Origin of the sequence: Ruegeria sp. HKCCE4148, assembly GCF_017872495.1 — a bacterium.
In the GTDB taxonomy this organism is placed as follows: Bacteria; Pseudomonadota; Alphaproteobacteria; order Rhodobacterales; family Rhodobacteraceae; genus Ruegeria.
On sequence record NZ_JAEDOS010000002.1, the window covers coordinates 338,785 to 452,607 of the forward strand.

General features: G+C 56.4%; 108 protein-coding genes and 3 tRNA genes (2 of these 111 cut by a window edge). 64 read left to right on the top strand and 47 right to left on the bottom strand.

The window, feature by feature from the left end; translation table 11 throughout:
* A protein-coding gene (gene guaA / locus I9187_RS06805; protein ID WP_171174376.1) for a glutamine-hydrolyzing GMP synthase crosses the window boundary here: on the bottom strand, window positions 1-1,445 show its 5' portion. It extends 115 nt beyond the left edge of the window; 1,445 of the gene's 1,560 nt are visible here — the first part of the coding sequence; the start codon lies at window positions 1,443-1,445; its stop codon lies off the left edge, out of view.
* A 158-nt stretch (window positions 1,446-1,603) separates the two neighbouring features.
* Between guaA and I9187_RS06810 the strand changes: the two genes are divergently transcribed.
* Together I9187_RS06810 and I9187_RS06815 are read left to right on the top strand one after the other, a co-directional pair.
* Window positions 1,604-2,299: an MgtC/SapB family protein gene (locus I9187_RS06810; protein ID WP_171174373.1), complete on the top strand. Its 696-nt coding sequence runs from the start codon at window positions 1,604-1,606 to the stop codon at window positions 2,297-2,299.
* Window positions 2,300-2,436: 137 nt separating this feature from the next.
* Window positions 2,437-3,981, top strand: coding sequence for a trimethylamine methyltransferase family protein (locus I9187_RS06815; RefSeq protein ID WP_171234154.1), 1,545 nt, complete (start codon window positions 2,437-2,439; stop codon window positions 3,979-3,981).
* On the opposite strand, the gene I9187_RS06820 is transcribed toward I9187_RS06815, so the two are convergent.
* Entirely contained in the window at window positions 3,982-4,281 is a 300-nt protein-coding gene (locus tag I9187_RS06820; protein ID WP_171174369.1) for a DUF6477 family protein, read from the bottom strand.
* Between the two features lie 241 nt (window positions 4,282-4,522).
* On the opposite strand from I9187_RS06820, the gene I9187_RS06825 reads away from it, so the two are divergent.
* Window positions 4,523-5,605: a DUF6456 domain-containing protein gene (locus tag I9187_RS06825; RefSeq protein ID WP_171174367.1), complete on the top strand. Its 1,083-nt coding sequence runs from the start codon at window positions 4,523-4,525 to the stop codon at window positions 5,603-5,605.
* Window positions 5,606-5,664: 59 nt separating this feature from the next.
* Here I9187_RS06825 and I9187_RS06830 read toward each other — a convergent pair whose 3' ends face one another.
* Window positions 5,665-6,213 (bottom strand): peroxiredoxin, encoded by a 549-nt coding sequence (locus I9187_RS06830; RefSeq protein ID WP_171174365.1) that lies wholly within the window; start codon window positions 6,211-6,213, stop codon window positions 5,665-5,667.
* A 261-nt stretch (window positions 6,214-6,474) separates the two neighbouring features.
* Between I9187_RS06830 and lipA the strand changes: the two genes are divergently transcribed.
* Both lipA and I9187_RS06840 read left to right on the top strand, forming a co-directional pair.
* The gene (gene lipA / locus I9187_RS06835; protein ID WP_171174363.1) at window positions 6,475-7,425 is read left to right on the top strand and encodes a lipoyl synthase; all 951 of its coding nucleotides are present in this window, start codon (window positions 6,475-6,477) and stop codon (window positions 7,423-7,425) included.
* Window positions 7,422-8,579 (top strand): amidohydrolase, encoded by a 1,158-nt coding sequence (locus tag I9187_RS06840; protein WP_171174361.1) that lies wholly within the window; start codon window positions 7,422-7,424, stop codon window positions 8,577-8,579. The genes lipA and I9187_RS06840 overlap by 4 nt, the downstream gene beginning before the upstream one ends.
* A gap of 6 nt (window positions 8,580-8,585) precedes the next feature.
* Here the strand turns inward: I9187_RS06840 and I9187_RS06845 are convergent, their stop codons facing one another.
* Together I9187_RS06845 and hpt are read right to left on the bottom strand one after the other, a co-directional pair.
* Complete coding sequence (locus I9187_RS06845; protein WP_171174359.1) at window positions 8,586-8,942, bottom strand: hypothetical protein; 357 nt, start codon at window positions 8,940-8,942, stop codon at window positions 8,586-8,588.
* A 123-nt stretch (window positions 8,943-9,065) separates the two neighbouring features.
* A complete protein-coding gene (gene hpt / locus I9187_RS06850; protein WP_171174357.1) occupies window positions 9,066-9,605 on the bottom strand; it encodes a hypoxanthine phosphoribosyltransferase in 540 nt (179 codons plus the stop codon).
* A gap of 72 nt (window positions 9,606-9,677) precedes the next feature.
* Between hpt and I9187_RS06855 the strand changes: the two genes are divergently transcribed.
* Window positions 9,678-10,124 (top strand): type II toxin-antitoxin system RatA family toxin, encoded by a 447-nt coding sequence (locus tag I9187_RS06855; RefSeq protein ID WP_171174355.1) that lies wholly within the window; start codon window positions 9,678-9,680, stop codon window positions 10,122-10,124.
* 37 nt (window positions 10,125-10,161) lie between these two features.
* The gene (locus I9187_RS06860) at window positions 10,162-11,454 is read left to right on the top strand and encodes an MmgE/PrpD family protein (protein WP_209940119.1); all 1,293 of its coding nucleotides are present in this window, start codon (window positions 10,162-10,164) and stop codon (window positions 11,452-11,454) included.
* Here I9187_RS06860 and pyrC read toward each other — a convergent pair.
* The gene (gene pyrC / locus I9187_RS06865; protein WP_171174351.1) at window positions 11,451-12,488 is read right to left on the bottom strand and encodes a dihydroorotase; all 1,038 of its coding nucleotides are present in this window, start codon (window positions 12,486-12,488) and stop codon (window positions 11,451-11,453) included. The genes I9187_RS06860 and pyrC overlap by 4 nt on opposite strands.
* A 161-nt stretch (window positions 12,489-12,649) precedes the next feature.
* Here pyrC and I9187_RS06870 point away from each other — a divergent pair, with 161 nt between their 5' ends.
* The gene (locus tag I9187_RS06870; protein WP_171174349.1) at window positions 12,650-13,558 is read left to right on the top strand and encodes a MoxR family ATPase; all 909 of its coding nucleotides are present in this window, start codon (window positions 12,650-12,652) and stop codon (window positions 13,556-13,558) included.
* A 58-nt stretch (window positions 13,559-13,616) separates the two neighbouring features.
* A complete protein-coding gene (locus I9187_RS06875; protein WP_171174347.1) occupies window positions 13,617-14,876 on the top strand; it encodes a VWA domain-containing protein in 1,260 nt (419 codons plus the stop codon).
* 4 nt (window positions 14,877-14,880) lie between these two features.
* On the opposite strand, the gene I9187_RS06880 is transcribed toward I9187_RS06875, so the two are convergent.
* Window positions 14,881-15,381: a hypothetical protein gene (locus I9187_RS06880; RefSeq protein ID WP_171174345.1), complete on the bottom strand. Its 501-nt coding sequence runs from the start codon at window positions 15,379-15,381 to the stop codon at window positions 14,881-14,883.
* Between the two features lie 228 nt (window positions 15,382-15,609).
* Here I9187_RS06880 and I9187_RS06885 point away from each other — a divergent pair, with 228 nt between their 5' ends.
* Both I9187_RS06885 and I9187_RS06890 read left to right on the top strand, forming a co-directional pair.
* On the top strand, window positions 15,610-16,578 hold the full coding sequence (locus tag I9187_RS06885; protein ID WP_171174343.1) for an XdhC family protein: 969 nt from the start codon (window positions 15,610-15,612) through the stop codon (window positions 16,576-16,578).
* Window positions 16,575-17,576: a molybdopterin-binding protein gene (locus tag I9187_RS06890; RefSeq protein ID WP_171174341.1), complete on the top strand. Its 1,002-nt coding sequence runs from the start codon at window positions 16,575-16,577 to the stop codon at window positions 17,574-17,576. The genes I9187_RS06885 and I9187_RS06890 overlap by 4 nt, the downstream gene beginning before the upstream one ends.
* Window positions 17,577-17,614: 38 nt before the next feature.
* On the opposite strand, the gene I9187_RS06895 is transcribed toward I9187_RS06890, so the two are convergent.
* A complete protein-coding gene (locus I9187_RS06895; protein ID WP_245223148.1) occupies window positions 17,615-18,499 on the bottom strand; it encodes a MurR/RpiR family transcriptional regulator in 885 nt (294 codons plus the stop codon).
* Between the two features lie 103 nt (window positions 18,500-18,602).
* Between I9187_RS06895 and I9187_RS06900 the strand changes: the two genes are divergently transcribed.
* Both I9187_RS06900 and I9187_RS06905 read left to right on the top strand, forming a co-directional pair.
* Window positions 18,603-19,376: a 3-keto-5-aminohexanoate cleavage protein gene (locus I9187_RS06900; protein ID WP_171174336.1), complete on the top strand. Its 774-nt coding sequence runs from the start codon at window positions 18,603-18,605 to the stop codon at window positions 19,374-19,376.
* Window positions 19,373-20,689 carry an aspartate aminotransferase family protein gene (locus I9187_RS06905; RefSeq protein WP_171727507.1) on the top strand — a complete coding sequence of 439 codons (1,317 nt, stop codon included), beginning with the start codon at window positions 19,373-19,375 and terminating at the stop codon, window positions 20,687-20,689. The genes I9187_RS06900 and I9187_RS06905 overlap by 4 nt, the downstream gene beginning before the upstream one ends.
* A 68-nt stretch (window positions 20,690-20,757) precedes the next feature.
* On the opposite strand, the gene infC is transcribed toward I9187_RS06905, so the two are convergent.
* The 7 genes from infC to cobA all read right to left on the bottom strand — a co-directional run bounded on the left by infC (window position 20,758) and on the right by cobA (window position 26,381).
* Entirely contained in the window at window positions 20,758-21,306 is a 549-nt protein-coding gene (gene infC / locus I9187_RS06910; RefSeq protein ID WP_171176191.1) for a translation initiation factor IF-3, read from the bottom strand.
* A 157-nt stretch (window positions 21,307-21,463) separates the two neighbouring features.
* Window positions 21,464-22,297, bottom strand: coding sequence for a ferredoxin--NADP reductase (locus I9187_RS06915; RefSeq protein ID WP_171174332.1), 834 nt, complete (start codon window positions 22,295-22,297; stop codon window positions 21,464-21,466).
* A 107-nt stretch (window positions 22,298-22,404) separates the two neighbouring features.
* Window positions 22,405-22,812 carry a DUF934 domain-containing protein gene (locus tag I9187_RS06920; RefSeq protein ID WP_171174330.1) on the bottom strand — a complete coding sequence of 136 codons (408 nt, stop codon included), beginning with the start codon at window positions 22,810-22,812 and terminating at the stop codon, window positions 22,405-22,407.
* Window positions 22,809-23,570: a phosphoadenylyl-sulfate reductase gene (locus tag I9187_RS06925; RefSeq protein WP_171174328.1), complete on the bottom strand. Its 762-nt coding sequence runs from the start codon at window positions 23,568-23,570 to the stop codon at window positions 22,809-22,811. Before I9187_RS06925 ends, I9187_RS06920 begins: the two co-directional genes overlap by 4 nt.
* The gene (locus I9187_RS06930; protein ID WP_209509244.1) at window positions 23,560-25,224 is read right to left on the bottom strand and encodes a nitrite/sulfite reductase; all 1,665 of its coding nucleotides are present in this window, start codon (window positions 25,222-25,224) and stop codon (window positions 23,560-23,562) included. The genes I9187_RS06925 and I9187_RS06930 overlap by 11 nt, the downstream gene beginning before the upstream one ends.
* Window positions 25,225-25,290: 66 nt before the next feature.
* On the bottom strand, window positions 25,291-25,605 hold the full coding sequence (locus tag I9187_RS06935; RefSeq protein ID WP_209940120.1) for a DUF2849 domain-containing protein: 315 nt from the start codon (window positions 25,603-25,605) through the stop codon (window positions 25,291-25,293).
* Window positions 25,605-26,381: a uroporphyrinogen-III C-methyltransferase gene (gene cobA, locus I9187_RS06940; RefSeq protein ID WP_209940121.1), complete on the bottom strand. Its 777-nt coding sequence runs from the start codon at window positions 26,379-26,381 to the stop codon at window positions 25,605-25,607. The genes I9187_RS06935 and cobA overlap by 1 nt, the downstream gene beginning before the upstream one ends.
* Before the next feature lie 144 nt (window positions 26,382-26,525).
* Between cobA and I9187_RS06945 the strand changes: the two genes are divergently transcribed.
* Window positions 26,526-27,008 (top strand): Lrp/AsnC family transcriptional regulator, encoded by a 483-nt coding sequence (locus I9187_RS06945; RefSeq protein ID WP_171174323.1) that lies wholly within the window; start codon window positions 26,526-26,528, stop codon window positions 27,006-27,008.
* Between the two features lie 24 nt (window positions 27,009-27,032).
* Here I9187_RS06945 and I9187_RS06950 read toward each other — a convergent pair whose 3' ends face one another.
* On the bottom strand, window positions 27,033-28,214 hold the full coding sequence (locus tag I9187_RS06950; protein WP_171174320.1) for a cytochrome P450: 1,182 nt from the start codon (window positions 28,212-28,214) through the stop codon (window positions 27,033-27,035).
* Between I9187_RS06950 and I9187_RS06955 the strand changes: the two genes are divergently transcribed.
* From I9187_RS06955 to I9187_RS06985, 7 genes are all read left to right on the top strand, one after another.
* Window positions 28,213-29,994, top strand: coding sequence for an ATP-binding protein (locus I9187_RS06955; protein WP_245223149.1), 1,782 nt, complete (start codon window positions 28,213-28,215; stop codon window positions 29,992-29,994). The two genes, I9187_RS06950 and I9187_RS06955, sit on opposite strands and share 2 nt — an antisense overlap.
* Window positions 29,991-31,220 carry a sigma-54 dependent transcriptional regulator gene (locus tag I9187_RS06960; RefSeq protein WP_171174318.1) on the top strand — a complete coding sequence of 410 codons (1,230 nt, stop codon included), beginning with the start codon at window positions 29,991-29,993 and terminating at the stop codon, window positions 31,218-31,220. The genes I9187_RS06955 and I9187_RS06960 overlap by 4 nt, the downstream gene beginning before the upstream one ends.
* Window positions 31,221-31,512: 292 nt before the next feature.
* Window positions 31,513-32,514: a DctP family TRAP transporter solute-binding subunit gene (locus tag I9187_RS06965; protein ID WP_171174316.1), complete on the top strand. Its 1,002-nt coding sequence runs from the start codon at window positions 31,513-31,515 to the stop codon at window positions 32,512-32,514.
* A gap of 116 nt (window positions 32,515-32,630) precedes the next feature.
* A complete protein-coding gene (locus I9187_RS06970) occupies window positions 32,631-33,308 on the top strand; it encodes a TRAP transporter small permease (protein ID WP_171174314.1) in 678 nt (225 codons plus the stop codon).
* A complete protein-coding gene (locus I9187_RS06975) occupies window positions 33,308-34,684 on the top strand; it encodes a TRAP transporter large permease (protein WP_171174312.1) in 1,377 nt (458 codons plus the stop codon). The genes I9187_RS06970 and I9187_RS06975 overlap by 1 nt, the downstream gene beginning before the upstream one ends.
* A 151-nt stretch (window positions 34,685-34,835) precedes the next feature.
* Entirely contained in the window at window positions 34,836-35,147 is a 312-nt protein-coding gene (locus I9187_RS06980; RefSeq protein WP_171174310.1) for a multidrug efflux SMR transporter, read from the top strand.
* Window positions 35,148-35,212: 65 nt separating this feature from the next.
* Complete coding sequence (locus I9187_RS06985) at window positions 35,213-35,659, top strand: nucleoside deaminase (RefSeq protein WP_171174308.1); 447 nt, start codon at window positions 35,213-35,215, stop codon at window positions 35,657-35,659.
* 9 nt (window positions 35,660-35,668) lie between these two features.
* Here I9187_RS06985 and tpiA read toward each other — a convergent pair whose 3' ends face one another.
* A complete protein-coding gene (tpiA, locus tag I9187_RS06990) occupies window positions 35,669-36,418 on the bottom strand; it encodes a triose-phosphate isomerase (RefSeq protein WP_171174306.1) in 750 nt (249 codons plus the stop codon).
* A 125-nt stretch (window positions 36,419-36,543) separates the two neighbouring features.
* Here tpiA and I9187_RS06995 point away from each other — a divergent pair, with 125 nt between their 5' ends.
* Window positions 36,544-37,455, top strand: a complete 912-nt coding sequence (locus I9187_RS06995) for an isopenicillin N synthase family oxygenase (RefSeq protein ID WP_209940122.1) — start codon at window positions 36,544-36,546, stop codon at window positions 37,453-37,455.
* Here I9187_RS06995 and I9187_RS07000 read toward each other — a convergent pair.
* The gene (locus I9187_RS07000; RefSeq protein WP_171176184.1) at window positions 37,452-37,817 is read right to left on the bottom strand and encodes an iron-sulfur cluster assembly accessory protein; all 366 of its coding nucleotides are present in this window, start codon (window positions 37,815-37,817) and stop codon (window positions 37,452-37,454) included. The genes I9187_RS06995 and I9187_RS07000 overlap by 4 nt on opposite strands.
* 215 nt (window positions 37,818-38,032) lie before the next feature.
* On the opposite strand from I9187_RS07000, the gene I9187_RS07005 reads away from it, so the two are divergent.
* The gene (locus I9187_RS07005) at window positions 38,033-38,374 is read left to right on the top strand and encodes a hypothetical protein (RefSeq protein WP_245223150.1); all 342 of its coding nucleotides are present in this window, start codon (window positions 38,033-38,035) and stop codon (window positions 38,372-38,374) included.
* Between the two features lie 36 nt (window positions 38,375-38,410).
* On the opposite strand, the gene I9187_RS07010 is transcribed toward I9187_RS07005, so the two are convergent.
* From I9187_RS07010 to I9187_RS07020, 3 genes are all read right to left on the bottom strand, one after another.
* The gene (locus I9187_RS07010; RefSeq protein ID WP_171174302.1) at window positions 38,411-38,773 is read right to left on the bottom strand and encodes an SUF system Fe-S cluster assembly protein; all 363 of its coding nucleotides are present in this window, start codon (window positions 38,771-38,773) and stop codon (window positions 38,411-38,413) included.
* A 94-nt stretch (window positions 38,774-38,867) separates the two neighbouring features.
* Entirely contained in the window at window positions 38,868-39,146 is a 279-nt protein-coding gene (locus I9187_RS07015) for a hypothetical protein (RefSeq protein ID WP_171174300.1), read from the bottom strand.
* Window positions 39,146-40,036: an SPFH domain-containing protein gene (locus I9187_RS07020; protein ID WP_171174297.1), complete on the bottom strand. Its 891-nt coding sequence runs from the start codon at window positions 40,034-40,036 to the stop codon at window positions 39,146-39,148. The genes I9187_RS07015 and I9187_RS07020 overlap by 1 nt, the downstream gene beginning before the upstream one ends.
* Before the next feature lie 175 nt (window positions 40,037-40,211).
* On the opposite strand from I9187_RS07020, the gene I9187_RS07025 reads away from it, so the two are divergent.
* From I9187_RS07025 to lon, 4 genes are all read left to right on the top strand, one after another.
* Window positions 40,212-41,123 carry a nucleoside hydrolase gene (locus tag I9187_RS07025; protein ID WP_171174295.1) on the top strand — a complete coding sequence of 304 codons (912 nt, stop codon included), beginning with the start codon at window positions 40,212-40,214 and terminating at the stop codon, window positions 41,121-41,123.
* Between the two features lie 63 nt (window positions 41,124-41,186).
* Window positions 41,187-42,317 (top strand): tRNA guanosine(34) transglycosylase Tgt, encoded by a 1,131-nt coding sequence (tgt, locus tag I9187_RS07030; RefSeq protein ID WP_171174293.1) that lies wholly within the window; start codon window positions 41,187-41,189, stop codon window positions 42,315-42,317.
* Window positions 42,318-42,406: 89 nt separating this feature from the next.
* On the top strand, window positions 42,407-42,817 hold the full coding sequence (locus I9187_RS07035; RefSeq protein ID WP_245223151.1) for a DUF6636 domain-containing protein: 411 nt from the start codon (window positions 42,407-42,409) through the stop codon (window positions 42,815-42,817).
* Window positions 42,818-43,040: 223 nt separating this feature from the next.
* Entirely contained in the window at window positions 43,041-45,449 is a 2,409-nt protein-coding gene (gene lon / locus I9187_RS07040; RefSeq protein ID WP_171174286.1) for an endopeptidase La, read from the top strand.
* Window positions 45,450-45,497: 48 nt separating this feature from the next.
* Here lon and I9187_RS07045 read toward each other — a convergent pair whose 3' ends face one another.
* Window positions 45,498-47,084, bottom strand: coding sequence for an APC family permease (locus I9187_RS07045; protein WP_171174284.1), 1,587 nt, complete (start codon window positions 47,082-47,084; stop codon window positions 45,498-45,500).
* A 111-nt stretch (window positions 47,085-47,195) separates the two neighbouring features.
* A tRNA-Val gene (locus I9187_RS07050) sits at window positions 47,196-47,270 on the bottom strand.
* A 180-nt stretch (window positions 47,271-47,450) separates the two neighbouring features.
* On the opposite strand from I9187_RS07050, the gene I9187_RS07055 reads away from it, so the two are divergent.
* From I9187_RS07055 to uvrA, 3 genes are all read left to right on the top strand, one after another.
* A tRNA-Asp gene (locus I9187_RS07055) sits at window positions 47,451-47,527 on the top strand.
* Window positions 47,528-47,572: 45 nt separating this feature from the next.
* Window positions 47,573-47,649: transfer RNA gene (locus I9187_RS07060), tRNA-Asp, on the top strand.
* Between the two features lie 178 nt (window positions 47,650-47,827).
* Window positions 47,828-50,686: an excinuclease ABC subunit UvrA gene (uvrA, locus tag I9187_RS07065; protein ID WP_209509245.1), complete on the top strand. Its 2,859-nt coding sequence runs from the start codon at window positions 47,828-47,830 to the stop codon at window positions 50,684-50,686.
* Between the two features lie 16 nt (window positions 50,687-50,702).
* Here the strand turns inward: uvrA and I9187_RS07070 are convergent, their stop codons facing one another.
* The 5 genes from I9187_RS07070 to I9187_RS07090 form a co-directional block, all read right to left on the bottom strand.
* Window positions 50,703-51,026, bottom strand: coding sequence for a hypothetical protein (locus I9187_RS07070; protein WP_245223152.1), 324 nt, complete (start codon window positions 51,024-51,026; stop codon window positions 50,703-50,705).
* 106 nt (window positions 51,027-51,132) lie between these two features.
* The gene (mmsB, locus tag I9187_RS07075) at window positions 51,133-52,005 is read right to left on the bottom strand and encodes a 3-hydroxyisobutyrate dehydrogenase (protein ID WP_171727503.1); all 873 of its coding nucleotides are present in this window, start codon (window positions 52,003-52,005) and stop codon (window positions 51,133-51,135) included.
* A gap of 3 nt (window positions 52,006-52,008) precedes the next feature.
* Window positions 52,009-53,049, bottom strand: coding sequence for an enoyl-CoA hydratase/isomerase family protein (locus tag I9187_RS07080; RefSeq protein ID WP_171174279.1), 1,041 nt, complete (start codon window positions 53,047-53,049; stop codon window positions 52,009-52,011).
* A 7-nt stretch (window positions 53,050-53,056) separates the two neighbouring features.
* On the bottom strand, window positions 53,057-54,199 hold the full coding sequence (locus I9187_RS07085) for an acyl-CoA dehydrogenase family protein (protein WP_209509246.1): 1,143 nt from the start codon (window positions 54,197-54,199) through the stop codon (window positions 53,057-53,059).
* 101 nt (window positions 54,200-54,300) lie between these two features.
* Window positions 54,301-55,416, bottom strand: coding sequence for a carboxylate-amine ligase (locus I9187_RS07090; RefSeq protein WP_209940123.1), 1,116 nt, complete (start codon window positions 55,414-55,416; stop codon window positions 54,301-54,303).
* A gap of 137 nt (window positions 55,417-55,553) precedes the next feature.
* Here I9187_RS07090 and I9187_RS07095 point away from each other — a divergent pair, with 137 nt between their 5' ends.
* Together I9187_RS07095 and I9187_RS07100 are read left to right on the top strand one after the other, a co-directional pair.
* Window positions 55,554-56,405 carry a class I SAM-dependent methyltransferase gene (locus I9187_RS07095; RefSeq protein ID WP_171174272.1) on the top strand — a complete coding sequence of 284 codons (852 nt, stop codon included), beginning with the start codon at window positions 55,554-55,556 and terminating at the stop codon, window positions 56,403-56,405.
* Between the two features lie 71 nt (window positions 56,406-56,476).
* Window positions 56,477-56,953: a fasciclin domain-containing protein gene (locus I9187_RS07100; RefSeq protein ID WP_050603486.1), complete on the top strand. Its 477-nt coding sequence runs from the start codon at window positions 56,477-56,479 to the stop codon at window positions 56,951-56,953.
* Between the two features lie 66 nt (window positions 56,954-57,019).
* Here I9187_RS07100 and I9187_RS07105 read toward each other — a convergent pair whose 3' ends face one another.
* A complete protein-coding gene (locus tag I9187_RS07105) occupies window positions 57,020-57,604 on the bottom strand; it encodes a L,D-transpeptidase (RefSeq protein WP_171089788.1) in 585 nt (194 codons plus the stop codon).
* A 201-nt stretch (window positions 57,605-57,805) separates the two neighbouring features.
* Window positions 57,806-59,305: a CoA-acylating methylmalonate-semialdehyde dehydrogenase gene (locus tag I9187_RS07110; RefSeq protein WP_171174270.1), complete on the bottom strand. Its 1,500-nt coding sequence runs from the start codon at window positions 59,303-59,305 to the stop codon at window positions 57,806-57,808.
* Between the two features lie 104 nt (window positions 59,306-59,409).
* Between I9187_RS07110 and I9187_RS07115 the strand changes: the two genes are divergently transcribed.
* The 3 genes from I9187_RS07115 (at window position 59,410) to coaD (ending at window position 61,388) form a co-directional block, all read left to right on the top strand.
* Window positions 59,410-60,312 carry a LysR family transcriptional regulator gene (locus I9187_RS07115; protein WP_171174268.1) on the top strand — a complete coding sequence of 301 codons (903 nt, stop codon included), beginning with the start codon at window positions 59,410-59,412 and terminating at the stop codon, window positions 60,310-60,312.
* A 61-nt stretch (window positions 60,313-60,373) separates the two neighbouring features.
* Window positions 60,374-60,811 carry a CBS domain-containing protein gene (locus I9187_RS07120; RefSeq protein WP_171174266.1) on the top strand — a complete coding sequence of 146 codons (438 nt, stop codon included), beginning with the start codon at window positions 60,374-60,376 and terminating at the stop codon, window positions 60,809-60,811.
* An 85-nt stretch (window positions 60,812-60,896) separates the two neighbouring features.
* On the top strand, window positions 60,897-61,388 hold the full coding sequence (coaD, locus tag I9187_RS07125) for a pantetheine-phosphate adenylyltransferase (RefSeq protein WP_171174264.1): 492 nt from the start codon (window positions 60,897-60,899) through the stop codon (window positions 61,386-61,388).
* On the opposite strand, the gene gap (I9187_RS07130) is transcribed toward coaD, so the two are convergent.
* From gap (I9187_RS07130) to gap (I9187_RS07140), 3 genes are all read right to left on the bottom strand, one after another.
* Window positions 61,380-62,384: a type I glyceraldehyde-3-phosphate dehydrogenase gene (gene gap, locus I9187_RS07130; protein ID WP_171174262.1), complete on the bottom strand. Its 1,005-nt coding sequence runs from the start codon at window positions 62,382-62,384 to the stop codon at window positions 61,380-61,382. The two genes, coaD and gap (I9187_RS07130), sit on opposite strands and share 9 nt — an antisense overlap.
* Window positions 62,385-62,466: 82 nt before the next feature.
* Window positions 62,467-62,610, bottom strand: a complete 144-nt coding sequence (locus I9187_RS07135; RefSeq protein ID WP_171174254.1) for a hypothetical protein — start codon at window positions 62,608-62,610, stop codon at window positions 62,467-62,469.
* Between the two features lie 71 nt (window positions 62,611-62,681).
* Window positions 62,682-63,683, bottom strand: coding sequence for a type I glyceraldehyde-3-phosphate dehydrogenase (gene gap / locus I9187_RS07140; protein WP_171174252.1), 1,002 nt, complete (start codon window positions 63,681-63,683; stop codon window positions 62,682-62,684).
* 181 nt (window positions 63,684-63,864) lie between these two features.
* Here gap (I9187_RS07140) and I9187_RS07145 point away from each other — a divergent pair, with 181 nt between their 5' ends.
* A complete protein-coding gene (locus I9187_RS07145; protein ID WP_171174242.1) occupies window positions 63,865-64,827 on the top strand; it encodes a DUF808 domain-containing protein in 963 nt (320 codons plus the stop codon).
* Window positions 64,828-64,883: 56 nt separating this feature from the next.
* On the opposite strand, the gene tkt is transcribed toward I9187_RS07145, so the two are convergent.
* Window positions 64,884-66,908, bottom strand: a complete 2,025-nt coding sequence (tkt, locus tag I9187_RS07150) for a transketolase (protein WP_171174240.1) — start codon at window positions 66,906-66,908, stop codon at window positions 64,884-64,886.
* 235 nt (window positions 66,909-67,143) lie between these two features.
* Here tkt and I9187_RS07155 point away from each other — a divergent pair, with 235 nt between their 5' ends.
* From I9187_RS07155 to I9187_RS07165, 3 genes are read left to right on the top strand one after another with little or no spacing between them, the layout of a single operon-like run.
* Window positions 67,144-67,998: a hypothetical protein gene (locus tag I9187_RS07155; protein WP_171174238.1), complete on the top strand. Its 855-nt coding sequence runs from the start codon at window positions 67,144-67,146 to the stop codon at window positions 67,996-67,998.
* Window positions 67,998-68,390: a cell division protein ZapA gene (locus I9187_RS07160; protein ID WP_171174235.1), complete on the top strand. Its 393-nt coding sequence runs from the start codon at window positions 67,998-68,000 to the stop codon at window positions 68,388-68,390. Before I9187_RS07155 ends, I9187_RS07160 begins: the two co-directional genes overlap by 1 nt.
* Window positions 68,390-68,737 carry an MliC family protein gene (locus tag I9187_RS07165; protein ID WP_171174233.1) on the top strand — a complete coding sequence of 116 codons (348 nt, stop codon included), beginning with the start codon at window positions 68,390-68,392 and terminating at the stop codon, window positions 68,735-68,737. Before I9187_RS07160 ends, I9187_RS07165 begins: the two co-directional genes overlap by 1 nt.
* Window positions 68,738-68,743: 6 nt before the next feature.
* On the opposite strand, the gene grxD is transcribed toward I9187_RS07165, so the two are convergent.
* From grxD to I9187_RS07190, 5 genes are all read right to left on the bottom strand, one after another.
* Window positions 68,744-69,106, bottom strand: a complete 363-nt coding sequence (gene grxD, locus I9187_RS07170; RefSeq protein ID WP_171174231.1) for a Grx4 family monothiol glutaredoxin — start codon at window positions 69,104-69,106, stop codon at window positions 68,744-68,746.
* A gap of 180 nt (window positions 69,107-69,286) precedes the next feature.
* A complete protein-coding gene (locus I9187_RS07175) occupies window positions 69,287-69,523 on the bottom strand; it encodes a BolA/IbaG family iron-sulfur metabolism protein (RefSeq protein WP_039530494.1) in 237 nt (78 codons plus the stop codon).
* Window positions 69,524-69,668: 145 nt separating this feature from the next.
* Complete coding sequence (gene purL, locus I9187_RS07180; protein WP_171174229.1) at window positions 69,669-71,828, bottom strand: phosphoribosylformylglycinamidine synthase subunit PurL; 2,160 nt, start codon at window positions 71,826-71,828, stop codon at window positions 69,669-69,671.
* Between the two features lie 180 nt (window positions 71,829-72,008).
* Window positions 72,009-74,249, bottom strand: a complete 2,241-nt coding sequence (locus I9187_RS07185; protein ID WP_171174227.1) for a mechanosensitive ion channel family protein — start codon at window positions 74,247-74,249, stop codon at window positions 72,009-72,011.
* 270 nt (window positions 74,250-74,519) lie between these two features.
* Window positions 74,520-75,428 (bottom strand): LysR family transcriptional regulator, encoded by a 909-nt coding sequence (locus I9187_RS07190; protein WP_171174225.1) that lies wholly within the window; start codon window positions 75,426-75,428, stop codon window positions 74,520-74,522.
* Window positions 75,429-75,597: 169 nt separating this feature from the next.
* Here I9187_RS07190 and I9187_RS07195 point away from each other — a divergent pair, with 169 nt between their 5' ends.
* From I9187_RS07195 to I9187_RS07240, 10 genes are all read left to right on the top strand, one after another.
* Complete coding sequence (locus I9187_RS07195) at window positions 75,598-79,017, top strand: indolepyruvate ferredoxin oxidoreductase family protein (RefSeq protein ID WP_209940124.1); 3,420 nt, start codon at window positions 75,598-75,600, stop codon at window positions 79,015-79,017.
* Window positions 79,018-79,095: 78 nt separating this feature from the next.
* Complete coding sequence (locus I9187_RS07200; protein WP_171174221.1) at window positions 79,096-79,974, top strand: lysophospholipid acyltransferase family protein; 879 nt, start codon at window positions 79,096-79,098, stop codon at window positions 79,972-79,974.
* A gap of 8 nt (window positions 79,975-79,982) precedes the next feature.
* Window positions 79,983-80,792, top strand: coding sequence for an aspartate/glutamate racemase family protein (locus tag I9187_RS07205; protein WP_171174219.1), 810 nt, complete (start codon window positions 79,983-79,985; stop codon window positions 80,790-80,792).
* Window positions 80,793-80,886: 94 nt separating this feature from the next.
* The gene (argC, locus tag I9187_RS07210; RefSeq protein ID WP_171174217.1) at window positions 80,887-81,915 is read left to right on the top strand and encodes an N-acetyl-gamma-glutamyl-phosphate reductase; all 1,029 of its coding nucleotides are present in this window, start codon (window positions 80,887-80,889) and stop codon (window positions 81,913-81,915) included.
* 7 nt (window positions 81,916-81,922) lie between these two features.
* Window positions 81,923-82,369 (top strand): cytochrome c maturation protein CcmE, encoded by a 447-nt coding sequence (gene ccmE, locus I9187_RS07215; RefSeq protein WP_171089834.1) that lies wholly within the window; start codon window positions 81,923-81,925, stop codon window positions 82,367-82,369.
* 144 nt (window positions 82,370-82,513) lie between these two features.
* Window positions 82,514-83,125, top strand: a complete 612-nt coding sequence (locus I9187_RS07220) for a holin-associated N-acetylmuramidase (protein WP_171174215.1) — start codon at window positions 82,514-82,516, stop codon at window positions 83,123-83,125.
* Window positions 83,116-83,694: a holin family protein gene (locus tag I9187_RS07225; RefSeq protein ID WP_171174212.1), complete on the top strand. Its 579-nt coding sequence runs from the start codon at window positions 83,116-83,118 to the stop codon at window positions 83,692-83,694. Before I9187_RS07220 ends, I9187_RS07225 begins: the two co-directional genes overlap by 10 nt.
* Before the next feature lie 75 nt (window positions 83,695-83,769).
* Window positions 83,770-85,734 carry a heme lyase CcmF/NrfE family subunit gene (locus tag I9187_RS07230; protein WP_171174210.1) on the top strand — a complete coding sequence of 655 codons (1,965 nt, stop codon included), beginning with the start codon at window positions 83,770-83,772 and terminating at the stop codon, window positions 85,732-85,734.
* Complete coding sequence (locus I9187_RS07235) at window positions 85,731-86,186, top strand: cytochrome c-type biogenesis protein (protein ID WP_171174208.1); 456 nt, start codon at window positions 85,731-85,733, stop codon at window positions 86,184-86,186. The genes I9187_RS07230 and I9187_RS07235 overlap by 4 nt, the downstream gene beginning before the upstream one ends.
* A gap of 75 nt (window positions 86,187-86,261) precedes the next feature.
* The gene (locus I9187_RS07240; RefSeq protein WP_171174206.1) at window positions 86,262-87,038 is read left to right on the top strand and encodes an enoyl-CoA hydratase-related protein; all 777 of its coding nucleotides are present in this window, start codon (window positions 86,262-86,264) and stop codon (window positions 87,036-87,038) included.
* Window positions 87,039-87,049: 11 nt separating this feature from the next.
* Here I9187_RS07240 and bmt read toward each other — a convergent pair whose 3' ends face one another.
* Together bmt and I9187_RS07250 are read right to left on the bottom strand one after the other, a co-directional pair.
* Window positions 87,050-88,063: a betaine--homocysteine S-methyltransferase gene (bmt, locus tag I9187_RS07245; RefSeq protein WP_171174204.1), complete on the bottom strand. Its 1,014-nt coding sequence runs from the start codon at window positions 88,061-88,063 to the stop codon at window positions 87,050-87,052.
* A gap of 122 nt (window positions 88,064-88,185) precedes the next feature.
* On the bottom strand, window positions 88,186-88,503 hold the full coding sequence (locus I9187_RS07250) for a DUF1476 domain-containing protein (protein ID WP_171174201.1): 318 nt from the start codon (window positions 88,501-88,503) through the stop codon (window positions 88,186-88,188).
* 187 nt (window positions 88,504-88,690) lie between these two features.
* On the opposite strand from I9187_RS07250, the gene purC reads away from it, so the two are divergent.
* From purC to I9187_RS07285, 7 genes are all read left to right on the top strand, one after another.
* On the top strand, window positions 88,691-89,446 hold the full coding sequence (gene purC, locus I9187_RS07255; protein ID WP_171174200.1) for a phosphoribosylaminoimidazolesuccinocarboxamide synthase: 756 nt from the start codon (window positions 88,691-88,693) through the stop codon (window positions 89,444-89,446).
* A gap of 236 nt (window positions 89,447-89,682) precedes the next feature.
* Window positions 89,683-89,913 carry a phosphoribosylformylglycinamidine synthase subunit PurS gene (gene purS / locus I9187_RS07260; protein ID WP_171176178.1) on the top strand — a complete coding sequence of 77 codons (231 nt, stop codon included), beginning with the start codon at window positions 89,683-89,685 and terminating at the stop codon, window positions 89,911-89,913.
* Between the two features lie 4 nt (window positions 89,914-89,917).
* A complete protein-coding gene (locus I9187_RS07265) occupies window positions 89,918-90,961 on the top strand; it encodes a zinc-dependent alcohol dehydrogenase family protein (RefSeq protein WP_171176176.1) in 1,044 nt (347 codons plus the stop codon).
* 11 nt (window positions 90,962-90,972) lie between these two features.
* Window positions 90,973-91,641: a phosphoribosylformylglycinamidine synthase subunit PurQ gene (gene purQ / locus I9187_RS07270; protein WP_171174198.1), complete on the top strand. Its 669-nt coding sequence runs from the start codon at window positions 90,973-90,975 to the stop codon at window positions 91,639-91,641.
* 36 nt (window positions 91,642-91,677) lie between these two features.
* On the top strand, window positions 91,678-93,456 hold the full coding sequence (locus tag I9187_RS07275) for an ATP-binding protein (protein WP_171174196.1): 1,779 nt from the start codon (window positions 91,678-91,680) through the stop codon (window positions 93,454-93,456).
* Window positions 93,457-93,468: 12 nt separating this feature from the next.
* The gene (locus tag I9187_RS07280; RefSeq protein WP_050603452.1) at window positions 93,469-94,803 is read left to right on the top strand and encodes a sigma-54 dependent transcriptional regulator; all 1,335 of its coding nucleotides are present in this window, start codon (window positions 93,469-93,471) and stop codon (window positions 94,801-94,803) included.
* Between the two features lie 507 nt (window positions 94,804-95,310).
* Window positions 95,311-98,241, top strand: coding sequence for a ribonuclease E/G (locus tag I9187_RS07285; RefSeq protein WP_171176174.1), 2,931 nt, complete (start codon window positions 95,311-95,313; stop codon window positions 98,239-98,241).
* 48 nt (window positions 98,242-98,289) lie between these two features.
* Here the strand turns inward: I9187_RS07285 and I9187_RS07290 are convergent, their stop codons facing one another.
* Window positions 98,290-98,523 carry a sulfurtransferase TusA family protein gene (locus I9187_RS07290; protein ID WP_171174194.1) on the bottom strand — a complete coding sequence of 78 codons (234 nt, stop codon included), beginning with the start codon at window positions 98,521-98,523 and terminating at the stop codon, window positions 98,290-98,292.
* 106 nt (window positions 98,524-98,629) lie between these two features.
* On the opposite strand from I9187_RS07290, the gene I9187_RS07295 reads away from it, so the two are divergent.
* The 4 genes from I9187_RS07295 to I9187_RS07310 all read left to right on the top strand — a co-directional run bounded on the left by I9187_RS07295 (window position 98,630) and on the right by I9187_RS07310 (window position 102,960).
* Window positions 98,630-99,382, top strand: coding sequence for a cytochrome c biogenesis protein CcdA (locus I9187_RS07295; protein ID WP_209940125.1), 753 nt, complete (start codon window positions 98,630-98,632; stop codon window positions 99,380-99,382).
* Between the two features lie 62 nt (window positions 99,383-99,444).
* Window positions 99,445-100,659, top strand: a complete 1,215-nt coding sequence (locus I9187_RS07300) for a hypothetical protein (protein WP_171174189.1) — start codon at window positions 99,445-99,447, stop codon at window positions 100,657-100,659.
* Complete coding sequence (locus I9187_RS07305) at window positions 100,656-102,005, top strand: cytochrome P450 (RefSeq protein ID WP_171174187.1); 1,350 nt, start codon at window positions 100,656-100,658, stop codon at window positions 102,003-102,005. The genes I9187_RS07300 and I9187_RS07305 overlap by 4 nt, the downstream gene beginning before the upstream one ends.
* A gap of 73 nt (window positions 102,006-102,078) precedes the next feature.
* Window positions 102,079-102,960 carry a fructose bisphosphate aldolase gene (locus tag I9187_RS07310; RefSeq protein ID WP_171619092.1) on the top strand — a complete coding sequence of 294 codons (882 nt, stop codon included), beginning with the start codon at window positions 102,079-102,081 and terminating at the stop codon, window positions 102,958-102,960.
* A 127-nt stretch (window positions 102,961-103,087) separates the two neighbouring features.
* Here I9187_RS07310 and I9187_RS07315 read toward each other — a convergent pair whose 3' ends face one another.
* Window positions 103,088-103,435, bottom strand: coding sequence for a hypothetical protein (locus I9187_RS07315; protein WP_171174175.1), 348 nt, complete (start codon window positions 103,433-103,435; stop codon window positions 103,088-103,090).
* A gap of 396 nt (window positions 103,436-103,831) precedes the next feature.
* Between I9187_RS07315 and I9187_RS07320 the strand changes: the two genes are divergently transcribed.
* From I9187_RS07320 to I9187_RS07330, 3 genes are all read left to right on the top strand, one after another.
* Entirely contained in the window at window positions 103,832-104,800 is a 969-nt protein-coding gene (locus tag I9187_RS07320) for a TAXI family TRAP transporter solute-binding subunit (protein ID WP_171089876.1), read from the top strand.
* 98 nt (window positions 104,801-104,898) lie between these two features.
* Window positions 104,899-107,508: a TRAP transporter permease gene (locus I9187_RS07325; RefSeq protein WP_171174174.1), complete on the top strand. Its 2,610-nt coding sequence runs from the start codon at window positions 104,899-104,901 to the stop codon at window positions 107,506-107,508.
* Complete coding sequence (locus I9187_RS07330) at window positions 107,505-107,936, top strand: universal stress protein (protein ID WP_171174172.1); 432 nt, start codon at window positions 107,505-107,507, stop codon at window positions 107,934-107,936. The genes I9187_RS07325 and I9187_RS07330 overlap by 4 nt, the downstream gene beginning before the upstream one ends.
* Before the next feature lie 22 nt (window positions 107,937-107,958).
* On the opposite strand, the gene I9187_RS07335 is transcribed toward I9187_RS07330, so the two are convergent.
* The 3 genes from I9187_RS07335 to I9187_RS07345 are packed head-to-tail and all read right to left on the bottom strand — an operon-like array spanning window position 107,959 to window position 112,047.
* Window positions 107,959-108,999 (bottom strand): lipocalin-like domain-containing protein, encoded by a 1,041-nt coding sequence (locus I9187_RS07335; protein ID WP_171174170.1) that lies wholly within the window; start codon window positions 108,997-108,999, stop codon window positions 107,959-107,961.
* Complete coding sequence (locus I9187_RS07340) at window positions 108,989-111,403, bottom strand: FtsX-like permease family protein (RefSeq protein ID WP_171727497.1); 2,415 nt, start codon at window positions 111,401-111,403, stop codon at window positions 108,989-108,991. The genes I9187_RS07335 and I9187_RS07340 overlap by 11 nt, the downstream gene beginning before the upstream one ends.
* Window positions 111,400-112,047, bottom strand: a complete 648-nt coding sequence (locus I9187_RS07345) for an ABC transporter ATP-binding protein (protein ID WP_171174166.1) — start codon at window positions 112,045-112,047, stop codon at window positions 111,400-111,402. Before I9187_RS07345 ends, I9187_RS07340 begins: the two co-directional genes overlap by 4 nt.
* Window positions 112,048-112,220: 173 nt before the next feature.
* On the opposite strand from I9187_RS07345, the gene I9187_RS07350 reads away from it, so the two are divergent.
* On the top strand, window positions 112,221-112,655 hold the full coding sequence (locus tag I9187_RS07350; protein WP_171174164.1) for an ion channel: 435 nt from the start codon (window positions 112,221-112,223) through the stop codon (window positions 112,653-112,655).
* On the opposite strand, the gene cls is transcribed toward I9187_RS07350, so the two are convergent.
* On the bottom strand, window positions 112,652-113,823 hold the 3' portion of the coding sequence (gene cls, locus I9187_RS07355; protein ID WP_209509250.1) for a cardiolipin synthase. 241 nt of this gene lie beyond the right edge of the window; only the last 1,172 of its 1,413 coding nucleotides appear in the window; its start codon lies beyond the right edge, outside the window; its stop codon occupies window positions 112,652-112,654. The two genes, I9187_RS07350 and cls, sit on opposite strands and share 4 nt — an antisense overlap.

Consider the following 113,823-nt stretch of genomic DNA (forward strand, 5'->3'; position numbering starts at 1 on the left):
AACGGATAGTAGTCAGCGGTCATACCGTCGACTGAGGTGACGGCCCGCAACGCGCAGGCATAGTCATAGGTACGACCGTCGCCCATGACACCCACGGTGCGTACAGGCAGGATGGCGACAAACGCCTGCCAGATTTCGTCATACAAGCCATGCTTGCGAATCTGGTCGATATAAACGGCATCGGCCTCGCGCAGAATTTCCAGCTTCTCACGGGTGATCTCGCCGGGGCAGCGGATTGCCAAGCCCGGTCCGGGGAAGGGGTGGCGGCCGATGAAGCTCTGCGGCAGTCCGAGTTCACGGCCCAGTGCGCGGACTTCGTCCTTGAAGAGTTCACGCAGCGGTTCGACCAGTTTCAAACCCATCTTTTCCGGCAGGCCACCCACGTTGTGGTGCGACTTGATGGTCACCGAAGGCCCACCCGAGAAGGACACCGACTCGATGACATCCGGATAGAGCGTACCCTGAGCCAGGAATTCAGCACCCTCGATGGTGTCGGCGTGTTTCTGGAACACGTCGATGAACAGCTTGCCGATGATCTTGCGCTTGGTTTCCGGGTCGCTTTGACCTTCGAGTTCGCCCAAGAACAACTCGGTTTCGTCTGCATGGATCAGCTGAATATTATAGTTGTCGCGGAACATGCCCACGACCTCTTCGGCCTCGTTTTTACGTAGCAAACCGTGGTCCACGAAGACACATGTCAGCTGATCCCCGATGGCTTCGTGGATCAGGATCGCCGCGACCGAGCTGTCGACCCCGCCGGACAGACCGCAGATGACCTTCTTGTCGCCGACCTGTTCGCGTATTTTGCGGATCATCTCTTCGCGATAGGCACCCATGGTCCAGTCGCCCTTGAAACCCGCCAGCTTGACGAAATTCTCGTACAGTTTAGCACCTTTGGGCGTGTGATGGACCTCGGGGTGGAATTGCACTGCATAGAAGTGGCGCGATGCGTCAGCCGTGATCGCGTAAGGCGCGTTGGGCGAGGTGCCAAAGACCTCAAACCCGGGCGCGATTTCACTGACGTGATCGCCGTGGCTCATCCAGACCTGCTCATCCCCATCGACGAACCAGCCGTCCAGAACATCCAAGGTGTTTTCAGGGGTGACAAAAGCCCGACCAAATTCAGCAGTGCCGTGGCCGCTTTCCACCTTGCCGCCCAGTTGATGCATCATCACTTGCTGGCCATAACAGATGCCCAGAATTGGTACGCCATAGTCGAAAATCTCTTGCGGTGCGCGAGGCGAACCTTCGCGTGTCACGCTGTCGGGACCACCCGAGAAGATCACGGCGCGCGGGGCCATTTCCCGCACGAAATCCATCGTGACGTTCTGATATGGGTGGATTTCGCAGTAGACATTCAGCTCACGTAGGCGGCGGGCAATGAGCTGCGTTACCTGGCTGCCGAAGTCGATGATCAGAAGGCGGTCATGGGATGTCTGGGTCATGCCTGCGCCTTAGGGCAAGCCCGCTCAATTCGCAAGGGCGACATCCAATTCCTGTGGATTTTCAGGACCGGAAAAAAGCCAATTGTAAAAGTTTTGTAACAAAAATATGACAACCGGATGGAATCCTAGTCTGGATTCGTCTGGATAAGGATCATGAATTGCCGATTTCGATAGAAATTGCTGCGTTGAATCTGGCGCTGGCGTTGTTTTGCGGCGCATTGATCGGGTCGGAACGGCAAGTCCGACAGAGGATGGCGGGTTTGCGCACAAACGCACTGGTGGCCCTGAGCGCTGCGGCCTTTGTTGTGTTTTCTGCGCTGTTTCCGGATGAAGTCAGCCCAACCCGAGTGGCGGCACAGGTCGTATCCGGTATTGGATTTTTAGGGGCTGGGATCATCTTTCGTCACGGCTTCACGATCCACGGTCTGAATACGGCCGCAACCTTATGGTGTTCGGCGGCGGTTGGAATGATGGCGGGGACGGGGGCTTGGCTGTTCGCTTTGATGATGACGGGCTTCGTCATTTTCGTGAACCTGGGTCTCAGGCCATTGGTAAAATGGCTCAAGCGTACAACACGGGCCGGGGTTCCGTTGACGCAAGAATTCAAGATTCTGCTGCAATGCAAGGAAGAGACGCAGGCCGATGCGCGTGTCGCGGTTCTGAAGGCTCTGGCCCAAAATGACATTCGAATTGTGGGGTTCGAAAAAGGAGACGGCGCAGACGGGTCGCAAACAATCGCGGTTTTGGTTTCGATGGAAGTCCACCCCGAAGAGCTTCAGCACAAGGTGGTTGCGCCACTTATGCTGGAACCGAGTATCGAGAGTATTGAGTGGGATAGCGTTTCGGAAGCCTGATGAACTTTGACGTGATGTTCACCGCCAAGTAGGGTGGCAATGTCGCTTTTCCCCCTAGAGCGCCGCAATCCCGATGCCTACGATTCGGTAAACCTGTATCTAAAGCTTCAATCTAACCAACCAGACGGGATTTTCTCATGGCAGAGGCAAACACCCGGCGCAGGGCAAGAGGTGGCGGTGGCGCCGCCCGCCGAGCCGAGCGCACCGCAGTCAGAATAGAGACCGCGAAATACATCGAACGTAACATTCCGAATTTCGAGGTCCTTAATGAAGAGGCGCTTGAAATCATCGAAAACAACGCGGAAACCGTGTTGGAAGAGATCGGTGTTAACTTCGTCGACAACCCCGCTGCGATTGAACGTTGGCGTGAAGTCGGTGCCGATGTTGATGGGGAACGTGTTCGCATCCCGCGCGGCCTTGCGCGCGAGTTGATCAAGACTGCTCCAAGCCAGTTCACACAGCACGCCCGCAACCCCGAGAAATCGGTGGTTATCGGCGGTCGCAACATGGTTCTTGCTCCGGTCTACGGACCTCCGTTTGTGCGCGATGCGCAAGGTGGCCGTCGTTATGCGACCATGGACGACTTCAACAAGTTCGTGAAACTGGCCTATATGTCCAAATGGTTGCATCACTCGGGCGGTACCGTATGCGAACCAACCGACATTCCGGTGAACAAGCGCCACCTGGACATGCTGAAGGCGCATATGACGCTGTCTGACAAACCCTTCATGGGCTCGGTGACCGACCCCAGCCGGGCTCAGGACTCGGTCGAAATGTGCGAGATCCTGTTCGGTAAGGAGTTCGTGCAGGAAAACACAGTGATGACTTCGCTGACCAACATCAACTCACCGATGACCTTCGACGACGTGATGATGGGCTCGCTTGAGGTATATGCCCGCAACAACCAGGCGTGCATCATCTCGCCCTTTATCGTGGGCGGTGCGATGGCTCCGGTTTCGGTTGCCGGTACCCTGACGCAGGTTTTGGCCGAGGTTATGACAGGTGTGGCTTACAGCCAAATTGTCCGTCCAGGCGCACCTGCAATCTTTGGCGCATTTGTCTCGTCGATCGACATGAACTCGGGCGCGCCCACCTTTGGCACGCCTGAAGCAGCCCACATCACCTATGGTGCAGGCCAGTTGGCGCGTCGCCTGAACCTGCCATACCGGTCGTCGGGCTCGTTCTGCGGGTCGAAGCTGCCGGACGCTCAGGCCGCTTATGAAACAGCAAACTCGCTTAACATGGGCCTGTTGTCTGGTGTGAATTTCATGTTGCATTCCTGCGGCTGGCTGGAAGGCGGTCTGGTGGCCGACTTCGAGAAGTTCGTCATGGATGCAGATCAATTGGGCGTTCTGCATTCGCTGGCCAAAGGTATCGCATATGATGACAACGCGCAGGCCATGGACGCGATCCGCGAAGTCGGCCCAGGCGGTCACTATCTTGGCTGTGCCCACACCCAGGCGAACTTCAAGGACGCCTTCTGGAAATCCGAACTGCTGGACTACAAACCTTATGAAACCTGGCAGGAAGAGGGCGCACGGGATACGCGCACGCTGGCAACTGCGCGGGTCGAACATTTGCTGGCCAATTACCAGCAACCGCAGATGGACCCGGATACAGCTGCGGCGTTGGAAGCCTATATTGCTGAGAAAAAAGCTTCCATGCCGGATGCATTCGCCTGATTACTGAAAAGCGTGGGCGCGACTGGCCTGATACAGCTGCGCCTCACCCAACAATGCAATAAGCAAGTCCAGATGACGCACCAGTGAATAGGCAGCGTCGTCGTCTTTGCGTTGTGCATTCACTTCCTTTTCCATCTCTATCAAACGAAGCAGCGCCTGACCTGAACCCGGCAGCGAACCGTATCCCAAGATACGTTGCAGATGCCGGTCCCGATTGTAATCCTGCGCCCCGAATTTGGCGGCCCGCGTCAGCATACGTGGACGGCGAAGGGTTGTGATCATCGTCATCAGGTCCTGCATGTGGTGTATCCCTTTTCGTGAAGAATTCTGGGGGCTTTGTGACACAACCTAAGCGGGTGTTGCCTGAGTATCAGTCTGGCCGAACGATGGTTTCACGACTGTTTATCTTTTTGAATCAAATCTGGTTCGTGCCTTGGGCGGTTAACGAACGAGTAACGAATGGACCTCTAGTTAGAATTGGTTAACCCGCATTCCGAGGGCGAAAAGTGACAGTTTGTTTTGTCGACGAGGGCAAATAAAGATGGAAAACAACATGGCTTTCACCATTCCGGCATGGGTTCCAGAAGGGGCACAACGATACCTTGCCCATACCGAAACCGGCCGCTCGATCCGCGACATTGCGCGGTCAGCCGGATGCCATGCTTCAACGATCCTCAGGCAAATTCGGCGTATTGAGATGCGTCGCGATGATCCGTTGGTGGATGCGGCTTTGCAATCGCTTGCTGAAACGCATTTTTCGGTGTCGTGTGAGGGCGGCATGTCCTTTGCTGAGCAAGACGAGGCGGCAAAGGAAGGGGAGTTCGAAAACGAAGCCCTACGCATCCTGCGACGTCTGAGCGAGGCTGGATCTGTGCTTGCAGTGGCTGAGGAAATGGACAAGGCCGTTGTTGTCCGCGACACGGGCGATAACGCGGCAACCAGAACAGCGGTTGTCGATTGTAAAATCGCGCAGGCACTGGCTTTGAAAGACTGGATTGCCTGCGACAATCCGGGGCGTATCTCGCGATATCGGATCACGACGGCGGGGCGAACAGCGCTGAGCCACTTGATTGCGCAGGCAGAGAATAAAGCCCGGTCCGGGACAGAACCGGGCTTTGCCGAAGCGCAAAGCGGGTTTCAGACCAAACCGCTCGGTAGTTCCGCGCAGGGCGTCAGTCGCATTCGCTATAGCGCCACGGAAAGCCCCTTGACTGCGTTGGCCCGGCGCAGGGACAGGGACGGAAAACCGTTTCTGGACGACACGCTTGTCAAAGCGGGCGAACGTTTGCGCGAAGATTTTGAGTTGGCGCAAATCGGACCTCAGGTCACGCAGAACTGGGATCGTTTCCTGACGGCTGGGGGGCGAAATAATCACGACAGCGATGCGCATGGGGGGCGGGGCTTTTGCGACGCACGCGATCGTGTGGCACGCGCGTTGTCTGATCTGGGTCCAGGGCTAAGTGATGTTGCCTTGAGATGCTGCTGCTACCTTGAGGGGTTGGAGTTGGCAGAGAAACGTATGGGGTGGTCTGCCCGGTCCGGCAAAATTGTCCTGCGTATCGCCTTACAGCGGCTCAAACGGCATTACCTGGAACAAGCCGAACGCGACCGCATGATTGGTTAGCGTCACTGAAAACGCCAAAGGCCCGCCGAAAGCGGGCCTTTTCATATTCAAACAGTGGTTCAGGCCAGTTCCGGCTCGACCGCCTTTTGCAGATGTTCCATCAGGTTTTCCGGCGACGAGACGCCGTAAGGATCGTCGGGGCAGTTGTCCATCAGGCCGGGCTCTTCGAACCAGGCCTCGACCACGCCATCATTGACGATGGCGGCATAGCGCCACGAACGCATGCCGAAACCCAGATTGTCTTTGTCGACCAGCATACCCATCTTGCGGGTGAACTCTGCCGAACCGTCAGGGATGACTTTGACGTTTTGCAGACCCTGGTCCTGCGCCCATTTGTTCATAACGAAACTGTCGTTGACGGACATACAGTAAATCTCGTCAATTCCGTTGGCGGTGAAATCAGCAAAGCCTTTCTCGAATCCGGGCAATTGGTAGGTCGAGCAGGTCGGTGTGAACGCGCCCGGCAACGAGAACAGGATCACACGCCTTCCAGCAAAATAATCGGCGGTTGTCTTGTCTTCCCAGCGGAAGGGGTTCGACCCCTCGATGTTCTCGTCACGGACGCGGGTGTGAAAGGTCACGTCAGGCAGTTTTGCGCCAGATTTCATGTTCAAGCTCCTGTGATTCACTTGTGATTTTTTCGTGAGTTAAAACAGTTCTAAATCGCATTCAATCGGGGAAATGCTGCAGTCGCGAATTCTTTGGATGCGTGTTAGTTTTTGAAATATCGTATAAAAACCATTAGTGAGGTTGGTTTTGCTGCGGTTGCTTGGTTACGGTGCATAGCGGCTATGCGTCGCTGGTGTAACGCTGGTAACAGGTTTATGTTATACGTAACAAAAGTTGACCCAAAGTCAGGACATCTGCCCGTGCGAGATCTCAAGATCCCAGAACAACGCCATCCGGAAAAAGCGCATCGTCCGGATAACACACAACCCAAAAAGCCAAACTGGATCAGGGTCAAGGCGCCGGGTGGCAAGGGCTATGCAGACACGCGAAAGATCATGCGTGACAACAATCTGGTGACGGTATGTGAAGAAGCGGGATGCCCCAATGTTGGCGAGTGCTGGAGCCAGGGTCACGCTACCATGATGATCATGGGCGAGATTTGTACTCGGGGCTGTACCTTCTGCAATATCGCGACCGGTCGTCCTGACGAACTCGATGCTTTTGAACCCGGTCGCGTGGCGCATGCGGTGGAAAAACTGGGGCTGAACCACGTTGTCATTACTTCGGTGGACCGCGACGACCTGAACGATGGCGGGGCTGAACATTTTGCTCAGACTATTCGCGCTGTGCGCCACCGTTCTCCCAAAACCACGATCGAGATTCTGACGCCGGACTTCCTGAAATGTGAGCCCGAGGTGCTTGAGATTGTGGTTCAGGCAAAACCGGACGTGTTCAATCACAACCTGGAAACCGTACCGGGCCTTTATCCCGAGGTGCGTCCGGGCGCTCGGTATTTCCATTCATTGCGTTTGTTGCAGCGCGTGAAAGAACTGGATCCGTCGATCTTCACCAAATCTGGTATCATGGTCGGCTTGGGCGAAGACGAACAGCAGGTTCGTCAGGTTATGGACGACATGCGCGCGGCGGATATCGACTTTTTGACCATCGGTCAGTATCTGCAACCGACTCCAAAGCACCATGGTGTGGATCGTTTTGTCACGCCGGAAGAATTCGCGTCTTACGAAAAGGCGGCCTATGGAAAAGGCTTCCTGATGGTGTCGGCAACACCGTTGACCCGGTCATCGTACCACGCAGGTGATGATTTCGCCCGTCTGCGTGCTGCACGGCAAGAGAAGTTGCAGCAAGCGTGAGCCCGGAACTTTTTGCACGGCTCACCAGCCTGCGCCGCGAGCTGCACCAACATCCCGAGCTTTCGGGGCAGGAGGGTGAAACTGCTGCCCGGATCGCTGCTCTGTTGCGCAACGCCAAAGCTGATTATGTGTTAGCCGGAATCGGGGGCCACGGCGTGGCCGGTGTGTTTGAAAGCGGTCGTCCGGGGCCCACCGTGGGTATCCGATGTGAATTGGACGGGTTGCCGATTCAGGAAGTGTCTGACCTGCCTTATGCTTCAAAAACAAAAGGCAAAGGGCATCTTTGTGGACATGACGGCCATATGACGATGGTGCTGGGCGTGGCCGATGCTTTGAAATCCCAACGCCCGACATCTGGCCGCGTTGTTTTGATTTTCCAACCTGCGGAAGAGACCGGCCATGGGGCCATTGCGTTCCGGGCAGATCCCCAGTTTGGTGAGATTTCGCCTGATATCATACTGTCCCTTCATAACCTGCCGGGATTGGAGCTTGGCACCGTTGAACTTTGCACAGGCCCTGCAAATTGCGCCTCGCGCGGAATGCAGATTGTATTGACAGGCAAAACCTCGCACGCGGCCGCGCCTCAGGATGGGGTGTCACCTGCCGGTGCTCTGGCCAAACTGTTGCCGGCTTTGGCGGGGTTAGGGGCAGGCGGCGACCTGGATGATGACTATGCCCTGACCACGGTCACGCATGCCAAATTGGGTGAGCGCACAGTGGGTGTTGCGCCTGGGCGCGCTGATCTATGGGTGACATTACGAACAGTCTCAGACCGGCGGATGACGCGACTGATGACTGACGCCGAAGCGATGGTCCGTGAGACCGCGCAGGCCGAAGGTTTGTCGATCGAGATTACCTATGACGAGGTGTTCGAAGCCTGCGTCAATCACCCAGAAACGGTCTCAATCCTGAAGCAAGCCTGTGTTGATCAGGGCATTGCCTGCACGCTCGTGGAGCAGCCACAGCGATTTTCAGAAGATTTTGGCCAATTCGGCAAAAGCGCAAAAGCCGCGATGTTCTGGTTGGGATCGGGTCGGGATCACCCACAACTGCACAATCCGGACTATGATTTTCCAGATGCGTTGATACCCGCAGGTGTTGGGGTCTTCCTTAACGCCATTTACGCTATTCTTGGAAGGCGATCGTCAGTTTGAATTCACTCAGTTGGCGAGATCACCAACGATTCCAATCGCTTCTATGACTGTCTTCGTGTCATCTGATATCGACAAAATCTCGTCGTCCACCCGAATATATCTTTGACCCGGGCCCAGTGGCTTGAGCTTCCAATTGTCGAGATCGTCAATGTAGTCAAATCGCAAGTCATCCGGCAACTTTTGGCCGCGCGTATATCTTTTGATTTGGCCGGGTGGCACCGCCTTGCCGTTTGACTTGATGGCTTTTTCCACCTTGTTTTTGTTGGCCCCTTGCCCTTTGCCTTTGTTGTCCTTTGCAGCCCCTGCACTGGCTAGGGCCACGATCGCCATAACCACACCAACCGTCGCGACAATACGCTTCATCAACAGACCTCCATTGTTTTAAGGAACACTAGAGGAAAAGACGAGCTTACGTCTATTTGTATTCTGATAATGAAATGTCTTGTTCGGAATCCGCCCAGCAAGCGGTGAGTGATGGACAACCTATTAACCCGTAAACCGTACCTTGCCGATAAAGGGCAGGTTTCTGTTCCGCTGCGCGTAGTCGATGCCGTAACCGACCACAAATTCGTCTGGAATCTCGAATCCGATCCAGTCTGACCGGAAATCCACTTCACGACGACTGGGCTTGTCGAGCAGGGCGATTGACTTCAGGCGTGCGGGTTTGCGGCTTTGAAGCAGTTTTGTGACGTGATTCAGCGTGTGACCGGTGTCAACAATATCCTCCACAACCAACACATCGCGTCCTTCAATAGCGCCGCGCAAATCTTTGAGAATTCGAACTTCTCGGCTGCTTTCCATAGCGTCTCCGTACGAGGATGCCTCAAGGAAATCTACCTCAATCGGCAAATCCAATTCACGTACTAGATCGGCGATGAAGACAAAACTGCCGCGCAACAAGCCCACGACAACCAGCTTGTCGGTGTTGCCGAATTCTGCTGTGATCTCGCGACAGAGTTCTTCAATTCTGGCAGCGATGGCCTTGGCCGAGATCATCTCATCTATCACATATGCGCGGTCAGTCATCGCAGCCCCCTTGATCTTTGGCGCGCAACATACGACATGACGCGCCATTGTCACCTGCAAATACCGGACGCCATGCCTATCCATTCAGAAACTCGTCACCTGCCATATACCGCCCAGCAGATGTATGATCTGGTGGCTGACGTGGCCAAGTATCCGCAGTTTCTGCCGTGGTGCGCTGCAGCTCGTATCCGCAAGACATATGCTGTGGGCGAGGCCGAAGTAATGGAGGCCGACCTGGTGATCTCGTTCAAAGTGTTCCGCGAACGATTTGGGAGCAGGGTGACACTGTTTGCAGACCAGAAGAAAATCGATACCGAATATCTGGATGGCCCCTTCAAATACATGAAGTCCGACTGGCAGTTCGAGGACGCACCGGATGGGGGCTGCAACGTCTCGTTCCATGTGGATTTCGAGTTCAAGAATGCGATTCTGCAGGGGATCATTGGCGTTGTGTTCAACGAAGCCATGCAACGGATCGTGCGCGCGTTCGAGGCGCGGGCCCAGGAACTCTACGGCTAGGTCTTTACGCGGCAAGGGCGCACGCTAGACTGCGCTCATGAAGGATTTCACAGCATCATTGGCCGCTTTTGCGGCTGGCCCGATTTCAACGACTTCGCAGGCGCGGATTGTCACATCACTGTCTGTTCTGGATTGGGTGGCCGTAGGACGAGCGGGTGCGAACGAACCTGTCTCATCCATCATTCGCAAGATGGTTTTGGACGAGGGTAGCAAGGCACAGGCCCATCTTTTTGGCGGCGACGCAGCGCCAATGCGCGGCGCAGCGCTTGTGAATGGCACCGTGTCTCATGCGCTGGATTATGACGACACGCATTTTGCTCATATCGGGCATCCGTCTGTGGCCATCTTGCCGGCAGCGCTTGCTGTGGCCGAGTGGGATGATCGTATACTGGTCGATTTGCTCGAAGCCGCTTTGATTGGGATGGAAACCTCAATTCGTGTTGGCCTGTGGTTGGGTCGGGGCCACTATCAGGTCGGATTTCATCAGACAGCCACGTCCGGTGCATTTGGGGCCGCCGTCGCCGCAGGGCGATTGTTGGGCTTCGATATAAATCAGATGCGATCCGTTCTGGGGCTGACGGCGACCCGGGCGGCCGGGCTGAAGGCTCAGTTCGGGACGATGGGAAAGCCTTATAACGCAGGTCTTGCGGCGTCTGCCGGGACAGAAACTGCCTTGTTGGTGCATCACGGGTTTGAGGCCAATGCTGATGCACTGGAAGGCCCGTTTGGATTCGGCGCAACCCATCAGGGCGCGTCGGATTTAAGCGCGCTGGATGGTTTGGGTGATGAATGGTTGTTCGAAAGCGTAAGTCACAAATTCCATGCCTGTTGTCATGGCTTGCACGCCGCGCTGGAAGCGGCGCGTGAACTGGACATCGCCGAGCCTGAAGTGGCCGAGATCAAGATCAAAACCCATCCGCGCTGGATGAGTGTGTGCAATCAGCTGACACCTGAAACCGGGTTAGGTGCCAAGTTTTCATACCGTACAGTCATCGCGATGCAGGCACTGGGGTATGATACGGCTTTACCGGGCAGCTATATGGACAAGGTTTGCGCCGACCCGCGGATTAAGTCATTGCGTGACCGCATCACGGTTGAAGCGGATGAAAGCTTGTCAGAAACGCAAGCCAATCTGGCTTTGTTGCGCCGCGATGGTATCCGCCGTGAAGCAACCCATGATCTGCTGACCCCAATGTCGTTGTCTGACCGCGAGGATCGCGTGCGCGCCAAAGCGGCCAAACTGATCGGAGCGGATAAGGCGGACGCGATCTGGTCGATGCTGCGCACCGGAGGTCGAGCCCGCGATCTGGCCGCCAAACTGACAGGTTAAACCACGCGCCAGTGCAATGGAAAGCCGGGGTCAAAAACGGTAACGGGCCCGTCTCCGGTGTCGATCTTGTCGGGGTATTCGACTGGTTCGCCCTTGGTCAGCGTAATGGTGCCTTCGTTCACGGGCAGTCGATAGAACGCGGGTCCATTCAGCGAAACAAAGCCTTCCAGTTTGTCCAATGCACCTTCGCGGTCGAACATCTCAGCCACCAGTGACATGGTGTTGGTTGCCGTGAAGCAACCCGCGCAACCACATGCCATTTCCTTGTTGTCATCCGTATGCGGCGCGCTGTCGGTGCCAAGGAAATAACGCGGATCGCCCGAAGTCGCGGCTTTCAGCAACTCTTGGCGGTGCTCTTCGCGTTTGGCGACGGGCAGGCAATAGTAATGCGGTTTGATTCCACCGACGAGAATATGGTTTCGATTGATGATCAGGTGATGCGCCGTGATTGTCGCGCCCAGGTCTGCCTCATTGGCTTTAACATACTGAACGCCGTCGCGGGTCGTGATATGCTCCATCACCACGCGAAGGCCCGGAGTCGCCTTTCGGATTGGGTCCAGAACGCGATCGATGAACACAGCCTCACGGTCGAAGATGTCGATCTCAGAATCCGTCACTTCACCATGCACGCAGAGCGGCAAGCCAATCTCAGCCATACGCTCAAGCACGGGGCGGACATTGTCGAAGTTCCGCACACCCGAATGCGAATTGGTTGTGGCCCCGGCAGGGTACAGCTTGACCGCTTTGACCAATCCGCTTGCATGAGCAGCAGCCAGATCGTCCGGGTCCGTATCCTCGGTCAGATAGAGGGTCATCAACGGCTCAAACGACATTCCGTCGGGCAGCGCGGCCATGATGCGGTCGCGATAAGCCGCGGCGTGCGCGCCGGTGACAACCGGGGGCACCAGATTGGGCATGATGATCGCACGGCCAAAATGGCGCGCGGTTTCGGGCAGAACGGCCTGCAGCATGGCGCCATCGCGCAAGTGCAAATGCCAGTCGTCGGGGCGGCGGATCGTGAGGGTATCGGTCATGGCTTTCCGCTAGCATAGCTGTTGAAAAAGACCAACCGCGACCGCGCTCATTGGCAAAAAAACTTGTCAACCAACCCGAACGTCGTAGCTGTGTCTTGGCGTGAGGTCTTGACGCACAGGTCTGTGCGTGAACTGTTTGAACGCTAAGGAGAGAGGGTTCCATGACGCAACCAAATTCAATTGACGCCGTGCAGCAGATGTTGGGAGCCCAGGGCTATGTATGCGGACGCGCCCTTGCGACGGTTGTTTTCCTGTCGCTGAAACTGGGCCGACCTTTGTTTCTGGAAGGTGAAGCGGGCGTTGGGAAAACCGAAATCGCCAAAGCCTTGGCCTCGGGTTTGAACCGTCGCCTGATCCGCTTGCAATGCTACGAAGGTCTGGACGCCTCTTCTGCCGTCTATGAATGGAACTTTCCCGCGCAGATGGTTGCGATCCGCACGGCTGAGGCGTCGGGCGGGGCGGATCGGGGTGCATTGCAGTCCGAACTGTTCTCAGACGAATACCTGATCGAACGCCCGTTGTTACAAGCCATGCGGCCAGACGAACATGGCGCGCCGGTCCTGCTGATTGACGAGCTGGACAGGACCGATGAACCTTTCGAAGCCTTCCTGCTAGAGGCTCTCAGTGATTTTCAGGTCACGATCCCCGAGTTGGGCACCGTTAAAGCACCAGAGCCGCCCGTTGTCATAGTCACGTCAAACCGCACGCGCGAGGTGCATGACGCCCTCAAACGCCGCTGCCTTTATCATTGGGTCGACTATCCCGATTTCGAGCGCGAGATCGAAATCCTGCACGCCCGCGCACCCGAAGCCGCGGATGCCCTCAGCCGGGAAGTTGTGGCCTTTGTTCAGCGTTTGCGCACCGAAGATTTGTTCAAGAAGCCCGGCGTGGCCGAGACAATCGACTGGGCCAAATGCCTGTTGGCGCTGGATGTGATGAACCTGAGCCCTGAGGTGATCGGCGACACGCTGGGAGCAATCCTGAAATACCAGGACGACATCCAGAAACTACAGGGGTCCGAGGCGAAGCGCATTCTGGACGAGGCTAAGGCCACCCTCGAACCGGCCTGATGCTTCACCTTTTCCCAAATACTCCGGGGGTATGGGGGCAGAGCCCCCATGGGTGCTGATGGCAGAACAACTCCCGCTGGAAATACCGGACAACCCGAAGCTGGCCCAGAATATCACGCACTTCGCCCGTGCTCTCAGAAAGGCGGGTTTGCCAATCGGTCCGGGGCGCGTGATTGATGCCATCAACGCTGTGCAGGCGGCAGGGTTTACCGAGAAACGGGACTTTTACTGGACGCTGCACGCCTGTTTCGTGAACCGCCCGGAACACCGCACGGTGTTTGCGCAAATCTTTCGAATGTACTGGCGCGATCCGCGATACATGGAACACATGATGGCCATGATGCTGCCCGCCATTCGCGGCGTTCAGGAAGAGCGCAAGGCCGATGCCGGTGAAAAACGCGCAGCCGAGGCGTTGCTGGATGGCGTCGAACAGGATCTGCCGGAACCCGTCATACAAGATGAGGGCGAAACCGAAATCGAGATTGACGCTACTCAGACAGCATCATCCGAAGAACGTTTGCGCAATCTCGATTTTGAGCAGATGAGCACGGCCGAAATCGCGCAAGCCAAACGCGTTTTGGCACGGATGACCCTGCCGGTTAAACCCATCGAGTCGCGCCGTGGGCAGGCCAGCCATCTTGGCCACCGTATCGACCGTGCCCGAACGTTGCGCGCGGCAATGCGACAAGGCGGCGAGCTGCGCACTATAGCCAGGCTTCAGCCCAAGCCGCGCTGGCCTAACCTTGTCGCGCTTTGTGATATTTCTGGATCCATGAGCCAATACAGCCGGATCATCCTTCATTTCCTACACACGGTGTCCAACGCCAAGGGGGCGGGGTGGGCCAAGGTTCACGCCTTCACATTTGGCACCCGTCTGACCAATATAACGCGCCATCTTCATCAAAGAGATGTGGACGCAGCGCTTGCCGCCGCTGGGTCCGAGGCGCAGGATTGGGAAGGAGGCACACGCATCGGCGACTGTTTGCACCAATTCAACCGCGACTGGTCCCGTCGTGTCATGGGGCAAGGGGCGGTGGTTCTGCTGATCACGGACGGTTTGGAACGGGGCGACCCGGAGATTTTGCAGAAAGAGATTGAACGCTTGCATCTGTCCGCAAGACGCTTGATCTGGCTCAATCCGTTGTTACGTTGGGATGGGTTCGCCCCGAAAGCACAGGGCGTTGCGGCAATGCTGCCACACGTGGACAGTTTCCGGGCAGGACATTCGATCGCCTCGCTCGAAGACCTGGCCGACGTGATCTCAGAACTCGACGACCAGGGTCAGAAAGCCCGGCTGATGGCCGCGCTTTCCGGTTAGGCACTTACGACAGCTGTTCTGCGTTGCACTTGCGCGCCATTTCCATGGCTTTGTATGTGCCAGTCAAGTCGACCGTGAACGCATACGCGGTTTCGGGGAACACGATCATGACTTTTTTCTTGGCCAGATCATCAGCGAATTGGGGGTTGTCAGACAGAACGTAACCGCCCGAATAGCCCTTGGTGATATTACCCTTCATTCCGGTGGCTTCACCCAGATAGATATTGTCGCCAATCAGGATAGCGACTTCTTGCGTTTCGCCCCGTTTGATATCGGTGTCGGCTTTGGTGAACACACCGACATAGCCAACGCCGCGGTCTTCGGTCAGACCCATCTGAACGACGTTTTCCGCATCGTCCACAGCCTCGATCAGGCAGGATTTCTTTTCATTGTCGATAAAGACCTTCCAGCCTTCGACTTCACCATAGCGTTCGAACGTATCAGCCCATGCTGCGGTCGCGGTCAAAAGACCAACCGCTGCGCCCAGTGTTAAAAAACGTTTCAACTGCTTGTCTCCGATATATAAATTTTGGATACGCGGTCTGGCAAAATACCAGTTGCGTGGGCAGGCTAAAACGCGGCCTCCAAACAATCAATCCTATGATTTATTGAATGAGGCCGAGGTTTAGCCGGGTTCGGGAAACAACCGGTATAGACCATTTGGCAAGACGGCGGCGCTTTTCATCGCGCCAATCCTGCCTATGTTGGAGTCGGACGACATCTGGAGGGTCTGATGGAGCGATTCGACAACAGCCCGGAAACGGCTCTGGACTGGCACCGCAGCGGGCGTGGCGCGGCCTTGGCTACAGTTGTCGAAACCTGGGGCAGCGCGCCACGGCGTGTGGGATCGCAACTGGTGATCGGTGGAGACGGGCGGATTGAAGGCTCGGTTTCCGGCGGTTGTGTAGAAGGTGCGGTGATCGTTGAAGCGCTTGAAGCCTTGGACGAGGGCGAAGCCCGGCTTTTGGAATTTGGCGTCAGCGATGAGGACGCCTTTGCTGTGGGGCTGGCCTGCGGCGGAACGATCCGTGTTCTGGTCGAACCCATTGGCAAGGTCCTGCCCGAGCCCATGCTGGCAGAATTGGTCGCAGCCCGTGCTGCGCGCGCGCCCGTGGCGTATGAGGTGAACACAAATACTGGACACAGGGCCTTACGTCGCAACGCCTACGCTGATCGGTTGCGCATGGACCGGTCCGGGTTTGAAGAGGACGGCGAAACCTTTGTGGCCGTTCACAACCCGCCTTTGCGGCTGCTCGTTGTGGGTGCCGTCCATATCGCACAGGCACTTGTACCGATGGCGCGCATTGCGGGCTATGATCCGGCCATCATCGATCCGCGCGATGCCTTTGCATCCAGCTCGCGCTTTCCAGGGGAGACAATCCTGACTGATTGGCCGGACGAAGCGGTGGCCAAGCTGGGGCTGGATGCACGCACCGCCATTGTCTTGCTGACCCATGATCCCAAGCTGGACGACCCGGCGCTGCAAGCGGCACTTGATGCAGGAGTATTTTATATCGGCGCTCTGGGCTCGACGCGCACCCATGCCAAACGGGTGGATCGCATGAAAGCCGCAGGGTTCACTGAGGAACAGATTTCCAGAATTCACGGCCCGATCGGATTGGATATTGGTGCTGCGGGACCTGCAGAAATCGCCGTTGCTATTCTGGCTCAGATGACAGCGGTCTTGCGGGGCAAAGCATGAGGTTTGGCCCGGTTCCCGTAGCGCAGGCCGAAGGGGCCATTTTGGCGCATTCGGTGACGGCAGGCGAGCGTAAGCTGCGCAAAGGATTGGCATTGCAGCCCGAAGATATCGTGCAGTTGACGCAAGCTGGGCTAAGCGAAGTCATTGTCGCACGGCTTGATCCCGGTGACTGCCATGAGGACGAGGCCGCACGGGCTTTGGCGGCGGCCCTTGCGCCTGATGCTGCCGCAGCCAACCTGCGCGTGACCGAGGCGTTTACCGGGCGGGTCAACCTTTTGGCCGATGGACCGGGGGTGGCCGTTCTGGATGTCGCCGCGCTCGAACGGTTCAACCAAGTCAATCCGATGATCACAGTGGCCACGGTACCCCAGCATCAGCAAATGGGACCAGGAGGTATGGTGGCGACCATCAAGGTTATCTCTTACGCTGTGCCCGAAGAGGATGTCCAACGCGCCGCCGCTTTGGCACAGGGCGCAATCCGTTTGGCGCGTCCGGTTCACCAAACAGCCGGACTGATCGTGACGGACATTCCGGGCGGGCCACCGAATGAGAAAGGGATTGCCGCTATTCGGGGCCGGGTCGAGTTGCTGGATATGGAGCTGAGTGATGTGCAGATCGTTCCGCACAGGGTCGATGCTCTGGCCAAAGCGGTTTCGCAAAGCGATGGCGATGTTTTGATGATCCTGACAGGGTCTGCGACGTCGGACCCGGAAGATGTGGCGCCGTCGGCTGTGCGTCTGGCTGGCGGGCAGGTGGATCGCTTTGGAATGCCGGTGGATCCGGGAAACTTGCTGTTTTTGGGCGCCTTGCGGGATCGCCCGGTCATTGGATTACCAGGCTGTGCGCGTTCTCCAGCCTTAAACGGTGCCGATTGGGTTCTGTCTCGGATCGCGTGTGGAATTGAGACTACGGGTGCTCACATAGCAGCGATGGGGGTTGGCGGGCTTTTAAAGGAAATTCCGACCAGACCGCAGCCGCGTGCCAAACGCAAAACCTAGACGTATTGACGTGCGCTGGCCGCATCTCAGCAAGGTTGTCAGAGCTTCCTGAGCTTTGGCAAAACACCGGGCCGCCAATAAGCCCCCGTGTCTTCCCGTGCTTTTTGGTACTGTTCCACGCGTGCCCGGGCGTCCTTGCAACCGGCCTCGAACAAATGCCCGAGCAAACATTCCAACACGGCCATCGCGCCGGAAAAGCTTGAAAATGGGTGCAAAGTTCGGGTGCTGACAGACAGGATTACATCCGGTTCGACCCCGGGCGCGATCACCTCGCTATCCGACAGCAACACGATACGCATGGACCGGTCGCGGGCAAAGCGCATCGATTGTATCGTATCGGCGGAATAGGGATGGACGGTGATGGCAAACAGACAATCTTCAGCCGTGGCTTCGACCAAATCGTCAATGGCTGAGCCCATGTGACGGGGCACCAGCTGCAATCCGGGATGGGCCATGCGGCCTGCGTAGTGAAAGTAGTAGGCCAGGGCGTGGCTGGACCGTGTCGCCGTCACGTAACAGCGCCGCGCGGAAACCATGTGCCCAATGGCTTGTTGTGTCAGATGCGGATCCATCAGGCGCAAGGATCGCGAAACCACATTCATCTCGTTCTGAGCGAATTTGACCTGCGCCAGATGAAACGGGTCTTGCCCCGACGGAGCCTCCAACCAGCCTTGCCCCAGCCGGTCTTCGCTGTCAGTTGTCAGAGCGCGGCGAAATGGTTGGCGAAATGCGTCGAAGCTGTCAAAGCCCATGCGCTGCGCAAGCCGTACCAACACGTTTGAACTGATGCCGATTCTGTCCGCTGTTTTACGGATAGGGTTCAGTCCAAAGTCGCCAGGATGATCGACAACATACTTCGCCGCGACCTGCATTTGCGCAGGCATCTGATCAATCTCGCGCCTCAACTGATCCGTGAGTGCCATCAGGGTAGGGGTCATGGTTAAAATAAAACATATGTTTTCTATAGCGTAAATTGAAAACGTATTGAGTGGGGGCTAGCTGCAACCTTGTAAGAGGAAAGAACAGATGAATCCCATCCCTGCCGACGACAGCAAAACCCACTATATTCTAGTCGCGCCCAATGGCGCGCGGCGCACTAAAGCAGATCATCCTGCCCTTCCGGTCACGATAGATCAGATCGTCGAAACCGCGCGGGCCTGCCACCTTGCAGGGGCGCAGGGCATTCATGTTCATGTGCGGGACGCGAATGGTCAGCATTCGCTGGATGCTGGATCGTATCTGGAAACGATCGCCGAGTTGCGCCGCATCGCGCCGGGGTTGGATGTTCAAATAACAACCGAAGCGGCCGGAGTATTTGACGTTCCCGCGCAGCTGGCCTGCTTGGAACAGGTGCGTCCAGACTGGGCCTCGATTTCGGTACGAGAGATTGCGCGCGACCTCAACCTTGCACCGCATGTCTATGCGCTCTGTGCTGATCAGGGAACGCGGGTTCAGCATATACTTTACGATGCAGAAGACGCGCGGCTGTTGGACCAGTGGCAGCAGGATGACATTGTTCGTAAGGATCAGACGGACCGGCTGTTTGTTCTGGGACGCTATAGCGAAGGTCAGCAATCTGTACCGGCAGATCTGGATGCCTTCCCGAAATGTCAAAACTATTGGATGGTCTGCGCGTTTGGCGCACAAGAACACGCCTGTCTGGCCGAAGCAGCGCGGCGCGGGGGTGATGTGCGCGTTGGATTTGAAAACAGCCTGACGGGGCCGGATGGCACGCCGTGGGCGGACAATGCCGCTTCGGTCGCGGCTTTGGTTGAACTGCTTGGAAAGGCCAGAACATGAGTCACGTATTCCCACGCCACACCAAATCGGACCTACCCATCGCAGCAGGTGGGGAAGGCTGCTATCTGATCGACGCCCAAGGCAAGCGGTACCTGGACTGCGGTGACGCGGCCGTGTCTTGCCTGGGGCATTCCAACCCCGCAGTGATCCGCGCCGTGCAGGATCAGGTGGAACAGATCGCCTTTGCCCACAGCGGTTTCATGACCTCTGAACCGGCTGAGGCGCTGGCGGATCTGTTGATCCAGCACGCGCCGGGCGATTTGGACCGGGTCTATTTTGTATCGGGCGGGTCTGAGGCAACCGAGGCGGCAATCAAACTGGCGCGTCAGTACTTTCTCGAGACCGGTCAGCCCGAGCGTCGGCATGTCATCGCGCGAAAACAAAGCTACCACGGCAACACGCTGGGCGCTTTGTCTGCCGGGGGCAACGCCTGGAGGCGTGCTCAGTTCGCACCGATGCTGATTGAGATGACGCATATTTCGGCTTGTTATGAATACGCCGAAAAACCTGAAAGTGAGGGTAGCTTTGACTATGGTCAGCGCGTTGCCAACGAGCTTGAGGCTGAAATACTACGCCTGGGTCCGGACACAGTTATGGCTTTCATGGCAGAACCCGTGGTCGGTGCAACCCTGGGCGCGGTTCCGGCTGTTGAGGGGTATTTCAAACGTATCCGGGAAATCTGCAACCAATACGGGGTGCTGTTGATCCTGGATGAGGTTATGTGCGGTATGGGGCGCACAGGCCATCTGTTTGCCTGCGATCATGACGATGTTGCGCCGGATATTCTGTGCATCGCCAAAGGTTTGGGGGCCGGGTATCAACCGATCGGAGCTATGCTGTGCACCGGGGCGATATATGATGCAATTCGGGATGGGTCAGGTTTTTTTCAACACGGGCACACCTATATCGGTCACCCGGTTGCTACGGCTGCTGCACTCGCGGTGGTCCGTGAACTGACGGAACGGGATTTGCCAGCCCGAGCCGGGGTCATGGGAGACAAAGTGCAATCAGCCCTTGAGGCTGCGTTTGGACAGCACCCGAATGTCGGCGATCTGCGTGGGCGTGGCCTTTTCCGCGGGATCGAGCTGGTGTCCGATCGGGGCACCAAAGCTCCGTTCGATCCGTCTTTGGGCATTGCCGGAAAGGTGAAGAAGGCTGCAATGGCTGAAGGCTTGATCTGTTATCCGATGGCGGGGACACGGGATGGACGTAACGGAGATCACATTCTTCTGGCACCACCTTTTATCATCGGAGACGCGCAGATTGACGAACTTGTCAGCAAATTGGAACGGGCGTTGAGCGCAGTTATCTAACGGCGGTAGAAACGAAAAGGCTCTCGCGGTACTTGCGAGAGCCTTAGATCTTTCAGCCGGTGTTTGGCCTATTTCTGAGGAAGTGGGCCGATCATCATGATCATCTGACGGCCTTCCATCTTTGGCATGTTTTCAATCTTGCCAAGGTCTTTGACGTCCTCAGCAACACGCTCCAGCAATTCGCGTCCCAAGTTCTGGTGCGCCATTTCGCGGCCACGGAAACGCAGGGTCACTTTGACCTTGTCGCCGTTTTCAAGGAACTTGAACACGTTCCGCATCTTTACGTCATAGTCATGGGTGTCGGTGTTGGGCCGGAACTTGACCTCTTTCACCTCGATGACTTTTTGCTTTTTACGGGCTTCGCTTTCGCGCTTTTGTTGTTCGTATTTGTATTTGCCGAAGTCCATGATCTTACAGACCGGTGGGTTCGCGTTGGGCGAAATCTCGACAAGGTCAAGACCGGCATCTGCAGCAAGTTGCATGGCTTTGGCGGGATGAACCACCCCGACGTTTTCACCTTCGGCACCAATTAGCCGAATTTCGGGGGCACGGATTCTGTCATTGACGCGCGGGCCGGTGTCACGTTGAGGCGGCGCGTTGTGAGGTCTGCGAGCTATGGGTTCATTCCTTTGATGATTGCAGAATTTCGAGCCCGGAATTTAAACCGGGCTGCGCCGCACTTCAAGCGGCATAAATACAGGTTGCAGTGAAAAAACTTGTTTTATCGGGTGTTTTTCGCGTTCGAAGCACCAAAGCTTCGAACGCAAATTGGTATTATCCGACAAAGGCTTTCTCGATCACGAATTCCTTTGGCTCGGAATTTGCGCCTTCGCGCAGACCAAACCCTTCAAGGATTTCCTTGATGTCCAGGTTGAAAGCCAAGGAACCGCAAACCATTGCGCGGTCGGTTTCAGGCTTGATGCCGCCTTCGATGCCCAAATCGGCAAACACGGTGCCGTCCTGCAGCAGGGTGGTGATACGGCCCATCTTGGGGCTGTCTTCCCGCGTGGTGGTTGGGTAATAGCGGATTTTGTCAGCGAACCCTTCGCCCATCAGCTCGGACAGCAATTCATCCTGACGGATGTTTTCGATCAGTTGGCGGCCATATTCCAGTTCCGCGACTTCGCGGCAGGTGTGGGTGATTATAACCTCGTTATAATCCTCATAGGTCTGCGGTTCACGCAGTAGCGAGGCAAATGGCGCGAAACCGGTGCCGGTGGCAAAGAACCACAGGCGTTTGCCAGGCAGCAGGGCGTCATGCACCAGTGTGCCAACCGGCTTGGGGCGTAAAATGATCTGATCGCCGGGTTTGATATGTTGCAGCTTCGAAGTCAGCGGGCCGTTCTGTACCTTGATGGAATAGAACTCCAACTCTTCATCCCAGGACGGCGACGCAATCGAATAGGCGCGCAGCAAAGGTTTTCCGTTGTCGCCCAGCAGGCCGATCATCACGAATTCACCCGAGCGGAATCGCAGCGAGGCAGGGCGCGACACCTTGAAAGAGAACAGGCTGTCAGTCCAGTGCTTCACCTCGGTGACAGTCTGGGCATCTGGCAGTACGGGGGCCTTAACGGCGGTTGCTTCACTCACGGATTTCATCTCTGTCATCATTTCACTGCCGGCCAGCTAAACCGACATCTCCGTTTAATCTTTGATCCAAGTCAGGAAAAGGGGACAGATTGCCCCCCTTGTATCACAAGCTCGTGCGTGCAGTCTTATCCGCGCAGGCGGGCCTGATAGTTATTATCTTGCCAATTGGCGCGGGCCAGCCATTGATCTTCGGGCTGTCGGTCCGCAAGCGCATGATCTATTTCAACCTCGTCGAACCCGCTGCGACGGGCCATGGCGTATTGGTCTGCCAGAACATGGCCTTTGGCGCGCAGGCGGCCTGTATACCCTTTCAGGCGTAGAACGCGTGCAATTGTAAAGCCGCGCCCATCCGCAGAGGAGGGGAAGTCCACACGCACCATCTTGGCGCTGCCCAAACGGTCAATCAGCTCATCCGGGTCGGTGTCCGAGGCCACATCAAGGGCCACTACGTCATTGGCGGCATCATCCAGGGTGACAAAGCCGTCGGTCCAGTCATCAGGCGAAAAGCCCTCATCCGTTACGATTACGTTCATGTTTTCTCTCCGATGCGGATCATTTTGCCATCGACAAAATGGATGCCACATTCTTCCTTGTTCTGATCGCGCCAACGTCCGGCGCGTGGGTCTTCGCCCTCTTTGACCGGCGAGGTGCAGGGCGCACATCCGATCGAAGGGTATCCTTTGGCCACCAGCGGGTGCCGGGGCAGATTGTTTTCGTCCATATAGGTGCGCACGTCTTCGGGTGCCCAATGGGCAAGCGGGTTGACTTTGATCCGGCCCGTGCCGTCTTCGACTTCAAAAAACTCGAGCGCGGCGCGTGTGCCCGACTGAAACCGCTTGCGTCCCGTGATCCAGCCACAATAGCCCGACAGGGCTTTTTGCAGTGGGAAGGTTTTGCGCAGGTTGCAGCAGGCATCTGTATCGCGTAGGCGCAGAGCACTGTAAGGGTCGTCTCGTTGAACGTCTTCTTCATCCGCACAAATGATCTTGACGTTCTTCAGGCCCAAACGCTCGCTGACCTCATGTTGGTATTCCAGCGTTTCAGTGAACAGCAACTGAGTGTCCACGAACAGCACCGGGGTCGCCTTGTCGACCACCGCTGCCATATGCAGCAAGACCACCGATTCCGCACCGAAGCTTGAGACAAGAGCAAGATCGTCGATTTCCTCGATGGCACCATGCATGACATCATGCGCAGAATGGTGGCGGAACCGGGCGTTCAGCGCTCCGACCTTTTCGGTCAGTTCGCTGCGGTCTTTGCCCAGTTCCGTCTGGATCAGATCAAGCGGCATTCGCCCGAGCCTCGGGGTAGAGGGCTGCCTTAAACGGAGCCATGCCAACTCGGCGATAGGTCTCCAGGAAAGTTTCTTCGGCGCTCTCCCGCTGGTTCAGATAGGTGTCGACGATGCGCTCTACGGCGGGCACGATTTCACTATAGGCAAAGCCCGGACCCGTGCGGTCGCCCACGGCCGCTGTCTCGGTGCCGTCGCCGCCCAGAGTGATCTGGTAGTTTTCAACGCCCGCGCGATCCAGCCCCAGAATGCCGATATGCCCCACGTGGTGGTGACCACATGCGTTGATGCAGCCCGAGATCTTGATCTTCAGGTGACCGATATCATGCTCCAGCTTCAGCTCGTCAAACCGGGTCGCGATTTCCTGCGCAACCGGGATCGATCGTGCCGTGGCCAGCGCGCAGTAATCCATGCCGGGGCAGGCGATTATGTCGCTGATCAGGCCGATATTGGCGGTGGCCAGTTCGTATTCCTTCAGCTTCGCGTGGATCGCAGGCAGATCCGATTTGTGAACATGCGGCAGGATCACGTTCTGCTCATGGCTGATACGCAGCTCGTCATACGCGAACTCTTCGGCCAGATCGGCCATTATGCGCATCTGCTCGGCCGTTGCATCGCCCGGCGTCGCGCCGTGCTTTTTGATCGAGATCGTGACAATCGCGTGGTCTGCGTTTTTGTGCGGCGCGATGTTGGTGTCGACCCACGAGCGGAAAACCGGATCGTTGGCGTAGGCGCTTTCAAAAGACGCAACCGAACCTTCGCGGAAGGCAGGTGCCGCAAAGTGATCCTTGATCTCTTCGAGAAGGTTCATGTCAGCACCCTTGAACTGCGGGCGGACCTGCAGGAAACGCTCGTTGACCTTGGCGCGGATGGCGTCGATGCCGTGCTCGTGCACGGTGATCTTGATGCGTGCCTTATATTTGTTGTCACGGCGGCCGATCTGGTTCCAGACGGACACAACGGATTCCAAATAGGCCAGCAGATCGTCAAAAGCGACGAAATCGGACAGTTCTTTGCCGATCATTGGCGTACGGCCCAGACCGCCACCAACAATCACACGGCCCCCCAGAACACCGCCACGCTCGACCAGTTGCAGGCCGATATCATGTGCCTTGATGACGGCACGGTCATTTTCCGAACCGGTAATGGCAATCTTGAACTTGCGCGGCATGAACTGGAATTCCGGGTGGTCGGTCGACCACTGGCGCAGAAGTTCTGCATAAGGGCGCGGGTCCGCAACTTCATCCGCGGCTGCGCCAGCAAAATGGTCGGCGGTCACATTGCGGATGGTGTTTCCCGAGGTTTGAATGGCGTGCATGCCAACTTCGGCCAGCGCGTCCAGCATATCCGGCACGTCGTTCAGCTTGGGCCAGTTGTACTGGATGTTCTGACGGGTGGTGAAGTGGCCATAGCCCTTGTCCCACTTTTCGGCCAACAGCGCCAGTTGGCGCATCTGCGCGCTGGACAGGGTGCCATAGGGGATGGCGACGCGCAGCATATAGGCGTGCAGTTGCAGATACAGGCCGTTCATCAGGCGCAGGGGTTTGAATTCGTCTTCGGTCAGCGAACCGTCAATGCGGCGCTCGACCTGCGCACGGAATTGCGCGTTGCGCTCTGCCAGAAACTCGTGGTCAAACTCGGAGTAGCGATACATGTCTAGCTGTCCTTGGTTGCAACCCCGAACCTTGGGGCCATAGAAGGGGAGAGAGAGGGCCTAAGTTCAGGCCCGGGGCTGCGGGGAAGTTTCCTGTTTGCCGTGGGCATAGTTGGACGGACCAGTCCGGCGGAAATCTTCCCGAAAATGTGTGGGCTCAGGGCCGTTTTCGCCTGCAACAGCGTCAGCCAGATATGCACCCACAATCTTGCTGGCCTGCCGGGCGGCGTCCAGCAGACGCACCTGTGCATGCGCTTCGTCAGTGATCAGTTCGGCATCAGACAGAGCACGCGACCAGCGGTCATCTTCGGTTTGATAAATCACGTCGCCTTCCAGCAAATCATTTGCGGTGACGACTTTGGGGGTAAAAGCGCGGGCCATCAGGCAAGCTCCTTATTGAATTCGGTCACAGCCTGCGCCGCTTCTCGCGGGGCGAGGCCATAGAAAGTCAGGGCCGGGCCGTTCATTTCGGCGGCGGCCAGATCGGTGGGCAACTGGTCCAAAGTGGTGGCCAGAATGCGTTGGTCAGGGCGCGAGGCGTTCTCGATCAGGGTGACGGGTGTAGCGCGATCTGCACCGTGCATGATCAGGCGGCCTTGAATGAACCGGGCCGACTTCTTGCCCATGTAAATTGCAGCAACCGACCCTGAGCGCGCCAGAGCGGCCCAGTCGTGATCAGCAAAGCCTTTCATGTCGTGCCCGGTCAGAAACCGTACCGAAGAGTTGCGGCCCCGGCGTGTCAGGCTTTGCCCGATGCTTGCTACAGCCGCAGACGCAGCGGTAATTCCGGGAATGATCTGCCAGGAAATACCCGCAGACTGAACCGCTTCGATTTCTTCATCCAGCCGACCAAACACAGTGGGGTCCCCTGATTTCAGGCGCACCACGCGGTTACCCTTTTGGGCACAGTCCACCAAAAGCGCGTCGATATCGCTTTGCTTCCAGGACGGACCAAAACCGGCCTTGCCAACATCAACCAGCTTGGCGTGCTGGCCTGCCATGTCCAGAACAGGTGCGCTGATCAGGCGGTCATGCAAAACGATATCAGCCTGCTCAAACGCGGTGAGCGCCTTGAGCGTCAGCAGATCGGGATCGCCGGGGCCAGCGCCGACAAAGTCGACATGTCCTTTGGATCTGATTGTGAGCATGTCCTGCATTGGATCGTCTCGGGTGTAGTTTGACTTGATCAGCAATATAGGAAATATTCCCGTCAAAGCGCCATATGGGCGTCTAAATAAGAACATTAGTTCCGCATGCGTTGAAAAATGGAACGAAAACCTCGAATTGGAAGGAATACTGGAATGTCGGTTCGAATAGACGAAACGGATCGGAAAATTCTGGCCGAGCTGCAACGTGATGCGGGTCAGTCACTGGACGAAATTGCGGCCCGTGTGGGCAGTTCCAAGACCCCGGTCTGGAATCGAATCCGTAAGCTAAAAGGGGCAGGTATCATTGGGCAGCAAACGGTTTTGCTGGATGCCGAAGCGCTTGGGTTCGAGGCGACATTTTTTGTCTTGATCCGTACGTCGGAGCACGAGGCTGAATGGCAGCGCAAGTTTCTGAAAGCGTTGCGCGATCACCCCGAAGTGCAAGAGGCACACAGGTTGGCTGGCGACATCGACTACATCCTCAAGGTCAGGGTCAAGAATGCACGTGCCTATGACGTGTTCTATCAATCGCTTATCTCTGAAGTGCGGGTCCACAACGTGACGGCGCTTTTGTCGATGGAGGAAATAAAATCCACAACAATGCTGCCGTTGAACGCGTTGGTTGAAAAGGCATAAAAAGGCAAAGGCGTTAAAGCGGCCTCAGATTTGCACCAGAACCTGTTGCAAGCCATGAAAATGGTAACTTTCCGAATAGGCCGGAGGTGCGGCCAACCGCAAGTTCGGGCAGCTTTCGAACAGAATTGGCAGAGCGATGCGTATTTCCAACCGCGCCAAAGGCGCACCAACGCAGAAGTGGATCCCGCCACCAAAGCTGGTGTTCACATCGATGGACCGCGTGGCGCGGAAAGCGTTCGGTTCTTGCCAGACAACGGGGTCGCGGTTCGCGGCCCCCAGCAACAAAGCAACCTGATCGCCGCGCTTGAAGCTATGTCCAAAGGTCTCGACATCCTCGTAGGCACAGCGCGTAAACATGTGCAAGGGCGGGTCATAACGCAGGATTTCTTCGATGGTTGAGTCAATCTTGTCTGGTCGTAAGACGCTTGGGTCTGTTTGCGTTTCCAGTAAGGTTTTGACCCCATTCCCCAAGGAGTGTACCGTCGCTTCATGACCGGCATTCAACAGCAGAATACAGGTCGCGACCAACTCCTCGCGTGACAGTTTCTCGCCTTCTTCTTCTGCAACGATCAATCGTGTAATCAGATCGTCACGCGGGTCACGCCGCCTCTGGTCGATATAGTCTTCCAGAAACGTGGTGAATTCCTGCGCCGATTGTGTAGCCTTGTCTTCGGTGTCCCGCGTTCGATTGGCTTGGTACATTGCCACCATGTCGTGCGACCAGCGCAGCAAGTCCGGTGCCATTTCTTCGGGTACTCCCAGCAGACGACAGATCGTAATCACGGGGACCTGAGTGCAATAGGCATGCAAAAGGTCAAACGGCTCTTGTGGGAAGTCCCGGATCAGATCGTGACAAAGGGTTTCAATCGAAGGCTGCAATGCCGAAATCGCCCGCGAGGTAAAGGCCCGCATGACCAGCGCTCTCAGGCGGGTGTGTCTCGGCGGCTCGGCTTCAAGCAGCGAATGAGCTTCGACTGACAACCACGGGGCCAGATGGGCGGGGCCTTGCGTAGCACATTCGGGTGGAACTTCGCGTCCGAACCGACGATCTTTCAGCAAGGTGCGGACGGATCGGCAGGATACAGCGGCAACCATGCCGTAATCAGTCCAATAGAACAGATCTCCGGCTTGTCGGGCTGTGTCATAAAACGGATAGGGGTTCTGGACGAAATCCGGGTCCGTCGGGGATTGTGAGAGAGACTTCATGCGACGCACACTTGCCACGCGGCGCGTTGAATGCAAGACCCTGTATATGCACAGAGTTTGGGTCATCGCCGGTTTTCTGCTTGCCGTTGGGGTACTGTCCGGATTCGTCTGGTCCTATGGCTACCGTCAAGCTTTGTCTCAGCTGAGTGAAAAGGCCGAGGCCGATCTTGAACTGGCGGCTGACCGGCTGAGCACGCAAATGCAAGTGTATCAAGAACTTGCAGTGCTGATGGCGACCCATCCGATTCTGCATGAATTGGATCAACCAGCCGACATACGACAAGCTGAGGCAATGCTGCTGGACATTGCTGACAAAACAGCAGCAGTCAACATGATGTACCTGGACCGAAAAGGGCAGGTCTTGGTTTCAGCGCAACCGGTGTCTCAGCTTAACATGGCCGAACACCCCGCTTTCCGTCGTGCAATGCAGGGGGCCTTGGGCAGTGCGCATGAGGTTACGCCTGTCGGAGATGATCGGATCTACTCTTACGCTGCGCCTGCTTTTGGCCCATTTGGTCAGATCACAGGTGTACTGATGGTTGTTGCAGATGTTCAGGATGTGGAACAGACATGGCGTGGCAGTACCGAGGCGGTTTTCTTTGTTGATGCAGAAGGCGTTGTGTTCATTTCGAACAGGTCGGACCTGCTATTTTGGTCTCGCGAGGAAGGAGAGGCGGGGCTTACTCCGCCGAATGGCGCGACCGTTGATTTTGCATCAACGCGCGTTGGTGGGCACGAGCTGTGGCAATTGAACTGGGGGCGCTATCTGCCGCGCGATGCTTTGCACCTTACCCTCGAATTGCCAGTACTCGATATGACTGCCGAAGTATTGGTGGACGTAGCCCCAGCCCTGCAACTTGCGCGGCTTCAGGCAGCAGCAGTCGCAGCGATCTGTTTGGCATTTGGTGCAATGCTTTTTCTCGCGATGGAACGGCGGCGGACGCTAGCCGAAGCCAATGCGGTTCTGGAAAGCCGAGTGGCCAAACGGACCCTCGACCTGACGGTTGCAAACGACAGCTTACAAAAAGAAGTCGCGGAACGACAGGAAGCCGAAGCGGCCCTACGTCGCGCACAGGCGGATTTGGTTCAGGCCGGAAAGCTCAGCGCGCTTGGTCAGATGTCAGCAGGGATCAGTCACGAACTGAACCAGCCCCTGATGGCGATCCGGCAGTTTGCGGACAATGGCACAGCTTTCGTGGAACGCGGAAAACCTGAAAAAGCGGCCGAGAACTTGGGCCGTATTTCTGAAATGGCTGTGCGCATGGCGCGGATCATCAAGAACCTGCGCGCCTTTGCCCGCAATGAAAGCGAACCTATGGGGCGGGTTGATCTGGTGCAGGTTCTGAACACAGCCGTTGAACTGACCGAAGCCCGGCTGAACACGGAAAACGTCGCCATGGATTGGCAACCGCCAAACGCGCCTGTTTACGCTTGGGGTGGCGAGGTAAGGCTTGTGCAGGTGTTTGTGAACCTGATCAACAACGCCGCAGATGCGATGAGCCAGCAGGATGAACGCCTCATTCAAATTGTGATCAATAATGGCGAGAGGCTTTCGGTCACTGTGCGTGACATAGGCCCCGGTATCGAAAACACGGAAAAGCTGTTTGAGCCGTTCTACACCACTAAGGCCGTAGGCTCGTCCGAAGGTATGGGTCTGGGGCTTTCGATTTCTTACGGTCTGGTTCAGAGTTTCGGTGGAAACATTCGCGGGACCAACGCGCCCACTGGCGCGATGTTTACTGTGGAACTGGAATACTATCGGGAAGACGAGGCAGCATGACCCGAAAAGTTCTTTTGGTCGACGATGATGCAGCCGTACGCGAGGCTTTGGCACAAACGCTTGAGCTGGCGGATGTTCAACCAACAACGGCAGGCTCTTTTGTGGCAGCCAAGGACCATATCCGAGCGGACTTTCCTGGTGTCATCATCTCGGACATTCGTATGCCGGGTCGGGATGGATTCCATCTGTTGACCTACGCAAAAGAGGTCGATCCCGATCTTCCCGTTATTCTTCTGACCGGCGAAGGGGATATTCCCATGGCCGTTGATGCAATGGGTAAGGGCGCGTTCGACTTTCTGGAAAAACCCTGTGCCGCGTCCGATCTGCTGGATGTGCTGGAGCGTGCGTTCGCAGTCCGAGCCGAGGTTATCGAGCAGAGAGCAATGAGATCCGAACTGGAACGTGGAGACCCGGCCGCACGATTGCTGTTTGGCCTGTCGCCCCAGGCAGAGGCGTTGCGAGAAAGGGTTCGCGCCGTTGCGCCCACACAGGCCGAAGTTCTGGTGACTGGCCCTCCGGGCAGTGGCATCTCAAAAGTGGCTGAGGTTGTGCACCTGATGTCCTCAGTCGGGCAGGGGCCATTTGTGAAAAGACCGGCCTCGACGCTCAGCCCCGAAGATCTGGCCCGCAGTTGTGAGGATGCAGCGGGTGGGTCGTTGTTTCTTGATGAGGTTTCGGCCATGCCGCAGGCCACGCAATTTGCAGCGCTTGAACTGATCGAACAAGGGCCGGGTGGTCGGATCATTGCTGGCACCACCGCTGATCTGTCTGTCTTAAGCGCCGACGGCCGTTTCAATGCCGATCTTTTCTACAGACTGGACGTGATGCGTGTGCGTATTCCGTCGCTGGCAGAGCGGCCTGACGATATTCCCGTAATATTTCGTCACTATGTGGCTCAGGCAGCTGAACAGGCCGGAATTCCGGTTCCTGAAATCTCATCGGAACATCTGGCGGCGTTGATGGCCAGCGATTGGCCTGGGAATGCGCGGTCCCTTATGTCAGCCGCCATGCGCTTTGTTCTGGGGATGCCGGAAGAGGTCGCACAGGCCACAGATCTGGGCCTCAGTGAACAAATGGCGCGCGTTGAACGATCGCTGCTGATCGCGGCGTTAGGGCGTCATAATGGAAAGGCGTCAGATGCGGCAAAGGCGCTGAAGCTTCCGCGAAAGACCTTTTATGACAAGCTGGCGCGTTACCAAATTCGTCCCGAGGATTACCGCAGGTAATCCGACCAGCGAATGTACGCTGGGTAGTGATTCGCATGAATGATTCGAAAATTGTGCGGAAATCCGCACAAGCAGCATTTTTGGCTGTGCGGATTTTCGCACACAGAAGAATAGGTGATTCTGCTTTGTGTGTTTGATGCCATGTAAGGCTTTGTAAACGATTGATTTTAATGCTCAGCCGCGCGTTCAGAGGGAAAAGTTGTTTGGTTGCGGCCGAGTTGCTTCACTGCACGCCATACGGCGCCAACCCGGCGCTGATCGCTTGTTTCTTGGAAGTCTGGGAGGAAAACAGATGAAGATTTTGACAACAGCTGCAACGGCTCTGGCGCTGACGGTCACCGCAACTGCGGGCATGGCGGCCTGTGACGACGGTGAGATTGTTGTGAAGTTCGCGCATGTGACGAACACCGATAAACACCCCAAAGGTATCGCGGCCTCGCTGCTGGAACAGCGCGTCAACGACGAGATGAACGGCGTGATGTGTATGGAGGTCTATCCCAACTCGACCCTGTATAACGACGACAAGGTGCTTGAGGCGATGCTGCAAGGCGACGTTCAACTGGCTGCGCCGTCCTTGTCCAAGTTCGAGAAATTCACCAAGCAGTTCCGCCTGTTCGACCTGCCATTCATGTTCAAGAACATTGACGCGGTGGATGCGTTCCAGGCCTCGGCTGATGGTCAGGCGATGAAGGACAGCATGCAGCGCCGCGGCCTGCAGGGTCTGGCATTCTGGCACAACGGCATGAAGCAGATGTCTGCGAACAAGCCGCTGGAAGATCCGTCAGACGCAAACGGCCTGAAGTTCCGCGTGCAGTCCTCGGACGTGTTGGTTGCGCAGATGGAAGCGATCGGTGGCAGCCCGCAGAAAATGGCGTTCTCGGAAGTTTACGGCGCGCTGCAGCAGGGCGTTGTGGACGGGCAGGAAAACACCTGGTCGAACATCTATGGCAAGAAGTTCTTTGAGGTTCAGGACGGCATCACTGAGACCAACCACGGTATCATCGACTATCTGGTCGTGACCTCGGTTGACTGGTTGGACAGCCTGGACCCCGAAGTGCGTGATCAATTCCTGACCATTCTGGGCGAAGTCACCGAGACTCGGAACAAAGAAGCCTTTGCCGTGAACGAAGCGGCCAAAGCCTCGATCACGGACGCGGGGGGCATCATTCGTGAGCTTAACCCCGAACAGCGTCAGGCCTGGGTCGATGCGATGAAGCCGGTTTGGGACAAATTCGCCGGTGATGTGGGTCAGGACAAGATCGACGCCGCACAGGCCATCAACGCCGGTTTCTAAACCGGATCGAGGCCGCGCGTCAGGGGACTGGGGAGTAATCGACGCGCTGGCCGGGCGGGCTGACATAGCCCGCCCTCATACACTCTCTCATCATCAAAAAATGCGGGGACAGAAAGATGTCTGGTGCGAATTCCGGCCAAGGCGGGCTGGTCGACCATATCGAAGAAACCCTGATTGCGTTGCTGTTGGGCCTTATGACGGTCGTAACATTTGCCAACGTGATTGCACGGTTTGTTTTCAACTCAAATATCCTATGGGCTCTGGAACTGACGGTTTTCACCTTCGGCTGGCTGGTGCTTCTGGGTGCGTCTTATGCAGTGAAAAAACATGCGCATCTGGGTGTAGACGCCATCCTGAACATGCTGGCCCCAGCGCCGCGCCGTATTTTAGCTCTGATTGCGGTGGGCTGCTGTCTGGTTTTTTCGCTGCTTCTGCTGAAAGGCGCCTATGACTATTGGGCCGTCTTTGCCGATCTGCCGCCCACATCTGGGCGCTGGTTCCCTACGGGTTTCAATTTCGACGCCCGCAGTCAGAGCTTTTATGAGGTTGACGACATCCCGATGGTCGCTCCTTTGCGGTTCCTTGAGGACCTGATCAACTACGGCGAGTACTACGAAAAACTACCCAAGGTCGTACCGTATCTGGTTCTGCCGGTTTCGATGCTGTTGCTCGTGATCCGGTTCGCGCAGGTCGCTGTTCAAATTTGGCGGGGCGAAACCGACCGCCTTGTCGCCAGCCACGAAGTCGAGGACGAGATCGAAGAAGTCCGCGCTCAGCAAGGGATGCATGACTGATGGACGTTGTACTTTTATTCTCGATGGTCATCGGACTGCTGCTGATTGGTGTTCCGATTGCGGTTGCGCTTGGCCTTAGCTCGACCTTGTTCCTGCTGATCTATTCAGACAGCTCGTTGGCCTCGGTCGCAGGTACTTTGTTCGAGGCATTCGAGGGTCACTTTACCCTTCTGGCGATCCCGTTCTTCATTCTGGCCTCGTCTTTCATGACAACCGGCGGCGTGGCGCGGCGGATCATCCGATTCTCGATTGCCTGTGTGGGGCATTTGCCCGGCGGTTTGGCAATTGCGGGCGTGTTTGCCTGTATGCTGTTTGCCGCACTTTCGGGGTCGTCCCCGGCAACCGTTGTGGCCATCGGTTCGATCGTCATCGCCGGGATGCGGCAGGTGGGCTATTCCAAGGAATTTGCGGCTGGTGTGATCTGTAACGCGGGGACACTTGGCATCCTGATCCCACCCTCGATCGTGATGGTTGTGTACGCGGCAGCCGTTGAGGTGTCGGTCGGGCGGATGTTCCTGGCGGGTGTCATTCCGGGCCTGATGGCCGGTCTTATGCTGATGATCACAATTTACGTTATGGCCAAGGTCAAGAACCTGCCCAAAGGCGATTGGAAAGGGTGGGGAGAGGTCTTTACCTCGGCCCGCGAAGCCGGTTGGGGCCTGTTCCTGATCGTCATCATTCTTGGCGGCATCTACGGGGGTATATTTACCCCGACAGAAGCCGCTGCTGTTGCCGCTGTCTACGCGTTCTTTATCGCCAGCTTTGTCTACAAAGACATGGGGCCGCTCAGCACAGAAGAATGTCAATCCAACCTGTCATTGCTGAAGAAGCCATATGCGCTGGTGACGGCGTTCTTCCACCCGGACACGAAGCACACGCTGTTTGAGGCGGGTAAGCTGACGGTCACGCTGCTGTTCGTCATTGCCAACGCGCTGATCCTGAAGCACGTGCTGACAGATGAGCAAGTGCCCCAGCATATCGCAAGTGCCATGCTGTCGGCGGGTCTGGGGCCGGTCACTTTCCTGATCGTGGTGAACGTGATCCTGCTGATCGGCGGTCAGTTCATGGAACCCTCGGGTCTGCTGGTCATCGTGGCCCCGTTGGTGTTCCCGATTGCCATCGAACTGGGCATCGACCCGATCCATCTGGGCATCATCATGGTGGTGAACATGGAGATCGGGATGATCACGCCTCCGGTCGGGCTGAACCTGTTCGTGACTTCTGGCGTGGCCGGGATGCCGATGATGGGTGTTGTGAAGGCGGCGCTTCCTTTCCTGGCAGTCCTGTTCGTCTTCCTGATCATGGTGACGTACATACCGTGGATATCGACCTTCCTGCCCAACACCTTCATGGGACCGGAAATCATCACCAACTAGCGGGCCTGACCCGTATCGCCGGGCGGTTGCGACTGCCCGGCCTTTTCATGCCTTGAAACCGCCGCACGGGCGCTTATTTGAAAGGCAGAGGACGACCTCCCCAACACGGGTAGATCATGCGGGACGACCCGCTTTGACAAGAGGTCATCTCATGGCATGGATCATGCTGCTTATTGCTGGAATTCTTGAAGTTGTCTGGGCGGGTGCAATGAAGCAATCCGCCGGGTTCACGCGGCTTTTGCCGACCGCGATCATGGGAGTGTCCATGATCGGGTCTTTCGGTTTGTTGGCGCTGGCGATGCGTGAACTGCCGCTGAGCACCGCCTATACGATCTGGGTTGGTATCGGCGCGGTGGGGGCTTTTGTGGTGGGGGTTACCTTGCTGGGCGAGGCGGTGACGCCGCTTCGGGTTCTGGCAGCGCTGCTGATCATTGCCGGAATTGTCACCATGAAGCTGGCCTGATCCGTTGACGGTCGGGGCGTCATTGGGCAGGCTGCCGGTACACGCCCCAACCAAGGATTTTCCCCATGTTGACCGAGACCGACAGCCGCCTGCTGCGCATCGCCTTTGACGAGGCGAAAGCCGGGTATGATGAGGGCGGCTGTCCCATCGGCTCGGTCCTGGCCCGTGGGGGCGAGGTTGTGGCGCGCGGACGCAATCAAAGAGTTCAGGGCGGTGATCCGATTGCCCATGGCGAGATGGACGCCTTGCGCAAGGCCGGACGGCAGAAAACCTATCGCGACACGGTGCTGTATACGTCGCTGTCGCCCTGCATGATGTGTTCGGGCACCATCGTTCAATTCGGAATCCCGCGCGTCGTGATCGGTGACACGAAGAACTTTGGAGGCAACGAAGACTTCCTGCGCGAGCGCGGGGTCGAAGTGGTGATAGCCGACGACCCCGACTGCATCGCGCTGATGCAACGATTTATCGAAGAAAAACCAGAGCTTTGGGCCGAGGATATTGCCGAATAACGACCGAGGTCAGATGCTTTCCAGCGCCTGAATAATGCCCGAGAAATCCGCAGCCTTCAGACTGGCCCCACCGACCAAAGCGCCATCCACATTCGAGACAGCAAAGATGTCGGCCGCATTGCTGGGTTTGACGGACCCGCCGTAAAGAAGTCGTACTGACCGGCCCACGCCTTCGCCAAAACGACGTTCCAGCCGGGCGCGCATGAAGTCGTGAACCTCGCCGATCTCTTCCAGAGTGGGGACCTTTCCAGTGCCGATCGCCCAGATCGGCTCGTATGCGACGATCAGGTTTTCGCCGGTGGACTGATCCGGGATCGAGCCGGACATCTGCCCGCCGATAATGTCGAGCGTGTTGGCCGCCTCACGCTGTTCCAGACTTTCGCCGACGCAGATGACTGCCTTCAGGCCCGCATCCATTGCGGCGCGAGCTTTGGCGCGTACATCCTCGTCATGCTCTCCGTGATCCACGCGCCGTTCGGAATGGCCCAGAATGACCGAAGTCGCACCGGCATCCAGCAACATATCCGCGCTGATGTCGCCGGTATGAGCGCCAGAATGGCCTGAGTGACAGTCCTGTCCACCAACCGTAACCGCCGATTCTGCCACTGCATCAGCGGCGCGGTGAAGCAATGTCGCAGGGGGGCAGATCAGAATATCGACCGAGGCTTCAGAATAGCTTTGCGACAGCGATGCAAGCTCGCTCAGCGCCGAGCCGGTTCCGTTCATCTTCCAATTTCCAGCCGCCAGCTTGCGCCGCATATCGGTTTCTCCCTGCGTATTCGGTTGTTTAAATCACCGGATAACATCGTTGTCCTCGCCATACAATTCCGGTTACAAGCTCCACGGGTGATTGGCAGGAATGTCGCAAATTCTGGGAGAGCGCCATGATCGACAACCTCGACTTGAAAAAGCTGGACGCCCGAGACGCTTATGAGCTTTCCCGCCTGCGCCAAGCCGTTGGTCAGGTCGGGTTTTTGACCGTTTGCAACACGGGCCTGACGGCTGACCGCATCAACGACGTAATCGCTGCCTACCAGTGTTTCTTCCGTTTACCGGAACACCAGAAGCGTTTGGTGGACATGGCTGCAACGGGATCCAACCGAGGTTGGGGTGCGTCACAGTCCGAACAGGTCGACCCAACAGTTAACCCAGACTTCAAGGAAGTGTTCGATTGCGGATACGAACTGCCGCTGGACAACCCCTACCGTGCAAAGAACCTAAGCGTGTACGCCCCAAATCAATGGCCCGAGCAACCCGTTGCTTTCCGTGAAATTGTACAGGCCTATTACGTCGATGCCTGTGGTGTAGCGATGCGTGTGCTGCGTGCGATTGCAGTGGCGCTGGGACGGGAAGCGGACAGTTTCGATCAGGCATTTGATACGCCAATGGCTCTGCTGCGCGGCAACTACTATCCAAAACGGCCCGCCTGGGCCGGAGAGCAGGATTTTGGTGTTGGCGCGCATACAGACTATGGCTGCCTGACTTTGCTGGCCACAGACGGCGCTGCCGGGCTGGAAGTGCGGATGCCTGATGGGGCATGGGAAAAGGTTCAGGCCGAACCGGGCGTGTTTATCATCAACTTTGGTGAGATGCTGGAATTTTGGACAGCAGGGCAGGTGAAGGCGACCGAACACAGGGTTGTTGGCGGATCGCACGAGCGAATCTCGGTCCCAATGTTCTTCAACCCGTCTTTTGACACCAATGTCGCGCCACCTGGGTCAGGCCAAGTGATCTCGGCCGGTGATCATCTGACCAAACGGTTCAACGAAACCTATGTTCACCTGCAAACCAGTTAGGACTGCGACGCGAGGTTTGCGTCGAACTTTATTGATTCACCGCAGCCGCAGGAATCAACAACGTTCGGGTTCTTGAACTTGAAGCCTGCTTCCAACAGGGACACTTCGTAGTCGATCTCGGTTCCAAAAAGGAACATCTGCGCCATCGGTGCGATCATCACGCGCGCTCCGTCTTGCTCGACCACCTCATCATGCGGATCTGCCTGGTCTACATATTCCATGGTGTATTCCATGCCTGCACAGCCGCCTTTCTTGACGCCAATGCGCAAACCAGCATGCCCGCCCGAATTCATCAGGCGTGTAATCTGCTCTGCGGCTTTGGGCGTCATGGTCACAGCCTGTTTGCCGGGGATGCCGAACATGTAAATCTCCGTTGTCACGCGTCATTCCCAATTTAGGGCTCAAACGCCTCGGGCTCAAGGTCACGAGTGTTAAAGAGTGCCTTTTGGCTAAACCAACTTGGTATTGGCTTCCTCCTTAAAACCTTGCATTAAACAGGAAAGCGGGTTTAGCTTTGCTGGAATGGGTGCAACGTCCCGTGTTCCGGAATTCATATTGCAGCAGAAAGATTATAAATATGAATGACTTGATCCGTTTTGTTAAGCTGGTTTTTCAAGGATCTACTCTTACTTTTCTGCTTACCAGTTTAACTGCAACCGGTGCGTTGGCTATCACAGATGCCGAGAGGCACCCGGTAAACTGTGCGACAGCGGCAGGTGATCTGCGCGCTATTCAGGCCGAAAAGGAACATGCCGAGACCAAGCAGCTTGAAAGCATCGCTTCGATCACGCCCGCCGGTGCTCTGCTGGGTCTGGTTACAGGAACCGAACACAAACACCTGCAAATGTTGTCTGGTGATTACATCAATGAACTGGATGCCCGTGCCGCAGAGATCAAAGCAACCTGCGATCTGGAGTAACTGTGTTCGCAGACATGTTAGTCGCGGGTATTTAGTTTACATAAAGCCCAGTTCCAGACGAGCTTCGTCCGACATCATCTCCATACCCCAGGGCGGCTCCCAGGTCAGTTCAACGTCAACTTCTTTGACGCCGGCTACGGGTTCAATCGCTTCCACGATCCATCCGGGCATATCACCGGCCACTGGGCATCCGGGCGCAGTCAGGGTCATGATCACCTTAACTGCGTTATCCGCAGTAATATCAATCGTGTAGATCAAGCCGAGGTCATAGATGTTGACCGGGATTTCAGGATCATAGACCGTGCGGCACGCCTCAACCACGGCGTCGTACAACGGGTGTTCAATTGTTGACGGCGCAATCAGCGGTGTGCCTTCAAACTGTTCGCTCGGGTGAGTCATCTTTGCCTCGGGTCAGTTGCCTGAGTGATTATATAGGGAATAGCCGTATCAGCGTCCAGTGGGGGCGTGGCGCTCAGACAAGCGCCACCGCGATTCAATCATTGATATCATGTTTGAAGGTTTTGACTTGACCATGCGGCAGCGCAAAGAGCTTGCGCAAGACAAGCCACGCGACAAGCGACAGCACCGCAAAGATCAACGCAAGGACGTGAGGCGACATTGTCAGACCCGGAATGATCAAGAGAAGACCCGTGATTGCTGCGCCAATTGCGAAACCAAGAAAGATGAATCCCGGCAGAACAATCTCGAGGATACCGAGCGCCAGTGCGGCCGCCAGCCAAATCCACCATGTCAGCCAGAAGGGGTCTGCCATCACTTTCCTCCTTTGAGCATTTTGAACGCATCGCCAAAGGCTTCAAGGGCGTTCGCTGGCACAACAATGGTCTGTTTGCCAGACCCGTTGCCCAGCGCATTAAGGGCTTCAACCTGCTTCAAAGCAACCTGATACTGGGCGGCCTCGATACCGTTGTCCTGAATGGCCTTGGCCACGACGCCCGTAGCATAGGCTTCAGCTTCAGCCTGAATGCGGCGGGCTTTGGCGGTTTGTTCAGCGGCATAAAGTTCAGCATCAGCGTGCAGTTCAACGGCGCGTTTCTGACCCTCGGCCTCGGTCACTTGCGCGCGGCGGGCACGTTCCGCGTTCAGCTGTTGCAGCATGGCATCGCGGGTCGCTTGATCCAGATTAACATCGAGAATCTCGGCGCGAGTCACTTCGATGCCCCAGTCATCGACTGCGGTTTCAACGCTTTCCTGGATGCGCGTGATCAATTGCGCGCGGTTCGACTGAACCTCGTCCAGATCCATCTTGCCGATTTCGGCGCGCACGATCCCGGCGACAGTGGTCGCAATCGCGCCGTCTACGTCGCGGATGCGGTAAACCGTCTTTTCCGGTTCAAGAATGCGATAGAAGACCGAGGTGTCGATCTGCACCAGCACGTTGTCCTTGGTAATTGCGTCCTGCGTCGCATTCGGCAGTTGGCGTTCCAAGATCGAGATTTTGTGGCGTGCAACATCCAGAAAAGGAACGATGAAATTGATTCCGGGGCCAAGCACCGAATGCAGTCGGCCAAACCGCTCAACCACGTATTTTTCGGACTGCGGTACAATCTTGATGCCTTTGAGAATAACGACAACCACCAGCACAGCTGCCAGCAGGTAAATGATGTTTGACGAAAGCAATCCGATAATCTGATCTTCGGTCATTCTGTCCTCTTATTATTGTGTACTATGGTATACATTTGGGGATTGAGTCGCCCGATTTCAACTCTGGTATGAGTGGGTTGGAGCGTTATGCAAATGCCTGAACGCGTGGGCGCGGCCCGGAATATTGTGGCTGTGACCGGTTTGCATCCCACGGCGTTTGCGGTATCGGGCGGGGATGAAACTGATTATCGACACAGATCCCGGCGTCGACGATGCAATGGCCATCGCGTATGCTGCCGCCGCGCCAGAAATTGACCTGATCGGTCTGACAACGGTTTTTGGCAACACTTATGTGCACCAATCCAGTCGCAACGCGCGGTTTTTGCTTCACAAGCTTGGGTTGGACTTGCCTGTGGCCGAAGGGGCTGCGGTGCCGCTGGGGGCGGACACGCACGCACCGTCGGAGCATGTTCATGGCCCCGAAGGTTTTGGTGATCTGACCGAAATCCCGGAGATTGGACAGAACCACGCGTTGCCAGCAGCCGAGTTTCTGGTTGAAATGGCCCGAGCCCATAAGGGCGAACTTGTGCTCTGCGCCGTGGGTCCCTTGACTAACATTGCAAAGGCAATGCGTCTGGACCCGGAATTTGCAGGCAATCTGCGCGAATTGGTGATCATGGGAGGCGCGGTCTACTGCCCTGGTAACATTACCCAATACGCAGAAGCCAATATCTATCACGACGCTCTTGCCGCTGAAGAGGTCTTTTCCGTCCCGGCCAACACTGTTCTGGTCGGATTGGACGTGACCTTGAAGACGCTTTACGAAACGGCGGACTTCGAAGCATTGGCACAAAAGTCACCCGATATGGGGGCGTTTCTGCGCGACATCTCTCGGTTCTATCTGAAGTTTTACAAAGAGATCGGGGGGCTGGAAGGCTGCGGCCTGCACGATTCAACAGCCGTGATTGCGTGTTCCCATCAAGCCCTGTTCGATATGGTTGAAACCGGGCTGCGGGTTGTCACCGAAGGCGATCAAATGGGGGCGACACAACCAGATCCTGAACGACCCGCGATCCGGGTGTGCCGCGATGTGGACGGGGCAGGGGTTGTACGTCTGTTCACGGACCGCGTGGTCTCGTTGCCCTGACGGGTTGCAAAGACGGAACGGATCGGGCAAAGCCTGCCCGGTTCGGCGATCCGAGGCGATGACATGACGCAGAAATTCTCATTTGAGCTTAAGGCAACAGACGGCAAGGCACGCACGGGTGTGATCAGCACGCCGCGAGGAGAGGTGCGGACGCCAGCCTTCATGCCTGTGGGCACAGCCGCGACGGTCAAAGCGATGATGCCCGAAAGTGTGCGCGCCACCGGGGCGGATATTCTGCTGGGCAACACCTATCACCTGATGCTGCGTCCAACAGCGGAACGGATTGATCGTTTGGGCGGGTTGCACAAGTTCATGAACTGGGACCGCCCCATTCTGACCGACTCGGGCGGGTTTCAGGTCATGTCTTTGGCAGGGCTGCGCAAGCTGACCGAAAAGGGCGTGACCTTCAAATCTCATATCGACGGATCAAAACACGAACTGACGCCCGAGCGGTCAATGGAGATTCAGCGCTTGCTGGGCTCGGACATTGTGATGTGCTTTGACGAATGCCCCGCGCTGCCTGCCGACCGGGATCGCATCGCCGAGTCCATGCGGTTGTCGATGCGATGGGCAGAACGGTCGCGTGACGCGTTTGGGGATCGTCCGGGTCACGCCCTGTTCGGCATTATGCAGGGCGGTTTGGAACAGGACCTGCGCGAAGAAAGCGCAGAAGCGTTGAAATCTATTGGTTTCGAAGGCTACGCGGTGGGCGGCCTGGCTGTGGGTGAGGGGCAGGAGGCCATGTTTGGCTGCCTCGATTACGCCCCCGATTTTCTGCCTGAAGACAAACCGCGTTACCTGATGGGTGTTGGTAAGCCAGACGATATCGTCGGCGCCGTCGCGCGTGGGATCGACATGATGGACTGTGTGTTGCCGTCGCGTTCGGGCCGCACGGGGCAAGTGTTCACACGTCGCGGTGTGGTCAATATCAAGAATGCCCGCCATGCGGATGACCCGCGTCCGCTGGATGAAAACTGCACATGTCCCGCTTGTTCCAACTATTCGCGCGCGTACCTGCACCATGTTTTCCGCGCCAATGAGATGATCTCGGGCATGTTGCTGACCTGGCACAACCTGCATTACTTCCAAGAGATCATGCAGGGGATGCGAGATGCGATTGCTGCGGGCACGTTTGTCGCCTGGCAGGCCGAGTTTCATGCGCAGCGTGCGCAAGGTGATATCGAACCCTTGTAACCTTCCCCTTCGGGTGACAATTGCGTGGCTTTCCGGTAGTCTAGTGCCACTTCAAGCAATGCCATTTTAGTCTGTGACCCGGAGAGTTTATGATGTTTCGCCTTATTCTCGGCGCAGCAATTTTCTGCGCGACACCTGCCATTTCAGATGTCTGGACCTTCGAAACTCCGTCCGAAAACATTCAGTGCTCGGTCGGGGAAAGTGCTTCGTCCTCGGATATACAATGTACGATCATAGAAAAATCCGGCCCACCTGCGATGCCACGCCACGCGAATTGTCAATCCGACTGGGGGCATGATTTTCTGATGTTCGACACTGGCCAGGTAGAGATGTTGTGCCAGCCGCTGAATCGTAACAAAGACGGATATGACCGTGCGGAATATGGGGTCACTGGTCAGTTCGGAGGATTCACCTGCAGTTCTTCGACAAAAGGTCTGGAATGTCGCAACCAAGACGGTCACGGGTTTTTCCTGTCTCGCGCAGTACAGCGGGTGTTCTGACCTTTGAAGTGCACGTCGCCTATGCTTGTCGTGCTAATTTCGGTGGATATGTTCCTTGGACGTCTTGCAGTCCCGAAAACCTCGGTTCATGCTGAAACACGATACACGGCGGTAAGGTTGAAAAAGGGCGATGAGGCCCCACCTTTATCGTCCAAGACAGGAGATGGCCAAATGTTGCCTCGATGAGGGACACGTGCCGTCTTGCCAACGATAAGGATAGAGCATGCAAGAGCCTCTGAATTCCTCATACCCCGTCCTGCCGCTGCGCGACATTGTGGTGTTCCCGCATATGATTGTGCCGCTCTTTGTGGGCCGCGATAAATCGGTCCGCGCTTTGGAAGAGGTGATGCAGGATGACAAGCAAATTCTGTTGTCCAGCCAGATCGACCCCGGCGTTGATGATCCCGATGAAGAAGGGATTTATCGCGCAGGCGTTTTGGCCAATGTGCTGCAACTGCTGAAGCTGCCCGACGGCACCGTGAAGGTTCTGGTCGAAGGGCAGGCGCGTGTGCAGATCACTGAGTTTCTTGAAAACGAAGAGTTTTTCGAGGCTCGGGCAGAATATCTGACCGAAATCCCCGGCGACGTTACGACAACCGAAGCCCTGTTGCGTACCGTTGCGGATGAGTTTGAACGCTACGCCAAAGTGCGCAAGAACATCCCCGAAGAAGCGCTGGCGGCAGTGGGGGAAACCACCGAGCCTGCAAAGCTGGCCGACCTTGTGTCGGGCCACTTGGGCATCGAGGTCGAACAAAAGCAAGAGCTGCTGGAGACCCTCAGCGTCAGCGAACGGCTTGAGAAAGTCTATGGTCTGATGCAGGGCGAAATGTCGGTTCTGCAGGTCGAGAAAAAGATCAAGACCCGCGTCAAATCCCAGATGGAGAAGACACAGCGCGAATATTATCTGAATGAGCAGATGAAAGCCATTCAGAAGGAACTTGGCGATGGCGAAGACGGATCGAACGAAGTCGCTGAGCTGGAAGAGAAAATCGCCGAGACCAAACTATCCAAAGAAGCGCGTGAAAAGGCCGAAGGAGAGCTGAAAAAGCTCAAGAACATGTCGCCCATGTCGGCCGAGGCGACCGTTGTGCGCAACTATCTGGATTGGATTCTGTCTTTGCCGTGGGGCACCAAATCCCGCGTCAAAAAGGATCTTGGGCGCGCGCAGGACATTCTGGATGCCGATCACTATGGGCTTGAGAAGGTCAAGGAGCGCATCGTCGAGTATCTAGCAGTTCAGCAGCGTTCGAAAAAGCTGAAGGGCCCGATCTTGTGCCTTGTTGGCCCTCCGGGCGTGGGTAAGACCAGCTTGGGTAAATCGGTTGCAAAAGCCACGGGGCGCGAGTTCATTCGCATCTCGTTGGGCGGTGTGCGCGACGAATCCGAGATCAGGGGCCACCGTCGGACCTATATCGGTTCGATGCCGGGTAAGATCATCCAGGCGCTGAAAAAAGCGAAAACCACGAACCCGCTGATCTTGTTGGATGAAATCGACAAGATGGGTCAGGATTTCCGTGGTGATCCGGCCTCGGCAATGCTTGAGGTGCTGGATCCGGAACAGAACAACACTTTCATGGACCACTATTTGGAGGTCGAATATGACCTGTCCAACGTGATGTTCCTGACGACTTCAAACAGTTACAATATGCCAGGGCCTCTGCTGGACCGGATGGAGATCATTCCGCTGGCCGGTTACACCGAAGAGGAAAAGAGCGAGATCGCGAAACAGCACCTGATCGAAAAGCAGGTCAAGAACCATGGTCTGAAGGCCAAGGAATTTGAGCTGACCGATGAGGCGCTGCAGAAGATCATTCGCACTTATACCCGCGAAGCGGGTGTTCGTAACCTTGAACGTGAAATCGCCAAGGTGGCGCGGAAGTCGTTGACCAAGATCATCAAGAAAGAGGCGGAGTCGGTCACCGTAACACCAGACAATCTGGATGATTTCCTGGGTGTGCCAAAGTTCCGTTATGGTCTGGCTGAGCAGGACGATCAGATCGGTGTCGTGACCGGCCTGGCTTGGACGTCCGTGGGTGGCGATCTGCTGCATATCGAGGCGCTGAAACTGCCTGGTAAGGGGCGGATGAAGACCACAGGTAAGCTGGGCGATGTGATGAAGGAATCCATCGATGCGGCTTCGTCATATGTGCGGTCGATTTCACCTCAGATCGGGGTGAAACCGCCAAAGTTCGACACATTGGACATTCACGTTCATGTGCCGGATGGGGCGACGCCCAAAGACGGCCCTAGCGCTGGCCTGGCGATGGTGACATCGATCGTGTCTGTGCTGACCGGCATTCCGGTGCGCAAGGATATTGCCATGACCGGCGAAGTTTCGCTGCGCGGTAATGCAATGCCGATTGGCGGGCTGAAAGAAAAACTGCTGGCGGCTCTTCGTGGTGGCATCAAGACCGTTCTGATCCCGGAAGAGAATGAAAAGGATCTGGCGGACATCCCTGACAATGTGAAGGAAGGGTTGGAGATCATCCCTGTAAAGCACGTCTCGGAAGTTCTGAAGCAGGCGCTGGTGCGTAAGCCTGAGTCGATCGAGTGGGACGAAGCGGCAGAGGAAGCAGCCGCTGCGGCCGCCGCTTCGGCCAAATCTGCGGATGCTTCAGCCACAGCGCATTAAATTGCATAAATAGAAAACGGAAAAAGGCAGAGCAACGCTCTGCCTTTTTTACAGCCCGACAACGGGCAGCTTTGGATCAAGTATCTCTTCTTCCGCTATGTATTTCATGAATTTCTCGTCAGACAGCGCTGAACGTATCGCGAGGGCGAAGATGATCGCGGAAAACACGACACAAAGCAGAATATCCCACCCAAACGGGATCTGCTTCAAAGACCCGGTGCCGAATTGACCCAGAAATGAGATTAACCCGAGTCCGGCAAAATAAGGCATCAACCAAACGGCTTCGGTCAGGTCCATTTCATCAAGGCGCCCTCGGAACCGGATAAGCAGCAGAATTTTTCCAACGATAAGCGCGATCCCAAGGCGCCAGACAGTGTCCCAACCGCTCCAATAGACAATCAGGGTTGCAATGGCGAAGGCAGTCAACGCGACCAGACGCACCGCTGGGATGCGGATTGAACGGGGTTGGTCTGGCAGCAGATCCCGTAGGCAAACGACGGCGATTGGGCCAACTGCGAATGACAAAACAATAGCGGCACCGTTCAGGGCGATGACGGTAGTAAAGGGAACGGTCAAAAGGAACAGAGTCCCGATCAGAAAATTCAACGCCAAAGCCCATACCGGAACCCCAAACGAAGACAAGTTTTGCAAACGTTTTGGTAGAAAACCGTTTTGGGACAGGGCAAGGGCAATACGGGCATTCGACCCGGTTGCGACCAATCCGTTGCCAAAGGGGCCAACGACTGATCCGACATTCAGCAAGCTGATGAACCAGACCAACCCGACCGACATGATTACAGCGTCCAATGGGCCTTCGCCCCCAAAGCTCAGTTGCGACCAGCCATTAGCCAGCAAAGATGGATCCAGCGCGCCGATAAAAGCCACTTGGAGGCCAAGATAGATTGCGGCGCACATGATGATCGACAGGACGAGGGCGGTGGGGATTGCAAATTTCGGATTTCGCACTTCTCCCGCCATATCGACCACATGACGAAATCCTATGAACGAGAAAATGACACCGCCGGTCGAAACTGCAGCCATGATTCCCTGCAAGCCATAAGGTGCAAACCCATCCGGATGTGTAAAATTGTCAGCGTTGAAACGGTTGGAAATTAGTAGAACAGACAGAACGACCGGAATAGCGATCTTGGCCCACGTCAAAGCGGCATTCACATGTGTGAAAAACTTGACCCCAAGCGCGTTGACGGCAACGAAAAGCAGCATGAATACAAGGGCCGCAAATATACCCGCGCCTGTCAGGTCGCCTGTATCGGCGGCATGCAGCCAGGGCGCGTATGGCGCGAGGTATTTCAGCATCGCCTCCACTTCGATGGGGGCAGTGGTGTTGTAGCCAATCCAAGCCGTCCATCCCATGGCCATTGAAACGATATTGCCGTGTGAAAACTGCGGAACCCTGGCAATCCCACCCGGAATAGGCAGCATGGCTGAGATTTCTGCGAAAGTGATTGCCAAAATGAACATCGCAGCCGCGCCGATCACCCACGAGAGGATAGCCGCAGGTCCGGCATGCTGAACCGCCAGAAGGGGGCCGAACAACCAGCCCGAACCGATGATTCCTCCAACCGAAATAAAGGTTAGTCCGATCGGGCCGATGTCTCGCTTTAGCTCTGCCATAACGACCCCTGACTTTGCAATCGGCACACGGTTCGGCCGATGAAGCACGATAGTCGCCGAGGTCGCGCGCTGGCAAGCCCCTCAATTTCAAGCGTAATCTGCGAAAAGGAATGGTGGGTGATAAGAGATTTGAACTCCTGACATCTTCGATGTGAACGAAGCGCTCTACCACTGAGCTAATCACCCATGGGACGCGTTGTTATCTGTCCTGTGGTTCGGCTGCAAGCGAATTTGACGTGGGTCTGCGCGCGAAAATCTGCGGGTAAACAAAAATCTGGATTCTGACAAAAAACTTCAAAACGCCGCTTGACGCTGCCCGAGCGTAGCCATAATACACCCCAACGTTCAGCAATGAACGTGCAGCGGGCGGTTGTAGCTCAGTTGGTTAGAGTACCGGCCTGTCACGCCGGGGGTCGCGGGTTCGAGCCCCGTCAACCGCGCCATCGCTGCTTACCTTGGCCCAGGACAAGGGCCACGAAAATAGATGCGCGGTTGTAGCTCAGTTGGTTAGAGTACCGGCCTGTCACGCCGGGGGTCGCGGGTTCGAGCCCCGTCAACCGCGCCATTTTCCTCTTACTCTCAACCGATCGGCTTAAAAGCTTCGCAGCGAAGATCCCGATTAAGCAGCTGCGGTTTGATTTGCTCGGCTAAAACTCGTATGTTCACTAAATGTTCTAACTTTTCTGTTGGAGACTCAGGCAAGCTCGCCTATCTCTAAACCACTTGTTTCTTGGGGGCCGGAAATGGCTGAGCTGAAGAATATCGAGGTGCGCGGCGCGCGCGAGCATAACCTCAAAGGCATCGATGTTGATATCCCTCGGGATCAGCTGGTGGTGATCACCGGCTTGTCTGGTTCGGGCAAGTCCTCGCTGGCTTTTGATACCATCTATGCCGAAGGGCAGCGTCGCTATGTTGAAAGCCTGTCTGCCTATGCGCGGCAGTTCCTCGACATGATGGAAAAGCCCGATGTCGATCATATCAGCGGTCTGAGTCCGGCAATCTCCATTGAACAGAAGACAACGTCCAAGAACCCGCGTTCAACTGTTGGGACGGTTACGGAAATCTATGACTATATGCGCCTGCTGTTCGCACGCGCTGGAACCCCCTATAGCCCGGCGACCGGACAGCCGATCGAGGCGCAGCAGGTACAAGACATGGTCGACCGGATCATGACGATGGAGGAGGGCACGCGAGGTTACCTGCTGGCCCCCATCGTGCGAGATCGCAAGGGTGAGTACAAAAAAGAATTCCTGGAGTTGCGCAAGCAAGGCTTTCAGCGCGTCAAGGTCGATGGTGAGTTCTACGAACTGGATGAACCGCCGACGCTGGACAAGAAATTCCGCCACGACATCGATGTCGTGGTGGATCGACTGGTTGTCCGAGAGGGTATGGAGACCCGCTTGGCCGACAGCCTGCGCACAGCCTTGGATCTGGCTGACGGTATTGCGATTCTGGAAACTGCCCCGCGTGAGGGTGACCCAGAGCGGATCACCTTTAGCGAGAACTTTGCCTGCCCGGTCAGCGGGTTTACCATCCCCGAGATCGAACCGCGCCTGTTTTCCTTCAACGCGCCATTTGGGGCTTGCCCCGATTGTGATGGCTTGGGGGTCGAGTTGTTCTTTGACGAGCGGCTTGTGGTGCCCGATCAGTCGCTGAAACTCTATGACGGGGCCTTGGCGCCGTGGCGCAAGGGTAAGTCTCCGTATTTCCTTCAGACCATCGAAGCCATTGCGCGGCATTACGAGTTCGACAAGAACACACCATGGAAAGACCTGCCCCAGAAGGTGCAGCAGGTGTTCCTGCGCGGCTCTGGCGATGAAGAGATCCAGTTCCGCTATGACGAAGGCGGACGCGTTTATCAGGTGACGCGCAGTTTCGAAGGCGTGATCCCGAATATGGAGCGCCGCTATCGTGAAACTGACAGCGCTTGGATTCGCGAGGAATTTGAACGGTACCAGAACAACCGTCCATGCGGCACATGTGAGGGGTTTCGCCTGCGGCCCGAGGCGCTGGCGGTCAAGATCGCGGGCCTGCATGTCGGGCAAGTGGTGCAGATGTCGATCCGGGAGGCTCTGGCCTGGATTGAGGACGCGCCGAACCATCTGAGCGCCCAGAAGAATGAAATCGCGCGCGCCATTTTGAAGGAGATTCGCGAACGACTTGGGTTTCTGAATAATGTTGGTTTGGAATACCTTACGCTTTCGCGTTCAAGTGGGACACTGTCGGGCGGGGAAAGCCAGCGTATTCGTTTGGCTAGCCAAATTGGCTCGGGTCTGACAGGAGTTCTTTACGTGTTGGACGAGCCTTCTATCGGCTTGCATCAGCGTGACAATGACCGGTTGCTGGGAACGCTCAAGAACCTGCGGGATCAGGGCAACACGGTAATTGTTGTAGAACATGACGAGGAGGCCATCCGAGAGGCCGATTATGTGTTCGACATTGGCCCCGGAGCGGGTGTGCACGGGGGGCAGGTCGTCAGTCACGGTACGCCGACGGACATTACGGGTGATGCTGCCTCTATCACCGGGCAATATTTGGCCGGGACCCGGGAAATCGCGGTTCCGGCTGAACGGCGCGCGGGCAAGAAGCAGAAAGTGACTGTGGTGAAAGCCACTGGTAACAACCTCAAGAACGTCACGGCTGAATTTCCCTTGGCCAAATTTGTCTGTGTGACAGGGGTGTCTGGCGGCGGCAAGTCCACGCTGACGATTGAGACGTTGTTCAAAACCGCATCGATGCGCCTAAATGGTGCGCGACAGACTCCAGCGCCGTGTGAGACGATCAAGGGGCTTGAGCACTTGGACAAGGTTATCGATATCGACCAACGCCCGATCGGGCGAACTCCGCGTTCGAATCCAGCCACTTACACCGGGGCCTTCACGCCGATCAGAGACTGGTTTGCGGGTTTGCCCGAGGCGAAAGCGCGTGGGTACAAACCTGGTCGTTTCAGTTTCAACGTTAAGGGAGGCCGGTGCGAAGCCTGTCAGGGTGACGGTGTCATCAAGATCGAAATGCACTTTCTGCCTGATGTCTACGTTACCTGCGAGACGTGCAAAGGCGCGCGCTACAACCGCGAGACCCTTGAGATCAAGTTCAAGGGCAAGTCCATCGCTGATGTGCTTGATATGACGGTGGAAGACGCGCAGGAGTTCTTCAAGGCTGTGCCGTCGATCCGCGATAAGATGGACGCTTTGGCCCGCGTTGGGCTGGGCTATATCAAGGTCGGTCAGCAGGCCACCACGCTATCCGGTGGCGAGGCGCAACGCGTGAAGCTGTCCAAGGAATTGTCGAAACGGTCAACCGGGCGAACGCTCTATATCCTAGATGAACCGACCACGGGTTTGCATTTTGAAGACGTACGCAAGCTATTGGAAGTGCTGCATGAGTTGGTCGATCAGGGGAACACGGTTGTTGTGATCGAGCACAATCTGGACGTGGTGAAAACTGCAGATCACATCATCGACATTGGTCCCGAAGGCGGCGATGGCGGAGGTGAGATAGTGGCTACGGGCACACCCGAAGATGTCGCCACAGTCGAGCGCAGTCATACCGGTCGCTATCTGAAATCGATGTTAGACAACGCGCGCGTTGCTGCTGAATAGGCTTAGCGCCTTCAGATCAGTTCAGAATATCGGCAACCGCACCGATCAGGTTCAAGACTTTGCGTGTGTCTGGGTCGACCCGGTACACGTAGTCACCCGCGCGAATGTAGGAATAGTTTCGGTTCAGCCCATAACGGTACGGATTGTCTACCCATCGATAGTCGTTGCGGATGAAATCGCCGTTCCGATAGATCTTTTTTGCTTGCCCGGGAGGCACGCAAGGAATGGACTTCTTGGCTAAACCCGGTGGGCAATGCCCGTTTTTGTTTTTTGCCACGGCTGTAACAGGTACAAGCGTCATCGCCACAAGCATCGCTGTAGTCACCAGGTATCTTGTCATGTCACTTTCCCTTGCGAACAGGCTGAAGACGCCTCGGAACATGACTGGATAGATGGCCCCTTGCCGATTGTCTGTCAAATGGCTGGGCAAGAGGCCGCCGAATTGCCTATTCGCGCCCTCGTTTTTCAAAGCGTGGCAGCATCGCGCTGAAGTCGCGGCCCAATCCGTCTTCATTTTCAACAAATTGTTCATATAGCGAAGTCGCGACCTGACCCATCGGTGTATCCGCATCAGCGCTGTCTGCTGCTTGCTGGCTGAGACGCAGGTCCTTTAGCATGAGCTCGGCGGCGAATCCGGGCGTGTAGTCATTGTCAGCAGGGCTTTGCGGGCCAACGCCGGGGGCAGGGCAATAGGCATTCATCGTCCAGCTATAGCCTGACGATGTACTGACGACATCGAACATCTTTTGCCGGTCCAATCCCAGTTTGTCTGCCAGTGCAAAAGCCTCGCAGGTGGCAATCATGGTGACGCCAAGGATCATATTGTTGCAGATCTTGGCGGCTTGTCCGGCCCCGGCTTCGCCACAGTGAACCGCTTTTTGTCCCATGATCTCGAACAGCGGTGCAGCTTTGGCGAATGCGGCTTCCGATCCGCCGGCCATGAACGTTAACGTACCTGCCGCTGCACCGCCGATACCGCCGGAAACCGGCGCATCCACGGACAAAAGTCCGGCTCCCATAGCCTGATCCGCAACCGCACGCGCGCTGTCCACGTCAACCGTCGAGCAGTCGATTAACACAGCCCCTTTTGACATTGCGGGAATGACCTGATCCGCAACGGCCCTTAGAATAGCGCCGTTTGGCAGCATGGTGATGACCGCATCAGCACCCGCAACCGCGTCAGACGCCGTTTCGACCTGAGTGACACCTTCCACGGTGACGCCAGTCGTATCAAACCCCAGAACCTGATGCCCGGCTTTTGCCAGGTTGGCCGCCATGGGCGCGCCCATATTTCCCAGCCCAATGAAACCGATCTGCATCTTTTAGTCCTCCTCAAATGTCAGGGTATCCGCGCCCAGCGGTTGCAGCATTTTCGAAACGGCCGTCAAAGGGACGTTCATATCGGCAAACTGCCAGTTCGGGCTGCGGTCTTTATCGATGATTTGCGCGCGGATACCTTCCAGAAAGTCACCGTGTTCCATCGACCGGTGGGTGAAACGGTATTCCAACTCCAGGGCGCGCCGTATGGACAAAGCGGGGCCGCGCAGACGGTGCAGCATTTCAACCGTACAGGCCGTGGAAAGGGGGGCGTTTTTTCCCAGAGTCGCTAGGGTTTTCTGCGAAAAATCGTGGTCGCTGTTGCGCAGGCTCGTCACGATGTCGCCAAGTGTTTCGCCCGAGAAATGCTGATCAATGTCGGCCTGCAACTCGGCCAGTTCTCCGGCGGGTGGTGTTTCGGCATGTTGTGAAATCAGCCCTGCGTCGCCAGAGGCCTCAAGCATCTCAGTCAAATCGGACCAGTGTGATTGAGGGATGTAATGGTCCGCGAACCTTGCCAGAATTGCATCCGCAGGGCCCATTCGGAACCCAGTCGTTCCCAAAAACTCGCCCAACCGACCGGGGGCGAGGGCCAGCATAAGCGAGCCGCCCACATCCGGTACCAAACCAATCGAGCATTCTGGCATCGCGATTTTCGAGCTTTCCCCGACAACGCGATGGCTGCCATGGCACCCGATGCCGACACCGCCGCCCATGGTAAAGCCCTGAAGAAAGCTGATGACCGGCTTGGGATATTCGAAGATCATCGCATTCAGACGGTACTCGTCACGCCAGAATGTCTGCCCGTAGGCATAGTCGCCCTTGGTACCGGTTTCGTAGAGCTCGGCGATGTCTCCACCTGCGCAAAAGGCTTTTTCACCTTCGGCGTCCAGAATGATAAGGTCAACGGCATCGTCTTCGCGCCAGTTGCGCATCGCCGCGTCGATGGCCATGCACATCTCATAGCTCATTGCGTTCAAAGCATGTTGGCGGGTCAGGGTGATGCGTCCGGCACGGCCTGTGGTGCGGATTTCAATGTCTGACATGTGGCCCTCAGCGGTTGGCAAGCATCTGACGCGATACGATCACGCGCATGATCTCATTTGTGCCTTCCAATATCTGATGCACCCGAAGATCGCGCACAAGCTTTTCAATGCCGTAGTCGGCAAGATAGCCATAACCACCATGCAGCTGCAGGCACTGATCCACCACCTTCGATCCGGTTTCGGTCACGAATTTTTTGGCCATGGCGCAGAACTTAGTGGCGTCGGGCGCGCCGTTATCTAGTTTCCAAGCGGCTTGACGCAGAAAGGTCCGTGCGGCTTGTAGTTCAATCTCCATATCCGCCAGGCGGAACTGAAGGGCCTGGAACTGGTCGATGGATTGGCCAAACGCCTTGCGTTCGGACATGTATTGCAACGTCATATCCAAACCGGTCTGCGCGGCACCAAGGGAACAGGCCGCGATGTTCAGTCGCCCGCCGTCGAGGCCCATCATGGCATATTTGAAACCGTCGCCTTCGGTGCCGACAAGATTGCCTGCCGGGATTTTGCAATCATCGAACTGCACCTGCGCGGTGGGCTGACTTTTCCAGCCCATTTTCTCTTCCAGTGCTCCAAAGCTAAGACCCGGAGTTCCGTCCTCGACATAAACGGTTGAAATACCCTTGGGGCCGTCCTGACCGGTGCGCACCATGCATACATAGGCATCGGAATACCCACCGCCCGAGATGAATGCCTTGGTGCCGTTCAACGTATAGCCTTCGTTCGTGCGTACGGCGCGTGTCTTCAAGGCCGCCGCGTCCGAGCCGGAACCGGGCTCGGTCAGGCAATAGCTCAGCACCGTGTTGAGGCTGAGAACATCGGGCATGATGCGTGCCTTGAGGTCTTCATCCGCAAAATTGTCCAACATCTTGGCGCACATGTTGTGGATTGACAGGAATGCCGCGACCGAAGGGCAGGCCATCGACAACGCCTCGAATACCAAGGTGGCATCCAGGCGGGTCAGGTTCGAACCGCCGCTGTCCTCGGATACATACAAAGCCCCAAAGCCAAGCTCGCCGATCTGTGGCCACAAGGTTTTTGGAATGGTGCCATCGGATTCCCACTGCCGCGCAAAGGGTGCGATATTTTCCTGCCCAAACGAATATGCCATGTCGAAAATGGCTGTCTGTTCCTCGCTGAGTGCGAAATCCATGGCGTTCCCTCCCGTCGGCAATGAATTGAACGGTTGTTTATTTCCGAATTCTTACAGAAATTTTGCAGGTTCAACAATGGGGCGCAAAACGCTGGAGCAGTCTAGAGATCCGCGTGGAATTCCTCGATCAGATGGCGCACGACTGCTTGCCCGGGATCGTCCCCGCGCGCGACGGCCTCGGCGTGGACACGGCGTTGACGGGTGGCCGAAGTGCCGTTTTCGGCGATCTGCCGTAACCGCGCAAGTTCGGTCATCGTTCCAAGCGCTTCGGTGTCTTCCGCCAACAACCCCATAAGGTCGCCGATCAGTTCGGACATCGGCTTGACCGAGCGGTCGCCGAAGTCAATCAATCCTTCGCCCACGCCATAACGCTGCGCACGCCAACGGTTTTCTCCGATCAGGAAGCGATCATATTGCCGCCAACGCAGGTTGCGGTCTTTCAGTCGACACAACATTCGGGTCAGTGCCTGGACGAGTGCCGCCAGGGACAACGTGTGCTCCAGCCGGGGTTGCACGTCCATGATCCGGGTTTCAAGCGTAGGGAAACGATGCGACGGGCGCAGGTCCCACCATATCTTGGTCGTGTCCTCGATCACGCCCAGTTCGACGAGTATACCTGTGGTGCGTTCATACTCAGCCCAACTGCCAAAAACTGGGGGCAGGCCGGTTCGGGGAAGGTTGTCGAACACGGTCAAGCGATATGAGGATAGGCCGGTATCTTCGCCGTTCCAAAAGGGTGAGGATGTGGACAAGGCCAAAAGATGGGGCAAAAAGTAAGACAGCTGCGGCATCAGATCGGCGCGCAGGGCGGGTTCTTCGACCCCCACGTGTACATGCATCCCGCAGATCAGCATCCGACGTGCTACGCCACCTAACGCGTGTTGCAAGGCGTCATATCGTTCCTTGCGGGTGTGATGTTGATCTTTCCAATTGGCGAAGGGATGACAGGATACAGCGATCGGGGACAGATTGTATTCGGCAGCTCGTTTCGACACGCAGGATCGCAGGCGTTTGAGGTCTTCCCGCGCCGAGGCTATGGTTGTGTGCGGGCGCGTGCCGACTTCAATCTGACATTGCAGGAACTCGGGGCTGACCTGACCTTCGAAATCATTCTGGCAGGCCTCCATCAGCGCTCCGGGGGCCTCTGACAATTGCAGGCTGTCGCGATCCACCAGAAGATACTCTTCTTCAATGCCCAGTGTGAATTCTTGCTGCATGGAGCCCCCTTTGGCTGTCGTAAGTTTCAGTGAATACGGAAATTTGCCTTTTGCCAAGGGTTTGCCCGGCTTGTCCTTGCACTGGTACGGGCGGCAATTGTAAGGAACGGATCAGCACAGAACGTGGAGCCAACGCCGTGAAACCCAGAAAATTCCCAAAGATCAACGCAGCCTTGGATGAGTTGGGAGTGAAACTGGTTGATACAGTCACGGATCAAGATGAACGTGCGAGGCTTGAGTCGTTTGAGGCCGCCGGGGGGTTGACGCGTCCGGCCTATGCCTTGTCACCAGGCATGGAAGGGTTCGACATCTCGCAATTGGTGGCGGAATATAACCGTCACAAGGCGGATTTACAGGCGTTAAAAGACCCTGCGCGTACTCAGACCGGCTATCGCACGGGTAACGGTTATTACGACAGCCCGGATGCGGATGCCCTGTATCTGATGATCCGCCGCTTTCAGCCCAAACGCGTGATCGAGGTGGGGTGCGGGAACTCAACCCGCGTGACCCGGCAAGCGATTATTGACGGCGGGTTGGACACCACGATCACTGCCATTGACCCATACCCTCGTGCCGACATTGCCCATGTCGTGGACCACTTCGAACAAAAACGTCTTGAAGAAGTTGACCCATCGCTTTTTGCCGAGCTTGAAGCCGGAGATGTTCTGTTCATCGATTCAAGCCACGTTGTGCGGATGAGCAATGACGTCGCCCATCTGTTCTGCCGCATCATTCCAGCGCTGAAACCCGGTGTGGTCATTCATGTACACGATGTTTTTCTGCCCTACGAATATCCCAAGCGTTTCTTCTATGATTGTCCGGGCTGGGGCGAGCAGTACATGCTGCACGCATTGTTACAATCTGGTTCGTATTCAATGCTTTGGCCGGGTTATTACCTGCAACAAGACCGCCCTGATGCGGTCGCTGCGTTGCCTTTTCTGACAGAAGGGCGCGCGCAGAGCATTTGGGTTCAGCGCAAAGAAAATTGATCTCAGAGTGATCCAGTGCGGCAAAAGGTCCGTAACCCTTTCCATAACACGCTGGAGAGGAGAAGACAGCTATGTTCCGTCGCACATTCATGGGCGCAGCCGCCGCACTTGCATTTGCCATGCCGCTGAAGGCGCAAGCCGCAGACATCGTCGACACTGCCGTTGCTGCAGGTTCGTTTAACACCCTGGTCGCTGCCGTTCAGGCTGCGGGTCTGGTAGATACCCTGAAAGGCGATGGCCCGTTCACCGTCTTTGCCCCGACGGATGAAGCATTTGCTGCTCTGCCCGAAGGCACCGTTGAGTCACTTCTGCTGCCCGAGAACAAGGATCAGCTTGTGTCGATCCTGACTTATCATGTGGTTCCGGCCAAAGTCATGTCTGGTGACATCGCTGGCAAACGCGCCAAGGTTTTGACCGTTCAGGGCGAACGCTTGAGCGTAAATGCGAAAAATGGCGTAAAAGTAAACGATGCCAAAGTGGTACAGGCTGACATCGAAGCCAGCAATGGCGTCATTCATGTGGTCGATGCAGTGATCCTGCCGGAATAATCTGCACCCAGAAGATACCAAAGCCCCGGCGATTGTCCGGGGCTTTTGCGTTTTACGATCAGCAAATCAGACCAGACGCACCTGAGTCCCAATCTGAACAAGCGGATACAATTCTTCCACGTGTTGATTGTAGAGTCCGATACAGCCGGACGAGCTCTGACGGCCAATTTTGCGCGTGTCATGGGTTCCGTGAACAAGGTAGGCTGGCCAGCCCAGATACATGGCGCGGGTGCCCAATGGGTTTCCGGGGTCGCCACCTTCCATCCGAACCGGCAATGACGGATCCCGCTCGCGCATGGAAGCAGTCGGCGTCCAGCTTGGGAATTCGGTTTTGCGTACGACTTTTGTGTAACCGCGTTTGGTGAGTTCCTCACTCATCGGAACCGAACTTGGGTAAAGCTTATACGTTCCGTCCGGGCTCCAATAATGCACGGCGCGGCTTGTGATATCGGCCAGCAGGCAGCCAACACCAAGCTCATCAAAGTGATCCTGCCAGTTCTGTTGCGAGAACGAGGACACGTTGCGGCGCACTGGCAATTGCGTGCTGATGGCGTCTTCTGTTTCTGGGAAAGCATCTGTGCTTTGTGCCCGAACAAGGGCAGGGGTTGCCACCAATGATGCTGCGCCCAACAGGGCGGAACGACGGGTCATACGGGAATGGGACAAGACTGCCTCCGATAATTTCACTGCTCGGTACACACTTCCCGACAAAATATTTTGCTTTGATGAGTTTTTCCAGAGTATCAAAGCTGAATTTCTCGTGAGATTGGCACGTGAGCCTGCTTATCGGCGGAAAAATGCAAAACCCGGCCCAAGATAAGGCCGGGTTTGTCAGCGTAATGATCGTTCCAATCAGTCCATGGCTTTAAAGTTGAACTCGCCACCTTCTTTGATGCCCGACGGCCAGCGCGAGGTCACGGTTTTGGTTCGGGTGTAGAATTTGAAGCTGTCAGGGCCGTGCTGGTTCAAGTCACCAAACATCGATTTCTTCCAGCCACCAAAGGTGTGATAGGCCAGCGGAACCGGGATCGGCACGTTGATGCCAACCATGCCGATATTGATCCGGCTGGCAAAATCACGCGCGGTGTCACCGTCACGGGTGAAAATCGCGGTTCCGTTGCCATATTCATGGTCCATCGCCAGCTTCAGCGCCTCTTCATACGAACCGGCGCGTACGGTGGACAGGACCGGGCCAAAGATTTCCTGTTTGTAGATGTCCATGTCCGGGGTGACATGGTCGAAGAGGTGGGGGCCAACAAAAAAGCCATCTTCATAGCCCTGCAGGCTGAAGTCACGGTTGTCGACAACCAGCTTGGCGCCTTGCTCAACACCCGAGTTGATCAGACCTAGGATGCGTTCTTTTGCGGCCCCGGTGACGACCGGACCCATATCGACATCATCACCGGCCGTGTAAGGGCCGACTTTCAGCTTTTCGACACGCGGGATCAGCTTTTCGATCAGCTTGTCCGCAGTTTCTTCACCAACGGGAACCGCGACCGAGATTGCCATGCAGCGTTCGCCTGCCGCTCCAAATCCGGCACCAACCAGAGCGTCAGCCGCCTGATCTAAGTCAGCGTCGGGCATGACGATCATGTGGTTCTTGGCACCGCCAAAACACTGGGCGCGTTTGCCGTTGGCGGTTGCGCGGCTGTAGATATATTGCGCAATCGGGGTAGAACCCACAAAGCTGACACCCTGGATGATTTCGCTGTCGAGGATCGTATCAACGGCTTCTTTGTCACCGTTCACGACCTGGAACACACCTTTGGGCAGACCGGCTTCGATGAAGAGTTCAGCCAGCATCAGCGGAACCGACGGGTCACGCTCGGACGGTTTCAGGACCACGGCGTTCCCACAAGCCAGCGCCGGTCCAACATGCCAAAGCGGCATCATGGCGGGGAAGTTGAAGGGCATGATCGAACCCACGACACCCAAAGGCTGGCGCATCGAATACATGTCTATGCCGGGGCCTGCGCTGTCGGTGAACTCGCCCTTAAGCATCTGTGGCGCGCCGATGCAGTATTCAATCACTTCCAGACCACGCTGCAAGTCGCCTTTGGCATCGGGGATGGTTTTACCATGCTCGCGGCTTAGCGCTTCGGCCAGCTTGTCCATGTCGCGGTTCATCAAGCCAACCATGGCCATCATGACGCGCGCACGTTTCTGCGGGTTGGTTGCGCCCCATGCGGGCTGGGCCGCTGCTGCCGCTTCAATTGCTGCCGTGGTTTCTGCCGCGCTGGCCATTGGGCATTTGTATTGAACTTCGCCCGTCGCCGGGTTGTAAACGTCGTCGAAACGACCGGATGTACCGGCGACCATTTCGCCGTTCAGGAAATGGGTCAGATCTTGCATCAATAGCTCCTCCGATAGATTTGCGCGCAGAATAGGCTTGCAGAAATCCCGCGAACAGAGGCAATGTCTCAAAGGAGTTTTGCAAAAATGCAAAAGAGTGTGAGATGACCCCAAACTGGGACGATATGCGGATTTTTCTGGCCGTGGCACGCGAAGAAAGCTTGTCTTCTGCTGGTCGTATCCTGAAAATTGATCCTGCCACTGTCGGGCGTCGTGTGGCGCGGCTCGAATCCACTTTGGATTCTTCGTTGTTTACCAAGTCCCAGCAAGGCTATGTTCTGACACCGGCTGGGCAACGTCTTTTAGAGCACGGGCTACACGCCGAAGAGGCGATGCGTGCCGCTGCCGGAGCTGTCACCGGACCGACCAAATCACTCAGCGGACAAATCAGGATCGGCGCACCGGATGGCAGCGCCAATTACCTGCTGCCGCAGGTCTGCGCAAAAATCAGCGATGCGAACCCTGATCTGGACATTCAGATTCTTGCACTTCCGCGGGTAATCAACTTGTCCCGGCGCGAGGCGGACATGGCTGTGACAGTCAGTGCGCCAACAGCCGGCCAACTGCGTGTGAAAAAGATCAGCGACTATAAACTGCATATGGTTGCGACCGAAAACTATCTGCACCGACATGGTCCGATCCGCTCTGTCACAGACCTGAAAGGGCACAGGTTGATCGGCTATATCCCCGACATGATCTTCGACCGCGAGCTGGATTACCTGAACGACATTGGTATTGACCGTGTCGCGCTTGCATCGAACTCGGTCTCGGTCCAATTGCGGCAGGTCACGCTGGGAACCGGGGTCTGCGTGGCCCATGATTTCACGCTACCCTTCCATCCCGATCTGCGGAAAATCCTGACGGATCAAGTGAGTTTGACGCGCAGTTTCTATCTTGTGCGGCATGAAGGTGACCAACGCAACGAACGGTTGAACCGCTTTGCCGAAGCTCTGACGCGCGGCATTCGCGAGGAAGTGCTTCGTTTGGAAGCAGTGGCCGACGCTTGACAGGTCGCGACAATCGCGCAACGCTTTGGAATAAGTGTGATTATTTCCGGAGGTATTCTTCATGCTAGTACAGGCCATCCTGAAGTCTAAGGCGACCGATGGTGTCGTGACCGTGGCGTCGACAGCGACTGTCTCAGAGGCCTCGAAGATTCTTGCGGAGAAGCGTATCGGTACAGTCGTGGTTTCCGACGATGGTGGCGAAACCGCTGCAGGTATATTGTCGGAACGTGACATCGTTCGAGAATTGGCGGCCAGCGGCAGTGGCTGTCTGAACCAGCCAGTAAAGTCTTACATGACGCAGGACCTTGTGACAGCGACGCGTCAGACCACAGTTGAGGACATCATGTCACAAATGACGGAAGGGCGTTTCCGCCATATGCCGGTTGTTGAAGATGGCAAACTTGTTGGCATCGTAACGTTGGGCGATGTGGTGAAGGCCCAGCTTTCCGAATTGGCCATGGAAAAAGACGCTTTGGAAAGCATGATAATGGGCCACTAGCGGCCAGAGCTGCCAAAGCAATCACTTGCACCTGCAGCAAAGTTGTGTTTGCTTGCGCAGAAATTTTGTTGCGCAGGAGGGCGTGATGCGGGTTGGATTGTATCCTGGAACCTTTGATCCCATCACAATGGGCCACATCGATATCATTCGTCGGGCGGCAGCTTTGGTCGACAAGCTGGTCATTGGTGTTGCCATCAACCGGGATAAAGGACCTTTGTTCTCGTTAGAAGAGCGCGTGGCCATGATTGAAGCCGAATGTTCCCAGCTTTCTGAACAGACCGGGACCGAGATTGTCGCGCATCCGTTTGAAAACCTGCTGATCGATTGCGCGCGGGATGTCGGGGCGCAGATCATTGTGCGTGGCTTGCGCGCTGTTGCCGACTTTGAGTACGAATTTCAGATGGTTGGAATGAACCGTGCATTGGACGATTCAATCGAGACCGTCTTTTTGATGGCAGAAGCGCGCCATCAGGCAATTGCCTCGAAACTGGTCAAGGAAATCGCCCGATTGAATGGGGACGTGTCGAAGTTCGTCACGCCCCGCGTCAACGCCGCGCTGAAAGAACGGTTAGGCTAGGGCGCCCATTGCGGCGGCTGTGTCCAACATCCGGTTCGAGAAGCCCCATTCATTGTCATACCAGGCCAGTACGCGAACAAGTGTGCCATCGGTGACTTTGGTTTCGGCCAGCGACACGGTCGAGCTGTGCGGGTCGTGATTGAAGTCAACGGAAACCAGCGGCCGGTTTTCAGCAGCCAATACGCCGGGGATTTTTGCTGCGGCATCGATGAACAGCTGATTTACCTCTTCTTCGGTGGTTGGGCGGGATACTTCAGCCACCAAGTCAACGACTGAAACGTTCGGGGTAGGGACGCGGATTGCCTGACCCGTCAGTTTGCCTTGCAGTTGCGGCAGCACCAAGCCAACGGCGGCAGCCGCGCCGGTTGTGGTGGGGATCATCGACAACGCCGCGGCGCGTGACAGGTAAGGGTCTTTTCCAACTAAGTCATGTACGGGCTGGCTGGCCGTATAGGCGTGGACAGTCGTCATATTACCATGCTTGATGCCAAGCCCCGCATCCAGGGCAGCAGCGACCGGCGAAAGGCAGTTGGTGGTGCAGGATGCGTTCGACACGACCAGGTCTTCGGCGGTCAGTTCGTGATCATTTACACCAAACACGACGGTCTTGATGTTGCCATCACCGCGGGCCGGGGCCGAGATCAGAACCTTTTTCGAGCCGTTTTTGAAGTGACGCTCAGCGGCCTCTCGCGTACGGAACACACCGGTGCATTCCAGAACGACATCAATATCCGACCAAGGTAGGTCTTCGGGGTTGCGTTCGCTGGTCAGGCGGATCGGCCCACGACCAACGTCCAAACCTGCGTCGCTGAGTGTAACCGGGTTGGCGTAGCGACCATGCACGCTGTCGAACTCAAACAGATGTGCGTTCATGTCAGGTTTGCCCAGATCGTTGATCGCCACGATTTCAACGTCTGTGCGACCGCTTTCCATCACTGCGCGCAGAACCCCGCGCCCAATCCGTCCAAATCCGTTGATGGCAAGTTTCAGGGTCATGGTCTGCTCCGTCGGAAAACCTATATCAGATTAGTTAGCGCTAACAACTCCAGATCAACGAAAGAGTCAAGAGAAACCTCGATCAGCGCCAGAAGGCGAGCCAGTCCAAAAATTCGTAGAGCTTCTTGGCAAGGAACAGCAGGTGGTCGCCGCCGTACAGGGTCATATCCAGCATTGCGCCCCCAAGCAGTAGGATGCCGAGCCAGATGGCGATAAGATTGGTCATGGCCGTTCCGAACAAAAATGCCCGCCCAGATAACCTGAGCGGGCATTAAGGTACAAGCGAAGTCCGAATGGTCAGTTAAGACGCCCCATCGCTACGGCCACGTCGGCCATACGGACTGAGAAGCCCCATTCGTTGTCATACCAGGCCAGAACACGGACCAGGCGATTGTCTACAACGCGGGTCTGATCCGGTGCGAAGATAGAGCTTTCTTCGGTGTGGTTGAAATCTGTTGAGACCAGCGGTGCGGGCTCAAAACCTAGTACGCGCTGCATTGGGCCTTTGGCAGCTTCTTCGACGATAGCGTTGACTTCCTCGACGGTTACATCGCGCGCGGCACGGAAGGTCAGGTCTACAGCAGAGACATTCGGAGTGGGGACGCGGATCGCGGACCCGTCCAGACGGCCTTTGAGGTTCGGCAGAACTTCGCCCAACGCCTTGGCGGCTCCGGTCGACGTCGGGATCATCGACATAGCTGCGGCACGGGCGCGGTACAGGTCGCTGTGGCGACGGTCCAGTGTCGGCTGGTCGCCGGTATAGGCGTGGATGGTGGTCATAATGCCGTTTTCAATACCGACGCCTTCGTCAAGTACCTTGGCCAACGGGGCCAGGCAGTTGGTGGTGCAAGAGCCGTTCGATACCATGTTGTCATTGGCGGTCAGCGTATTGTGGTTCACGCCGAAGACGATGGTCTTGTCGACATTCTTGCCCGGAGCGGACAGCAGAACCTTTCCGGCACCGCGCTCAAGGTGGGTTTTCGCCTTTGTGCCGTCGTTGAACTTGCCTGTGCATTCCAGAACGACGTCGCAGCCTTCCCAGTCCAGCTCGTTCATGTCGTAGGTCGAGAACATCTGCATCGGGCCGCGACCCAGATCCATCGTGTTTCCGTCAATGGAGACTTCGCGCGGGAAACGCCCGTGAACACTGTCGTATTTCAAAAGGTGCGCCGAGGTTTCCAATGGGCCGGTGGCGTTGACTTTGATCACTTCGATGTCGTTACGCCCCGAAGCGGCGATGTGCGACAGGGTGCAGCGGCCAATGCGGCCAAAACCATTGATACCGACCTTGATGGTCATATGACGTCTCCAGATGCGCTTGCTTTGTGGGCCATATAGCGGCGAAATGGGAATCTCAAAAGGGCAAAAACGGCATATTTTTAAGGTGTTAGCGCAAACCTGCGCCGATTGCGCTAACGCTTGCGCTAGCTGAGAGATCAGGTAGGGTCCCGATGCGGCAGATGGCAGGAAAGGACACGCGATGAGCGGACTGTTGGCCCTTTTGGACGATGTGGCGGGAATTGCCAAAGTGGCGGCGGCTTCGGTCGACGACGTGGTTGCGGCGGCAGGTAAGGCCGGGGCCAAGACTGCCGGGGTGATCATCGACGACGCGGCGGTCACGCCCAAATATGTTCAGGGGTTTGCGCCTGCGCGAGAGTTGCCGATCATCTGGCGCATTGCGCGCGGGTCGATTTTCAACAAGATCATATTGCTGCTGCCGGTGGCGCTGCTACTGGCCAACTTCGCGCCGTGGCTGATCACACCATTACTCATGATTGGAGGGTCTTACCTTTGTTTTGAAGGGGCCGAAAAGATATTCCACGTCTTGTTCCCGCACGGCAGCCACGCCATTGAACAGGACATGGATGTCCGTGACCCCGGTCACCTCGAGGAACAAAAGGTCAAAGGCGCGATCAAGACGGACTTTATCTTGTCGGCCGAGATCATGACGATTGCTTTGGCGGCGATCGAAGCGCCGAACCTGTGGATGCAGGCGGCGACTCTGGCCGTTGTTGGGATCGGGGTGACGGTGGCTGTTTATGGTTCTGTTGCGCTGATCGTAAAAATGGATGATGTCGGGCTTTATCTGGCGCAAAACGCACCGACCCCGATTGGTCGTGGTCTTGGCCGTGGGTTGGTCAAAGCGATGCCCGGCGTGATGAAAACCCTGTCCATTGTTGGGACAGCAGCGATGCTGTGGGTCGGCGGGTCGATTGTGATCCACGGGATGGAGGTGTTGGGCTTCGGATGGTTGGGCCATCACATCCACGATTGGGCCTACGCCATTGGTCATTCGGTTTCCGATCAATGGGTTGGCGCAGTTGAGTGGATGTCCAAGGCCACGATGGATGGCGTATTTGGTTTGGCTTGGGGATTGGTTTTGATCCCGGTGGCGACCAAAGTGATTGGGCCTTTGCTTTCGAAGAAGTCACAAACACATTGAAACCCAAATGAAAAGGGCGGCCTAAGCCGCCCTTTGCTTGATCAGATGCGTCTGTTTTACAGGCCCAGCAGTTCTTTGACTTTGGCTACGGTTGCTTCGGCGGTGATGCCGAAATGCTTGTAAAGCTCTCCTGCCGGGGCTGAAGCACCAAAGCTTGACATGCCGATGAACCCGGCTTTGGCCTCGCGACCACGCTCACCCAGAAGCCAGCGATCCCAGCCTCCGGCGCGAACGGCGGCTTCGATGCCGACGCGAACCGCACCGGCAGGCAGAACGCGTTTGCGGTAGGCTTCGTCTTGTTCAGCGAACAGTTCCATACAGGGCATCGAGACAACACGGGTTCCGATGCCCTCGGCTTCGAGCATCGCTTTGGCTTCCATCGCCAGGGACACTTCGGACCCGGTCGCGATCAGGATGGCCTGACGTTTGCCTTCGGCTTCAGCCAAGACATAAGCACCTTGCGCAACGAGGTTCTTGGTTTTGTGCTGGGTCCGCACGGTCGGCACACCCTGACGGGTCAGAGACAGGACCGACGGGCTGTCCTTGAAGGTCAGCGCCAGCTCCCACGCTTCGGCAGTTTCAACCGTGTCAGCGGGGCGGAACACATAGGTGTTCGGCGTTGCACGTGAGATGGCCAGATGTTCAACCGGCTGGTGGGTCGGGCCGTCTTCGCCCAGGCCGATTGAGTCATGGGTCATCACGAAGACAGATGGGATTTTCATCAGGGCCGCCAAACGCATGGACGGGCGGGCATAGTCGGTGAAGGCCATGAATGTACCGCCATAGGGGCGGATGCCACCATGCAGCGCCATGCCGTTCATCGCAGCGGCCATGCCGTGTTCGCGAATACCGTAGTGGATATAGCGTCCTTTGCGGTTTTCCGGCAGGAACACACCCATATCGGCCGATTTGGTGTTGTTCGAGCCGGTCAGGTCAGCCGAGCCGCCAACGGTTTCGGTCATGATCGGGTTCACGACGTTCAGTACTTTTTCTGACGAGGCGCGGGTAGCCAGCTTTGGTTGATCTTCCGAAACTTGCTTTTTGAAAGAACGAATGGCGCCAGCCAGCTTTTTAGGGGCTTCAAACGCGTAGGCACGGTTGAACTCGGCCTGCTTGCGTTCAGAAAGTTGCGCGAAACGCTCTTCCCAGGCCGCTCGTTCGGCAGCACCACGTGCGCCAATGGCTTCCCACGCGGATTTAACATTGGCCGGGATTTCAAATGCGTCATGCGGCCAGCCATAGCCTTCCTTGGCGGCTTTCAACTGATCCTGATCGGTCAGAGCACCATGGCCTTTTGATGTATCCTGTGCTGCGTGACCCAAGGCGATGTGGCTTTCGCATGCGATCATGGTCGGCTTGCTGGACTTCTTCGCGTCCACAATCGCTGCGTCGATCGCATTTGGATCGTGGCCGTCAATCTCGATTACATGCCAGCCTGAGGCCGCAAAACGGCGCACCTGATCAGTGCGGTCGGCAATATCGACGGTACCGTCGATGGTGATGTTGTTGTTGTCCCAAAAGACGATTAGTTTGCTCAGTTCGTGGCGACCGGCCAGCGTGATCGCCTCTTGGCTGACGCCTTCCATCAGACAGCCGTCGCCAGCAATCACATAGGTATAGTGATCGACGACCTTCTTGCCGTACTGCGCGCGCTGAATCTCTTCGGCCATGGCAAAGCCCACGGCGTTCGAAATGCCCTGACCCAGCGGGCCGGTTGTTGTTTCAACACCTTCAATCAAAAAGTTTTCCGGGTGACCGGCGGTTTTTGCCCCCAATTGGCGGAAGTTTTTGATCTCGTTGAGGGTCACGTCAGCGTGGCCGGTGAGGTACAGCAGCGAGTAAACAAGCATCGAGCCGTGTCCGGCGGACAGGATGAACCGGTCGCGGTCCGGCCAGCTTGGGTTTGAAGCGTCGAATTTCAGGTGCTTTTCGAACAGTACGGTCGCAACATCGGCCATGCCCATGGGCATACCGGAATGGCCGGAATTGGCGGCGGCGACGGCATCAAGGGTCAGAGTGCGGATGGCCGCAGCTTTGTCCCAGTGTTCGGGGTTGGCTTTGCGCAGCGCAGTCAGGTCCACGGGCGTTGTTCCTTTGGGTTTGAAGCAGATTGCGGGCTCAATACCACTCAGTACCCAAAGTGCAAGCGGAACCGGGTGAATCGGGCCGCACTGCATGAAGAGCGGAGCTCAAGTGTTTGAAAGCAAACAGTGGGTATTTTCTGTCGCATTCCGCTAGACTGTCTGCAGGCGGGATTCGGTTTTGATTCGGATCGCATCGAAACAGAATGAACCTTGATAAAGAGGTGACAGGGGCATGAGCCAGATAGAAGACTTACAGCACCGCATAATTGCCGCGATGGACCGTATTAGCGTGGGGGTCGAGGCATTGGGCGCTGAATCTCGGGGCACCGGGCCGGATGACGGACTTCAGACTGCGCTGGAAGATGAACGCATTGCCAACGCGCAACTTCAGGAACGGCTGAAATCTCTGAAACAGCAGCACGAAGAGCAAATGGATGGCTTACGCGCTGATCTGGAAGAGCTGCGTGCGGCACCGTCTGACGGTTCGGAAATCGACGCACTGCGCGCAGAGTTGGAAGAAGCCCGCGCCAAGATCGCCTCGGTCGAGGCTGCGCGCGCCGAGCTGGCCGAAGCCAAGGCGGCACTGGACAACAGCACCGAGTTGGACGCATTGAAAGCCGAAAACGAAGAAATGCGGGCAGAGCTTGATGGAAAGGAAGATCCCGAGCCACTGAAAGCCGAGTTGGAAGAGCTGCGTGGCATGTTGGATCAGGCTAAAGCAGTGGAGGCTGAAAACAGCCGCCTCAAGGCCGAGTTAGAAGACACGGAACGTGTCGGTGACCTGAGCGCCGAGTTGGAAATGCTGCGTGCTGAACGCGCAAGCCATGGTGCCGCAATGTCTCGTTTGGACGACGATCTTCAACGTATGCGAAAGGCAAATGAACAATTGCGCCATGCCGTTGACGAGTTGCGCGCGGCCGCAACTGAGGGCCTGACGGATGCAGAGCTTCTCAACAAGGCCACGGTCGCCGAACTTGAAGCCACGCGAGCAGCGCAAGCCTCGGACGCGGCCGAGGCGCAGGCCGTTCTTGCGCGTCTTGAGCCGCTGCTGTCGCAGGCGAAACTTGTAGAAGGTGAGGTAGAATAATGCCCGAAGTGACCATAAATATCGGCGGTCGCGGCTTTGACGTCTCGTGCAGGGACGGTGAGGAGCCCTTTCTGCATTCCGCAGCCAAAATGCTGGACGATGAAGCCCAGGTTTTGTCCGATCAGATCGGCAGGATGCCTGAATCCCGCATGCTTTTGATGGCCGGGCTCATGCTTGCTGACAAGACTGCAGCAACGGAAGACAAGGTCAAATCGCTTGAGGCAAAGTTGGCCGAGGTCGAGGCCCAGCTTCAGAACCTCAGGAACGCTCCTCCGCCGGAACCAGAACGCGTCGAAGTGGCAGTTGTTCCGCCATCTGTCACCGATACACTGGCAGAGCTGGCCGCGCGGGCAGAAGCGCTTGCGGCCGTTGTCGAGGAGAAGAAAGCCTGATGACTGTGTTGCGAAACGCCTTGTTTGCGGCTGCACTGGCTGTGCCTGCGACTTCCGCTTTGGCAGAGATTGACATTCTGTCAGTCACATTCACTTGCGAAAACGGAATACCCTTGCCGGTGACCTATTTCAACGCGTCCGACGGTTCAGGCGCTGCGGCGACGATCGTGGACAATATTCTGGTTGCTATGCGCCAAGTGGAAAGCGGGTCAGGTATCCGCTATGAATCCAGCGGAGATCAAGGAACCTATATTCTGCGCTCAAAAGGCTGGAAGGCATCGATCAGCTATTTGGCGGCGGGCGCCGCCAATGAGCAGGCAATTTTTCAGGACTGTTCCAGCCGATAAGCAGGCTTACGCGTTTGCTTCACGAATTTTGTCGGCTGCATCTTTGTTGTAGCCGACACCGTTTTCGTCAAACAGAGTGTCCAGCTCACCCGACAGGGTCATTTCGGTGATGATGTCGCAACCGCCGACAAATTCGCCTTTGACGTAAAGCTGAGGTACGGTCGGCCAGTCAGAGTAGTCCTTGATACCCTGACGAACTTCCTCGTCGGCCAAAACGTTCACGTCAGCGTAGTCAACGCCCATATAGTTCAGCACACCGGCCACGCGGGAGGAGAAGCCACACTGAGGCATCTCCTTGGTGCCTTTCATGTACAGCACCACATCATTGGCTTTGACGGTTTCGTCGATCTGGGTCTTCACATCGGTCATTTCGCGTTTCCTTCAAAGATCGCGTCTTTGGCTGTCGATTACTACTTGCCGCCACGCGTGTCGTCGTTTGTTTTCTTTACTAGATTTAGGTCAGTTGCTTCCATTCCCAATGGTGGTTTCTCATTAGGTTGGGGCGGTTGCCATCCACCCATTGATTTAAGCACATTCCTAAGAAATTTATTATTCCGGTACTTTGGTGGTCAGCGCCAGCGCGTGCAGTTCACCATCTGGGCCGTCCATTTTGCCTTTCAAGGCCGCGTAGACAGCGCGCTGCTGCTGTACGCGGTTCTTGCCGCGAAAGCTTTCGTCCACGACCATGGCGGACATGTGAACGCCATCGCTGCCGCCAACCTGAATTTCCGCGTTGGGAAAGCTCTCGCGCAGCAGGGTTTCAATTTCGTGGGCGCTCATCGGCATGTAGGTTTACTCCTAAAGGTCTTTATCAAGATGTAGAGCGGTGGGGCGGGGCGTGCAAGATGGCACGTGCGGACAAATCCGGTAAATCCTGCGCCTTTTTAGACGCGCAGGATTTCCGTATTTGGGACGAGAAGAAGCCTGTATTTTAAGCCACGGCCGCGGCAAAGCTGGTGCGGAAGGTCTCTGTAAGCTCGGCCAGCGGTGCCTCGGAACTGCCGACCTTCACGCAATCACCTGTAAATCGACCGACAGAGACCAGCGGTACACCGGCTTGGCCGGCTGCAATCATAAGTGCCTCTGCCTGGTCAAAGTTGCAGGCGATCAGATAACGCGCCTGATCTTCGCCAAACAGGAATTCGGTTGGGGCTTCGTCGAGATGGACACCAACGCCAGCCGCTTCGGCCAGTTCGAAGGCGGCCAATGCAAGACCGCCATCGCCAAGGTCGGTACAGGCTTTGATCATCTCGCGGTTGGCGCGAATGAAGTCACCGTTGCGCTTTTCAGCATCCAGATCAACACGCGGCGCATCACCGTCTTCACGGTTGAACACCTCGGCCAATAGTGCGGACTGGCCCAGATGGCCCTTGGTTTCACCGATGACCAGGGCGACGTGACCCTCACGGACTTCATTGCCGATAATCTCATCTGAATGGTTCAGCAGGCCAACCGCACCGATTGTTGGGGTGGGTAGGATCGCCTGACCATCGGTTTCATTGTAAAGCGACACATTGCCCGAAACGATCGGCATATCCAACGCGCCAACGGCGGCACCGATGCCTTGAATGGCACCGACGAACTGGCCCATGATTTCGGGCTTTTCGGGGTTTCCGAAGTTCAGGTTATCAGTGGTGGCCAGAGGTTTGGCACCAACAGCGGTCAAGTTGCGATAGGCTTCGGCAACAGCTTGTTTGCCGCCTTCAACCGGGTTTGCGCGTACATAGCGCGGTGTCACGTCTGAGGTAAAGGCAAGCACCTTGTCGGTGCCGTGGACACGCACCATGCCAGCGCCCAGACCCGGTGTGCGGGCGCTGTCCGCCATCACCATGGTGTCGTACTGTTCGTACACCCACTGCTTTCCAGCGTAGTTGGGCGAAGAGAGCAGGGCGCGCAGCCCATCGATCGGGTCGATCTGAGGCACATCGGCCAATTCTTCGGCAGCAGGCGTCGGCTCCCACGGACGGTCATATTCTGGCGCGGTGGAGGAGAGCTTGGACAAGACAAGGTCCGCCTTGACTTCGCCGTTATGCATGATCAGGAAGCGGTCTTCGGCGATGGTTTCACCGACGATGGCGAAGTCCAGATCCCATTTTTCGAAAACAGCGCGGGCCTCGGCCTCAAGTTCCGGCTTGAGAACCATCAACATACGTTCCTGAGATTCCGACAGCATCATCTCATAGGCTGTCATATTCTCTTCGCGCTGGGGTACGCTTTCCAGATCGAGGCGTACGCCCAGACCACCCTTGTCACCCATTTCCACGGCAGAACAGGTCAGACCCGCCGCGCCCATATCCTGGATCGAGATCACTGCTCCGGTCCGCATCAGTTCGAGCGTCGCTTCCATCAGGCGTTTTTCGGTGAAGGGGTCGCCAACCTGTACTGTCGGGCGCTTTTCTTCGATGGTGTCGTCGAATTCAGCAGAGGCCATCGTCGCGCCGCCAACGCCGTCTCGACCGGTTTTAGCGCCCAGATAGACGACGGGCATCCCGACGCCGGACGCGGCGGAGTAGAAAATCTTGTCGCTGTCGGCCAGACCAGCAGCAAATGCGTTCACCAGACAGTTGCCGTTATAGGCCGGATGGAATCGGACTTCGCCGCCGACGCATGGCACGCCAAAACAGTTGCCATAGCCGCCGATGCCTTCGACCACGCCATTCACCAGCTGACGGGTCTTGTGGTGGTCGGGTTCGCCGAATGACAACGCGTTCATCGATGCAATGGGGCGCGCGCCCATGGTGAAGACGTCGCGAAGAATGCCACCAACGCCCGTTGCCGCACCCTGATAGGGTTCGATGTATGACGGGTGGTTATGGCTTTCCATTTTGAAAACAACAGCCTGACCGTCGCCAATATCAACAACGCCTGCGTTTTCACCAGGTCCGCAAATCACCTGAGGCCCCGATGTAGGCAGGGTGCGCAGCCATTTCTTGGACGACTTGTACGAGCAATGCTCGTTCCACATCGCGGAAAAGATGCCCAGTTCGGTAAAGGTCGGTTCACGCCCGATGATCTCGAGGATCATGTCGTATTCCTCGGGCTTGAGCCCGTGTGCAGCAATCAGATCGGGTGTGATGGCGGGCTCTTGCATCTTCTGTCCTGTGTCCAAGTGGGCCGAGATTTCGCGCCTTGTAGGGCAAGCGCGCGCGTGTGGAAAGGGTCAAGACGGCGCAGGCTGCGTCTTTCAAAGAAAAACGGAACCGACGGCGGCGCCGGTTCCGTATGAAAGCACCGAAGCTTTGGTGCAGATCGCAGGAACAAACCGCGAAGGTTACGCCTGTCCCTGGTCCTTGTTGAGTTCAGCTGCCGCGGCGGCACCAACAGCTGTTTTCTGTTCGGGGGTCAGGTTTTCAGCATCATCCAGGCCCGGGATTGCAACGCGCACCTCACGGCGGGCAAAGTCGATGCCGTTCTCCTTGAAGGCGGCCTTGACCCGGTTGAAGATTTCCTTGCGCAGGGTGAACTGCTTGCCCGGCTTTGCCATGAACTTGCCGCGGATGATCATGCCGACATCGTCAAAGTCGAACACGCCCTGAGACTTGAAGGGCTGAAGGAAACCATCCTTGTGAGTTTCGTCTTCCATCATCTCGGCACCGATCTTCTTGAAGATCTTTTTGACCTTGTTGGGGTCAGTGTCGAAAGGCACGGTGAACTTCAGCTTCATGATCACCCAGTCGCGACTGAAATTGGTCAGTTTCTGAATCTCACCATAGGGAATGGTGTGAACGGGACCGCGGTGGTGGCGTAGTTGCATCGAGCGGATCGAGATTTTCTCAACCGTGCCCATTGTGCCGCCCACATCCACATACTCACCTACGCGGAAGGCATCGTCGATCAGGAAGAAAATCCCGCCCACGATATCGGCGACCAGTTTCTGTGCGCCAAAACCGATGGCCAGACCCAGAACACCGGCACCGGCCAACAGAGGTGTGATGTTGATACCCAACGCACCCAAAGCCAGAAGAACAAAGATAACGGCAATGGCTACTTGTGCAGTAACGCGTAGCAGTGGCAGAACAGTCGCCAGACGTGATCCGCCGGAACCTCCGCCTTCACCGGCTTCTTCATCCGGGCTTTGTTCGGCGGCTGTTTGTTCTTTTGCGAGGCGGCGGTTTATCCAAAGTGAAACGATTTCGTTCAGGATGTACCCGACCGCGATTATAATAAAGAACTGGATCACTTTGCTGCCGGACTCAGTTCCACCGCCTGCGATTTCCTGAAGGTCAAGGTCCCACGCATTGGCGATCATAAGAATGACCAAAACACCGGCCAGAACCCGCCCGATACGAATGTAGCTTCGCTTGGTGGACTTATAGGCGCGCTCTGCGACAGGGCCGTCGCCAAGCATAGGTGGTTGAAGGTGACGTACCAGGCCACGGATCAGCGTATCCAAAGCAGGAGCGATCAGCAGCCAGAACATGGTGACGAAGTGTGCTCCATGTGCCAGAAGGCCAAATACCACCGGGTTGTTCTGCGCTGCGAGATACTCGACCAGCAGCCAAGTGCCGGCGGAAACACCGATAGCAATGTAAGGGTAGAGCCTCGCTACCTCTTCATCAAACCGAGTACGATCAGGGTCTGAACCACGCATCATGTCGGACAATCCATCACGTGCCGTCCAGGCAATCACCGCGATGTAGATGTGAATCGCTGTATTCAGCCAGAAACCCAAACGGGATTCACCCGGTGGGACGCCGTTGATGGCGTTGAAGTCCAAAATGAACATGGTGAACCCAATCAGCAGGAATAAGCCGATCAAGTTGCGATGCAGGTAACTCGCCCAGTGGTCGCTAACATTGACCATACGAAGATCGTGCTGTTGCGGGGCTAGAATGAAACGCGAAATGGCTGCACCCAAACGAGGGAACCAAATTAGGAAGAAAACAAATGGTGCAGCCTGCGCGATCTGAGGCTCGTCCAAAAGCCGACGCCCTACAAAAACCAGAGTGTAATAAAAGACCAGAAGGCCAAGAAACTCACCGCAAAAGCGTTTGAACAAATAGGTGGCCGCACCTCGAAGGTTTGTAGAAGCATCTCCATCAACTACTTTAAGCCATCGGCGCGTCCACAGCCCAACGATCTTCTCGGCGGCAAAACCAACCGCTAGGGCGATGAAAGTGAAGCCAAAAAGACTAACTAGCCCGCTGGACCCAAAGCTACTTCCGAAATTCGAGAATGCTTGAACCTGAGCTGAAATTAACAGAGGGATCTTTCTGATAACATCCATCCAGGACGCGGCCATGGTGCTAACGGTGTCCGAGATGGCCTGAAATATACCCTTTTCGGTCGTGCCACTTTCGGCCCGCTTTTCTGCAACAGCATCAAGCCGCTCCAACAGAATCGCGCGCACCTGGTCGTCAGACATCCGCGCAACAAGGTCGTCGACCTGTTCGGGTGTCAGATCTTCGGGAATCGTCACTGAGGACGGCGTGCTGGTGCCTTGTGCCAGAAGTGGGGTCGCTAAAAATAAAGCGGAAATGATCGCCAGCATGAGGCGGAGTGGGTGGAACATTGATTTTCCCTCGAACACGAAATTGTTTCGTTTTTTGGGGATCATATGCCTATGCGTGTATTTTTCCCAGAGCTTTCGCTGGCTAAATGCTTTTGGCCGCGCAAAAAAAAGGCCGAGCTATAAGCTCGGCCGTAGTCCAACAGGGAGGTATGAAGATGATGAGCGTTTCAGCATCACCGCCTTCGAGTGCTCATTTAGGTGTCAGTTTGTGAAGGTTCAAGGAGTTTAACCCTGTTAAGACCTCATGCCCGATATGCTATGGGTGCATATCTAGAGTTTACCCATCTGTTTCAATTGCTTGCGCTGCGCAATGATCTCATCCTGAACGAAATCACGGAACGCGCCGACGCGCTTCGAATGCCTGAGCTCTTCGGGATAGGCCAAGTATACAGGAACATCAGCGGTTTCGATGTCGGACAGTACCGGCACCAGATGCGGAAAATCCTGCGTTACATAATCAGGAAGAACCCCAATACCCAGATTGTGCAGAACGCCCTGAAGTACTCCGAAATAGTTGTTCACGGTCAGTAACGACCCTGGATTGTAGGTCATCAGGTGGCGCACCATCGCTGCGCTGGCTCCGACTTGCGGTGCTGCGGGGGTTTGGCAAATCAGTCGATGGTCTTTGATTTCGTCCAACGAATTCAACGTTCCACCATGAGCCTCGATATAGTCCTGCGTCGCGTACAGCATCATTTGCACCGTCATCAAACGCTTGCGAACCAAGTCGGCTTGACTGGGTTCTTTCATGCGAATGGCGACGTCCGCCTCACGCATGGGAAGGTCCAAAACGCGTTCTTCCAGCATCAAGTCGATGTTGAGATCGGGGTACTGCTCGTACAGTTTAGGCAGGCGCGGGGCCAGCCAGAGAGTTCCGAAGCCGAATGTGGTCGTAACCCGCAGGACGCCAAAGACCTCTTCTTCGCTGTCCCGAATGCGCGCGGCTGCAGCATCCAGCCGTTTCGACATTGCGGATGTGGCGTCAAACAGCAATTCACCTTGTTCGGTAAGAATCAGTCCCCGCGCATGACGATGAAAAAGGGTCGCATCCAGCGATTCTTCCAATGCACGGATCTGTCTGCTCACGGCGGATTGAGACAGATTGAGCTTGTCACCTGCGTGGGTCAGGCTGCCTGCATCGGCCACTGCGTGAAATATTCTAAGCTTGTCCCAATCCATCACCGCAACTTTCGTTATCCTTTTGGATGCCTATATGAAAGAGGTGACAAGTTCCACATTCAAAGGGCGAAATCGTTACTTATCAGTGGATAAATCCTATACAGGTCAGAAATTATGACCTAAAATGCATCGAAATGAAGCACACTGATCTGACGAGGGGAGACGTCTGATGAGTCAGCCACAGATAACGTTAAACGACCGGTTTGATCTTGAGAAAAACCCCGTTCTTTTGAACGGAACTCAGGCGCTTGTCCGGTTGATGCTGATGCAGAAAGCAAGGGACCGGCAAGCAGGCCTGAACACGGCGGGCCTAGTTACCGGTTATCGAGGTTCGCCCCTTGGTGCGGTCGATCAGCAGATGATGCGCGCCCAAAAGCCGCTGGCTGAAAACGATGTGACGTTTCAGTTCGGATTGAACGAAGATCTGGCTGCAACTGCGCTTTGGGGCAGTCAGCAGGCGGGATTGCGCGCGGATGGCAAGTTCGATGGCGTTTTCGGGCTTTGGTACGGCAAAGGTCCTGGCGTTGACCGGTCCGGCGACGTTATGCGCCACGCGAACATGTCCGGAACGGCCAAACATGGCGGCGTCCTTATGGCGATGGGTGATGACCATACCGGTGAAAGCTCGACGGTTTTGCATCAGTCCGAATGGTCGCTGGTTGACATGTATATGCCGATTGTCAGCCCCGCTGGCGTTCAGGAAATTCTGGACTACGGCATATACGGCTTCGCACTCAGTCGCTTTGCTGGGGTCTGGGTCGGTTTGAAAACGATGAAAGACACAATCGAGGTCACTTCGGTTGTGGATGGCAGCCCGAACCGGATGCAGGTCGTTGTGCCTGAATTCGACATGCCGGAAGGTGGGTTGAACATTCGGTTGGGTGACACTCCGCACCTGCAGGAAACGCGCGTCATCGACTACAAAAGGTTCGCGGCCGAAACGTTTTCCCATGCCAATAAGCTCGACAAGCGGATGTGGGGCAAACCCGGTGCCAAGATCGGCTTTGTGGCTGCAGGCAAGAACTGGCTAGATCTGACACATGCTCTTTCGCTTTTGAATATCGACGAGGCCGAGGCCGAACGGCTGGGGATCACCACTTACAAGGTGGGGCAGACTTTCCCGTTGGATATGGCCGGGTTCCATGACTGGGCCGAAGGGCTGGACCTGATCGTGATCGTCGAGGAAAAGCGCAAGCTGATTGAGGTTCAGGTCAAGGAGGCCATCTTTGACGATCGGCGCGGCCGCAGGGTTTATGGCTGGTACAAAGGTGGGGCAGGGGCGCTGCACCGGGAAGAACTGTTCCCGACGCGTGGTGCGCTTGATCCGATCATGATCGCCGAAAAACTGGGTGAAATCCTGATCGAAGAGGGGCGCGAAACCGATGGTATTCGGGCTGGGCTGTCATCATTGTCCGAAGCGCGTCGGGCCGATAACGCGCAGGAAATCGCGACACGGCTTCCGTATTTCTGCTCGGGCTGTCCGCATAACAGTTCGACGAAAGTGCCTGATGGCAGCCGCGCTTATGCCGGTATCGGCTGTCACTACATGGTTCAGTGGATGGACCGCGAGACGACAGGTTTCACCCAAATGGGCGGTGAAGGCGCGAACTGGATTGGTGAAGCTCCGTTTTCGACCACCAAACACGTGTTCCAGAACCTTGGCGACGGCACTTATAACCATTCGGGCGTTCAAGCGATCCGGGCGGCGTTGTCTGCAGGAACGAACATCACCTTCAAAATCCTGTTCAACGACGCGGTCGCCATGACCGGTGGGCAGGACAACGAAGGCGACCTGACCGCAGAACGGATCGTTGCAGAGGTCAAAGCGATGGGCGTCCGTGAGGTCGCTCTGGTTTATGACGAAAAGGAAGACGTTAACTTCAAGGCTCTGCCAGCCAGCGTTCAAACATATGAGCGCGCGGATCTTATGCAAGTGCAGGAGAAATTCCGCGAGATCGAAGGCGTTTCGGTCATTGTCTATGTTCAGACCTGCGCGGCTGAAAAGCGCCGCCGTCGCAAGCGGGGCACGTTCCCGGACCCGGACAAACGAGTGTTCATCAACACTGATGTCTGCGAAGGCTGTGGCGATTGTGGGGTGCAGTCGAACTGCGTATCGATCGTGCCGAAACAGACCGAACTGGGCCGTAAGCGAGCCATTGATCAGTCAAGTTGCAACAAGGACTTTTCCTGCCTGAACGGGTTCTGTCCCTCGTTCGTGACACTTGAGGGTGCGAAAATCCGCAAAGAGGCAACGACCGAGATCGATCTGCCGGACCTACCAATGCCCGAGCTTCCCGAGATCAAGGGAACGCATAACGTGGTCATCACGGGTGTAGGGGGTACTGGCGTCGTTACCCTTGGCGCAATTCTTGCTCAGGCGGCGCAGATCGATGGCAAAGGCGCGGGCATGATGGAAATGGCGGGCTTGGCGCAGAAAGGTGGTGCGGTTCATATCCACTGCCGTCTGGCCAATCGCCCCGAAGATATCAGCGCGATCCGCGTTGCCACCGGTGAAGCCCACGCCCTGATCGGCGGCGATTTGGTGGTTTCCGCCGGGGCGAAGACCTTGGGCCTGACGCGCACCGGACGCACCGGCGCAGTCGTAAACAGCCATGAAACGGTCACGGGCGACTTCACACGCGATACGGAATTCCGCATTCCAGCCGATCAGCTGGAACTGGCCTTGCAGGCGCGGCTGAAAGAAGATGTCTCATTGTTTGACGCAACCGATCTGTCGCGCGCCGTGATGGGGGATTCGATCTATTCCAACATGATGATCTTTGGCGCGACCTGGCAGCGCGGGTTGTTGCCCGTCAGCCATCAGGCGATCTTTGACGCCATTGAGTTGAACGGAACGGCGGTCGAACGAAACAAGCGTGCGTTTGATATCGGCCGCTGGGCGGTGCTGCATCCGGATGAGGTACAGTCCATACTGTCCCCAACCGTGGCGGAGATGCCGAAAACGCTGGACCAGATCATCGAGTTCCGTGCACAGCACCTGACCGAATACCAAAGCGCCCGGTTGGCGAAACGGTATCGTAAGTTGGTTGACAGCGTTGAGGACGCTGAGGTGCGCGAAGCAGTCGCAAAGGGTTATCACAAGCTTTTGTCATACAAGGATGAATACGAGGTTGCCCGCCTTCTGCTGACCAGTCGGGAAAAGGCGGCGGCCGAGTTTGATGGCGATTTCAAGATGACGTTTCATCTGGCGCCGCCGATTTTCGGAGGATCGGGCAGCAACGGCAGGCCCAAGAAGCGCGCATTCAGCGAATCTGTCATAGGCCCATTGAAGCTGCTGACAAAGTTGAAGGCGCTGCGCGGCACACCGTTCGATGTCTTCGGGTATTCGTCCGAACGCAAAATGGAGCGTGCTTTGATCCGGCAGTACGAAAAGGAAATGCGCGAAGTGTTGCCGTTATTGTCGCAGGACACACGTGATGCGATCTCTGCCTTGGCTCGACTGCCATTGGATATCCGTGGTTTCGGACCTGTTTTGCAGGAAAACGAGGCCAAGGCAGCCAAACGGCGCGAGGAGTTGCTGGCATCCATCCGCAGCGGCGGGCCCGAGTTGCAGGCAGCGGCGGAGTAAATCGTCACAAGGGCGTCACGATAGCTAGGCAAAATTGTTACTTGCACCTATTTTGCAGGCAACAAACCGGAGACCCACATGCCATCGCGTCGTGATGCCGTTCGTGACATTTCTTATGCCCATTCTGCCGAGACCAAAGGCGGGCGAATGGTTATTAAGCTTATGGAGAATACGACTGGCCGTATGCGCCTGATCAAACGCGCCGACGGATACGAAAAAGACGTTGCCAACGGGCGCGACTTTTGGGCCGTTATGGTCGAACGCTATGGGCTGACATTGGATGTTGTGGGGGGATCGCTTGCAAACATTCCGACGGATGGCTCCCTGATCCTGATTGCCAATCATCCCTATGGCATTCTGGATGGTCTAATAATGGGTCACATTCTGTCTGAGGCGCGCGGAGATTTCCGAATTCTGGCGCATCGCGTGTTCCGCAAGGCTGAAGATCTGAACCGCATCATCCTGCCCATTTCGTTTGATGAAACGAAAGAAGCGATGAAGCTGAATTTGGAGACTCGCAAAACGGCTCTCAACTATCTGGGCGAGGGTGGGGCGATTGGCATTTTTCCGGGCGGGACAGTCAGCACCGGGGTCAAGCCGTTTGCGCACCCTATGGATCCGGGCTGGCGTGGCTTCACGGCTCGAATGGTGGCGAAATCCAATGCAACGGTTGTGCCGGTTTTCTTCGACGGGCACACATCGCGCTTGTTCCAGATCGCAAGCCATCTGCACAACACCCTGCGTATGGGTCTGCTCATCAAAGAATTCAAAAAGCGCGTCGATACCCCTGTGAAAGTGGTGATCGGAGAGCCTATTGGGCGCGATGTTTTGGACCCGCTTGGCAAGGATACGCGCAAGATGATGGATTTCCTGCGCAAAGCCACGTATGAGCTGTCTCCGAAGCCGTTGGAGTCCTATGACTACGGCTATGAATTTGAGGAACGGCATCGCGCCTGAAGGGGCTAATGGCAGTAGGTATCTTTGATTCCGGTTTGGGCGGTCTGACCGTCCTGAATGCCGCGCAGCAACGGCTGCCCGACGTGGATTTCCTGTATTTCGCGGACAGTGCGCATGCGCCCTACGGTGTACGCGACGCCGAGGATATCTATCAGCTGACCCGCAAGGCCGTGCACGAACTGTGGAATCGCGGGTGCAATCTGGTGATTCTGGCATGCAACACCGCAAGCGCTGCCGCCCTGCGCAGGATGCAGGAAGAGGGCGTGCCCGAGGGTAAGAGAGTGCTAGGCGTCTTTGTTCCCTTGATCGAAGCGCTGACCGAGCGGCAATGGGGGGACAACTCTCCACCACGCGAAGTGGCCGTTAAGCATGTGGCCTTGTTCGCGACGCCTGCCACTGTGTCCAGCCGGGCCTTTCAGCGGGAACTGGCATTCCGCGCGATTGGCGTGGACGTCGAAGCGCAGGCCTGTGGTGGTGTGGTTGATGCTATTGAAGATGGCGATATGATCTTGGCCGAGGCGCTGGTGCGGAGCCATGTTGATGCGTTGAAACGCAAAATGCCGGACCCGCAGGCCGCAATTCTGGGCTGTACGCATTACCCGTTGATGGCCGAGACGTTTCAGGCGGCCCTGGGTTCGGATGTTCAGGTCTTTAGCCAAGGGGATCTGGTGGCCGAAAGTCTGGCCGATTACCTGCAACGTCACCCCAACATGCTGGGCGACGGCGGCGGTGGTTTTCTGACCACGGGCAAGCCAGGGTTTGTCAGTGACCGAGCGACGCAGTTCCTCCGACGACAAATATCGTTCGAGGCGGCCTGATTTAGGTCAAGGACGCACTTCCCCGAATTTTCTAGTTCAAAGACCGTCACATCGGCGGTCGTGATATGTGACACACGTAAAGAAGAGGTCTGACATGACCCATAAAATCGCAATTCTGGGCGCTTCTGGTTACACCGGCGCTGAACTGGTGCGGCTGATCGCCGAGCACCCGAACATGGACATCGTTGCTTTGGCCGCCGAACGTAAGGCTGGGATGAGTATGACGCAGGTCTTTCCGCATCTGCGGCACATGGACTTGCCGGATCTGTGCAAGATTTCCGAGATCGATTTTTCCAATGTTGATCTGTGTTTCTGTGCTTTGCCGCACAAAACCAGCCAAGAGGTGATCCGGGACCTGCCGAAAGACTTGAAGATCATTGATTTGTCAGCGGATTTCCGGCTGCAAGACCCGGATGAATATGAGAAGTGGTATGGCAACCCGCACAGCGCTTTGGAACAGCAGGGCGAGGCCGTTTATGGCCTAACTGAGTTCTATAGGGATGAGATAAGGTCGGCGCGCTTGGTCGCCGGTACAGGCTGCAACGCCGCGACAGGGCAATATGTGCTGCGGCCGTTGATCTCGGCCGGGGTTATTGATCTTGATGACATCATTCTGGACCTGAAATGCGCAGTTTCCGGGGCCGGGCGGTCGCTCAAGGAAAACCTGCTGCACGCTGAGTTGAGTGAAGGGTACAATGCCTATGCGGTCGGCGGTGCACACCGGCATCTGGGTGAATTCGATCAGGAATTTTCGAAGCTGGCCGGGCGGACAGTGCATGTGCAATTCACACCGCATCTGGTCCCGGCTAACCGGGGCATTCTGGCAACGACCTACGTCAAGGGCGACCCGCAAAGCGTCTATGAAACGTTGGCAAAGACCTATGTGGATGAGCCTTTCATCCAGATGCTGCCGATGGGACAGGCGCCGTCGACCCATCATGTACGCGGGTCGAATTTCTGTCATATCGGTGTGGTGGCTGACCGGATCGAACGGCGCGCGATTGTGATTGCCGCGCTGGATAACCTGACAAAAGGTAGCAGTGGCCAAGCCTTGCAGAACGCCAACCTGATGTTAGGTGAAGATGAAACTGTGGGTCTGATGATGGCCCCTCTATTTCCGTGAGGACGGTATGAAAACGCTTAAGAAACGTCGTCGAGTACAAGTCATTTTGGTAGCGGTCGTTGCCTTGGTGGCATCGACGGCGTTGATTGGGTGGGCCTTGCAGGATGGCATCAATTTCTTCCGTTCGCCCAGCGAGGTAATTGCGGAGCCGCCCAAACCGACCGAGGTGTTCCGCATAGGCGGGCTTGTTGAAGAAGGCTCGATCATTCGTGGGCAGGGCGAAACCGTTCATTTTGTGGTTACGGATGGGGGGGAGAGTGTCCCGGTCTCGTTCACGGGCGTTCTGCCGGATCTGTTTACCGAGAACCAAGGCATGGTTGGCACCGGAAGCTACGTAAACGGCGTGTTTGAAGCAACTGAAATCCTTGCCAAACATGACGAAACTTACATGCCGAAAGAGGTAATGGACGCGCTGAAAGAGCAAGGTGTTTACAAAGAAGCGGAAGGCAGCTGATCGTCGGGCTTCTCGGGCAAATGTAGCCATTGAACAAAAGAATAAAGGGCGTTGCACGTATTCAAACTGCAGCGCCCTTTGTCGTTTCTGGATGTTAACAGGTTTGTCGGACCGTTGCCGCGATTGTTAAAATTGGGGGATGTCATGCAAACGGTTCGGCAGATCGCAGAAGACATCGTTGCACGAGAAGGCGGGTTTGTGGATGATCCGGACGACCCCGGCGGTGCCACGAAATACGGTGTGACCATTCACACAATGCGACGTCTGGGATTGGATTTGACTGGCGATGGTGCTGTGGATGTTGCCGACGTGCGGTTGCTCACGCGGCAAAAAGCGGTCGACATCTTTGTTCAGCATTACTTTGATAAGCCACGTGTTTCGTCGTTGCCGAATGTGCTGCACGCTTCGGTCTTTGACATGTATGTGAACGCCGGATCTCAGGCAGTGAAAATCTTGCAACGACTTTTGCGAGACATGGGCTTCAATGTGGCAGTGGATGGCGTGATTGGTCCAAAGACCGCAGCAGCTTGTGTAAGTGCAGCCCAGCCGGACCCATCCACACTGCGGGATGCATACGGGATTGCGCGGCGGAATTACTACTTTCGTCTGGCGGATCGACGACCGGCGTTAAGAAAATATGCGCAAAGCCGGTCAGGGGGCAAAGGTGGCTGGATTAAACGCGCCGAAGAATTTCTGTCGCACCGCTATCACATGTCAGATGACGCGTTTCAAAGAAGGGTGGAAGCATGGGATTGATCTCGGGCGTCTTGGCGCTGTTGTTTGGGAATGGACGCAATGGGGTAAGAGAAACCGTTGAGCTTTACCGCGAAAACGCCGAAGCAGGCGCGCAGAGAGGAGCCGAGGTTCAAGCGCAAGCCATGTTGCAATTTGGTGGTGAATTCCAAACTGCGCAAAAAGGTTCATTTGACCGGTTTATGGATGGTGTGAATCGACTGCCACGTCCGGCTTTGGCCTTGGGGACGCTGGGGTTGTTCATCGCGGCCATGGTCGATCCGCTGTGGTTTGCGGCTAGGATGCAAGGCATGGCTTTGGTGCCGGAACCTTTATGGTGGTTGTTGGGCGTTATCGTTTCCTTTTACTTTGGAGCACGGCATCAGGTGAAGATGCAGGAGTTTCAAAGGGATATCGGTGTTTCAATGCTGCGATTGCCTGCCGTCCTGAACAATATCGAGCAGTTGCGCGCCCTGCGAGCCGACAGCCCGGGGGCTGCGGATCCTGGCCCGGATTCAGCTTTGACGCAAGACATCACGCGCCCTGATGCCAACCCTGCGCTGGAAGACTGGCGCAAGCGTCGTGGGACCTGACCCGCGACACTATGTGCCCCCGGATCTGGCGAAAGTTATTGGCCCCCGGATTGGCCCCGGAGTATATTCCGGGGCATGATTACAGAACTCGGCCACTTTGCCCTAATTCTCGCCTTCTTTGTCGCAATCGTGCAAAGCGTGGTGCCCCTGATCGGTGCCTCGAAACGTTGGACCGGATGGATGGCATTTGCCGAGCCTTCGGCCATTGTTCAGTTCCTGCTAACGGCATTTTCCTTCGGTGCTCTGATCTGGGCTTTCGTCGTGTCCGACTTTTCCCTGAGGATCGTGGTTGAGAACAGCCACTCGGCCAAGCCGATGATCTACAAGATAAGTGGGACATGGGGGAACCACGAAGGGTCCATGTTGCTTTGGGTGCTGATTGTCACCTTGTTCGGTGCGATGGCTGCGTTTTTTGGGGGCGGTTTGCCGCCAACGCTTAAGGCACGTGTGTTGGCCGTGCAGTCTTCAATTGCTGTCGCATTTTTTGCCTTCATTTTGTTCACGTCAAACCCGTTTGACCGGCTTGCAATTGCGCCGTTTGACGGGCGCGACCTGAACCCACTGCTTCAAGACCCCGGTTTGGCCTTCCATCCACCGTTTCTCTATCTCGGATATGTGGGGCTGAGTATGGCGTTCAGCTTTGCCGTTGCCGCCCTGATCGAAGGCCGCGTCGACGCCGCATGGGGGCGGTGGGTGCGGCCTTGGACACTGGCAGCATGGGTCTTTTTGACGATCGGGATCGCGTTGGGGTCCTGGTGGGCGTACTACGAACTCGGCTGGGGCGGTTTCTGGTTCTGGGACCCGGTTGAGAACGCCTCTTTCATGCCGTGGCTTCTGGCAGCCGCGCTGTTGCACTCGGCTATCGTTGTGGAAAAGCGCGAGGCGCTGAAAAGTTGGACCATTTTGCTGGCAATCATCGCATTCGGATTTTCACTGATCGGCACATTCATTGTGCGGTCTGGGCTTCTCACGTCTGTTCATGCCTTTGCAACCGATCCCGAACGTGGCGTGTTTATCCTGATGATCCTGGTGTTCTTTATCGGCGGGGCATTGACGCTGTTTGCCGCGCGCGCCCAAGCGATGGAGGCCAAGGGTGTGTTTGGTATGGTCAGCCGCGAAAGCGCTTTGGTGGCGAACAACGTGCTGCTGGCTGTCAGCTGTTTTGTTGTGTTCGTAGGCACCATGTGGCCGATGGTGGCTGAGATGATGTTCGACCGGAAGCTCTCGGTCGGTGCTCCGTTCTTCAATGCGGCGTTCTCTCCGTTCATGGTGCTGCTTGGGTTGATCCTGCCGATTGGGTCAATGTTGCCTTGGAAGCGGGGAAGGATTGGCAAGACCGCGTGGTCGCTGCGCTATGCCTTTGGCCTTGCGCTGGCAATTGCTCTGCTGGTTTGGGCGATGCAAACCGGACGCAGCGCGCTTGGGCCGGTTGGGCTGTTCCTTGGGGCCTGGATCACCTTTGGTGCAGCGCTTGATTTGTGGAGCCGCACAGGCCGCAATGGCAGCCTTAAGCGCCTGTTCCGTTTGCCGGGCGCGGATTGGGGAAAAGCGGTTGCTCATACCGGTTTGGGCGTCACCATCTTCGCGGTCGCTGGTCTGACTGCGTGGGAGGCCGAAGATATTCGCGTGGCGCAACCCAACAAGCCGTTCGTGGTGGGGCAGTTCACGCTGACCCTGCAAGATGTGCGGCAGGTTGAGGGGCCGAACTATTTCTCGACCACGGCAGATGTCCTGGTTGAAAAGAATGGACGTCTGATTGGCACCCTGCACCCGGAAAAACGCGACTATCCGGTGGCGCGTATGCCCACGACTGAGGCTGCGATCGACTATCGTTTCCTGGGCGACCTTTACGTCGTGATCGGCGATCAGCAGGCCGATGGGGGCTGGGTCATGCGGACCTATATCAAACCGCTCGCAAACTGGATCTGGGGTGGCTGCATTCTAATGTCGCTAGGCGGTATCCTAAGCCTATGTGACAGACGATTCCGTGTTGCGGCTGGGGCCAGAAAAACCCCGGTTGGCGGAGTGCCCGCAGAATGAAACGCCTTGTACTGATCCTAATGCTGCTGGCGACACCCGTGTTTTCGGTGCAGCCCGACGAGGTGCTGGATGATCCGGTCCTCGAACAGCGGGCGCGCGACCTCAGCACTGGCCTACGCTGCCTTGTTTGCCGGAACGAGAGCATCGACGAAAGCAATGCAGATCTTGCGCGTGACTTGCGCCTGTTGCTGCGTGAGCGTTTGGTCGCGGGTGACAGCGATGAAGAGGCAATTGCCTTTATCGTAGATCGCTATGGCGAATACGTTCTGCTGAAGCCGACGACCAGCGGTTCGAACCTGTTTCTTTGGCTCGCCGGACCCATCATGTTGCTGATTGCAGCCGGGGTCGGGCTGAACTTTCTGCGCAACCGCGCCAAAGCCCACGCTTCAGTTGAGAGCACGACGCTGAGTGAGGACGAAAAGGAACGCCTGCGCCGAATTCTTGAAGACTGACGTTTGGTTCTGCTTTTCCCATCCCGTTTGGGTCAGTAAGTGTGCAAAAACGCAAGGCGCGACGGGAGGGTTTTCATGAAATACGAAACGGTTGTTCTGGATATTTCTGACGGGCTGGCAGTTCTGACATTGAACAGACCTGACAAGATGAACGCTCTGACAACTCAGATGCGAGCTGAAATCACTCACGCAATGAAAGATGCGGCGACCCGAGCCCGGTGCATCGTGATCACCGGCGCTGGACCTGCTTTTTGCTCGGGACAGGATTTGGGTGATGCGTCGTCAACCGGCAAGATTGACTTGGAACGTTCGTTGCGGGACGAATATGAGCCGATGCTGGAGACGATTCACAGCTGTCCGGTGCCAACGATTGCGGCCGTGAACGGAGCTGCGGCTGGGGCAGGAGCCAACCTTGCCCTGTGCGCGGATGTAGTGATTGCTGCCGAGAGCGCCTATTTCCTGCAGGCCTTTGCTCGGATCGGGTTGCTGCCCGACGCTGGCGGAACCTGGTTCATGCCACGTCAAATGGGGCTGGCCAAGGCGATGGGGGCGGCTTTGTTTGCTGACAAGATCAGCGCACGGCAGGCAGATGATTGGGGTCTGATCTGGGAGGCCATCCCTGATGAAGACTTCGCTGCGCATTGGCGCAAACGGGCGGAATACCTGGCCAAAGGTCCGACCGCCGCCTATGGCGCGATCAAGCAAGCTGTTCGTGGGACATATGAAAACACCCTGCCTCAGCAGCTTGCGACCGAAGCGCATCTGCAAGGCGAATGCGGTCGCTCGCGCGATTTCGCCGAAGGTGTGGTGGCATTCATGGAAAAACGCCCTCCGAAATTCGAAGGGCGCTGAATAGGTCGAATTTAGGCGCGGCGGCGGCGGCGCGCTCGGCGCTCGGGTGCAGCATCATCGCCGGTTCCGTCCGAGGCCGAAGTAAACGGACCAAGCGCATCAGTGATTTGTTCCAGGGTGGGGCGCTCGCCGCGGGATGTGGTGTCCAGCGCCTCGCGCATCTTGCGCAGGTGATCGGGCATGGTCCCGCAGCAACCGCCAATGATCGTAGCACCTGCGTCGCGCGCCATAGCTGCATACTGCCCCATCAATTCGGGTGTACCGTCATAGTGGATGTGGCCATCCACGTATTTCGGAATGCCCGCGTTACCTTTTGAGATCAGAGGACGTTCCGTGCCCTGTGCGCCAAAGCCCAGAACAGTGCGCAGAATATCCGATGCGCCGGTTCCACAATTGGCTCCGAATGCGATGGGCGGGTTTGGCAGCGTTTCAACCAGTTGCGCCAGATCAGCCGAGGTGACACCCATCATTGTGCGACCCGCTGTGTCAAAGCTCATGGTGCCACACCAGGGCATATCGGCCAGCGCAAACGCTTCGGCGGCGGCGCGGAATTCTTCGGGCGCGCTGATGGTTTCGACCCACAGCACATCCACTCCGCCTTCTTTCAGTGCTGCGGCTTGTTCGTGGAACATTTCCACCGCTTCGGAATGAGACAAGCTTCCGACGGGTTCCATGATCTCGCCGGTCGGGCCAACGGATCCAGCGACCACAACGGGGCGTCCCGCCTTGTCCGCAACTTCACGCCCAAGTTCCGCACCGATGCGGTTCAGTTCGCCCACGCGATTCTGTGCGTCATGCAATTTGAGCCGCGCCGATGTGCCACCGAACGTATTGGTCAAGAAAAGATCGCTGCCCGCATCGACGGAACCCTGATACAGGGCTTTGATTTTTTCGGGAGCGTCCACGTTCCAGAGTTCAGGCGCATCGCCGGATTGCAGGCCCATGTTGAACAGGTTTGTTCCAGTCGCTCCATCCGCCAGAATGGCATCATTGGTGTCCAGAAGCTTGCTCAGCGCATTTGTCATTGGGGTATTCCAGAAAAAGGCGCAAATCGCCGTTAAAAAATAGAGACGCCCCATGTCACACGACAGGGGCGTCAAATCAAATTCATAAAACTCATGAAGATCATGAGTCAGGCGCTAATCGCTTAGTCGGTCTCGCTCAGAACCTGCGCTTTGGCCTCTGGCAAAAGCTCGGCCATTTTCGCCCGAATTTCGTCATCCGAGGACAAGCTACCCAAATCGCCTGAAACCTTGCGCACAACATCCTCGTGCCCGGCTTCTTCAAAATCGGCGATTACAACCGTCTTTGCGTATTCTTCGGCATCGGCACCGGTTTTTCCCAGTTTCTCTGCCGCCCATAGGCCCAGTAGTTTGTTGCAGCGGGCTTGGGCCTTGAACTGCATTTCTTCGTCATGAGCAAATTTGGCTTCAAAGGCGTTTTCGCGTTCGTCGAACGTGGTCATTGGGTGAGGACCTCTTGGGTTACATCTTGTTTCCTGATGATATGACCATACGACGTCCCGTGCGCAAGGTATTTGCGCTGCGTCAAAGCCTCTCGGGTACATGAACTTGCGAGAAAAGGGGGCTTGCACTATGAGGACGCCAACGAGAGGGGACTCAATCCCTCTGCTCAGACTGGAAAGGTCGCTTATGGCGCGTCGCAAGAAAATTTACGAAGGTAAGGCCAAGATTCTGTATGAAGGTCCCGAACCGGGCACAATCGTGCAGTATTTCAAGGATGACGCCACCGCGTTCAACGCGGAAAAGAAGGACGTTATTGACGGCAAAGGCGTATTGAACAATCGCCTGTCCGAGTTCTTTATGAACGGCCTGACCCAAATCGGTATCCCGAACCACTTTATTCGCCGCCTGAACATGCGCGAACAACTGGTGCGCAATTGCGAAATCGTTCCGTTGGAAGTGATCGTTCGAAACTATGCCGCCGGATCGATGACAAAACGTCTGGGCATAGCAGAAGGCACTCAACTGCCGCGCCCGATCGTCGAATATTGTTACAAGGACGACGCGCTGGGTGATCCTCTGGTTACAGAAGAACATATCGCAGCCTTTGGTTGGGCCAGCCAGCAGGACATGGACGACATCCTCAGCATTGCTCTGCGGGTGAACGATTTCATGAGCGGCGTGATGCTGGCAGTTGGTATTCGGCTGGTGGACTTCAAGATCGAAATCGGACGCGTGTTCGACGGCGACTATCAGCGCCTGATCGTGGCTGACGAAATCAGCCCCGACAGCTGCCGCCTGTGGGATATTGAGACCGGCCAGAAGCTGGACAAGGATGTGTTCCGCCGCGATCTGGGCAATCTGACCGATGCATATTCAGAAGTCGCGCGCCGGTTGGGTGTGCTTCCGAATACCAATGTCACCAAGCCGACACTGATCAACTGATCCGTTCCGGAGACTTATGTTTCAACTAAACTGCGCTGCGGCAAAAACCGCGGCGCAGTTTGGTTTTTGCGTTATCGGAAGGTTCATCTCTTGGTGATTAACCGAAAGAGTCGCTTCGCTTGATGACAACTGCGGCAAACTGCTTGGGAAACAGGGTTGTCGAAAACGGTCAGGCACGCTATCCCCCGCGCAACGAAATGGGCCATGGATTGCGGCCCGAAGGTGGAGTTGCCAAAATGAAAGCACGGGTGCATGTGATGCTCAAGAACGGGGTACTGGACCCGCAGGGCGAAGCTGTTCGGCACGCATTGGGCGCAATGGGCTTTGATAAGGTCGAAGGTGTACGTCAAGGCAAGGTGATCGACCTTGAACTGACCGAAAGTGCAACCGAAGCGGATGTCACCGAAATGTGCGAAAAGCTGTTGGCCAACACGGTCATTGAACGCTACGAGATCGAACTGGTCTGACCGAATGCGGGCCGCGCGTCTGATCACCTATCGCCAACCACTTGAGGTTACGACGGTACCCGACCCCGAACCCGCCGAAGATGGTGTTGTGGTTCGGGTTTTGGCGTGTGGCGTGTGCCGATCCGATTGGCATGCGTGGTCAGGCGCGGACCCGGACGTAATCCTTCCGATGACACCCGGTCACGAATACTGTGGCGAGGTTGTTGCGGTTGGCCCCCGCGTCACCCGGTGGCGGGTTGGCGACAGGGTGATTGCTCCCTTCATTCTGGCTTGCGGACATTGCGCGGATTGTGCGCAGGGGCATCAGACAATCTGCAACGATCAGATTGTGCCTGGGTTCACCTGCGATGGCGCCTTTGCCGAATACATTGCTGTAGCCCATGCGGATGCTAACCTTACATTGTTGCCCGACAGCATTGCGCCCGAAGTGGCGGCCGCCCTTGGGTGCCGGGTGACGACAGCATGGCAGGCATTGGTCGGACGGGCGCAGGTTCAGGGTGGGGAATGGATTGCGGTCTTTGGTGGCGGTGGCGTTGGAATCTCGACCCTGCTGTTGGGCAAGGCCCTTGGTACACGGGTTGTGGTGGTCGATATCGCAGACGACAAGCTGGATTATGCCATGTCTCTGGGCGCGGACGCGGTCGTGAATGCGACGACCTGTGATGCGTCGCAAGCCGTGAAGGACATCACTGGCGGCGGCGCGCACGTTGCAATTGAAGCCTTGGGCATTGAAGTGACGACTGTCTCCGCGATGCGGTCCCTTCGCAAACTGGGGCGCATGGTGCAGATCGGAATGCCTGCGGGGGATCACACCCAGATGGCACTGCCAATGGATGTGCTGTACTCTGGCCAGCTTTCTGTTTTCGGTACACGGGGAATGCCAAGCTGGCGTTATCCGTCCTTGTTGTCGATGATCGCAGGGGGCGGGATCGACCTGAGCCCACTGGTCACGCGTAAAATATCTCTCAACCAGGTAAGCGCTGAGCTTGCCGCCTTTGATCATCCGACCCCTCCGGGCGTTGCGGTGGTTACTGATTTTGTCTCGTAGGAGGGCCCGCCATGCGCGCAGCCGTAATCGTATTCCCCGGATCCAACTGTGACCGAGACCTCGCCGTCGCTTTTGAGCAGGCCGGTTTCAAGGTTGATATGGTCTGGCACAAAGACGCAGCGTTGCCCGACGGTGTAGATATCGTGGGCGTACCGGGCGGCTTTTCGTATGGCGACTATCTGCGCTGCGGGGCCATCGCTGCCAAGTCACCGATCTGCAAAGCGGTTGTGGATCATACCGAACGTGGTGGATATGCAGTTGGTATCTGTAACGGTTTCCAGGTTTTGACAGAAACGGGTATCCTGCCAGGCGCGTTGCTGCGCAATGCCGGGCTGAAGTACATTTGTAAATCAGTGGGCCTGAAGGTTGAAACCAGCGATAGCGTGTTTACCGCCGGCTACAATGCGGGTGACGTGATCGGCATTCCGATTGCGCATCACGACGGCAATTACTTTGCGGACGACGAAACGCTGTCGGCATTGCAGGATCAAGACCGTATCGCGTTCACCTATACCGAGAATCCCAACGGTTCGGTGGGTGATATTGCAGGCATTCTGTCGGAAAACCGCCGTGTGCTGGGAATGATGCCGCACCCCGAACGGGCCGCTGACGAAGGTCACGGTGGCACCGACGGGGCGGCGCTGTTCCGCGCATTGTCGGGCGTGTTTGAAGCGGCGTGACTTGAGGTCACGCGCGCCCGCGCGTAACGTCTGGACATGAACTCGGACGTGCGATCAGCCTGGTCAAATCTGTTGAAACCGTTTCGTGGTGCGCCACTGGGCTGGCGGCTGCGCCTGTCTGTGCTGGTGTTGCTAGTCGCAACAATCGCAACGGTCTGGATTACCAACCGCCTGTTGACTGACAGGTTCACGGAATCCACCCGAAACCGGGCTGAACTACGGCTGGCCTTGTATTCCGGAAACTTGCTCAGCGAATTGCGACGAAACTCAATCGTGCCGCAGTTGCTGGCTCGTGACCCAACCTTGATTTCCGCCCTCCAATCCAGTGACTACACGCTTTCAACGCAGCGGTTGATCTCTTTTGTAGAAGAAATAGGCGCCGCATCCTTGATGCTGCTGGACAGCGACGGTCGGACAGTCGCGGCGACCGATCGGAACAGACTAGGCGAAGGGCACAGAAATACCGCATATTTTGTGGACGCCGTCCGATCGAACGCGACAATTTTTTCCGTCATTCCGAAGGAATCCGGCGGATACAGTTTTGTGTATTCCCGGCGACTGGAAAATGGATCGGAAATTCTGGGTGTCATCGTTGTTGAGGTGGATCTTCAGAAATTCGAGCGCGCATGGGCCGGTATATCAGACGCGGTGATGGTCACGGACAGCACCGGAACGATCATCCTGTCTACCGAGCCACGTTGGCGCGGCTTGGAAGAAAGCACGGCAATGCTGCGCCAACCGCCACAGGGCGCAATTCAACGCGCCATTCGGGCCACAACCGACTGGACGGCTTTGCCACCTGACGCGTACCTGCAAGGCGAGGCGGTGATGCGGATGGAAACACGCATCCCATTTCGCGGTTGGCAAATGACGTCGTTCACCACCTTTGAGTCGATCCGCGAAAAGGTGAACAGCGTGCTCGCGCTGGAAATCATGGGGTTTGCGATTCTTCTGGCGCTTACGTTTTATGCGCTCAGCCGTCGGGCCACCTTGCGCATGGCCTTGTTTCAGCGCGAGTCGGCAGAGCTTCGCGCATTGAACGCGCGGCTACAGCGAGAAATTGCTGAGCGGGAACGGGTTGAAAAGACGCTGGATTTGGCAGAACAGACCCTCGCGCAAAGCTCGAAATTGGCGGCGTTGGGCGAGATGTCGGCTGCGGTCAGTCACGAGCTCAATCAACCTCTGGCTGCAATGAAAACATATCTCGCCGGGGCGCGTCTGTTGTTGCGGCGCAACCGACCGGAAGAGGCGCTGGCCAGCTTTGGGCGCATCGATGGCCTGATCGAACGGATGGGTGCGATCACGCGCCAGCTTAAGTCTTATGCCCGCAAAGGGGCGGATGCGTTTTCGCCTGTAAATCTTGGTGAAGCGCTGGCCTCGGCCTTGTCCATGATGGAGCCGCAACTGCGTCAGCGTCATGTGAAGATCACTCAGATCCTGCCGGAAGAACCTGTGATGGTGATGGGGGACCGGATGCGGATCGAGCAGGTGATGGTCAACCTCTTGCGAAATGCGCTGGATGCCACCAAATCAGTAGCAGAGCCGGATGTGGAAATCATCCTGGCGGCGGGCGACATGGCGGTCCTGACCGTGCGTGACAACGGGCACGGCATCGAGGACATCGAGAACCTGTTCGAGCCGTTCTATACCACCAAACAGCCTGGAGATGGCGTAGGTCTGGGGCTTGCTATCTCGTCTGGGATCGTGAACGACCATGGAGGACGGCTGACTGCGCGCAATGCACAATACGGCGGCGCGGTGTTTGAAATGCAGTTGCCAGCACTGGGAAGCGACGGCCTTGAGGCCGCGGAATAACGAGGAATGACTATGGCACAGGCCATGAAAATTGCCATTGTGGATGACGAACAGGACATGCGCCAGTCGATCAGCCAGTGGCTTGCTTTGTCCGGATATGACACTGAAACCTTTGCCAGTGCGGAAGATGCGCTCAAGGTTTTGGGGCCGGATTACCCGGGGATCGTGATTTCGGATATCAAAATGCCGGGGATGGATGGCATCCAGCTTCTGAAAAAATTGATGGGCGCCGACAGCACCCTGCCTGTGATCATGATCACCGGACATGGTGATGTTCCAATGGCGGTCGAGGCGATGCGTGTCGGTGCGTTCGATTTCCTCGAAAAGCCATTCAATCCCGATCGCATGTCCGAACTGGCCAAGCGCGCCAGCAATGCCCGTCGCCTGACATTGGACAACCGTGCACTGCGACGCGAGCTGTCGGGTGGCACGCAGATCATGAATAAGCTGATCGGTGCCAGCCCGGTGATGGAGCGGTTGCGAGAGGATATTCTGGACCTTGGGCAGGCCGACGGACATGTGTTGATCGACGGCGAGACCGGAACCGGCAAGACGCTGGTGGCGCATGCGCTGCATGCGGTGGGCAGCCGCGCGGGCAAGAAGTTTGTTTTGGTATCCTGCGCAGCGCTCGAGGAAGATGCGCTGGCCAAACGGTTGTTTGGCCCGATGATGCCCGAGGATGCGCAATTGCCCGCAATCGAAGAAGCGCGCGGTGGCACGCTGGTGCTGGAAGATGTTGAGGCGCTGAGCGATACGTTACAGGCCAAGCTGCTGAGCGTGATGAACGAGCAGGGCACGCCTGCCGAGACCCGGATCGTTGCGATTTCGAATCTGCAGGAAGCGGGAAAAACCTCTGAGGATGTTCTGCGCCCTGATCTGTTTTACCGACTGGCCGCGTTGCGGATCACGATGCCGCCACTGCGTCAGCGAGGTGAGGACATTCTGACCCTCTTCACGCGCCTCAGCGAGCAGTTTGCCGAGGAATACGGTTGTGATGCGCCTCAGGTCAGCGCTCAGGAAGCAGCGCAGCTGTTGCAAGCGCCCTGGCCGGGCAACGTGCGCCAATTGATCAATATTGCCGAGCGCGCCGTGCTGCAATCGCGCCGTGGATCGGGAACGATTGCGTCGCTGTTGATGTCGGACCATGAAGAGATGCAGCCGGTGATGACCACCGAAGGTAAGCCGCTGAAGGAATATGTCGAAGCGTTCGAGCGGATGCTGATCGACAATACGATGCGCCGCCACAAAGGCTCGATTGCGTCTGTTATGGACGAACTCTGCCTGCCGCGCCGGACGCTGAATGAAAAAATGGCCAAATATGGTCTTCAGCGTTCAGACTATCTTTAAGTGACGCGAATGGGGGCGCTGCCCCCGTCGCCTTGGGCGACTCCCCCGAGGTATTTTTAGCCAGATGAAAGGGATCCGCCCGCGCGCATTTTCGCGGAATGCAGTTTGCCCATTGTCTTTTCCACAGGGTTGCTTTTATGGTGTGTGAACGGGCCAGGCGAATTTGACGCCCATAAGACCCGAATTTTTGAGTTTCGCTGCTGATCTGTTGATGAGGATCAAGCCCTCGCGGTTCAGCAGGCCGATTGTGCCCCGAACGGGGCAGTGTAGTACCTGAGCCCAGGACCCTTGGGCGAAAGGAATAAATGGGCAGGCAGCGGTCATACGCGCCTGTCGGAGAAGAACCGCGATGACGCGCGCGCAACGATTGAGAGAACGGGCAGGGGGCCACAGCGCCAGACCTTGCCGCGCGCCGTCCGAAATCGCCCTGACAAGACACCTCCCCAAATGCGCCTGTCCGCCTGGACAGGTCAGGACAACGCGTTTGGCGCGGTGCACCAAGGAAACATGGCTAAGAAAATGCTTATCGATGCCACCCACTCGGAGGAAACCCGCGTCGTGGTGGTCGACGGAAACAAGGTCGAGGAGTTCGATTTTGAGTCCGAAAACAAGCGCCAGCTTGCTGGCAACATCTATCTTGCAAAAGTAACACGGGTTGAGCCGTCGCTTCAGGCGGCGTTTGTCGATTATGGCGGGAACCGGCATGGATTCCTGGCGTTTTCGGAAATTCATCCGGACTATTACCAGATCCCCGTCGCCGACCGTGAGGCATTGATGGAGGAAGAACGCGCCTACGCCGAGGCGATGAAGGCGCGTGATGAAGCCGAAGAATCCAAGCCCAAGAAACGGCGGTCTCGGTCGCGGTCCAAGGCGGCCGATGTGAAATCGGACGATCCGGTTGAAACGATGGAAGTTTCATCCGAGCCGACTGGTATGGAAACCATCGATCTGGCCGACGGCGAAGATACGGATGCAGAGGTGCCCGAGGGAACCTCGCCCATGGAGATTGTCGCGGAAACACCGGTAGAAGAGCCGGAAGACAGCGATGCGACCCCGTCGGACGCTGTATCTGACGACGCTGAGCAAGCGGCTGTTGTTGAGGTCGATGACGCGACTGATGAAGCTGAAGGGGTCAACGACGCTGCTGGTGAGACCACCGAAGAGCCTGCTGAAACCTCGGATGAGGCGTCAGCAGATGTCGTAGATCAAGCCGAGGAAGCTTCGGACAAAGCGAATGAGGAAGCGGCAGAGGCTTCGGCTGTTGAAGATAATGATACCTCGGCTGAAACCTCCTCAGACTCCGCCGATGATCAGGACGCGGATGAAGAAGGTGCCGAAGGCACGGGGGCCGATGCGTCTTCGAAGGATGATTCAATTGAATCCGTAGCGGATGAGGATGACAGCGAAGACATCCGTCCACCGCGCAAACCTCGACCGCGTCGCTATAAGATTCAGGAAGTTATCAAGGTTCGTCAGGTCCTGCTGGTGCAGGTGGTCAAGGAAGAGCGCGGCAACAAGGGCGCTGCACTGACAACCTACCTGTCTTTGGCCGGTCGCTATTGCGTATTGATGCCGAACACTGCGCGCGGTGGCGGTATCAGCCGCAAAATCACCAACGCCGCCGACCGCAAGAAACTGAAAGAAATTGCCGCGGACATTGATGTCCCGACCGGGGCCGGTTTGATCATTCGTACAGCGGGCGCCAAGCGCACCAAGTCCGAGATCAAGCGCGACTACGAATACCTGCAGCGCTTGTGGGAGCAGATCCGCGCCCTGACACTGGAATCGATTGCGCCTGCAAAGATCTATGAAGAAGGCGACCTGATCAAACGGTCGATCCGCGATCTTTATAACCGCGATATCGACGAGGTCCTGGTCGAGGGTGAGGGCGGATACCGCATCGCCAAGGACTTCATGAAAATGATCATGCCGTCTCACGCTAAGAACGTGAAACGGTATGAGGATGCCCTGCCTCTGTTCGCGCGGTATCAGGTCGAAAGCTATCTGGCAGGGATGTTCAACCCGACGGTTCAGCTGAAATCCGGTGGCTACATTGTGATCGGTGTCACTGAGGCTTTGGTGGCGATCGACGTGAACTCGGGTCGGGCGACCAAGGAAGGCTCGATCGAGGAAACCGCGCTGAAGACCAACCTGGAGGCCGCCGAAGAAGTTGCCCGTCAATTGCGTCTGCGTGACTTGGCCGGTCTGATTGTCATCGATTTCATCGACATGGACGAGCGCAAGAACAACGCAGCGGTTGAAAAGCGTCTGAAGGATAAGCTGAAAACTGATCGGGCGCGTATTCAGGTTGGCCGGATTTCGGGCTTTGGTCTGTTGGAGATGAGCCGTCAGCGCCTGCGCCCTGGTATGATCGAGGCCACGACTCAGCCATGCCCGGCCTGTCATGGAACCGGCTTGATCCGTTCGGACGACAATATGGCCCTGTCGATTCTGCGTCAGATCGAAGAGGAAGGAACCCGCCGTAGGTCGCGTGAGGTTCTGGTGCGCTGCCCTGTCAGCATCGCCAACTTCCTTATGAATCAAAAGCGCGAGCACATTGCACAGATTGAGGCGCGGTACGGTCTGTCGGTGCGGATCGAGGGTGACGTTCATTTGGTCAGCCCCGATTTCTCGATGGAGAAATTCAAGACCGCCAGTCGGATTGTGCCGGAAGCCACTGCGCCTGTTGTATCCGTCGATGCATCACTGATGGATTTGGTGGATTCGTCGGACGAAGAAGTCGCCGAAGACGAAGTTGCCCAGGCAGAGGAGGAATCCAAGCCCAAGCGCAAGCGCCGTCGTCGTCGCCGCAAGAAGGGCGGGGGCAATGGGGATGCGACAGAGCAATCCAGCGACGGCAATGACGACGAGACACAGGAGGCTTCTGAGGGCGAGGCCACCGATGAAGAAGCTGCGACTGAGGTTGTCGAGGCAGAAGCCGCTGACGAAGAAAAACCTGCCAAGCCCAAGCGCAAGCGCGCGCCACGTCGTCGGAAGAAAGACGTAATAGCAGAAGAAACGGTCGAACAGGCTGAAACAGCAGTTGCCGAAGCTGAGACGGTAACGGATGCACCTGCGGCTGAAAAAGTTGCCGAAACCCCTGAGGGCGACGTAACAGAGGTCGCTCGGGAGCAAGGCGTGGCGGTTGATGCGGCATCTGAAGCTGCGGTTGAAGAACCGGTGATTGCCGAAGAGGCCAGCGTTGCGGATGCGGCCGACAAAGCCATCGGTGCGAATGCAAACGTCGAAGAACCCGCTGCGGATGTAGAATCAACCGCAGCAAAAGCGGTTGAAGAACCTACTGCGAATGAGGTTGAGCCCGCCGCAGAAGCGCCAGTGGAAGAAACGCCCGAACCCGTGCTGGAAACCGTAGCGGAAGAACCGGAACCGGGACCTGCCAAGCCGAAACGGCGCGGATGGTGGTCGTTGGGTAAATAATGAAAGGCGGGCTGATGGGCCCGCCTTTTTTCGTTGGGGCAGGGGTTTTCAGACAGATTTTTGAATCAAATAAATCTGATGCGCCCCATCAAGATCTTGCGACAACAATGTATGCCCAGCCTCGGCGCAGAAATGCGGGACATCGACGATAGCCGCCGGGTCATCGGCCAAAACACGCAGTACGGCCCCTGCAGGCAAGGATTTAAGCCGTTTGCGGGCTTTGAGGACGGGCAGAGGACACAAAAGCCCAAGGGCGTCCAACGTTTCTGTAATCTCGGTCATGTCATTCGGGATAGGACCAAGTTGAAATATTGTCCAGATTCCAACCACGAGGATGTGACTGAATGGCCCCGTGACGGATCGACCTTCATCACTTATGTGCAGAGACATGTTCGGAATTGAAATCATAGACGCGGGATTGATCCCCGCCATGTTCGTCGCCCTTCTGGGCGGCTTGATCAGCTTTCTATCGCCTTGCGTGCTGCCCATTGTGCCGCCCTATCTGGCGTATATGAGCGGCGTCACAATCAACGAGATGCAGGATGAAGCCCGCGCGCGGCGTAAGGCAACCCTGTCGGCGTTGTTTTTTGTGATGGGGCTGTCGACCGTCTTTCTGCTTTTGGGCTTCACCGCGTCGGCCTTTGGGGCGTTTGTTCTGCAAAATCAGGTGCTTTTCGCCAAGCTCTCGGGCGCAGTGGTGATCGTGTTCGGTCTGCATTTTCTGAACGTATTCCGAATTCCGTTTTTGGACCGCGAAGCGCGGATCGAAACAGGTGATTCCGGTGGCTCGGTCTTTGGCGCCTATATTCTGGGTCTGGCGTTTGCTTTTGGCTGGACGCCCTGCATTGGGCCTCAGTTAGGTGCAATCCTTTCGCTAGCAGCAAATGAGGCGTCAGTGGCGCGTGGTACAGTGTTGCTGGGCGTCTATGCGGCAGGCTTGGGCATTCCATTCCTTCTGGCGGCCATGTTCCTGAATCGCTCTATGACCGTTATGAACCGCATCAAGCCTTACATGGACACGATCGAAAAGGTTATGGGCGGCTTGCTGTTGTTCGTGGGTATCATGTTGATCACAGGCCTCTTTACCCGGTTCAGCTGGTGGTTACTGGAAACCTTCCCGGCTTTGGCAAATTTTGGATGAGCCGCTGACCCCCTTACCTTGACCTCAAGCCTGCGTTAACCTGCACGACAGAAGGTAAGGGCATGAGCAGTCAGACAAATCAGCCTCGGGTGCGCAAACGTCGGGTGTTTTACATACCCGGTTATGATCCCTTTCCGCCCCGACGATATCGCGAGTTGTATCGGTCTGAGTCACAGGCCCAAGCCGAGATTTCCGGCTACGAGATTTCTGTCTCAGCCAAGCAGCGGTCCGAAGTTTTTGGCTGGCGTGTCACCTCGGTTCAGGATGGTGAACGGGTGCACACGGATGTCGATGTGCTGGTCTGGTCGGACATCGTGCGGGACAGCATGACGGGATCGATCCTGTCCACCTATCTGCAACTGGCTCGAACCGCTTGGACCTACATCTCAACGGGTACTCTGCGTCGGTTGATGGGGCTGAGGAAAGGGCCGGTGATTGCTGCACTGTATCCGGTAGGCATGCTGCTTTTGCAACTGCTGGCCGCGCTGCTGGTTGCGTGGGCGACGGCGAAACTGCTTGCCCCAATGGTCGGGCCGTGGGCTTTGGTTCCGGTGGGTGTCCTAGCTTATGCCGTGTTGCGTTGGTTTCGCACAATCGACAACCGGCTGTTTGCCTATTACCTGATGCATGACTACGCGTATTCTGCGCAGTTGAAGGGGGAAACTCCGCCGCAGTTGCAGGCGCGGCTGGACACATTCCAAGACCTGATCAAAGACGCTTTGACTGAAAAGGTAGACGAGGTTTTGGTGATCGGCCACAGCTCTGGCGCGCATCTGGGTGTGTCGGTGCTGGCCGATCTGATCCGCGATTGTGGCGTGTATGACCGAGGCCCGGTTTTGTCGTTTCTGACTTTGGGGCAGGTGGTTCCCATGGTTTCGTTCCTGCCAAACGCACACCGTTTACGCGCGGATTTGCTGTTTCTATCCCAGCAACCCACCGTGGCATGGGTCGATATAACCGCACCCGGCGATGGCTGCGCCTTTGCGCTATGCGACCCGGTTGCGGTCAGCGGTGTGGGCAGCCCAGAAAAGAAATGGCCCTTGGTTTTGTCCGCAGCGTTTACACAAACACTGTCACCTGAGCGCTGGAAGGCGGATCGCTGGCGGTTCTTCAAGCTGCATTTTCAGTATCTCTGCGCCTTTGACCGTCCGGGTGCATACGATTATTTTCGGATCACCGCGGGCCCCCAAACCTTGGCTGCACGATTTGCCGGGCGCGCGCCTTCACCGTCACGTATTGATCAGCCCGTTTCAAAATACACTACGGTTCACGCATGATCCCGCCAAAACCGACCCCACGCCCAGACAAAGTTTCGCTGTGGCAGTATCTGAGACTGTTTCGGAAAGACCTGCTTTCAGCACAGCCCCAACGGCTCTATCGCGCATGGATGGCGGAATTTCGAACGCCGTTCTTTATATCTTACATGATCAATCAGCCGGAACTGGTTGATCTGGTTTTGAAAAAGAGGCCCGAAGATTTCCCGAAGTCTAACCGGATCAGCGAAGGTTTGCGGCCGCTTTTGGGTGAGTCTGTATTTCTGACAAACGGTGAGGCATGGAGGCGACAACGTCGTATCATTGATCCAGCGTTTGAAGGCGGGCGGTTAAAAGACACGTTTCCAGCGATGCGAGATGCCTCACAAGCCTGCGCCAATCGGCTGCATTCGAGTGTTGGAACGGAGGTTGAAGTAGAGGAAATCACCAGCCATGTCGCCGCTGATGTCATTTTCAGAACACTGTTTTCGGTGCCTATCGAACATGAAATCGCAGCCGAAGTATTCCAGAAATTCCGCGCCTATCAAAGGCGGCAACCGCTTTTGAACCTTGCGGCTTTTTTGCCTCTGCCACGTTGGGTTCCTCGTCTACATGCCGGCGACACGCGGCGGAATGCGCATGATATCAGGCGTTTGATCCAGAAACTTACAGCGGATCGCGCTGCGGCCATTGCTGATGGAACGGCACCAAACGATCTGGCCACAAAAATCATGACAACACCCGATCCCGCCACGGGGAAGTGTTTTGAAACCGACGAGATGATTGATCAGGTCGCGATCTTCTTTCTGGCGGGCCATGAAACCAGCGCTTCGGCCCTGGCCTGGACGCTTTATCTGCTGGCGCTGTACCCCGACTGGCAAGAGATGGTCGCGGAAGAGGCACAGGCAAACCTGGACCCGTCCTTTTCGACCATGTCCAGGCTGAATGTCATCCGAGATGTGTTTCGCGAAGCGTTGCGACTTTATCCACCGGTGCCAATGATGGTTCGAGAAACGCAATGTCCTGAACAGTTTCGCGATCGAGAGGTTCCGAAGGGTGCACAAATTGTAGTCAGCCCGTGGCACCTGCATCGGCAAGAAAGGCTTTGGGACAATCCCGACGGGTTCGATCCCTCGCGCTGGAAGACAGAGAACGGCAAAACATGTCAACGCAATGCCTACATTCCGTTCTCTGCCGGACCAAGAGTGTGCACTGGGGCGGGGTTTGCGATGGTTGAGGGGCCCTTGATCCTGTCGATGCTGTTGCGCCAATTCAAATTCGAAACAATCCCCGGAAAAACACCGGTTCCGGTGGCGCATCTGACCGTTCGGTCCAAGGACGGGATATGGTTGAGGTTGGTTGAGCGCTAACAAACTACCATCGTCCATCGCCGTGCTGTATTCGAGGAATGAAATCGGAATCATTCTTGAACGGGAAATCATTATGTCCAAAGCAGAACAGCGCGCGCAGATGTCCAACGGAGCAGGCTTTATCGCCGCACTGGATCAAAGCGGTGGATCGACCCCAAAGGCGCTGGCGCTTTATGGGGTGGACGCGTCGGCTTACGCGTCGGAAGAAGAGATGTTCGGCGAAATCCAGAACATGCGCGCGCGGATCATTCTGGCGGACGATTTCACCAAGGACAAAGTGATCGGTGCGATCCTGTTCGAACGTACGCTGGGTGAAGAAATCGACGGCCGCAAGGTTGCAGATTACCTTTGGTCGGTCAAAGGCATCGTTCCGTTCCTGAAAATCGACAAAGGTCTGGAAGAGACTGCCAATGGCGTCCAGATGATGAAACCGATCCCGGGTCTGGCCGAAACGCTGGCCAAGGCAGAGGGTGTGTTTGGCACCAAGGAACGTTCGGTAATTCATGAAGCCAACGCCGAAGGCATCGCTGCCGTTGTGGCACAGCAATTTGACGTGGCCCGCGAGGTTGTTGCGGCAGGGATGGTTCCGATTGTCGAGCCCGAGGTCAACATCAACTCGGAAACCAAGGCCGAGGCGGAAGAGATCCTGAAGGCAGAAATCCTGAATAACCTGGATCAGTTGACCGAGGGGCAGGACGTCATGTTGAAACTGACGATCCCGAGCACGGCAAACCTTTATGATGAAGTGGCTGATCACCCGCGTGTCGTGCGCGTCGTTGCTTTGTCAGGTGGGTATTCGACCGAACAAGCGTGTGATCTGCTGGGTCAGAACGGCAAGATGATCGCGTCGTTTTCGCGTGCGCTGACTGAAGGTCTGTCGAAACAGCAATCTGATGCCGAGTTCAATACAGCTTTGGGTAGCAACATAGATAAAATCTTTAAGGCATCGGCCTAACATTCAGAAATAAAAGATAAAAGCGGCGCAGTTGCGCCGCTTTTTCTGTTTCAACCGTGCGTCTGAATTCCACCAGTTGAAATCAACACAGTGTAAGAGAAGTATAGACTTCGGCCTTGTGCGTGCTTCAGGACGCGGGGCAGGTGCCGCGATCAAATTTCTGGGCCGCACCTTTGACCATCATATCGTATTTCAAACTGTCGTAGTTCACCACAAATGTGACGACCTGTCCGTCCTGCATCAGCAGAAATGTCATCGATTCTCCGACAGGGTAAATTGCAGCCTCGCCTTCAAGATCACCTGTGGAAATGAAACCTTTGTCCGAACCGCCTGACCTTTTCAATGTAACGTTGCTGCCATCTACATCCGAGACACATTCCAACGAAAAATCATCGTTGTGTAGTGTGCTCTTGGCCAAAGCCGGAGTGGCCGCCATCGCTGTTATTGCGAGCACGCAGAGGTATTTCTTTGCCATTTCGAGTTCCAAATTTGGGGGTTTTCTGTTCGCTCGGTCCGGCAAAATGGGCAATCATTATGACCGAACCTGGCGTGCAGGTGCCTGTTATTTGCGCCAGGAATGAGGCGTATGTTTGAACTTAAAGTGTTGCCAGGAAAACAGGATGGTTTCTGGCAGGCCGAAGGGGAAACTTTGGAAATTAAGCTCATATATGCGGATTGGCGGGATCAATCTTGGCGCTGGCCTTGACAATCGGTGTCTCTGAATGAAACCTCTTAAGGGTTGGGAGACAATGGAAAATTCAAAGAGTTGTACCTGTTGCGGGACGGGCCGGTTTGTATTATCGGCACGCTTCCCTGAGCAGGACGACTTATTTGGGTTCCAACTGCCAGATAAAAAAGTGGGAGTTAACACATGAAAAACAGCAGCAAACTGAGCCTCGGCGCGTTTGTGACCGCAGCCATGATGGCGCCGGCCGCATATGCGGAAGAGTTCATCACAATCGGCACCGGTGGCGTAACCGGCGTGTATTACCCGACAGGGGGCGCAATCTGCCGTCTGGTGAACAAGGGCCGCAAGGAACATGGCGTGCGCTGCTCGGTCGAATCGACCGGTGGTTCGGTCTACAACATCAACACCATCCGCGAAGGCGAGCTGGAGTTTGGTGTGGCGCAGTCCGACTGGCAGTACCATGCCTATAACGGCACCTCGAAGTTTGAAGAGGCTGGCCCGTTCGAAAACCTGCGTGCGGTATTCTCGGTTCACCCCGAGCCGTTCACCGTTGTGGCCCGCGCAGATTCCGGCATCACCAATTTCGAAGATCTGAAAGGTAAGCGCGTCAACATCGGCAACCCCGGTTCCGGTCAGCGGGGCACAATGGAGGTTCTGCTGGGTGAAATGGGCTGGACCACGGGCGATTTCGAACTGGCGACCGAACTGAAGGCGGCTGAACAGTCGGCCGCACTGTGCGACAACCAGATCGATGCGATGGTTTACACCGTCGGTCACCCTTCGGGTTCGATTCAAGAAGCCACCACCGCGTGTGACTCGGTTCTGGTGAATGTCAGCGGGGAAGCTGTGGACAAACTGGTCAACGACAACTCGTTCTACCGCACCGCAACCATTCCCGGTGGCATGTACCGTGGATCTGACGGCGACACGTCGACCTTTGGTGTGGGCGCAACCTTTGTGACTTCGGCGGACGTGTCGGAAGACGCTGTGTACGCGGTTGTCAGCTCGGTCTTCGAGAACTTCGATGACTTCAAAAAGCTGCACCCTGCATTTGCCAACCTCAAGCCTGAAGAGATGATCGCGGACGGCCTGTCGGCACCGCTGCATCCGGGTGCCGAGAAGTACTACAAAGAAAAAGGCTGGATTCAGTAAGCCAGACCTGACGCAGGGTGCCCTCGGGCGCCCTGCACGCAACCCGTGTTAAACGGGGTTCCAAAAGGCCGAAAAAGGCCGTGACGGGGAGACATTGCATGAGTTCCGACACACAATCCAATCGTCCGCTATCCGAAGAAGAGCTTCAGGATCTGGTCGCATCTTCCGACGCCGGTGGGCGTAATCCAGTCGGGAATGTAGGGATATTTCTGGCCATCGTGGCGGCGATCTGGTCGATTTTTCAGGTTGTTCTGGCCTCGCCGATTTCGAACTATGTTCTTCCCGGAAGCGTTGTGAACAACTCGCGTCAGTTCCATCTGGCCTTTGCGATGTTCCTGGCCTTTGCGGCTTACCCGGCGTTAAAATCAAGCCCGCGCGGTTATATCCCGATCCAGGACTGGATTATGGGTCTTTTGGGCGCGTTCGTCGCACTTTACGGCTATTTCTTCTATGACAAGATCGTCAATGCGGGCGGCCTGGCCGATGATACGGACAAGTGGGTCGCTCTGGGCGGTTTGCTGTTGCTTTTTGAGGCCGCGCGTCGTGCGCTTGGCCCAGCCATGGCGATCATCGCGACGATCTTTCTGGCCTATGTTTTCTTTGGTTCATCCGAATACGTTCCCGAGGTGATCCGCTGGAAGGGCGCGAGCCTGAAAAAGGCCATGAGCCATATGTGGATCACGTCCGAAGGCGTGTTTGGCATCGCACTTGGCGTTTCCACGAAATTCGTCTTTTTGTTCGTATTATTCGGGGCCTTGTTGGATAAGGCCGGGGCAGGGAACTATTTCATCAAGATGGCCTTCGGGGCGCTTGGCCATCTGCGTGGCGGTCCTGCGAAGGCGGCTGTTGTGGGCTCGGCTGCTACTGGCCTGATCTCGGGTTCGTCGATTGCCAATGTTGTAACCACCGGCACCTTCACCATTCCGTTGATGAAACGGGTGGGCTTTTCCAGCGAACAAGCTGGCTCGGTCGAGGTTGCGTCTTCGGTGAATGGCCAGATCATGCCACCGGTTATGGGCGCTGCGGCCTTCCTGATGGTGGAATATGTGGGCATCTCGTATGTCGAGGTCATTACCCACGCCTTCCTGCCTGCTGCGATTTCCTACATCGCTCTGGTCTATATCGTCCATCTTGAAGCGGTTAAGCGGAACATGCCAACTCTGGGCGACCGGGATGTGCATTTGGCGCGGACCGTAGTCGGCATGTTGTCTTTCTTCTTGGTGTTTGCCGGTCTGTGCTATAGCTCGCAATTTCCGGTGGATGCGGTGACCAGTTGGGCACCTTCGGCGGCGGGATTGATCCTCAGCCTGATCGTTTGCGCGATCTATGTTGTGCTGCTTTATCTGGCCGCTCAGGTGCCGGATCTTGAGCCCGACGATCCAAACGCCAAAGAAGTCACACTGCCGGTCATTGCTGACATCTACAAGGCAGGTCTGCACTATCTGTTGCCGATTATCGTGCTGGTCTACTTCCTGATGATCGAACAGAAATCTCCCGGTTTGTCGGCCTTTTGGGCAACCGCGTTACTGTTCGTGATCCTGCTGACGCAAAAACCGCTCAAGGCGATCTTCCGCGGCGAAAGCGATGTGTACAATCGCTTTATCGACGGTGTGGCTGACCTGTGGCAGGGCCTGATCGACGGGGCGCGGAACATGATCGGGATCGCTTTGGCCACCGCCACGGCGGGTGTGATCGTGGGTACGGTGACGCTGACCGGTGTAGGACAGGTTATGGCCGATCTGGTCGAGTTCCTTTCGGGCGGCAATCTGATCCTGATGCTGATCATGGTCGGTATCCTCAGCCTGATCCTGGGCATGGGCCTGCCGACCACGGCGAACTATATCGTCGTCAGTTCGCTGATGGCGGGCGTTGTGGTCGAACTGGGTGCGCAAAGCGGGCTGATCGTTCCTCTGATCGCCGTCCACCTGTTTGTCTTTTACTTCGGCATCATGGCGGACGTGACGCCGCCTGTGGGTCTGGCCAGCTTCGCGGCCGCTGCTGTCTCGGGCGGGGACGCGATCAAAACCGGCTTCACGGCGTTCTTCTACAGCTTGCGCACCGTGGCCTTGCCGTTTGTGTTCATCTTCAACACGGACCTGTTGTTGATCGATGTGACATGGGTCGAAGGCATAATCGTCGCCATATTCGCGACCATAGCCATTCTGGTCTTTACCGCCGGTACAATGGGTTACTTCCTGACGCACAGCCGGATCTATGAAAGCATCGCGCTGATCTTTGTGGCCTTTGCCTTGTTCAGGCCGGACTTCTTCATGGACCGAATTTCACCTCCGTTCCAGACGGTTGAGCCTGCTGCGTTCGAAGAAACAATCGGTCAGGTTCCACCCGGAACAGAGATGCGGCTTGTGGTGTCCGGGCCAGACTTCGATACGCTTGAAATGGTGGATACAACCGTTGTCGTCACCGTGGGCGAAGAAGAAGGTGGTGCTACACGGGTCGAGGCGATGGGCCTGCTGCTGTTCCCCGAGGACGGTCTGGTTAAGTTGGAAGAACCGCTGTTTGGCACACCTGTTGCGGACGATTTGGGCAACTTCGACTATTATGGGGATGAGGCCGTGCGTTTGACCTCGGTCAGCCTGCCATCCAGCCAGCCACCTAAGCAGCTGATCTATATTCCCGCGATGGTTCTTCTGGGCCTTATCGCGCTGTTGCAACGCGGCCGCGCCGCAAGACAAGAGGTGCTTGCATGACACGTTCGGTTTTATGTGCCATTGACATCAGCAATGGCGAGATTGATGTGCCGGTCCTCCAAAAGGCGGCCGCGCTTGCGGATTTGGAAGGTGCGCAGTTGGATGTTGTGACTGTGTTACCGGATTTCGGTGAGAGCTGGGTGTCGGGTTTCTTTGAGCCCGACTTCCACGACAAAGCACTGGAAGAGGCGCAGACCACTCTGACCGCCCTGTGTATCAAGGCTCTTGGGGCAGAGCGGAATGAGCATATTCGCCACGTCGTCGCGACAGGAACGGCCTATCAGGAGATCCTGAAAACTGCTGAAAGCGCTGGATCAGATCTGATTGTGATCGGCGCGCATAAACCGGATTTCAAAGATTACCTTCTTGGCCCCAATGCCTCGCGCGTGGTGCGACATTCGACGGTTTCGGTTTACGTCGTGCGCTGAGCCGATTGCGTAGCTTGACGTTTCAATACCCTGTCATCTCAAGGTATCCGATACCTTCTTGACTGCCGGTTACGGTGACAGGGCCTTCCCAATACTCAAAGCGGGTTCCCATCCATGCGTTGGGGGTCAGGGCTGAGACCTCGATTTCGACACCTCGATCCGGCAATACGACGCGCCACTGTGTTGGAACCTCGCGTCCTGCGACCTGATCGGTTCGCAGTGGGGTCAATTGGACAGTGCCGTTGGGGATAGCTTCGGTGCTGCCATCGGCATTGATCCATGTGGCCGAGGTGAAATCCCCACGCCCCCCACGCAACCGAAAAGCCATCATCTTGTCGCCCCCCTCGAAGCTGAGCGAAAACCAATCCCATCCGCTTTGATCTGCGGCAAGCGGCTGCGAAGACCACTCGCGGTCCAGCCACCCCTGTCCGGTGACGCGTACATCACCGCCCTGCAGTCTAAGGACACCTTCAACCGCGTAAAAGGGCTGCGAATAATAATAGCTGGCTTGACCATCGGCTGACTTCACGGAATAGCCAGCATCACCGTGAAACACTAATGGCCCTTGAGCAGTCAGTGACAGGTCATAGCCAAAATCCTCTCCGTTGGCCGTGAGAGTCAGGGTGTCGAAATCTGGACCGGCCATACGCCATTCGTCGATCCACGCCTCAAAGGGTTGAGAAATTACGCCTGCCTGACCGATCCCACCGCGCGAAAGACGTTCGGCAAAGAAATGCCCGTCGGGCGTTGTTGTGGCTGCGTGACCCATCCAGATTTGTGGACTTTGCCAGTCATCCGTCTCAAACGGCTTCAGTGCTGACCGGAACAGGGTCCACTGAATTCCATAATCGCGCCCGTCCTCACCTTTGAGGTTGGCCGTCAGATACCACCATTCAATCCGATAAGAGGGGTGAGGTCCGTGATCTTTCGGGAAATCAAACGCATACCCCGCTTTGGGCACGTCAAAGCCCTCGGCGGACCCACCCAATCCGGCATACCCCTGGGCCCAGAGCGGTAGCGGGAAAAAGGTCATCAAGCAAAGTAGAAGGGTTTTAACGTTCATTCGCGAACACTCTCAGCAAATCAGCAGGGGGTAGGCGCAGCATTCGTAATGCGGGCAGGGCGGCAGCGATAAGCGCAGCCAGCAAGGTCAGCACGAACAGCCACAGCCAGTCCCAAGGGAACAAGAACATCGGCAGACGCCAGCCAAACGCTTGTACATTGATCACCGCCAGTAGAACCCAGGCCAGAACCAGCCCCAGCGGCAGGGCCAGACAGGCGGTCAGTGCGGCCAGCAGCACGCTGCGCAATAGCTCCAGCCGCGCCAATTGCGCCCGATTCAGCCCCAAAGCCCAAACCGGGGCGATTTGCGGCAGTCGTTGGGTCCATAGGGTCAATAGGCTGGTCAGAATGGCAAAACCAGCCACGCCAAGGGTCAGAACGTTAAGCGCCGAGGTCACAACAAAGGTCTTCTCGAAAATCGCACGTGATTGCGCCTTCATCGCGGCTTGTTGCACGACCACGCGCGGCGACAGGGCAAACTGTTCCCGTACGTTTTGAGCCATCGCAGTCGCGCCCTCTGGGGGCATTCTGACGCCAAACCGCCGCATCTCGGCCCCTGGTGCGATTTGGTCCAGCTGCGCCATTGACACGATCGCCTGCCCGGTTGGGTTGCCGTAATCGGAATAGACGCCAGCAATCGGCAGAAAGTGTTTAGAGGACAGTTTCAGTTCATCACCAGGCCAAAGAGACGCGCGGCGCGCCAGTTGTTCGTTGATAAGCACCGCGTTTCCGGCCATCACATCATCCCAAACGGAGGGGGTTGAGGCAATCAATGGCCAGTGCTGCCGGTACACGGGATCATCGACCACGCCGTATAAGAAAAGAGGGCCCGCTTCATGGGACAGTTCCACGTTTCGGATCGGCAGGATGGCATCGACTTGTGGGCGTAACCAAGTGGTGATCTCTCGCGCTTGGTCTTCATCTCGCGCGGTCACGTAGAGCTCGGCCGTCAGTCGTTGGTCCAGCCAACCTACAAAGGTTAACCGGAAGCTGGAAACCATTGTGCCCACGCCTATATTCGCTGCCAGCGCCAGCAAAAGCGCCATCAAGGCCAATGACAGACCAGGCAATTGCGCCCGCATATCGGACCAGACCCATTGCGCAACAGGACCGCGTGCCGTGCGTTCCAACGCAGACAGCGCCATGGCCAAAAGCGCGGGCAGCAACAGCGCGGCACCAGTCAGCAGCCCGGCCAGCAGCACGAACCCTGCAACCAGCCCTCCGACACTGATGTAAGCCAACGCCCCGCCGACGACCAGGATCAGACCAAGCGCAGCGGTGATGTGGCGTGCGCGGGAATTGCTCTGCCACGCTTGAACGCCCGGTCCTTCGAGCAAAGGCATGTTGGACAAGCGCCATAGCGCATGGCCGCTGGCCAGCAACGTCCCAAATGCGGCCATAGCGAGCCCGGCCAAAACCCATTTAGGTTGCAGCGTAAGCTGTCCTGTTACAGGCGCACCATAAAGCCCGCGTAGGGTGGCCGCGACGTCTGGCAGCAGCGCTCCGGCCAGAAAGAAACCCAACAGCAACCCAAGGCTGCCGCCAATCAGCGCCAGCATGGTCAGTTCCGTCAGGATCAGCCAAACCAAACGCCGCATCGAAACGCCCAACGCACGCAAAGTGCGGATCATCCCACGCCGCTGGGCAAAGGCCAGACCAACGGTGCCATTCACTATGAATAGACCAACGGCAAAGGACAGTAGGCCAAAGGCTGACAAGTTCAGGTGGAAACTGTCGGTCAGCCGTGCGGTGTCAACTTGTGTTGTAGGGCTAATCCGCTTTAGCTCGGGTGCGATCTGGTTCAAGGGCAAACGATCACGCGGTTGGTTCGGCAACACGACCAGCCTCGAGATTGCGCCCGGTTGGTTCAGAAGTCGCTCGGCCACGCCTATATCCGTCAGGATAACGTCCGGGGGCAGGGCCGATGTGATTAGAACAGGCGGAAGGTTAGTTTGCCCTCTCAGCAAAGGCTGTAATTCCGGGGATGCAAGTAGGCGACCTGGAGCGGTAAGCATGTCGGCGGGCTCGGTCGCTTCTGCGCTTTGTTCCGCTTCGGTCACGGCGGGTAAGGCCGGATAGGCTAGCATGTCCACGCCCATCAGGCGCAAGGTTCGCCCACCTACGCGGTAGGGGCCTTCAAGTACGGCGGCAACCTGCCAACCCGCACGACGCAGTTCGACATAGCGGGACATCGGAATAGGCCCCGAGGGGTCACGCAGTTCGTCAAATTGCCCAACAGCCAGTTGCGCATTGGCACGGGCATAGCTTGCGCGCGCCTCAGCATTGATGGCTTGGACGGCTGACCACAAACCGGTGGCCAAAGCGATGCCGATTAGCAAAGTCGCCAATTGCAAGCGATGTACCCGCCAATGGGACAGCAACGCCTGAACAGTGGCCCATGTCATTGGATACGCCCGCCACTCAGCTTGACCTGGCGATCCAATCGACCGGCAATTTTCTGTGAGTGCGTCACCAACAGAAGCGCGGCGCCGGTATCTGCCACTAGCGACAACATCAAGTCCAACACAGTTTCGCTGGCGGTTTCGTCCAGATTACCCGTTGGTTCATCTGCTAGCAACAAATTGGGACGCGCGGCCATGGCCCGCCCGATGGCGACCCGTTGTTGTTGACCGCCCGACAGGTTTTCGGGGAATCGGCCCAGCAAATCGGACAGGCCTAACCGTTCGGCGAGATGACTGTTCCAAGTGGTATCTTCTACACCGGCAAGACGGGCGTGAAACGACAGGTTTTGCGCAACGTTCAGAGACGGGATCAAATTGAACTGCTGAAACACCAGCGACACTTGATTCCGTCGCAAACGCGCCCTGCCAGCATCATCTAGCGTGGAAAATCGTGTGTCGCCCAGCGTGATCTCACCACCGTCAAAGCTGTCTAAAGCTGCGGCAAGGTTCAAAAGGGTACTTTTCCCGCTTCCGCTTTCACCGGTCAGGGCCAGCGTTTGACCTTGATCCAGATCCAGTGAAACATCGCGTAGCACCGGTCGTCCGCCGGGATAGGTTTTCTGGACACGGTCGATGGTCAACAACATGATCTGCTTTCTTTTCTTCCAAGAATTTGCGGCGGAAATCCAAACTGTCCAGTGCAGACCATCACCCGGTTCCATTCGCCGCAGGTGAACTTGGTATTGGCCGGGGTTGTGCCTTGTAACTCAAAAGGTCATTCTGCCCTGACGATCCACTGCCGTAAATCAGGATGAAAAACATGACGTTGCTGCATCAGATCATTTGGGGCAGTACCTTTCTGGGGCTCTGCTTTGTGATCGAAATCCTGTTGCTGACCTGGTGCACCGTCACGATTATCAATTGGGACAAAAAATGGGCGGACAAAGGTGTGTATATCGGAACCGCTGCGCCCATTGCAGTATCTTTGGCGTTCATCGTCGCGACGCACACGATACAGGTCTGGATTTGGGCGATCGTGTGGGTACTGCTTGAGGTGATGCCGGATTGGAATACGGCCATTTATTTTTCATTGGTGACATTCACGACATTGGGCTACGGCGACATCGTGCTGGGTGAAGGGTTGCGTATCTTTGGCTCTTTCGCGTCGGTCGCCGGACTGTTGGCCTTTGGTCTGTCGACGGCTTACCTGGTCGCAATGATGACACGGGTCTTTCAGGAAAAGTTCTTTTCCTAAAGGATCGGTGCAAACAACCGTGCCAGGGGAGAGCCAAAGCGAATGTGAGCAGGTTGCTGGGCCAGCGTGCGCGTCAGTTCATAACTGTTCTCGAAATCTGCTTGCAGCATGTCTGCGACCCGGTTCGCGGCCCTGACATCAAAGAACAGGGCCATCGCCTCGAAATTCAGCCGGAATGAGCGGTTGTCCAGATTGGTGGTGCCTACCGCCGCAAGCGTGTCATCAACCACAAAGGCCTTTTGATGCATGAAGCCGTCAGTATAGCGAAAGATACGCGCACCGCAGTCACGGACCTCGTCAAAATAGGCGAACGCGGCCAGCCAGGGTAAGCGGTGGTCGATCATGTCCGGTACCAGAATTCGTACGTCCACGCCGCGCATTGCCGCGTGTTGCAGGGCAGTCATTACGTCGATATCCGGAACAAAATAAGGCGAAGCGATCCAGAGCCTTTCCTTGGCTGCGGCAATGGCGGCAAAAAACATCATCGCACCGGTTTCCGTTTCATCACCGGGGCCGGTGGCAACCAATAAGGCGTTCATGTCTTGCTCGGCCTCTGAGCCCGCCCAATCCAATTCGTCGATCAAATCTTCGTTACGGGCCCAGTGCCAGTCTTCGGTGAAGATCAGCTGCAGTTGGCGGACGATATGGCCGGTCATTTTCAGATGCGTATCCCGCCAATGACCGAAATGCTTGTCTTGTCCCAGGTATTCCACGCCAACGTTGTGGCCGCCTATGAAACCGGTTTCCCCATCGATGACCACGGTTTTGCGGTGGTTTCGATAGTTGAGTTGAAATCGGAAATTGGGGCCGCGCTGATCCTTCGGATTGGCCACGTCAATCCCGGCCTCCTGAAGTGTTTCAAGATAATCCGAGGGGAGGCCGTAACTGCCCACTGCGTCGGCCATGAAACGGACGCGTACGCCGCGTTTGGCCGCAGCGATCAGCTTTTCCTGCAGCCTCAGCCCCAATTCATCAGCGCGCACGATATAAAATTGAATAAGGATATAGCTTTTGGCTGAGTCAATGGCGTCAAAAATCGCATCAAATGTGGCTTGCCCATCAATCAGCAGCTCGGCCCCGTTCCCGCGTGAAACTGGTAAATGCGCCAGAACTTCGAACGGGCGCGGGTTGATCGACATGCGCGACGGATCGGGTTTTGAATAATCGG

Bases quoted from the DNA above. Each gene is read 5' to 3' on its own strand.
- I9187_RS06905 (WP_171727507.1), top strand. From the start codon at position 19,373: ATGAGTCACGTATTCCCACGCCACACCAAATCGGACCTACCCATCGCA.
- I9187_RS07080 (WP_171174279.1), bottom strand. From the start codon at position 53,049: ATGTCAGACATTGAAATCCGCACCACAGGCCGTGCCGGACGCATCACC.
- I9187_RS07195 (WP_209940124.1), top strand. From the start codon at position 75,598: ATGAGTCAGCCACAGATAACGTTAAACGACCGGTTTGATCTTGAGAAA.
- I9187_RS07235 (WP_171174208.1), top strand. From the start codon at position 85,731: ATGAAACGCCTTGTACTGATCCTAATGCTGCTGGCGACACCCGTGTTT.
- I9187_RS07305 (WP_171174187.1), top strand. From the start codon at position 100,656: ATGATCCCGCCAAAACCGACCCCACGCCCAGACAAAGTTTCGCTGTGG.
- bmt (WP_171174204.1), bottom strand. From the start codon at position 88,063: ATGACAAATGCGCTGAGCAAGCTTCTGGACACCAATGATGCCATTCTG.
- purQ (WP_171174198.1), top strand. From the start codon at position 90,973: ATGCGCGCAGCCGTAATCGTATTCCCCGGATCCAACTGTGACCGAGAC.
- I9187_RS06920 (WP_171174330.1), bottom strand. From the start codon at position 22,812: ATGAACGTAATCGTAACGGATGAGGGCTTTTCGCCTGATGACTGGACC.
- I9187_RS07155 (WP_171174238.1), top strand. From the start codon at position 67,144: ATGAGCCAGATAGAAGACTTACAGCACCGCATAATTGCCGCGATGGAC.
- I9187_RS07310 (WP_171619092.1), top strand. From the start codon at position 102,079: ATGTCCAAAGCAGAACAGCGCGCGCAGATGTCCAACGGAGCAGGCTTT.
- I9187_RS06870 (WP_171174349.1), top strand. From the start codon at position 12,650: ATGACGCAACCAAATTCAATTGACGCCGTGCAGCAGATGTTGGGAGCC.
- I9187_RS06890 (WP_171174341.1), top strand. From the start codon at position 16,575: ATGAGGTTTGGCCCGGTTCCCGTAGCGCAGGCCGAAGGGGCCATTTTG.
- I9187_RS07335 (WP_171174170.1), bottom strand. From the start codon at position 108,999: ATGAACGTTAAAACCCTTCTACTTTGCTTGATGACCTTTTTCCCGCTA.
- I9187_RS07320 (WP_171089876.1), top strand. From the start codon at position 103,832: ATGAAAAACAGCAGCAAACTGAGCCTCGGCGCGTTTGTGACCGCAGCC.
- I9187_RS07220 (WP_171174215.1), top strand. From the start codon at position 82,514: ATGCAAACGGTTCGGCAGATCGCAGAAGACATCGTTGCACGAGAAGGC.
- I9187_RS07250 (WP_171174201.1), bottom strand. From the start codon at position 88,503: ATGACCACGTTCGACGAACGCGAAAACGCCTTTGAAGCCAAATTTGCT.
- I9187_RS06985 (WP_171174308.1), top strand. From the start codon at position 35,213: ATGTTGACCGAGACCGACAGCCGCCTGCTGCGCATCGCCTTTGACGAG.
- I9187_RS07240 (WP_171174206.1), top strand. From the start codon at position 86,262: ATGAAATACGAAACGGTTGTTCTGGATATTTCTGACGGGCTGGCAGTT.
- I9187_RS07105 (WP_171089788.1), bottom strand. From the start codon at position 57,604: ATGACCCGTCGTTCCGCCCTGTTGGGCGCAGCATCATTGGTGGCAACC.
- coaD (WP_171174264.1), top strand. From the start codon at position 60,897: ATGCGGGTTGGATTGTATCCTGGAACCTTTGATCCCATCACAATGGGC.
- I9187_RS07015 (WP_171174300.1), bottom strand. From the start codon at position 39,146: ATGGCAGACCCCTTCTGGCTGACATGGTGGATTTGGCTGGCGGCCGCA.
- pyrC (WP_171174351.1), bottom strand. From the start codon at position 12,488: ATGACCGATACCCTCACGATCCGCCGCCCCGACGACTGGCATTTGCAC.
- I9187_RS06965 (WP_171174316.1), top strand. From the start codon at position 31,513: ATGAAGATTTTGACAACAGCTGCAACGGCTCTGGCGCTGACGGTCACC.
- lon (WP_171174286.1), top strand. From the start codon at position 43,041: ATGCAAGAGCCTCTGAATTCCTCATACCCCGTCCTGCCGCTGCGCGAC.
- I9187_RS07295 (WP_209940125.1), top strand. From the start codon at position 98,630: ATGTTCGGAATTGAAATCATAGACGCGGGATTGATCCCCGCCATGTTC.
- I9187_RS07045 (WP_171174284.1), bottom strand. From the start codon at position 47,084: ATGGCAGAGCTAAAGCGAGACATCGGCCCGATCGGACTAACCTTTATT.
- I9187_RS06895 (WP_245223148.1), bottom strand. From the start codon at position 18,499: ATGGCACTCACGGATCAGTTGAGGCGCGAGATTGATCAGATGCCTGCG.
- argC (WP_171174217.1), top strand. From the start codon at position 80,887: ATGACCCATAAAATCGCAATTCTGGGCGCTTCTGGTTACACCGGCGCT.
- grxD (WP_171174231.1), bottom strand. From the start codon at position 69,106: ATGACCGATGTGAAGACCCAGATCGACGAAACCGTCAAAGCCAATGAT.
- I9187_RS07110 (WP_171174270.1), bottom strand. From the start codon at position 59,305: ATGCAAGATCTGACCCATTTCCTGAACGGCGAAATGGTCGCCGGTACA.
- I9187_RS07205 (WP_171174219.1), top strand. From the start codon at position 79,983: ATGGCAGTAGGTATCTTTGATTCCGGTTTGGGCGGTCTGACCGTCCTG.
- I9187_RS07000 (WP_171176184.1), bottom strand. From the start codon at position 37,817: ATGTTCGGCATCCCCGGCAAACAGGCTGTGACCATGACGCCCAAAGCC.
- I9187_RS07345 (WP_171174166.1), bottom strand. From the start codon at position 112,047: ATGTTGTTGACCATCGACCGTGTCCAGAAAACCTATCCCGGCGGACGA.
- uvrA (WP_209509245.1), top strand. From the start codon at position 47,828: ATGGCTGAGCTGAAGAATATCGAGGTGCGCGGCGCGCGCGAGCATAAC.
- I9187_RS07115 (WP_171174268.1), top strand. From the start codon at position 59,410: ATGACCCCAAACTGGGACGATATGCGGATTTTTCTGGCCGTGGCACGC.
- I9187_RS06935 (WP_209940120.1), bottom strand. From the start codon at position 25,605: ATGGCCCGCGCTTTTACCCCCAAAGTCGTCACCGCAAATGATTTGCTG.
- I9187_RS07280 (WP_050603452.1), top strand. From the start codon at position 93,469: ATGGCACAGGCCATGAAAATTGCCATTGTGGATGACGAACAGGACATG.
- I9187_RS07025 (WP_171174295.1), top strand. From the start codon at position 40,212: ATGAAACTGATTATCGACACAGATCCCGGCGTCGACGATGCAATGGCC.
- I9187_RS06950 (WP_171174320.1), bottom strand. From the start codon at position 28,214: ATGAAGTCTCTCTCACAATCCCCGACGGACCCGGATTTCGTCCAGAAC.
- I9187_RS07340 (WP_171727497.1), bottom strand. From the start codon at position 111,403: ATGACATGGGCCACTGTTCAGGCGTTGCTGTCCCATTGGCGGGTACAT.
- I9187_RS07020 (WP_171174297.1), bottom strand. From the start codon at position 40,036: ATGACCGAAGATCAGATTATCGGATTGCTTTCGTCAAACATCATTTAC.
- I9187_RS06815 (WP_171234154.1), top strand. From the start codon at position 2,437: ATGGCAGAGGCAAACACCCGGCGCAGGGCAAGAGGTGGCGGTGGCGCC.
- I9187_RS07350 (WP_171174164.1), top strand. From the start codon at position 112,221: ATGACGTTGCTGCATCAGATCATTTGGGGCAGTACCTTTCTGGGGCTC.
- I9187_RS06960 (WP_171174318.1), top strand. From the start codon at position 29,991: ATGACCCGAAAAGTTCTTTTGGTCGACGATGATGCAGCCGTACGCGAG.
- I9187_RS06930 (WP_209509244.1), bottom strand. From the start codon at position 25,224: ATGTATCGCTACTCCGAGTTTGACCACGAGTTTCTGGCAGAGCGCAAC.
- purL (WP_171174229.1), bottom strand. From the start codon at position 71,828: ATGCAAGAGCCCGCCATCACACCCGATCTGATTGCTGCACACGGGCTC.
- cobA (WP_209940121.1), bottom strand. From the start codon at position 26,381: ATGCAGGACATGCTCACAATCAGATCCAAAGGACATGTCGACTTTGTC.
- I9187_RS06825 (WP_171174367.1), top strand. From the start codon at position 4,523: ATGGAAAACAACATGGCTTTCACCATTCCGGCATGGGTTCCAGAAGGG.
- gap (WP_171174262.1), bottom strand. From the start codon at position 62,384: ATGACCCTGAAACTTGCCATCAACGGATTTGGACGGATTGGGCGCGGG.
- I9187_RS06820 (WP_171174369.1), bottom strand. From the start codon at position 4,281: ATGCAGGACCTGATGACGATGATCACAACCCTTCGCCGTCCACGTATG.
- I9187_RS07005 (WP_245223150.1), top strand. From the start codon at position 38,033: ATGAATGACTTGATCCGTTTTGTTAAGCTGGTTTTTCAAGGATCTACT.
- I9187_RS07185 (WP_171174227.1), bottom strand. From the start codon at position 74,249: ATGTTCCACCCACTCCGCCTCATGCTGGCGATCATTTCCGCTTTATTT.
- I9187_RS07225 (WP_171174212.1), top strand. From the start codon at position 83,116: ATGGGATTGATCTCGGGCGTCTTGGCGCTGTTGTTTGGGAATGGACGC.
- I9187_RS06975 (WP_171174312.1), top strand. From the start codon at position 33,308: ATGGACGTTGTACTTTTATTCTCGATGGTCATCGGACTGCTGCTGATT.
- I9187_RS06955 (WP_245223149.1), top strand. From the start codon at position 28,213: ATGCGACGCACACTTGCCACGCGGCGCGTTGAATGCAAGACCCTGTAT.
- I9187_RS07230 (WP_171174210.1), top strand. From the start codon at position 83,770: ATGATTACAGAACTCGGCCACTTTGCCCTAATTCTCGCCTTCTTTGTC.
- I9187_RS07120 (WP_171174266.1), top strand. From the start codon at position 60,374: ATGCTAGTACAGGCCATCCTGAAGTCTAAGGCGACCGATGGTGTCGTG.
- I9187_RS07100 (WP_050603486.1), top strand. From the start codon at position 56,477: ATGTTCCGTCGCACATTCATGGGCGCAGCCGCCGCACTTGCATTTGCC.
- I9187_RS07145 (WP_171174242.1), top strand. From the start codon at position 63,865: ATGAGCGGACTGTTGGCCCTTTTGGACGATGTGGCGGGAATTGCCAAA.
- I9187_RS07160 (WP_171174235.1), top strand. From the start codon at position 67,998: ATGCCCGAAGTGACCATAAATATCGGCGGTCGCGGCTTTGACGTCTCG.
- I9187_RS06925 (WP_171174328.1), bottom strand. From the start codon at position 23,570: ATGCCGCTTGATCTGATCCAGACGGAACTGGGCAAAGACCGCAGCGAA.
- I9187_RS07085 (WP_209509246.1), bottom strand. From the start codon at position 54,199: ATGGATTTCGCACTCAGCGAGGAACAGACAGCCATTTTCGACATGGCA.
- I9187_RS07300 (WP_171174189.1), top strand. From the start codon at position 99,445: ATGAGCAGTCAGACAAATCAGCCTCGGGTGCGCAAACGTCGGGTGTTT.
- purC (WP_171174200.1), top strand. From the start codon at position 88,691: ATGGCGCGTCGCAAGAAAATTTACGAAGGTAAGGCCAAGATTCTGTAT.
- I9187_RS07315 (WP_171174175.1), bottom strand. From the start codon at position 103,435: ATGGCAAAGAAATACCTCTGCGTGCTCGCAATAACAGCGATGGCGGCC.
- tpiA (WP_171174306.1), bottom strand. From the start codon at position 36,418: ATGCGGCGCAAGCTGGCGGCTGGAAATTGGAAGATGAACGGAACCGGC.
- I9187_RS07290 (WP_171174194.1), bottom strand. From the start codon at position 98,523: ATGACCGAGATTACAGAAACGTTGGACGCCCTTGGGCTTTTGTGTCCT.
- I9187_RS07265 (WP_171176176.1), top strand. From the start codon at position 89,918: ATGCGGGCCGCGCGTCTGATCACCTATCGCCAACCACTTGAGGTTACG.
- I9187_RS06830 (WP_171174365.1), bottom strand. From the start codon at position 6,213: ATGAAATCTGGCGCAAAACTGCCTGACGTGACCTTTCACACCCGCGTC.
- I9187_RS06885 (WP_171174343.1), top strand. From the start codon at position 15,610: ATGGAGCGATTCGACAACAGCCCGGAAACGGCTCTGGACTGGCACCGC.
- I9187_RS06900 (WP_171174336.1), top strand. From the start codon at position 18,603: ATGAATCCCATCCCTGCCGACGACAGCAAAACCCACTATATTCTAGTC.
- purS (WP_171176178.1), top strand. From the start codon at position 89,683: ATGAAAGCACGGGTGCATGTGATGCTCAAGAACGGGGTACTGGACCCG.
- I9187_RS07330 (WP_171174172.1), top strand. From the start codon at position 107,505: ATGACACGTTCGGTTTTATGTGCCATTGACATCAGCAATGGCGAGATT.
- I9187_RS06995 (WP_209940122.1), top strand. From the start codon at position 36,544: ATGATCGACAACCTCGACTTGAAAAAGCTGGACGCCCGAGACGCTTAT.
- I9187_RS06855 (WP_171174355.1), top strand. From the start codon at position 9,678: ATGCCTATCCATTCAGAAACTCGTCACCTGCCATATACCGCCCAGCAG.
- I9187_RS07175 (WP_039530494.1), bottom strand. From the start codon at position 69,523: ATGCCGATGAGCGCCCACGAAATTGAAACCCTGCTGCGCGAGAGCTTT.
- tgt (WP_171174293.1), top strand. From the start codon at position 41,187: ATGACGCAGAAATTCTCATTTGAGCTTAAGGCAACAGACGGCAAGGCA.
- I9187_RS07200 (WP_171174221.1), top strand. From the start codon at position 79,096: ATGCCATCGCGTCGTGATGCCGTTCGTGACATTTCTTATGCCCATTCT.
- I9187_RS07325 (WP_171174174.1), top strand. From the start codon at position 104,899: ATGAGTTCCGACACACAATCCAATCGTCCGCTATCCGAAGAAGAGCTT.
- hpt (WP_171174357.1), bottom strand. From the start codon at position 9,605: ATGACTGACCGCGCATATGTGATAGATGAGATGATCTCGGCCAAGGCC.
- I9187_RS06945 (WP_171174323.1), top strand. From the start codon at position 26,526: ATGTCGGTTCGAATAGACGAAACGGATCGGAAAATTCTGGCCGAGCTG.
- I9187_RS07285 (WP_171176174.1), top strand. From the start codon at position 95,311: ATGGCTAAGAAAATGCTTATCGATGCCACCCACTCGGAGGAAACCCGC.
- I9187_RS07010 (WP_171174302.1), bottom strand. From the start codon at position 38,773: ATGACTCACCCGAGCGAACAGTTTGAAGGCACACCGCTGATTGCGCCG.
- I9187_RS06970 (WP_171174314.1), top strand. From the start codon at position 32,631: ATGTCTGGTGCGAATTCCGGCCAAGGCGGGCTGGTCGACCATATCGAA.
- I9187_RS07090 (WP_209940123.1), bottom strand. From the start codon at position 55,416: ATGCAGCAAGAATTCACACTGGGCATTGAAGAAGAGTATCTTCTGGTG.
- I9187_RS07165 (WP_171174233.1), top strand. From the start codon at position 68,390: ATGACTGTGTTGCGAAACGCCTTGTTTGCGGCTGCACTGGCTGTGCCT.
- gap (WP_171174252.1), bottom strand. From the start codon at position 63,683: ATGACCATCAAGGTCGGTATCAATGGTTTTGGCCGCATTGGCCGCTGC.
- I9187_RS07035 (WP_245223151.1), top strand. From the start codon at position 42,407: ATGATGTTTCGCCTTATTCTCGGCGCAGCAATTTTCTGCGCGACACCT.
- I9187_RS06915 (WP_171174332.1), bottom strand. From the start codon at position 22,297: ATGACAGAGATGAAATCCGTGAGTGAAGCAACCGCCGTTAAGGCCCCC.
- I9187_RS06875 (WP_171174347.1), top strand. From the start codon at position 13,617: ATGGCAGAACAACTCCCGCTGGAAATACCGGACAACCCGAAGCTGGCC.
- I9187_RS06980 (WP_171174310.1), top strand. From the start codon at position 34,836: ATGGCATGGATCATGCTGCTTATTGCTGGAATTCTTGAAGTTGTCTGG.
- I9187_RS06845 (WP_171174359.1), bottom strand. From the start codon at position 8,942: ATGAAGCGTATTGTCGCGACGGTTGGTGTGGTTATGGCGATCGTGGCC.
- ccmE (WP_171089834.1), top strand. From the start codon at position 81,923: ATGAAAACGCTTAAGAAACGTCGTCGAGTACAAGTCATTTTGGTAGCG.
- I9187_RS07275 (WP_171174196.1), top strand. From the start codon at position 91,678: ATGAACTCGGACGTGCGATCAGCCTGGTCAAATCTGTTGAAACCGTTT.
- I9187_RS07070 (WP_245223152.1), bottom strand. From the start codon at position 51,026: ATGACAAGATACCTGGTGACTACAGCGATGCTTGTGGCGATGACGCTT.
- I9187_RS06860 (WP_209940119.1), top strand. From the start codon at position 10,162: ATGAAGGATTTCACAGCATCATTGGCCGCTTTTGCGGCTGGCCCGATT.
- I9187_RS07190 (WP_171174225.1), bottom strand. From the start codon at position 75,428: ATGGATTGGGACAAGCTTAGAATATTTCACGCAGTGGCCGATGCAGGC.
- I9187_RS07135 (WP_171174254.1), bottom strand. From the start codon at position 62,610: ATGACCAATCTTATCGCCATCTGGCTCGGCATCCTACTGCTTGGGGGC.
- mmsB (WP_171727503.1), bottom strand. From the start codon at position 52,005: ATGCAGATCGGTTTCATTGGGCTGGGAAATATGGGCGCGCCCATGGCG.